Origin of the sequence: Streptococcus sp. 121 (assembly GCF_016458205.1) — a bacterium.
Lineage (GTDB): Bacteria > Bacillota > Bacilli > Lactobacillales > Streptococcaceae > Streptococcus.
Map to the genome: position 1 here is coordinate 1 of NZ_JAEMED010000001.1, position 86,790 is coordinate 86,790.

Annotated in this window: 88 protein-coding genes, 2 pseudogenes and 1 riboswitch; of the genes and pseudogenes, 64 read left to right on the forward strand and 26 right to left on the reverse strand. The window is 42.1% G+C overall.

Going from position 1 to position 86,790, the window contains the following annotated elements:
* Positions 1-164 precede the first annotated feature (164 nt).
* Positions 165-1,133 (reverse strand): NAD(P)/FAD-dependent oxidoreductase, encoded by a 969-nt coding sequence (locus JEQ21_RS00005; RefSeq protein ID WP_199363455.1) that lies wholly within the window; start codon positions 1,131-1,133, stop codon positions 165-167.
* Between the two features lie 456 nt (positions 1,134-1,589).
* On the opposite strand from JEQ21_RS00005, the gene JEQ21_RS00010 reads away from it, so the two are divergent.
* From JEQ21_RS00010 to JEQ21_RS00040, 7 genes are all read left to right on the forward strand, one after another.
* Positions 1,590-2,333: a DeoR/GlpR family DNA-binding transcription regulator gene (locus JEQ21_RS00010; protein WP_199363515.1), complete on the forward strand. Its 744-nt coding sequence runs from the start codon at positions 1,590-1,592 to the stop codon at positions 2,331-2,333.
* A complete protein-coding gene (gene pfkB, locus JEQ21_RS00015) occupies positions 2,330-3,241 on the forward strand; it encodes a 1-phosphofructokinase (RefSeq protein ID WP_199363456.1) in 912 nt (303 codons plus the stop codon). Before JEQ21_RS00010 ends, pfkB begins: the two co-directional genes overlap by 4 nt.
* Positions 3,238-5,175 carry a PTS fructose transporter subunit IIABC gene (locus JEQ21_RS00020; RefSeq protein WP_199363457.1) on the forward strand — a complete coding sequence of 646 codons (1,938 nt, stop codon included), beginning with the start codon at positions 3,238-3,240 and terminating at the stop codon, positions 5,173-5,175. Before pfkB ends, JEQ21_RS00020 begins: the two co-directional genes overlap by 4 nt.
* A gap of 151 nt (positions 5,176-5,326) precedes the next feature.
* Complete coding sequence (locus JEQ21_RS00025; RefSeq protein WP_196091131.1) at positions 5,327-5,701, forward strand: DUF1149 family protein; 375 nt, start codon at positions 5,327-5,329, stop codon at positions 5,699-5,701.
* A gap of 6 nt (positions 5,702-5,707) precedes the next feature.
* Positions 5,708-6,556 (forward strand): DegV family protein, encoded by an 849-nt coding sequence (locus JEQ21_RS00030; RefSeq protein ID WP_199363516.1) that lies wholly within the window; start codon positions 5,708-5,710, stop codon positions 6,554-6,556.
* 159 nt (positions 6,557-6,715) lie between these two features.
* Positions 6,716-7,924, forward strand: coding sequence for a CCA tRNA nucleotidyltransferase (locus JEQ21_RS00035; protein ID WP_199363458.1), 1,209 nt, complete (start codon positions 6,716-6,718; stop codon positions 7,922-7,924).
* A complete protein-coding gene (locus JEQ21_RS00040; RefSeq protein WP_199363459.1) occupies positions 7,917-9,782 on the forward strand; it encodes an ABC-F family ATP-binding cassette domain-containing protein in 1,866 nt (621 codons plus the stop codon). The genes JEQ21_RS00035 and JEQ21_RS00040 overlap by 8 nt, the downstream gene beginning before the upstream one ends.
* 261 nt (positions 9,783-10,043) lie before the next feature.
* Here the strand turns inward: JEQ21_RS00040 and JEQ21_RS00045 are convergent.
* Positions 10,044-10,328, reverse strand: a pseudogene (locus JEQ21_RS00045) (transposase); the annotation flags it as partial.
* Positions 10,329-10,707: 379 nt separating this feature from the next.
* Here JEQ21_RS00045 and JEQ21_RS00050 point away from each other — a divergent pair.
* The 15 genes from JEQ21_RS00050 (at position 10,708) to mutY (ending at position 23,453) form a co-directional block, all read left to right on the forward strand.
* The gene (locus JEQ21_RS00050) at positions 10,708-11,439 is read left to right on the forward strand and encodes a GntR family transcriptional regulator (protein ID WP_199363461.1); all 732 of its coding nucleotides are present in this window, start codon (positions 10,708-10,710) and stop codon (positions 11,437-11,439) included.
* Positions 11,440-11,448: 9 nt separating this feature from the next.
* A complete protein-coding gene (gene agaS / locus JEQ21_RS00055; protein ID WP_199363462.1) occupies positions 11,449-12,621 on the forward strand; it encodes an SIS domain-containing protein in 1,173 nt (390 codons plus the stop codon).
* Positions 12,622-12,633: 12 nt separating this feature from the next.
* Positions 12,634-13,629 (forward strand): tagatose-bisphosphate aldolase, encoded by a 996-nt coding sequence (gene lacD / locus JEQ21_RS00060; protein ID WP_199363463.1) that lies wholly within the window; start codon positions 12,634-12,636, stop codon positions 13,627-13,629.
* Positions 13,630-13,710: 81 nt separating this feature from the next.
* Complete coding sequence (locus JEQ21_RS00065) at positions 13,711-15,510, forward strand: glycoside hydrolase family 35 protein (RefSeq protein ID WP_199363464.1); 1,800 nt, start codon at positions 13,711-13,713, stop codon at positions 15,508-15,510.
* Positions 15,510-15,989, forward strand: coding sequence for a PTS system mannose/fructose/N-acetylgalactosamine-transporter subunit IIB (locus JEQ21_RS00070; protein WP_196091124.1), 480 nt, complete (start codon positions 15,510-15,512; stop codon positions 15,987-15,989). Before JEQ21_RS00065 ends, JEQ21_RS00070 begins: the two co-directional genes overlap by 1 nt.
* 19 nt (positions 15,990-16,008) lie before the next feature.
* Positions 16,009-16,890, forward strand: a complete 882-nt coding sequence (locus JEQ21_RS00075; RefSeq protein ID WP_196966696.1) for a PTS mannose/fructose/sorbose/N-acetylgalactosamine transporter subunit IIC — start codon at positions 16,009-16,011, stop codon at positions 16,888-16,890.
* Positions 16,877-17,704 carry a PTS system mannose/fructose/sorbose family transporter subunit IID gene (locus tag JEQ21_RS00080; RefSeq protein WP_196091122.1) on the forward strand — a complete coding sequence of 276 codons (828 nt, stop codon included), beginning with the start codon at positions 16,877-16,879 and terminating at the stop codon, positions 17,702-17,704. The genes JEQ21_RS00075 and JEQ21_RS00080 overlap by 14 nt, the downstream gene beginning before the upstream one ends.
* A gap of 14 nt (positions 17,705-17,718) precedes the next feature.
* Positions 17,719-18,132, forward strand: coding sequence for a PTS sugar transporter subunit IIA (locus tag JEQ21_RS00085; protein WP_196091121.1), 414 nt, complete (start codon positions 17,719-17,721; stop codon positions 18,130-18,132).
* A gap of 397 nt (positions 18,133-18,529) precedes the next feature.
* The gene (locus JEQ21_RS00090; protein ID WP_199363465.1) at positions 18,530-18,832 is read left to right on the forward strand and encodes a hypothetical protein; all 303 of its coding nucleotides are present in this window, start codon (positions 18,530-18,532) and stop codon (positions 18,830-18,832) included.
* Entirely contained in the window at positions 18,817-19,146 is a 330-nt protein-coding gene (locus JEQ21_RS00095) for a hypothetical protein (protein WP_199363466.1), read from the forward strand. Before JEQ21_RS00090 ends, JEQ21_RS00095 begins: the two co-directional genes overlap by 16 nt.
* Positions 19,147-19,202: 56 nt before the next feature.
* The gene (locus tag JEQ21_RS00100; protein ID WP_199363467.1) at positions 19,203-19,718 is read left to right on the forward strand and encodes a DUF308 domain-containing protein; all 516 of its coding nucleotides are present in this window, start codon (positions 19,203-19,205) and stop codon (positions 19,716-19,718) included.
* Between the two features lie 35 nt (positions 19,719-19,753).
* Complete coding sequence (locus JEQ21_RS00105; protein ID WP_199363468.1) at positions 19,754-20,344, forward strand: uracil-DNA glycosylase family protein; 591 nt, start codon at positions 19,754-19,756, stop codon at positions 20,342-20,344.
* Positions 20,345-20,423: 79 nt separating this feature from the next.
* The gene (locus JEQ21_RS00110) at positions 20,424-21,383 is read left to right on the forward strand and encodes an ROK family glucokinase (protein ID WP_199363469.1); all 960 of its coding nucleotides are present in this window, start codon (positions 20,424-20,426) and stop codon (positions 21,381-21,383) included.
* Between the two features lie 85 nt (positions 21,384-21,468).
* Positions 21,469-22,308, forward strand: coding sequence for a thymidylate synthase (locus JEQ21_RS00115; RefSeq protein WP_196091116.1), 840 nt, complete (start codon positions 21,469-21,471; stop codon positions 22,306-22,308).
* The gene (mutY, locus tag JEQ21_RS00120; protein WP_199363470.1) at positions 22,305-23,453 is read left to right on the forward strand and encodes an A/G-specific adenine glycosylase; all 1,149 of its coding nucleotides are present in this window, start codon (positions 22,305-22,307) and stop codon (positions 23,451-23,453) included. Before JEQ21_RS00115 ends, mutY begins: the two co-directional genes overlap by 4 nt.
* Before the next feature lie 150 nt (positions 23,454-23,603).
* Here mutY and JEQ21_RS00125 read toward each other — a convergent pair whose 3' ends face one another.
* From JEQ21_RS00125 to JEQ21_RS00145, 5 genes are all read right to left on the reverse strand, one after another.
* Positions 23,604-24,446: a M48 family metallopeptidase gene (locus tag JEQ21_RS00125; protein WP_233340654.1), complete on the reverse strand. Its 843-nt coding sequence runs from the start codon at positions 24,444-24,446 to the stop codon at positions 23,604-23,606.
* A gap of 333 nt (positions 24,447-24,779) precedes the next feature.
* Positions 24,780-26,498, reverse strand: a complete 1,719-nt coding sequence (locus tag JEQ21_RS00130; RefSeq protein WP_199363471.1) for a phospho-sugar mutase — start codon at positions 26,496-26,498, stop codon at positions 24,780-24,782.
* 51 nt (positions 26,499-26,549) lie between these two features.
* On the reverse strand, positions 26,550-27,107 hold the full coding sequence (locus JEQ21_RS00135) for an ECF transporter S component (protein ID WP_199363472.1): 558 nt from the start codon (positions 27,105-27,107) through the stop codon (positions 26,550-26,552).
* Entirely contained in the window at positions 27,100-27,645 is a 546-nt protein-coding gene (gene coaC / locus JEQ21_RS00140; RefSeq protein WP_199363473.1) for a phosphopantothenoylcysteine decarboxylase, read from the reverse strand. Before coaC ends, JEQ21_RS00135 begins: the two co-directional genes overlap by 8 nt.
* A gap of 278 nt (positions 27,646-27,923) precedes the next feature.
* Entirely contained in the window at positions 27,924-28,625 is a 702-nt protein-coding gene (locus tag JEQ21_RS00145; RefSeq protein WP_199363474.1) for a phosphopantothenate--cysteine ligase, read from the reverse strand.
* Between the two features lie 54 nt (positions 28,626-28,679).
* Between JEQ21_RS00145 and JEQ21_RS00150 the strand changes: the two genes are divergently transcribed.
* The 33 genes from JEQ21_RS00150 (at position 28,680) to JEQ21_RS00310 (ending at position 57,728) form a co-directional block, all read left to right on the forward strand.
* Positions 28,680-30,347, forward strand: coding sequence for a formate--tetrahydrofolate ligase (locus tag JEQ21_RS00150; RefSeq protein WP_199363475.1), 1,668 nt, complete (start codon positions 28,680-28,682; stop codon positions 30,345-30,347).
* Positions 30,348-30,555: 208 nt separating this feature from the next.
* On the forward strand, positions 30,556-30,894 hold the full coding sequence (locus tag JEQ21_RS00155; RefSeq protein WP_196091109.1) for an ATP cone domain-containing protein: 339 nt from the start codon (positions 30,556-30,558) through the stop codon (positions 30,892-30,894).
* A 140-nt stretch (positions 30,895-31,034) separates the two neighbouring features.
* Complete coding sequence (locus JEQ21_RS00160; RefSeq protein ID WP_196966685.1) at positions 31,035-31,469, forward strand: EutP/PduV family microcompartment system protein; 435 nt, start codon at positions 31,035-31,037, stop codon at positions 31,467-31,469.
* Between the two features lies 1 nt (position 31,470).
* The gene (locus tag JEQ21_RS00165; protein ID WP_196966684.1) at positions 31,471-32,067 is read left to right on the forward strand and encodes a cob(I)yrinic acid a,c-diamide adenosyltransferase; all 597 of its coding nucleotides are present in this window, start codon (positions 31,471-31,473) and stop codon (positions 32,065-32,067) included.
* Between the two features lie 180 nt (positions 32,068-32,247).
* Positions 32,248-32,391, reverse strand: a riboswitch (adenosylcobalamin (AdoCbl) riboswitch).
* A 245-nt stretch (positions 32,392-32,636) separates the two neighbouring features.
* The gene (locus JEQ21_RS00170) at positions 32,637-33,779 is read left to right on the forward strand and encodes a 1-propanol dehydrogenase PduQ (protein ID WP_199363476.1); all 1,143 of its coding nucleotides are present in this window, start codon (positions 32,637-32,639) and stop codon (positions 33,777-33,779) included.
* 46 nt (positions 33,780-33,825) lie between these two features.
* Positions 33,826-34,170 (forward strand): BMC domain-containing protein, encoded by a 345-nt coding sequence (locus JEQ21_RS00175; RefSeq protein ID WP_196091105.1) that lies wholly within the window; start codon positions 33,826-33,828, stop codon positions 34,168-34,170.
* Between the two features lie 19 nt (positions 34,171-34,189).
* Complete coding sequence (locus JEQ21_RS00180) at positions 34,190-34,765, forward strand: ANTAR domain-containing response regulator (RefSeq protein WP_196966682.1); 576 nt, start codon at positions 34,190-34,192, stop codon at positions 34,763-34,765.
* Complete coding sequence (locus tag JEQ21_RS00185) at positions 34,755-36,158, forward strand: sensor histidine kinase (RefSeq protein ID WP_199363477.1); 1,404 nt, start codon at positions 34,755-34,757, stop codon at positions 36,156-36,158. The genes JEQ21_RS00180 and JEQ21_RS00185 overlap by 11 nt, the downstream gene beginning before the upstream one ends.
* Positions 36,159-36,260: 102 nt before the next feature.
* Positions 36,261-37,694 (forward strand): ethanolamine ammonia-lyase reactivating factor EutA, encoded by a 1,434-nt coding sequence (gene eutA, locus JEQ21_RS00190; protein WP_199363478.1) that lies wholly within the window; start codon positions 36,261-36,263, stop codon positions 37,692-37,694.
* A 15-nt stretch (positions 37,695-37,709) separates the two neighbouring features.
* Positions 37,710-39,080, forward strand: coding sequence for an ethanolamine ammonia-lyase subunit EutB (locus JEQ21_RS00195; protein WP_196091101.1), 1,371 nt, complete (start codon positions 37,710-37,712; stop codon positions 39,078-39,080).
* A gap of 15 nt (positions 39,081-39,095) precedes the next feature.
* Entirely contained in the window at positions 39,096-39,995 is a 900-nt protein-coding gene (eutC, locus tag JEQ21_RS00200) for an ethanolamine ammonia-lyase subunit EutC (RefSeq protein ID WP_199363479.1), read from the forward strand.
* A gap of 11 nt (positions 39,996-40,006) precedes the next feature.
* Positions 40,007-40,663, forward strand: coding sequence for an ethanolamine utilization microcompartment protein EutL (eutL, locus tag JEQ21_RS00205; protein ID WP_196091099.1), 657 nt, complete (start codon positions 40,007-40,009; stop codon positions 40,661-40,663).
* Between the two features lie 16 nt (positions 40,664-40,679).
* On the forward strand, positions 40,680-41,162 hold the full coding sequence (locus tag JEQ21_RS00210) for a BMC domain-containing protein (RefSeq protein ID WP_196091098.1): 483 nt from the start codon (positions 40,680-40,682) through the stop codon (positions 41,160-41,162).
* 6 nt (positions 41,163-41,168) lie between these two features.
* Positions 41,169-42,650: an acetaldehyde dehydrogenase (acetylating) gene (locus tag JEQ21_RS00215; RefSeq protein WP_199363480.1), complete on the forward strand. Its 1,482-nt coding sequence runs from the start codon at positions 41,169-41,171 to the stop codon at positions 42,648-42,650.
* An 11-nt stretch (positions 42,651-42,661) separates the two neighbouring features.
* Positions 42,662-42,949, forward strand: coding sequence for a BMC domain-containing protein (locus JEQ21_RS00220; protein ID WP_199363481.1), 288 nt, complete (start codon positions 42,662-42,664; stop codon positions 42,947-42,949).
* A gap of 45 nt (positions 42,950-42,994) precedes the next feature.
* Positions 42,995-43,267, forward strand: coding sequence for a BMC domain-containing protein (locus tag JEQ21_RS00225; protein ID WP_199363482.1), 273 nt, complete (start codon positions 42,995-42,997; stop codon positions 43,265-43,267).
* Positions 43,268-43,511: 244 nt separating this feature from the next.
* Positions 43,512-44,081 carry a hypothetical protein gene (locus tag JEQ21_RS00230; RefSeq protein WP_196091095.1) on the forward strand — a complete coding sequence of 190 codons (570 nt, stop codon included), beginning with the start codon at positions 43,512-43,514 and terminating at the stop codon, positions 44,079-44,081.
* 9 nt (positions 44,082-44,090) lie between these two features.
* Positions 44,091-44,726 (forward strand): ethanolamine utilization phosphate acetyltransferase EutD, encoded by a 636-nt coding sequence (eutD, locus tag JEQ21_RS00235; RefSeq protein ID WP_199363483.1) that lies wholly within the window; start codon positions 44,091-44,093, stop codon positions 44,724-44,726.
* Between the two features lie 10 nt (positions 44,727-44,736).
* Entirely contained in the window at positions 44,737-45,324 is a 588-nt protein-coding gene (locus tag JEQ21_RS00240) for a hypothetical protein (protein WP_199363484.1), read from the forward strand.
* 11 nt (positions 45,325-45,335) lie between these two features.
* The gene (locus JEQ21_RS00245; protein ID WP_196091092.1) at positions 45,336-45,611 is read left to right on the forward strand and encodes a EutN/CcmL family microcompartment protein; all 276 of its coding nucleotides are present in this window, start codon (positions 45,336-45,338) and stop codon (positions 45,609-45,611) included.
* A 12-nt stretch (positions 45,612-45,623) separates the two neighbouring features.
* Positions 45,624-46,727: an ethanolamine utilization protein EutH gene (locus JEQ21_RS00250; protein ID WP_196091091.1), complete on the forward strand. Its 1,104-nt coding sequence runs from the start codon at positions 45,624-45,626 to the stop codon at positions 46,725-46,727.
* A gap of 3 nt (positions 46,728-46,730) precedes the next feature.
* Entirely contained in the window at positions 46,731-47,183 is a 453-nt protein-coding gene (locus JEQ21_RS00255) for an ethanolamine utilization protein EutQ (protein ID WP_196091090.1), read from the forward strand.
* A gap of 62 nt (positions 47,184-47,245) precedes the next feature.
* Positions 47,246-48,340, forward strand: a complete 1,095-nt coding sequence (locus JEQ21_RS00260; protein ID WP_199363485.1) for an NADH-dependent flavin oxidoreductase — start codon at positions 47,246-47,248, stop codon at positions 48,338-48,340.
* 18 nt (positions 48,341-48,358) lie between these two features.
* The gene (locus JEQ21_RS00265; RefSeq protein ID WP_199363486.1) at positions 48,359-49,681 is read left to right on the forward strand and encodes a haloacid dehalogenase-like hydrolase; all 1,323 of its coding nucleotides are present in this window, start codon (positions 48,359-48,361) and stop codon (positions 49,679-49,681) included.
* A 522-nt stretch (positions 49,682-50,203) separates the two neighbouring features.
* Positions 50,204-50,440, forward strand: coding sequence for a DUF1858 domain-containing protein (locus tag JEQ21_RS00270; RefSeq protein WP_196091087.1), 237 nt, complete (start codon positions 50,204-50,206; stop codon positions 50,438-50,440).
* The gene (locus JEQ21_RS00275; protein WP_199363487.1) at positions 50,433-51,773 is read left to right on the forward strand and encodes a DUF438 domain-containing protein; all 1,341 of its coding nucleotides are present in this window, start codon (positions 50,433-50,435) and stop codon (positions 51,771-51,773) included. The genes JEQ21_RS00270 and JEQ21_RS00275 overlap by 8 nt, the downstream gene beginning before the upstream one ends.
* Before the next feature lie 461 nt (positions 51,774-52,234).
* Positions 52,235-52,987 (forward strand): ABC transporter ATP-binding protein, encoded by a 753-nt coding sequence (locus tag JEQ21_RS00280; RefSeq protein WP_199363488.1) that lies wholly within the window; start codon positions 52,235-52,237, stop codon positions 52,985-52,987.
* Positions 52,988-54,958, forward strand: a complete 1,971-nt coding sequence (locus tag JEQ21_RS00285) for an ABC transporter permease (RefSeq protein ID WP_199363489.1) — start codon at positions 52,988-52,990, stop codon at positions 54,956-54,958.
* Between the two features lie 93 nt (positions 54,959-55,051).
* Positions 55,052-55,717, forward strand: coding sequence for a response regulator transcription factor (locus JEQ21_RS00290; protein ID WP_199363490.1), 666 nt, complete (start codon positions 55,052-55,054; stop codon positions 55,715-55,717).
* Entirely contained in the window at positions 55,714-56,652 is a 939-nt protein-coding gene (locus JEQ21_RS00295; protein WP_199363491.1) for a sensor histidine kinase, read from the forward strand. Before JEQ21_RS00290 ends, JEQ21_RS00295 begins: the two co-directional genes overlap by 4 nt.
* 298 nt (positions 56,653-56,950) lie before the next feature.
* On the forward strand, positions 56,951-57,325 hold the full coding sequence (locus tag JEQ21_RS00300; protein ID WP_199363492.1) for a Panacea domain-containing protein: 375 nt from the start codon (positions 56,951-56,953) through the stop codon (positions 57,323-57,325).
* Complete coding sequence (locus JEQ21_RS00305) at positions 57,295-57,474, forward strand: hypothetical protein (RefSeq protein WP_199363493.1); 180 nt, start codon at positions 57,295-57,297, stop codon at positions 57,472-57,474. Before JEQ21_RS00300 ends, JEQ21_RS00305 begins: the two co-directional genes overlap by 31 nt.
* Positions 57,471-57,728 carry a hypothetical protein gene (locus tag JEQ21_RS00310; RefSeq protein WP_199363494.1) on the forward strand — a complete coding sequence of 86 codons (258 nt, stop codon included), beginning with the start codon at positions 57,471-57,473 and terminating at the stop codon, positions 57,726-57,728. Before JEQ21_RS00305 ends, JEQ21_RS00310 begins: the two co-directional genes overlap by 4 nt.
* A gap of 305 nt (positions 57,729-58,033) precedes the next feature.
* On the opposite strand, the pseudogene JEQ21_RS00315 reads toward JEQ21_RS00310, so the two are convergent.
* The 3 genes and pseudogenes from JEQ21_RS00315 to guaA form a co-directional block, all read right to left on the reverse strand.
* Positions 58,034-58,429: pseudogene (locus JEQ21_RS00315) on the reverse strand (HAD family hydrolase); the annotation flags it as partial.
* 89 nt (positions 58,430-58,518) lie between these two features.
* A complete protein-coding gene (locus JEQ21_RS10085) occupies positions 58,519-58,653 on the reverse strand; it encodes a hypothetical protein (RefSeq protein WP_267904614.1) in 135 nt (44 codons plus the stop codon).
* A 419-nt stretch (positions 58,654-59,072) separates the two neighbouring features.
* A complete protein-coding gene (gene guaA, locus JEQ21_RS00320; protein ID WP_199363496.1) occupies positions 59,073-60,638 on the reverse strand; it encodes a glutamine-hydrolyzing GMP synthase in 1,566 nt (521 codons plus the stop codon).
* 135 nt (positions 60,639-60,773) lie between these two features.
* On the opposite strand from guaA, the gene JEQ21_RS00325 reads away from it, so the two are divergent.
* The 7 genes from JEQ21_RS00325 to xerS all read left to right on the forward strand — a co-directional run bounded on the left by JEQ21_RS00325 (position 60,774) and on the right by xerS (position 68,609).
* Entirely contained in the window at positions 60,774-61,469 is a 696-nt protein-coding gene (locus tag JEQ21_RS00325; RefSeq protein WP_196967198.1) for a GntR family transcriptional regulator, read from the forward strand.
* Positions 61,470-61,792: 323 nt separating this feature from the next.
* Positions 61,793-62,125, forward strand: a complete 333-nt coding sequence (locus JEQ21_RS00330) for a putative DNA-binding protein (protein WP_196091536.1) — start codon at positions 61,793-61,795, stop codon at positions 62,123-62,125.
* A 9-nt stretch (positions 62,126-62,134) separates the two neighbouring features.
* Entirely contained in the window at positions 62,135-63,709 is a 1,575-nt protein-coding gene (ffh, locus tag JEQ21_RS00335) for a signal recognition particle protein (RefSeq protein ID WP_199363497.1), read from the forward strand.
* 13 nt (positions 63,710-63,722) lie between these two features.
* Positions 63,723-64,418, forward strand: a complete 696-nt coding sequence (locus JEQ21_RS00340; RefSeq protein WP_199363498.1) for a LemA family protein — start codon at positions 63,723-63,725, stop codon at positions 64,416-64,418.
* Positions 64,419-64,631: 213 nt separating this feature from the next.
* The gene (locus JEQ21_RS00345) at positions 64,632-66,440 is read left to right on the forward strand and encodes a TcaA NTF2-like domain-containing protein (protein ID WP_199363499.1); all 1,809 of its coding nucleotides are present in this window, start codon (positions 64,632-64,634) and stop codon (positions 66,438-66,440) included.
* Positions 66,441-66,451: 11 nt separating this feature from the next.
* On the forward strand, positions 66,452-67,192 hold the full coding sequence (gene ldcB / locus JEQ21_RS00350) for an LD-carboxypeptidase LdcB/DacB (protein ID WP_199363500.1): 741 nt from the start codon (positions 66,452-66,454) through the stop codon (positions 67,190-67,192).
* Positions 67,193-67,538: 346 nt separating this feature from the next.
* Complete coding sequence (gene xerS / locus JEQ21_RS00355; RefSeq protein ID WP_199363501.1) at positions 67,539-68,609, forward strand: tyrosine recombinase XerS; 1,071 nt, start codon at positions 67,539-67,541, stop codon at positions 68,607-68,609.
* 272 nt (positions 68,610-68,881) lie between these two features.
* Here the strand turns inward: xerS and JEQ21_RS00360 are convergent, their stop codons facing one another.
* From JEQ21_RS00360 to ylqF, 14 genes are all read right to left on the reverse strand, one after another.
* Positions 68,882-69,028: a hypothetical protein gene (locus tag JEQ21_RS00360; RefSeq protein ID WP_199363502.1), complete on the reverse strand. Its 147-nt coding sequence runs from the start codon at positions 69,026-69,028 to the stop codon at positions 68,882-68,884.
* A 64-nt stretch (positions 69,029-69,092) separates the two neighbouring features.
* On the reverse strand, positions 69,093-70,082 hold the full coding sequence (locus JEQ21_RS00365; RefSeq protein WP_199363503.1) for a lipoate--protein ligase: 990 nt from the start codon (positions 70,080-70,082) through the stop codon (positions 69,093-69,095).
* An 8-nt stretch (positions 70,083-70,090) separates the two neighbouring features.
* Positions 70,091-71,791, reverse strand: coding sequence for a dihydrolipoyl dehydrogenase (gene lpdA, locus JEQ21_RS00370; protein WP_196967207.1), 1,701 nt, complete (start codon positions 71,789-71,791; stop codon positions 70,091-70,093).
* Between the two features lie 12 nt (positions 71,792-71,803).
* Positions 71,804-72,847, reverse strand: a complete 1,044-nt coding sequence (locus JEQ21_RS00375; protein WP_196091527.1) for a dihydrolipoamide acetyltransferase — start codon at positions 72,845-72,847, stop codon at positions 71,804-71,806.
* Between the two features lie 9 nt (positions 72,848-72,856).
* A complete protein-coding gene (locus JEQ21_RS00380) occupies positions 72,857-73,849 on the reverse strand; it encodes an alpha-ketoacid dehydrogenase subunit beta (protein WP_196091526.1) in 993 nt (330 codons plus the stop codon).
* Between the two features lie 15 nt (positions 73,850-73,864).
* Complete coding sequence (locus JEQ21_RS00385; protein ID WP_196091525.1) at positions 73,865-74,833, reverse strand: thiamine pyrophosphate-dependent dehydrogenase E1 component subunit alpha; 969 nt, start codon at positions 74,831-74,833, stop codon at positions 73,865-73,867.
* A 143-nt stretch (positions 74,834-74,976) separates the two neighbouring features.
* Positions 74,977-76,143: an ATP-grasp domain-containing protein gene (locus JEQ21_RS00390; protein ID WP_199363504.1), complete on the reverse strand. Its 1,167-nt coding sequence runs from the start codon at positions 76,141-76,143 to the stop codon at positions 74,977-74,979.
* Between the two features lie 13 nt (positions 76,144-76,156).
* On the reverse strand, positions 76,157-76,897 hold the full coding sequence (locus JEQ21_RS00395) for an esterase family protein (RefSeq protein ID WP_199363505.1): 741 nt from the start codon (positions 76,895-76,897) through the stop codon (positions 76,157-76,159).
* A 15-nt stretch (positions 76,898-76,912) separates the two neighbouring features.
* Positions 76,913-77,743, reverse strand: coding sequence for an alpha/beta hydrolase (locus JEQ21_RS00400; RefSeq protein ID WP_199363506.1), 831 nt, complete (start codon positions 77,741-77,743; stop codon positions 76,913-76,915).
* 133 nt (positions 77,744-77,876) lie between these two features.
* The gene (trmFO, locus tag JEQ21_RS00405) at positions 77,877-79,214 is read right to left on the reverse strand and encodes a methylenetetrahydrofolate--tRNA-(uracil(54)-C(5))-methyltransferase (FADH(2)-oxidizing) TrmFO (protein ID WP_196091521.1); all 1,338 of its coding nucleotides are present in this window, start codon (positions 79,212-79,214) and stop codon (positions 77,877-77,879) included.
* A complete protein-coding gene (gene topA, locus JEQ21_RS00410) occupies positions 79,214-81,307 on the reverse strand; it encodes a type I DNA topoisomerase (protein ID WP_199363507.1) in 2,094 nt (697 codons plus the stop codon). The genes trmFO and topA overlap by 1 nt, the downstream gene beginning before the upstream one ends.
* A gap of 81 nt (positions 81,308-81,388) precedes the next feature.
* Positions 81,389-82,234, reverse strand: a complete 846-nt coding sequence (gene dprA, locus JEQ21_RS00415; RefSeq protein ID WP_199363508.1) for a DNA-processing protein DprA — start codon at positions 82,232-82,234, stop codon at positions 81,389-81,391.
* A gap of 43 nt (positions 82,235-82,277) precedes the next feature.
* Entirely contained in the window at positions 82,278-83,036 is a 759-nt protein-coding gene (locus JEQ21_RS00420) for a ribonuclease HII (RefSeq protein ID WP_199363509.1), read from the reverse strand.
* Complete coding sequence (gene ylqF / locus JEQ21_RS00425; RefSeq protein ID WP_199363510.1) at positions 83,023-83,874, reverse strand: ribosome biogenesis GTPase YlqF; 852 nt, start codon at positions 83,872-83,874, stop codon at positions 83,023-83,025. The genes JEQ21_RS00420 and ylqF overlap by 14 nt, the downstream gene beginning before the upstream one ends.
* 448 nt (positions 83,875-84,322) lie before the next feature.
* Here ylqF and JEQ21_RS00430 point away from each other — a divergent pair, with 448 nt between their 5' ends.
* Both JEQ21_RS00430 and JEQ21_RS00435 read left to right on the forward strand, forming a co-directional pair.
* Complete coding sequence (locus tag JEQ21_RS00430) at positions 84,323-84,595, forward strand: type II toxin-antitoxin system RelB/DinJ family antitoxin (RefSeq protein ID WP_199363511.1); 273 nt, start codon at positions 84,323-84,325, stop codon at positions 84,593-84,595.
* On the forward strand, positions 84,596-84,874 hold the full coding sequence (locus JEQ21_RS00435; RefSeq protein WP_199363512.1) for a type II toxin-antitoxin system YafQ family toxin: 279 nt from the start codon (positions 84,596-84,598) through the stop codon (positions 84,872-84,874).
* 190 nt (positions 84,875-85,064) lie between these two features.
* Here JEQ21_RS00435 and JEQ21_RS00440 read toward each other — a convergent pair whose 3' ends face one another.
* Both JEQ21_RS00440 and JEQ21_RS00445 read right to left on the reverse strand, forming a co-directional pair.
* Positions 85,065-85,220 (reverse strand): hypothetical protein, encoded by a 156-nt coding sequence (locus JEQ21_RS00440; RefSeq protein WP_199363513.1) that lies wholly within the window; start codon positions 85,218-85,220, stop codon positions 85,065-85,067.
* Between the two features lie 245 nt (positions 85,221-85,465).
* On the reverse strand, positions 85,466-86,272 hold the full coding sequence (locus JEQ21_RS00445) for an aldehyde dehydrogenase family protein (protein ID WP_199363514.1): 807 nt from the start codon (positions 86,270-86,272) through the stop codon (positions 85,466-85,468).
* Between the last annotated feature and the right edge of the window lie 518 nt (positions 86,273-86,790).

Sequence of the window (86,790 nt, forward strand, 5' to 3'; positions counted from 1 at the left end):
GGGTCAGAAAAATATAAGGAAGTGGACCAGAAAGGGACCCGCTAGCCGGGTCAGCTGGAGAAGTGGTGCATAAGGGAGACCATTCGGACAAGCCTTTAGGTTTTGGCCGGTAATAGAGGCTTTCAGCCGAAGAACAAACCACCCGTTTTCACGGGTGGTTTTGATTACATACTTGTGGAGTGTTTGGGTTGGACTTTTTGTTTGGGATCGATGAAATGAACTGCGTTATTGATAGCAGTAGGGGCTTCTCCGAATCCTGTTGCAATCATAGCTGCCTTACCAGGATAGGTACAGCAATCTCCGATGGCATAGATACCAGGACGGTTGGTTTCGAGCTTAGTATTGACTACGATTTTATTTCGCTCAAGCTCTAAGTCCCACTCCTTGAGATTTCCGATTGATGATTTAAATCCATAGTTCACAAAAATGTGATCAACCTCGATGGGGTGAGTTTCTTTACTTTTGCTGTGGGCTACATGCAGGTGGGTAGCTTTGCCATCTTTTCCTTCAAGTCCGTATGGGATATAAGGGGTCTTGATGTGGACCTTGGAGGCCTTGAGGTTGGTGACGGAATGTTCCAGGGCTCGGAAGTTGTCTCGGCGGTGGATGAGGGTTGTGTCCGCAATTTTTTCAAAGGCCAGAGCCCAATCGACTGCAGAATCCCCACCTCCAAGAATGGTTACTTTTTTATCCTTGAATTGTTCCATATTTTGAACATGGTAGTGAACATTGTCAAAATTCTCAGCTCCTTCAATATCTAAAGGACGAGCTTTAAACGCCCCACCGCCTATGGCGATAATGACCGTTTTTGACAGATGCTCCGCTTTGCTTGTGACAAGTCGATAGTGGTCAGTCTTGTGTTCTATTTCCAATAAGGTTTCGCCTAAACAGATTTCAGTTTCAAATGTATTCAGTTGGGCGATCAGGTTCTCCGTTAAACCTTGTCCTGTGATCGAGGGAAAACCTGGTAGATCGAGAATGGTTTTTTCGGGGTAGAGGATGGATGGTTGCCCTCCTAGCTGTTCCAAGGAATCAATGAGTTTGACTTTGGCTTCTCGGAGGTTGGCGTAGAAGGCAGCAAAGAGGCCTACGGGGCCACCGCCAATAATGGTAATGTCATAAATCTCAGACATGAGATCTCCTTTTTCTTTATTTCTAGGGGTTCTTTTTTCATTTTAACAAAAAATAAAAAGAAATACTCTTTCTAAAACAATACACCAATCATCTGTTGTTTTAAAATTCTTTGAGCAAAAAAGCACCTCTAACTGGAGATGCAATTCGCAATCGGGGCCCTTGAGCTTGTCCGAAAGCTATTTCTTATGTATCTCCATACTACTTGTAATTGTTTGTTTTGTCAATTTAAACCATAGTGCTTGGGAAAAAGTTGGATGATCCCAGATTGACAGCTGGTTCTTTTTGAGTTGTCTGAAGTTATGGATACCACCAACGAGAGGTTGGAAAGAGGCATTTGGTAAGTGGGGTGAGTAATTGGAGGAAGACAAATGAAAGTTTTTGACTGAAATTGATTGACATTGAAAATTTTTAGAGTATAATAGTTTTTGTAATCGATTTCATAAGGAGGGAGTCTTATTCTAAAAGAAGAACGTCATCATCGAATTCGTGAAGAATTAAGAGGTCAAGGCTTTGTCAGTTTAGACTTTCTGCAAGAGTTATTGCAAACGTCAGAATCGACCATTCGGCGTGATTTGGCTGAGCTGGAAAGTCAAGGCTTGTTGAAACGGGTTCATGGTGGGGCTGAACACCTCCGCTTTCTTTCCAAGGAAGAAAGTATGCAGGAGAAAGCCATCAAGCATGTTCCTGAAAAGCAAGCTATTGCTAACGGTGCTTTAAAGCAGGTCCTAGATGGAGAAACGATTTTTTTGGATGCTGGGACAACGACTGCCTTTTTAATTGAAGGCTTGGCTCAAAAATCCATTCGGGTAGTGACCAATTCGATTCACCATGCTGCTCGCTTGGTTGATTTACATGTGCCGACCCTAATGATTGGGGGGCAGATTAAAGAGACGACTGATGCTTGTATCGGCGCGTCGACTTTGGAACAGGTTCAAGCTTTGAATTTTGATCGAGCTTTCATGGGGATGAATGGGTTAGACCAAGATTGGTTCTACACACCAGACCCTGAAGAAGCGGCGCTTAAAAGGGCTGTCCTTCAGAATACATCAAAGGTCTATGTCTTGGTAGATCCTTCCAAATACTATCAGACTGCTTTTGTAAAAGTTGCAGGAGTTGAGACAGCAACCATCGTGACGTCAGAGTCAAATTCTTCTCTCGTGAAACGATTAGTAGAGAAAACAGAGGTACTTGAAGTATGATTTATACAGTAACACTCAATCCCTCCATTGATTTTATTGTCCGTCTGGATCAACTGGATCTTGGTCACGTTAATCGTATGCAATCGGATGATAAATTTGCGGGTGGTAAGGGAATTAATGTGAGTCGGATCCTTCAACGTTTTGGGAAAACCAACAAAGCCACCGGTTTTATAGGAGGTTTTACAGGTCGTTTTATCACTGATGTTTTAGACCAGGAAGGAATCGCTCATAGCTTTATCCAAGTAGCTGGGGATACACGGATAAATGTCAAGGTAAAAGCGGATCAGGAAACTGAAATCAATGGTCCAGGTCCAGACATTGACACGGATTCCTTGGAGGATTTAAAAGCACTGCTATCTAGCCTATCTGCAGACGACACGGTCGTATTTGCAGGGTCTAGCCCAGCCAATCTTGGCAATGCCATTTACAAAGATTTGATTGCCCTTACCCGAGAGACCGGTGCAGAAGTTGTCTGCGATTTTGAAGGTCAGACTCTGATTGATTCGCTGGACCATCAACCCCTTTTGGTTAAACCCAATAATCATGAATTGGGAGCCATTTATGGGAAGGAGTTGAAGGATTTAGATGAAATTCAAGAATATGCTGGAAGACTCATTCAGGCAGGGGCTCAGCATGTGATTATTTCGATGGCTGGTGACGGAGCCTTGCTGGTAACTGCTGATGAAGCTTACTTCGCCAAGCCGATCAAAGGAGTGGTGAAAAATTCTGTGGGAGCAGGAGATTCAATGGTTGCTGGCTTTACGGGTGCTTATGCGGAAACCGGAGATGCCCTGGAAGCCTTCAAATGGGGGGTGGCCTGTGGTACAGCTACAACTTTCTCAGATGATTTAGCAAGCGCCGCCTATATTCAAGAAATGTACCAACAAGTGGAGGTAGAAAAAAGATGAAAATTCAAGATTTATTGAAGCCAGAAGTGATGCTGCTGGACTTGCAAGCTCAAAGCAAGGAAGCAGCGATTGATGAAATGATTCAGTCCTTGGTGGATCATGGATATGTAACAGATTTCCAAGTTTTCAAAGATGGCATTATGGCCCGTGAAGCGCAAACTTCAACAGGACTTGGAGACGGTATCGCTATGCCGCATAGTAAAAATGCAGCTGTGAAAGAGGCGGTTGTTCTCTTTGCTAAGTCTGCTACTGGTTTGGACTATGAGAGTCTGGATGGTCAGCCAACCAAACTTTTCTTCATGATTGCGGCTCCAGAAGGTGCCAACGACACTCACTTGGCTGCCCTTGCTGATTTGTCCAAATATTTGTTGCAAGATGGATTTGCAGCACAATTACGTCAGGTATCTAATCCTGAACAAGTGCTAGCCCTCTTTGATGAAAAAGAAGAAGCGGATGCAGCTCCAGTGGCTGAAGTCGATCAAGATGCAGATTTCTTGGTTGCGGTAACTGCTTGTACAACTGGTATTGCTCACACTTACATGGCCCAAGAAGCGCTTCAAAAACAAGCTGCTGAGATGGGTATTGGTATTAAAGTTGAAACCAATGGTGCCAGTGGGGTTGGAAATGCTTTGACAGCTGATGACATTGCGCGTGCTAAGGGAGTCATCATTGCTGCAGATAAGGCTGTTGAAATGGCTCGTTTTGCCGGCAAACCACTTGTGAACCGTCCTGTTGCAGATGGTATTCGTAAAACGGAAGAATTGATTCAGTTGGCCTTGGACCCAGCAACTCCTGTCTATGAAGCTAGTCCAGAAGCGGCTCCTTCAGCTGCCTCCTCTGGTGGTTCGAACCTCTACAAACACTTGATGAGTGGGGTTAGTCAGATGTTGCCATTTGTAATCGGTGGTGGGATTCTGATTGCCTTGGCCTTCCTCTTTGACCAAATGTTGGGTGTACCTCAAGATCAATTGGCTAGCCTTGGTTCTTACCATCAAATCTCTGCCTTATTTAAGGAAATCGGTGGAGCAGCCTTTGGCTTCATGCTTCCAGTTTTGGCTGGTTATATTGCTTATTCTATTGCGGAAAAACCTGGCTTGGCAGCCGGATTTGTGGCGGGTGCTTTGGCATCCTCAGGTGCGGCTTGGGGCCACGTTCCCTTCGCTGCTGGTGGAGAGGCTAGCCTAGCCCTAAGCGGAGTTTCCTCAGGTTTCCTTGGAGCTTTGGTAGGTGGATTCTTGGCCGGTTACGTTGTAAACTTCTTGAAAAAAGCCTTGGCCAACTTGCCACGTCCCTTGGAAGGAATCAAGTCTATTCTGCTTTTCCCACTGTTGGGAATTGGTTTGACTGGATTCCTGATGCTCTTTGTCAATATTCCTATGGCGGCGATTAACACTGGTCTGAACAATTTCTTGGAAGGCTTATCAGGCAGCTCAGCGGTCCTTGTAGGGCTTGTTGTTGGTGGTATGATGGCCATCGATATGGGTGGACCATTCAATAAGGCTGCATACATCTTTGGTACGGGTACCTTGGCAGCTAGTGTTGCAACAGGCGGTTCCGTAGTGATGGCTGCTGTCATGGCAGGTGGTATGGTTCCACCATTGGCCATCTTTGTGGCTACCTTGCTCTTTAAAAATAAATTTAGTGAGGAAGAACGCAACTCTGGTTTGACCAATATTATCATGGGTCTATCCTTTATTACAGAAGGTGCCATTCCATTTGCGGCAGCTGATCCAGCACGCGCTATTCCAAGCTTCGTGGCCGGTTCAGCTCTTGCTGGAGGATTAGTTGGTCTAGCAGGAATTAAGCTAATGGCACCTCATGGAGGAATCTTCGTCGTTGCCCTTACTTCAAACCCATTCCTTTACCTTGTCTTTATCCTTATCGGAGCAGTGGTTTCCGGTTTCCTATATGGATACTTGAAAAAAACAAATTAAAAATGGGAAAATGACTTTTCTGAAAAGAAAGGTCATTTTTTCATAAATAGAAAACATAATATTGAAAAGTGTCTATAAATTTGAGATAACCAAGACAAATGAAAGCCCAAGTGCTATAATAGAACTAGCATTTTTGTAAGGAGAAAAGTCCATGGAATTAGTTCGTGATAAAATTTTTGTAAGTCAATACCATTATGATGCTCGTAACTTTGAATGGGAGAAGGAAAATGGTGCTCCTGAGACAAAGATTGACGTTAATTTCCAGCTCATTAGTCGTGATGAAGCGAGTCAAAAAACCTCTATGGTTGTCATAGTGAGTTTTATGGTTGTTTTCGATACCTTTGTAATTAGTGGAGTTATTTCTCAAACCAATCATGTACAGGACCGTTTTATCAATGAACCGAATGAATTGGAACATGCTGAGGTTCAACAATTGGCAGAACCGAGTCTTGGAATGTTGAACCGCTTGACTTATGAAGTAACAGAAATTGCCTTGGATATGCCAGGCATTAATTTGGAGTTTTAAAAAATGATGAAAGTTGCAGTGATTACCGATGCGTCTGCCTACTTAACAGGTTTGACAGATGCAAAGAATTTGTTTGTTCTAGATATTCCAGTCCTCATTGATGGGGAGACTTATCTAGAAGGCAAAAATCTGACTGCGGAAGAATTTTATGAAAAAATGGCAGCTTCTAAAGAGCTGCCAAAAACTAGTCAACCAAGTTTAGCAGAGCTGGAAGTTCTCTTGCAGCAATTGGAGTTGGATGGTTATACCCATGTGCTAGGACTCTTTCTCTCAAGTGGGATTTCAGGTTTTTACCAAAATATCCAATTCTTGAAAGAGGAGTTTTCCAATTTGGAAATTGCCTTTCCAGATACTAAAATTACCAGTGCCCCACTTGGACTTATGGTTAAAACGGCTTTGGAAGCTTTTGAAGCTGGGCAAGATTTTCCTACGGTTCTTGAGAACATTGAAAGACAAATTGATGGGGTTCAGGCTTATATCTTGGTTGATGACCTCAACCATTTGGTCAAAGGTGGTCGTTTGTCAAACGGAGCCGCTCTCTTAGGCAGCCTTCTCAGCATCAAGCCGATTCTCTATTTTACAGATGAAGGTAAGATTGAAGTTTTCGAGAAGGTAAGGACTGAGAAGAAAGCAATGAAGCGACTCTGTGATTTGGTCAGCCAGGAAGTTAAGGGTGAGGACTATTATGTCGCAGTTATCCATTCTGACTGTGAGGAGAAGGCTCTGCAGATGCAAGCGCTGCTTCAGGAGGTTGGTGTACCAGGTGAAATTCCTTTGGTAACCTTTGGAAGCATCATCGGGACTCATCTAGGAGCAGGCAGTGTAGCTGTTGGATTTCTACCTCGTGTATGCTGAGAGTGGGGCAGTTGATAAGGTTGTTTTCTGGACTCAAAAAGTCAATTCCTGACTCCTTGAGCTGTTTAACTGAATCAACCACTGCGTCAATGTGATTTCACTAACTAAAATAGAAAGGTTGAGACTTTTGTCTTAGCCTCGCATTTATGGAAGTATTTTATGAAATTAACAAGTTTGCCTTCTGAATTTCAGAAGGCTTTACCTATATTAAGCAAAATTCAAGAGGCTGGTTTTCAAGCCTATTTTGTAGGTGGTTGCGTACGAGATGTGCTTTTGGATCATCCAATCCATGACGTGGATATCGCCTCTTCGGCTTATCCCCAAGAGATTAAAGAACTTTTTGAGCGGACAGTAGATGTCGGTATTGAACACGGAACGGTCTTGGTTTTAGAGGGGGGGCAGGAGTATGAAATCACCACTTTCCGGACAGAAGAAGAGTACGTGGATTATCGTAGACCTAGTCAGGTTCATTTTGTGCGCTCTTTGGAAGAAGATTTGAAGCGGCGGGATTTTACCATCAATGCCTTGGCCCTGGATGCCGAAGGAAATTTGGTTGATCTTTTTCATGGTTTAGAGGACTTGGAGACAGAGTTGATTCGTGCTGTCGGTTTAGCACAGGAACGTTTTCAAGAAGACGCTTTACGAATCATGCGTGGTTTCCGTTTCCAAGCTTCTTTAGACTTTGATTTGGAGGCGGAGACCTTTCAAGCCATGATTGCTGGTGCCCCCCTACTTGAGAAAATTGCCATCGAGCGTATCTTTATTGAATTTGAAAAACTGCTCCTTGCCAATTCTTGGGCAAGAGGGCTTTCATCTCTTCTTGCCGCAAAAGCCTATCACTATTTGCCAGGTTTTGCATCGGAGTCTCAAGCCCTCTCTTCTTTTTTGGAAAAAATCAGGTCTGATTTCAGTTTCACCAGTTCGGCACAGGCTTGGGCGGCCATGCTGTATCACTTTGAAAATAAGCAAGTAGCTCCTATTTTAAAGGCATGGAAGACTTCTAGGGATTTCCAAAAACAAGTTTTGGAAATGGTCGAGATCCTCAGGAAACGTGAACAAGGACTTCTGTCCGCTTGGGATTGTTACTCCTATCAAGAAGAACTCCTCTATCAGGCTGAAGAGCTGCGAGCTGCTATGAAGATGGAAACCAATTCTCAGTATTTAGCAGATACCATAGCTGGCTTAACCATTCGAGATAAACAGGAAATCGTCGTCACTGGTAGGACCCTGATTCAGGAAGAAGGGTTCCAACCAGGCCCTCAAATGGGACACGTATTAAAAGAAGTTGAGTTGGCGATTGTCAAGGGAGAATTAACAAATGAAAAAGGGGCTATCCTAGCCTTTGTAAAGGAGCGACTGCATGACTGATTATATTGTGGAAGGACTGACCAAGTCGGTGGCAGATAAGGTCTTGTTTCGGGATTTATCTTTCATTATTCATCCACAGGATAGGATTGGCTTGATTGGTTTAAATGGAACTGGGAAATCAACCTTGTTAGATGTGCTAGGCGGTGTAGCTGGCTATGATGGGGATCGTAGTCCATTCCAGACCAAAACGGATTATGAGATTGCCTATCTGACACAGGAACCGGATTTCCAAGCAGGTGCTAGTATTTTAGAAACAGTGCTTTCTAGTCGTCCCAAAGAGATGGCTTTATTGAAGGACTATCAAAACCTGATGGAAACTTATGAGGAGTCTAAGCAGGACAGACTGGATCAACTGGTTGCACAATTGGAAGCACAGGATGTTTGGGGGCTGGAAAGTCAAGCCAAGACCATTCTCTCTAAATTAGGGATGGAGAATCTGCAGACATCTGTGGATGACTTGTCCGGAGGACAGCGCCGCCGGGTACAGTTGGCACAGGTACTCTTGCGGAAGGCAGACTTATTACTGCTAGACGAGCCAACCAACCACTTGGATATTGATATGGTCGATTGGTTGGCTAATTACCTGACCAGTAATAACAGCACCGTTTGCTTTATTACTCACGATCGTTATTTTTTAGATCAAGTCTCTAATCGCATTTTTGAATTGGATCAAGGAAGGCTTGCGGAATACCAAGGAAATTACCAGGATTATGTAGCTCAAAAGGCTGACGAAGAAGAACGAGCGGCGAGTATGCAACACAAGCGTCAACAGCTCTATAAACAAGAGCTTTCTTGGATGCGTCGGCAGCCTCAGGCACGCGCTACGAAACAGGAAGCCCGCATCAAACGATTTGAAAGTTTGAAAAAAGATATGGCTGCTTATCAGACTAAGGATTCATTAGAAATCCAGTTTGAAACCAGTCGGATTGGAAAAAAGGTTCTGGAATTTAAGGACCTGGGCTTTGGCTATGAGCAAAAACTGCTCTTTCAAAACTTCAACCTTCTCATTCAAAATCGGGATCGAATTGGGATTGTTGGGGACAATGGAGTTGGAAAATCCAGTCTTTTAAACCTGATTGACGGGCAGCTGGAACCAAGTGACGGTGAACTGATTCGTGGGGAAACAATTAAAATCGCCTATTTCTCTCAATCTGCAGAAGATCTGGATGAGTCCATGCGCATGATTGAGTATCTGAGTCAGGTCGCAAGCGAAGCGAAGACTTCCAGTGGGAGTGTTAGTATTTCGGAACTCTTGGAACAATTTCTCTTTCCTCGTTCCAGTCATGGTACGCTAATTGGAAAATTATCTGGAGGAGAGAAGAAGCGGCTTTACCTGTTAAAATTACTCATTCAGCAACCAAATGTTCTTTTGTTGGATGAGCCAACCAATGATTTAGACATTGCGACCTTGACGGTTTTAGAGGCCTTTCTTCAACACTTTGCCGGCCCCATTTTAACAGTCAGCCATGACCGTTACTTCTTAGACAAGGTTTCAACAAAACTCTTGGTCTTTGAAGATGGGCAGATTCGTGAGTATTTCGGAAACTATACAGATTATCTGGATGAAAAGAAGTTCAGACAAGAACTTGTTCAAAAGCAGGAATCTCAGACTAAGTCTAGCAAGCCACGAGAACGTGCACAAACCAAGCGAATGACTTACCAGGAACAGCAGGAATGGAAAGAAATTGAAGCAAAAATTGAAAAATTGGAAACCAGAATCGAAGAAGTTGAAAATCAAATGCAGGAAAATGCCAGTGACTACGGGGCCTTAGCTCCTCTTCAATCCGAACTGGACCAATTAAATGAAGACCTGCTTTATCAGTATGAACGCTATGAATATCTCTCTTCTTTTGAATAAGCTGGCTCTTTGTCAACTGTAATGGGTGACTAGAATACTACTAGCGATTATATTGAATTTTTAGTGTAGGCATCATCCTGATTCTTAGGAATCCTTATGAAAGTGGTGCGGACGTAAGCAGCCTCTATCAAACGGCTAATTGATTCAATTCCTGAATCAATTACTACTAAACTTTGTACCTTGGTCTCAAAGTTTCCGTCATCCGCATGATATGCGGATGATTCCACCACAGATAAGGATTCTTTTTGAATCTGTTTAGTGCTACTCAATAGCTATAGAAGTTGATAATTGAACACGGGAGAGTACAGTATAAGTACTTTCCCTTTTTATATTCTGATTCACATAAATGCGTTTTTTGAAGTTTTCAAAGTTTCTAAAGCCAAATGCGTTTCTCTTGATGACTTTGATGAGGTTATTGGTTGCTTCCAATCGTGCATTGGAATAAGGATAGTCAAATGAGTGGAGAATATACTTCTTGTTTCGTAGAAATGTATCAAATATTTTAGAGAAGGTCTCATCCACCTGATTGATTTCAGCTTCTATCAAATTGATTTTGTCTCCCCTTTCTCCTGGTCTATAACGAGGGCAATCGCAAAACGTAAATCGAAGGAGGCTGTTCGTAAATATAGGATGGCACAAGTAGAACAAAATTTTATACAGCTAGATGTGGAAATTGAAAGTGTTCTCGTAAACATGAAATAGAACCGCAGTGTTCCGAACAGCACGTCCGATGTGTGAGAGGGGCTATCCATTAGTCCCTACACGATTTGTGAAAGCAAGTAGAGTACCAGTTTAAAGTGGTATCTTAGTCAAAATACCACAGTACCAGTCTTATTTTCGAGTTTTTACTTGTTTAAAGTACCAGTAAAATCCTTGTGAAAATGCAGGGAATAAGGATATAATATACATAAGGAAAGGAGAAATCATGAAAAAGAATTTGTCCATGCCCTTACATACGCAACTAACGGATCAATTGATGGAAGCGATTAGAGAAATGCGCATCCACGAAAAACTCAGCTCAGAACGCGAACTCTGCAACCAGTTTCATGTCAGTCGAACCACAGTTCGAAAATCACTAGCAGAATTGGAAGATCTGGGCTACATCTATCGTAAACATGGTCAGGGAACTTTTGTTTCAGGATTGTGGAAGCGCAAACAAAATCTTCTGGATTCCTATAATTTTACCCAGCATATGGTGAATTTGGGGAAACAGCCCTCTGATCAGATTGAATATTTTGAACTGGTTCAGGCCCACAAGAAAGTGGCAACTTACCTTCATATTGAAGAACAAGATTTGGTATACAAAATCAAACGCCTCCGACTAGCAGATGGTGAGGCTATGATGTTTGAAACATCCTATCTACCAGCTCATCTTTTTCCGAACTTGACCAAGGAGCGGATCCAGGAAAAGGGGCTTTATAAAACCCTGGAAGAGGACTACGGCCAACGAATCGTTTACGCGGATGAACTCTTCTCAGCCGGTCAGATTGGTGAAAATGTGACCCAATATCTGAATCAGCCGATCTCAACTCCCTGCCTCAATATTCGACGCGAAACCTTTAATCAGGAACGCAAAATCATTGAATTGACCTTTACTACTGCTCGAAGTGACCAATTTTCCTATAAAGTTCGCCACTTCAATACCTATTTGGAATAGGAGGATCTTATGTTCCAAAAAACAAAAGAAGAACTCGAAAAACTCGGTGCCTGGATTACCACCTCTGAAATTAAGCAGGAGCCGGAACTTTGGCAAGAGTTATGGGATTCTTATGAAAAACAAGAAAAGCAGCTGCAAAACTTCTTAGCAGGGCTACTCAATCAACATAAACGGTTACGTGTTATCTTCACGGGAGCGGGAACGTCTGCCTATGTTGGCGATACCATTCTGCCCTACTTGAAAGAAGTAGCCAATGAAGATCAACTAGATCTACAGGCGATCCCATCTACCCACCTTGTCTCAAATCCAAGACAATATTTTAAAGAGGACGTGCCAACTCTCTTGGTATCCTTTGCTCGTTCCGGAAACAGCCCAGAAAGTATTGGAGCTGTTGAAGCAGGGCAATTCCTGGTCAAGGATTTTTACCAGCTAACCATTACTTGTGCTCCTGAAGGACAATTGGCTCAACGTGCACAAGGTGATAGCCACAACTATCTCTTCCTTATGCCAGAACGATCCAATGATCAAGGATTTGCGATGACCGGTAGTTTCACCTGCATGACCTTAGCCAGTTTACTGGTATTTGATCCAAGTTCCTTGGATGTAAAAAAAGAATACGTACAACAAGTAATTGCTTTGGGACAACGTGCATTCGGTTTTGAAAGCGTTTTAGAAGGAATCGTAAAAAAACCATTCACACGCCTCGTCTACCTTGGATCAGGTGCTCATGCAGGTATGGGACGAGAAGCTCAGTTGAAAATTTTGGAATTAACAGCGGGTCGTATTGCAACGGGCTTTGATTCTTCACTTGGTTTCCGACACGGTCCTAAATCATTTGTCGACAAAAACACCGTTATCTTTACCTTCGTTTCTAACGATCCATACACACGCTTGTATGACAGAGACATTCTGCTAGAATTAGCAGGAGATCAACAAGCACTCGAGGTAGTTGCAGTGGAAGTCGGAGCGGTTGAAGAGTTTGATGGAACGCACTTGACCTTTGATAAGGTTCACGCCAACTTACCAGATGCTTATCTTGCAGTGGCCTTTGTGTTGGTGGGACAAATCTTTGCCTTGCACGCTTCCATTAAGGTTGGTAACCTACCGGATACGCCATCCCCTACCGGCACCGTAAATCGGGTGGTCAAGGGAGTGACTCTCTATCCCTTAGAAAATAAATAAAAGGAGATTCTTATGTCTAGTTTTCGACCAAGTTCTACAAAAGTAGAAGCTCTCAAACGTTTAGCCGATCAAGAGGGGGTTTTTGGTGCCCTAGCCATTGACCAACGTGGCGCCCTCCAACGGATGTTATCTCAGGGTGGACAATCACTAGGATCTGAAGGAGTTATGCATTTTAAGGAATTGGTTAGTCAAGAATTGACACCTTATGCTTCCTCCATTCTCTTAGATCCTGAGTACGGCCTTCCCGCTTCACGCGTACGAGCTGAAGAGGCGGGTTTACTCTTAGCTTATGAAAAAACGGGATATGATGCCAGTGAACCAGGCCGTTTTCCGGACCTGATTGATGACCTTTCCGTTTTGCGAATCAAGGAAGCTGGTGGAGACGCGGTAAAACTTCTCCTTTATTATGACGTAGATGAAGATGCGGCCATTAATGAGCGCAAGCATGCCTTTGTCGAGCGTGTGGGAAGTGAGTGTTTGGCGGAGGATATTCCTCTTTTCTTAGAGCTCTTAACTTATGATGCTCAGTTAGACGATGTGACTGGTCCCGAGTTTGCTAAGTTGAAACCACACAAAGTCAATGAAGCGATGCGTGAGTTTTCAAAAGATCGCTATAAAGTTGATGTTCTCAAAGTGGAAGTTCCTGTCAACATGAACTTTGTAGAGGGCTTTAACCAAGATGAAGTGGTTTATAGCAAGGAAGAAGCACAAGCAGCATTCCAAGATCAAGCACAGGCGAGTCACCTCCCATTTATCTTCTTAAGTGCAGGTGTATCTGCCAAATTGTTCCAAGATACCTTGGTCTTTGCCAAGGAAGCCGGCTCTAATTTCAATGGTGTCTTATGTGGGCGGGCTACTTGGAAAGATGCAGTTGGTATCTATGCGCAGGATGGAGAAGAAGCTTGTCGTGAGTGGCTCCGTTCTCAGGGGCGGCAAAATATTGAAGAGCTCAATGCTGTTTTAAAGGATACAGCACAGGCTTGGACAGAAAAATTTTCAGAAAACTAACAAACTAATATATTGACATGATTTGAAGAAAAAGCTAGAATGAAAGTAGGAAAACGCTTTCTGTCTAGTGAGGGAAGAAATATGAAAACATTTTCAGTAGCCCAGAATTTTCTCCTTAATGGAGAACCCTTCCAGATTCTATCGGGAGCTATCCATTACTTTCGTATCCCACGTGAAGAATGGTATCACTCTCTATACAATCTTAAAGCTCTTGGATTTAATACGGTTGAGACTTATGTTCCCTGGAATCTCCATGAATCCAAGGAAGGAGTCTTCAATTTTGAAGGTCAGAATGACCTGGGTGCCTTTCTTGATTTGGCTCAGGAAATTGGTCTCTATGCCTTGATTCGGCCCTCTCCCTATATTTGTGCAGAATGGGAGTTTGGTGGCTTACCAGCTTGGCTTCTGACCAAAAACATACGAATTCGTTCCAGTGATTCGCAGTTCCTAACTTACGTAAAACGCTATTACCAACAATTAGGTCCAATTTTAGCCTCTCGGCAGCTGAATCGTGGGGGGAATATCCTCATGTTTCAAGTGGAAAATGAATATGGGTCGTTTGGGGAAGATAAGGACTATCTCAGAAGCCTAAAAAGGCTAATGGAAAAGCAAGGCTGGGATATGCCTTACTTTACCTCAGATGGAGCTTGGTTAGCTACGCTTAAGTCTGGAACACTATTAGAAGAAGGTGTTTTACCGACCGGAAACTTTGGCTCAAAGGCTGAGGAGAATTTTGAAAACCTACAGAACTATATGAAGGAAAATAGTTTTGAAGGCCCTCTCATGTGTATGGAGTTTTGGTTGGGTTGGTTTAATCGCTGGAAAGAGCCAATTATACAACGTGATCCTCAAGAGACTGTCACTGCGATTATGGAAACCATTCAACGTGGCAGCATTAACCTTTATATGTTTCACGGTGGAACCAACTTTGGCTTTATGAACGGAACTTCAGCGCGAGGAAATACCGATTTACCTCAGGTAACCTCTTATGACTATGATGCCATTCTAGATGAAGTGGGGAATCCAACGGAGAAGTATTACCTTCTACAGGAAGCACTTGGACAATGGAATCCAGATTTGGAACAGACGGAACCTTTGGTAAAACCTCTGATGGAGAGCAGGGTTATTCAGCGGAAACGCAGTGTATCGCTTTGGTCTACTTTGGATCAGTTGACATTCAGTAAAAAATCCCTGTATCCAATGACTATGGAAGAACTTGGACAAGCAACAGGTTATACTCTCTATCGGAAACAAGTCGCTTATGATGGTTACCCGCAATACTATCGCTTGGTCGATGTGAGGGATAGGGCTCAAGTGTTCATTAACCAAATCCCTGTTGTGATCCAAGATCAAGATACCATTGGTGAATCCTTTGAATTTCATTCGCAGGAGCAGATGGACCGCTTGGATATCTTGATTGAAAACCAAGGACGGGTTAACTATGGACACAAGTTACTAGCTCCGACCCAAGAAAAAGGCATCCGAACCGGAGTCATTAAGGATCTTCACTTTTTGGCCGGATGGGAACAGTATCCGTTATCCTTTGACAACAAGATGTTACAAAAGGTGGATTTTGATGGCAATTGGGAAGAGGGTCAGCCTGGATTTCATGAATTTGAATTTGAGCTAGAGGAACCTCTTTCTTGTCACATCGATGTAAGCGGTTTCGGCAAGGGTTTTATTTCTGTTAACGGTCACAATCTGGGGCGTTTTTGGGAGGTGGGGCCCTACCTTAGCCTCTATTTACCAGCAGCTTTTCTAAAAAAAGGGAACAATACCTTGCTTCTATTTGAAAGTGAGGGTGTTATAAAAGACAATATTCAACTCGGACCCAAACCGATTATCAAAGAAGGTTTGGAAGCGCAAAAGGAGGAAAACTAATGGCAATTATCGCAACTCGAATCGATGGACGTTTGATCCACGGACAAGTAGCTAATCTTTGGGCATCGAAATTAAACATTTCTCGTATCATGGTGATTGATGACGAAGTTGCTCAAAATGACATTGAAAAAGCAGGATTGAAATTGGCAGTCCCACCTGGGGTTCGTCTTAGTATCTTACCAGTTGCTAAAGCAGCAGCTAATATCAATGCTGGGAAATATGACTCTCAACGTTTGATGATTGTAGCCCGTAAACCAGACCGTTTCTTAGAATTGGTTGAAAATGGTGTTCCACTTGAGGAGCTTAACGTTGGGAATATGTCTCAAAGTGACGAAACTCGCTCAGTTACGCGGAGTGTCAATGTCACTGATAAAGATGTTGAAGACTTTAAACAATTGCACGCTAAAGGAGTTAAATTGTACCATCAAATGGTTCCAAACGATGGGGCAGAAGACTTCATGGCCTTGCTAAACAAATAGTAGATAGGAGGAATCACTTATGATTCAATGGTGGCAAATCTTACTTCTAACCCTCTATGCGGGTTACCAAATCTTGGATGAATTGACCATTGTGTCTTCAGCGGGATCACCTGTATTTGCAGGTTTTATGGCTGGTTTAATTATGGGTGATCTGCAAACGGGTCTCTTCATCGGTGGATCACTTCAATTGACCGTTTTGGGAGTCGGAACTTTCGGGGGTGCTTCCCGTATCGATGCCAACTCAGGGACTGTTCTTGCAACTGCCTTCTCAGTTGCCCTTAAGATGGATCCATTATTGGCGATTTCAACCATTGCCGTACCGGTTGCAGCCTTGATGGTACAAACTGACGTTCTGGGTCGTTTCATGACCACCTACTTTGCTCACCGGATTGACAAACACGTTGAAGATTTCAACTATAGAGGTATTGAGGTGAACTACCTACTCGGTGCAGTTCCTTGGGCTCTCTCTCGTGCTCTTCCGGTCTTCTTAGCTCTTACTTTTGGAGCTGGAGCGGTTCAGTCAACAGTAGACTTTTTGGAAACTTCCCTTCCTTGGTTGACTAAAGGGTTGACTGTAGCAGGTGGAGCTCTTCCAGGTGTCGGATTTGCAATCTTGCTTCGTTACCTTCCAGTTAAGAAACACTTCCCTTATTTGATTGGTGGTTTCGTCATCACTGCCCTTTTGACCACTCTCTTTGGATACACCTCAACTTTGGGTGGAGCAGTAGCTGGTTTGTCTGAAGACTTTACTGCGAAATTTAACGGACTATCCATTTTGGGAATTGCCTTGATCGGTTTTGCTATCGCCTCTATTCACTACAAGAAACTCATTGAAGCACCAAAAGTAGTGGCAGCAGCCGACCCGAGCGACACAGAGGAGATTGAAGATGATGAAATCTAAATACCAATTAACCAAAGAAGATTTTAACCAAATTAATAAACGGAGTTTGTTCACCTTCCAATTAGGTTGGAACTATGAACGGATGCAGGCGTCTGGTTACCTCTATATGATTCTTCCACAATTGCGGAAGATGTATGGAGATGGTACTGAAGAGCTTAAGCAAATGATGAAAACTCATACCCAGTTCTTTAATACATCCAACTTCTTCCACACCATTGTAACCGGTATTGATATTGCTTTGGAAGAAAAAGAAGGAATTGCTTCTAAAGATGCTGTCTCTGGTATTAAAACCGCTTTGATGGGACCATTCGCAGCGATCGGGGATGCAATCTTTGCAGCTATCATTCCAGCCATCATGGGTGCGATTGCAGCTAACATGGCGATTGAAGGAAATCCAATTGGGGTTTTCCTATGGGTTGCCGTTTCGATGGCTATCAACGTCTTCCGTTGGAAACAATTGGAAATTGCCTATAAAGAAGGGGTATCCCTTGTGACAACCATGCAGTCACACTTGGAAGCCTTGACTGATGCAGCTTCAGTGCTAGGGATCTTCATGGTTGGTGCTCTTATCGCAACCATGATCAATGTTAAAATTGCTGCAGTTCCTGAAGTATTTGGCGTTCAATTGGACATTCAAAATTACCTTGATATGATTATGCCACGGATGGTACCAGCCTTAATTGCTGGTGGAGTTTACTGGCTTCTTGGTAAAAAAGGAATGTCTTCAACAAAGGCTATCTTTATCGTCATTGCTATCATTGTTGCCCTATCAGCACTTGGACAAGCGATTGGTATGGATATCCTAACTAAATAGAAAATGAGGTCCCTATGGAAAAACAATTAATTTTGGTCAGTCATGGTCATTTCGCTACAGAGTTGAAAAAAAGTACGGAAATGATTATGGGACCACAGGACAATATTCATGCGGTTGGACTCTTGGAGAGCGAGGGACCAGAAGACTTTCAAGCAAAAGTTGAAGCCATATTGGCAGCACATGAGGGAGATGAATTCGTTATCTTTGCAGATTTGCAAGGCGGAACCCCTTGTAATGTTGTCAGCCGCATGGTATTGGAAGGTGCCTCACTTGATATCTTCGCAGGCATGAACATGCCCATGGTCATTGCTTATCTCAACTATTTGTGGACTGGACAGGAAGCAGACTTTGTTGAGAAGGCACGGCAGAATACCCTACACGTCAATTCCCTCTTATTTGGAGAGGACGATGATGATTTAGATGAGTAATGCTTATCCTAGATTGAGAAGGTAAGTCTTCTCCAAATCGTAGGAAAACATGGGCAGAAAGCTGATTTCTCAAGGTTTGTGGAAACTGGGAACCCGAACCTTAGAGAATCAGCTTTTTGTTTTTCCATTGAAGATAATGTAGAGTCTTTTAGTTTACTTTTAGTACAAGGCAGCGAGTCGTAGACAGTACTGAAGTACGGCAAGACGAGCTAACACAGTAATAAAAGATAAACTAAAAGACCATAGCTAGCGAGGACCCCAAGTTTTCGGTTGAGCAAGAGGTACTGGTGACGGGATATGGACTTGGGTTAACCACCCTGGCGGTTTTGCGGAATATGCTCGGGTGCCTGCGGACTGGGTGCTTCCTTTACCTGCAGGACTTAGTCTAAAGGATGCAATGGTTTATGGGACAGCAGGTGTGACGGCAGCCTTGTCTGTATTAGAATTGGAAGCAGCTGGGATGTCTCCAGAACAAAAGCCTAGAATTCTGGTGACCGGATCCAGTGTTGGTGTCGGGAGTCTTGCTCTACAATTTTTGGTGAAGGCAGGTTATGAGAATATTCAGGCCTTGGTCCGCAAAGATTACCAAGTTCCAGTTGTGAAAGACCTGAGAGCTCGTCACATTCTTTTTGTCTCTGATTTCGTTTCATCTGGGAAATCCTTGGAAAAACAAGAATTTGATTTGTGCTGGATACAGTAGGTGGAGCGGTGCTATCACGAGTGCTTTCCAAGATTGCCTATGGAGGTGCTGTCACATCTTGTGGTAATGCCGGTGGTCTCGACCTGGAGACCACTGTTCTCCCTTTCATCCTCCGAGGAATTCGTCTCATTGGCATTGATTCTGTTGCCCTTGACCAAAAGAAACGGCAAGAAATATGGTCACTACTGGCCAATGAGTGGAAAATTTCAGGGAATGTGGCGGTTACAATGGTGAAGTTGGAGGCGGTTGTTGAGGTTGCCCAAGAACTTAAGGCTGGGCAGCATTTGGGGCGGACGATTGTAGAGATTTCTTGACAAGAATATAGGAAATCTATATAGTAGAAACAGACATAAGGAAAGGAGGTTGGTTGATGAATCAAGGCAGTAAATGGGGAGTGATGACTTCGGCTTTTATCTCCATATCAGTAGGGATCTTTCTATTTTTAAACCCAAGGACCAACCTCATGACCATCTCCTGGCTCCTATCCGTTTCGGTACTGTTCAACGGAATCGCCGGTTTATATTTCTACCGAGGATTGCCGAGTCTGGCAAAGTCTCTTTGGTTGTTACTGGCTGCGGGATTAGAAATCTTAATCGGGGCTTATCTGCTACTTGGTGGATTTCTCAACCTTCCCGTCCTCATTCCAACGATCTTAGGAATTTGGCTGGTGGTGCTTTCTCTGATTCGCTTTGGTCAAGCCCTAGGTCTGCGCAAGGAAGTTCCTATTCTGACTAACTATTTATTTTGGTCCAGTATGCTTGGGGTTGTTTTAGGTTTCTTTCTGATCAACCACCCTATGGTTGGAGGTGGTGTTGCAGCCCTTTTAGTTGCCTCTGCCTTTGTTTATGCGGGTTTGGTACAATTGATGAAAGTGTTGAATAGTTAAAGTTGCTGGGGTCTCCCAGCTTTTTAAAGGGAAAAATGATGAAAAATCAGGTATTGGTTCGTCAAATTATGGATGATGCTATGAACCATGAGTATACGAAACAAGGAATAGCTCCACTATTTCAAGTGCCAGCGTCTGCCAAGATCGTACTCATTGGCCAGGCTCCTGGAATAAGGGCCCAAGAGATTCAGACCTTGTTTCATGATCCGAGTGGGGATCGGCTCCGACAATGGATGGGGGTTGATACGGATTGGTTTTATAATTCTGGACAATTAGCAATTTTACCCATGGATTTTTATTTTCCGGGAAAAGGAAAAAGTGGAGATTTACCACCCCGAAAAGGTTTTGCCGAAAAATGGCATCCTCTCTGCTTGAAGCATTTAAAAGAAGTAGAGTTAACTATTTTAATGGGTACGTATGCTCAAAAATGCTATCTAGGAGGGCAAGACGGGGCAAGCTTAACGGAGACGGTTCGAAACTACTCGGATTACCTCCCCAGCTTTTTTCCAATTATTCATCCATCTCCCCGGAATAATATCTGGCTTAAAAAGCATCCTTGGTTTGAAGCAGAAGTCATCCCAGACTTGCAAAAAAGGATCCGTGAAATCATAGCTTGTCACCAATAAAGCAAACGTTTTCCTCTTTTCATAAAGGGCGTTTTTTGGTATACTGAATCTAGTAGAAAAATCGAAGGAGTTCGAAAAAATGGAGAAGAAAATTATTGGAATTGACCTCGGTGGAACATCCGTTAAATTTGCAATTTTGACCCAGGCGGGTGAGATTCAAGAAAAATGGTCGATCAAAACCAACATCCTTGATGAGGGTAGCCATATTGTAGATGATATGATCGCTTCCATTCAACACCGTTTGGAACTCTTGAACTTAAGTGCTGAAAATTTCCTTGGAATCGGGATGGGATCTCCAGGCGTTGTTGATCGTAAAGCGGGTACTGTTGTAGGTGCATATAATCTGAACTGGAAAACGCTGCAACCTGTCAAAGAACAGATGGAAGCAGGCCTCGGCATACCATTCTTTATCGATAACGACGCCAACGTAGCAGCCCTTGGTGAACAATGGGTAGGTGCCGGAAGCAATGATCCAGATGTAATCTTTATGACTCTTGGTACTGGTGTTGGTGGTGGTGTCATTGCTGATGGAAATCTGATTCATGGAGTCGCAGGTGCCGGTGGAGAATTGGGACATATTGTTGTCGATTTTGATCAACCAATTATGTGTACCTGTGGGAAACCGGGTTGTTTGGAAACCGTTGCTTCTGCGACTGGTATTGTCAACCTGACTCGTCGTTATGCAGACGAGTATGCTGGAGATGCTCGTTTAAAACAATTAATCGATGATGGGGATGATGTAACGGCTAAACTTGTTTTCGACCTAGCTAAAGAAGGGGATGAGTTGGCCTTGATTGTTTACCGTAATTTCTCTCGTTACCTTGGAATAGCTTGTGCCAACATTGCTAGCATTCTAAACCCATCTACAATTGTTATCGGTGGAGGGGTTTCTGCAGCTGGAGAATTCCTTTTGAAAGGTGTGGAAGAAGTCTTCAAAGCGAATGCCTTCCCACAAGTAGCGAGTTCCACCAAATTATCCTTGGCTCAATTGGGCAATGACGCAGGTGTCATTGGTGCTGCTTCATTGGTTCGCCAATAATAAAAAAGAGAGTGAGTCAGAACGATTTTTACAAATAAAATCGTTCGTCGTCTCACTCTCTTCTATCTTAAAAAGGAAATAGGCAATGACACGCGCAGACAAAATTTTTAAAAGCAATATTCGGAAAATCTTAGATGAAGGTGTGATGAGCGAACTGGCTAGGCCTCAGTACAAGGATGGACGAACTGCCCATTCAAAATACATCACTGGTTCCTTTGCTGAATATGATTTAGCTAAGGGGGATTTTCCCATTACCAGTCTCCGACCAATTCCAATTAAATCAGCGATTAAAGAGATTTTATGGATTTACCAAGATCAATCCAATAATCTAGACCTTTTAAATGAAAAATATGGCGTTCGCTACTGGAATGATTGGGAAGTTGGGGATACCGGGACAATCGGGCAGCGATATGGGGCTGTTGTAAAAGAGCACCGAATAATAGACCGTATCTTAGAACAGCTAGCAGAAAACCCTTGGAATCGCCGGAATGTCATTTCGCTATGGGATTACCAGGCTTTTGACCAGACAGAAGGTCTTTTACCTTGTGCTTTTCAAACCATGTTTGATGTTCGTCGGGTAGGGGAAGATCTCTATTTGGATGCTACTTTAACACAGCGTTCCAATGATATGCTGGTGGCCCATCATATTAATGCCATGCAGTATGTTGCCTTGCAAATGATGATTGCCAAGCATTTTGGTTGGAAGGTCGGTAAATTCTTTTACTTTGTCAACAACCTGCATATTTATGATAATCAGTTTGAACAAGCAGAAGAGCTACTGCGTCGTACGGCCCCTGAACAGACTCCACGCTTAGTTTTGAATGTCCCAGATGGAACGAATTTTTATGATATTAGGATTGAAGATTTTGAATTGGTCGGTTATGATCCAGTTCAACCACAATTGAAATTTGATTTAGCAATATGATTAATTTTAAAAAATATGGAATCGAAATGTGGCCTGAAGAGAAAATTCAGGCCTTTCGGTTGGCCTTGCTGACTTGGTATGACCAAGAAAAAAGAGATTTGCCCTGGAGGGAAAATATAGACCCTTATCGCATCTGGGTTTCGGAAATTATGTTGCAACAAACTCGTGTCGATACTGTTATCCCTTATTTTCATCGCTTCTTGAAGACTTTTCCAACTATCCAAGATTTAGCTGCTGCGGAAGAAGAGCTTCTGTTAAAAACTTGGGAAGGTTTAGGCTATTACTCCCGCGTTCGAAATATGCAGATTGCAGCTCAAACCATGGTTGAGGACTATCACGGAAAATTCCCTGAGACTATTGAAGAGATTCGCAAACTAAAAGGGATTGGTCCCTATACTGCAGGTGCCATAGCAAGTATCGCTTTTAACTTACCGGAACCTGCTGTGGATGGTAATGTTATGCGAGTGTTGGCGCGGCTTTTTGAAGTTGATTTGGACATTGGAAATCCAAGTAATCGGAAGGTTTTTCAGGTTATGATGGAGGTTTTGATTGACCCTAAAAGACCTGGTGATTTTAATCAAGCTTTGATGGATTTGGGATCAGATATTGAAGCACCAGTTAATCCAAGACCAGAAGACAGTCCTGTTAAAGAATTTTCAGCAGCCTACAAACATGGAACCATGGACAAATATCCTATTAAAGCACCCAAGAAAAAACCAATTTCCATTTATTTGAAGGCCTTTGTTCTACAAAATCAAGAGGGAAAATTTCTTCTTGAAAAAAATGACCATAGTAAACTTTTGGCAGGTTTTTGGCATTTCCCCTTGTTGGAAGTAGAAGAAGAACAAGAATTGAACTTATTCAATCCCGTATCTGAAGGAAATGACGTTTTAGATGCACGTACAAGACTGGAGGCTGATTATCCTTTCGCTATTGACTGGGAAGAGATCACTTTGCCACAAGTAAAACATGTCTTTAGCCACCGCAAATGGCATGTTGACATCCTGCTAGGTCACGTGCGAGGGAATCCAGACGTACCGGAAGGTAGCCTCTGGGTTTCTGCAGAGGATTTCAGTTCCTATCCCTTTGCGAGACCTCAGCAAAAAATTTGGGAAATAGTCGAAAGCAATCTCAAAGCAACATAAAAAGGGTTCCAAGTCCACATTAACTGTGGATTTGAAACTCTTTTTCTTATATACTCTTTTAGTTTATCTTTTATTACTGAGTTAGCTCGTCTTGCCGTACTTTAGTACTGCCTGCGACTCGCTGCCTTGTACTAAAAGCAAACTAAAAGACTATAGCATTTTCCCGTGAACATCCCAACCTTTTTCTTCTGTTTCCTTAATTGCTTGGATACGACGGAAACCCACGGCATGGTCAGCCATGAAATTGGAGTATTTGAGCCAGAATCCGTCTTTATGATTATCGACTGATCGGATGAACTCATCAAAATCCACTTTTGAATACAGATTTTTACCCGCTGAGAGAACCATCATGGAACGCTTACCTTCAGGTGCATAGTAGTAACCACATCGGTCAGCTGTCCATTCTTGGGCACGTGTGAGAGATTTCTCTAAGAAGAGCATTTTAGCTACAGGTTGAAGAATAGTCCGCCAAGCAGAGACGTGCCCACATTTGATATGTCCAAGTTCATGTGCAAGAATAAAGGCAATGCCTTCAAAATCATTTTCTTTATAAGCGATGTCCATTAAATCAGAATAAAGGACTACGTAGCCTTTGTGAAGTTGGCATTTGGATGCAAAAGCATTCAAGGTTCCGTCACCATTTTTAAGGTAAAGACGCGGAATTTCTGCCATGACACCTTTTCCATTTCCAAAGCCCATTTCTTTTGCTAATCCAACATAGACTTGGTAGATTTCAGGAAATTGCTTTTCAGTAATTTCAACACCATTGGTAATTTCTTTCCAATAATGGTGTCTGAAAATGACAATGACCGCTAAAAATGGGGATAGCGCACCAATTAAAATAGGCACGGCCCAATCTTCCAGTGGTGATTCTAGGACAAAAACACTCACGAATACAGCTATCCAAGCAAGGATAGTCAGTACGATACATAAGACAATCATCGGCATTTCCGCTCGATGACGAAGCTCTTTAACAGTTATATTTGGTTTCATATTTCCCTCCGTTCCCTACTATACAAGAAAAGATTAAAATCGTCAATTCTGTTTTTTTTGAATTTTACGGAAATAGATCATTCGAAAGTGATAATCTCTTAAGTGAATCGACTATGAAAATGTCCTCTATGTTACTATATACTTTTTTAGTTTATCTTTTATTACTGTGTTAGCTCGTCTTGCCGTACTTTAGTACTGCCTGCGACTCGCTGCCTTATACTAAAAGCAAACTAAAAGACTATAAAAAACGAGCTGCTGTAAAATTAGAGATATTCTTACGTCATGTAAGCAAGAAAAAGCCCTTGGAGTGTAAACACTCTAGGGCTTTTAAGCTTATTTAATAAAAGCGTTAATCTCAGCTTCAATAGCAGTGATTTTTGCTTCAGCGTCTTCATTGGATTGGCCAACGACTGCTAGGTAGAATTTAATTTTTGGTTCGGTACCTGAAGGGCGAACTGCAATCCAAGATCCGTCTTCCAAGGTATATTTGAGAACATCACTTGGAGGTGTTGTAAGAGCAGTAACTTGACCTTGTGCATCTATTGCGGTTAATTCTTTGAAGTCTTCGGTTAGAACAACTGGGCTTTGGTTGAAGCTGTTTGGAGCTTGTTCACGGAATTTACCCATGATGGCTTTAATGTGAGCAGCTCCGTCGACACCAGAAAGGGTAACAGAGATTGTTTTCTCAGCATAGTAGCCGTATTCTTTGTAGATTTCTTCGATTCCATCTGCTAGGGTTAAGCCACGGGAACGGAAGTAGGCAGCGATTTCAGCTACGATGAGAACAGCTTGAATGGCATCTTTATCACGAACAAACGGTTTGATGAGGTAACCGAAGCTTTCTTCAAATCCAAAGAGGTAGGTGTGGCTACCAGTATCTTCAAATTCTTGAATCTTTTCAGCAATAAATTTGAATCCGGTCAAGACATTGAACATGGTAGCGCCATAGCTTTCGGCAATTTTTGTCACCAAGTCTGTGGACACAATGGATTTAGCCAAGGCGGCATTGCTTGGAAGGGTGCCAGCAGATTTGTGCGCTTCCAAGATATATTTAGCGATGAGGGCACCGATTTGGTTACCAGAAAGGTTTTTATAGGAACCGTCCGCTTGCAAGACTTCAACACCAAGACGGTCTGCATCTGGGTCTGTTGCAATCAATACATCCGCACCCACTTCACGTCCCAATTCTTCCGCCAGGGCAAAGGCTGCTTGACTTTCAGGGTTTGGAGATTTAACAGTAGAGAAGTCTGGGTCAGCTGTTAGCTGGCTTTCAACTAATTGTACGGAATCAAATCCTGCTTGGGCAAGGGCCCGACGAGCCAACATTTCACCAGTTCCGTGAAGTGGGGTATAGACTATCTTCATGTCTTTACCATACTCTTCAATCAATTTAGGATTGATGGTAACTGTTTGAACTTCCTTGAGGTATTCTGCATCGACTGCTTCCCCAATAATTTCAATGAGATTGCTTTCTTGAGCAGCTTCTGCATCTGCAACTTCAATGCTAAACGGATCTGAGATTTCACGGATGAAATCGGTCAGGGCATCTGCATCTGCTGGTGGCATTTGTCCACCATCTTCTCCATATACCTTGTAACCGTTGAAAGGTGCAGGGTTGTGTGATGCGGTGATCATGATACCCGCAAAGGCGTTGAGGTGGCGAACTGCGAAGGACAATTCCGGAGTTGGACGAAGGCTTTCAAAAACATAAGATTTGATGCCATGCTGGGCCAGAACAGCGGCAGATTCCATCGCAAACTCAGGAGAGAAGTGACGGCTATCATAGGCAATGGCTACACCACGCGCCTTGAATTCTTCCCCTTTGCTTTCAATCAGACGAGCTAAACCTTCTGTTGCCTGACGCACAACAAAGATATTGATGCGGTTCGTACCAGCTCCGATAATACCACGCATACCCGCAGTACCGAACTCTAGATTGGTATAAAAGGCATCTTCTTTTTGCTTGTCATCCATAGCTTCCAATTCTTCGCGGAGGTAAGCTGGAAGGTTTTCTTGTTCAAGCCAGTTTTGGTAAGATTCTAAATAGGTCATACTATAATCTCCTTTTGTTATATTCGGAATCGCTTACATTATAGCACTTTTTTAATTTTTTTTCAAAATAGGAAAAGCAGCTGCTGTGATAAATCCTGCTAGTGCCATTTCCGCTAAAGAGTTGGTTGTGAGAATGGCGGCTAAGAAAGTTTGCAAGTTCCCTTGGTAAATTGACGGAAATAGCAAGAAAATTCCTGAAAGTACAAAGAAGGTATTGGTTAAGGAACCAAGAACACCCGCTAGCCCCAATCCCAAACGGTTGGGAATCCAGCGATAGATAAAGGAAGGGAAGAGACCAATCAGGATGCGAGGGACAAAAGCAATCATCAAAGATGCCCAGCTTCCATTCTCAACAAAAGGGGTAAAGAGATAACTTGTGGGTTGAATAAAGAGGGTATTGTTGATCATGGAGATAAGGCCCATAAAAAATCCAAGAATCATTCCGGTTTTAGGACCATAGCGAATGGAACCGATAATGACAGGGATATGAATCAAGGTCGGGCGGATGACAAAGGGTAGGATACTGAAGATAAGCCCGCTGAGCCATTGAATCACCAGCATGGCAGCTAGGAAAATGGCGAGAACGGCAGTTGTATTTGATCTACGCAAGGTCAAGAATCTCCTTTACACTTTCTAAAATAGCTGGAATTTCGGCCAGAGCACCGACACCGCGATCTCCACAGGCTAGAATAGATTCCCGAGGTGAGACAAGTTGATAACCGTAGTCACGTAAGGTCTCGAGGTTCTTTTGGGTTGCCGGATGCAGATACATATTGGTGTTCATAGCCGGAGCCAGCAATTTTGGAGTCGAAGTCGGCAAAGCTAGGGCAGTAGCCGTTACAATGTTATCTGCAAGACCATTGGCTAATTTAGCCAGAGTATTGGCTGAAGCAGGTGCAACAAGGAATAGGTCCGTTTCCTTAGCTAACTGAATATGATTGACCTTGGCTGGATCTGGTTCCTCCATGGTGTCCAAATGGACACGATTTTTGGAAAGAACTTGCAGGGTTAGGGGAGTGATAAAGGCTTGTGCAGATTCAGTCATCAGCACATGAACCTGGTGACCATATTTGCCTAATTGACTAACTAAATCAGCGGCTTTATAGGCGGAGATGCTGCCGGTCACGGCTAGAGTTATGGTGGCCATGGTTAGGAATCCTTTCTAATATATTCTTTTAGTTTATCTTTTGTTACTGTGTTAACTCGTCTTGCCGTACTTCAGTACTGTCTACGACTTGTTTCCTTGTACTAAAAGTAAACTAAAAGACTATAATTTTCATTGACTTTCAAAATCAAACATTGTCAAGCCTCTTCGATGAACTTTTTGAGTGCGTGCCTTGCACGCCTTATCGATAATATTCAACAGGTCTCCCAGACCAGTTAAACGAACTTCATTGGCTTTCTCGTCATTTTTTTTAAAATTCGTCAAGTGTTCTGATTTTGAATGTTGTTAAGTATGAAATCAAGTAGTTTCTGAGCGATTTCTTGCTTGGTTTTGGCTTGCTCAATGGAATCAGGCCCCACTAAAAAGGCTGGGTGCTGGTCTTGGTCAATCTGGGAAAGATCGTTGGCGACAATCAAGTCGGCTCGGTTTTTCTCCAAGGAGGCCCGTGCCACAGAAATCAGTTCCTCTGGATTGACAGAAACCAGTAGTTTGAAACCGATCAAGCGTAGGTCGGGATTCCAGTCCTTTACTGTTTGAATGAGTTTAGGCGTTTTCTCCAAGAAAATCACTTGATGGTTAGCTTCGGATGAATGTTTTCCCTCTTTTTGGTCTGACTCCAAAAAACGTTGAAGATTAGCTGCTTCTTGAATTTTTTCCAAAGGGACCATCTGCAGAGGACGATAGTCTGAAACAGCCATGCTATGAATAAGAACCTGATGCCGTGGAACCTGGTCTTGAAGGGCTCCTTCTAGGTCCTTGGTTGTTTGAATAAGAATTTGCTGGAGCTTTGGATGTGCTGAAGGCTTGACAGCGTTTTGCGTTGTTAGTAACGTTACTGAAAAACCAGCTTCCAAAAAAGCTTGGGCAATCTGAGCCCCTAGGCGACCAGTCGATTGATTGGTAATGGCCCGAACCTGATCGATAGGCTCGCTCGTTCCGCCGGATGTGATTAAAATTTTCATATGCTCATTATACACCTTTTACTGTATAATGAGGAGTGAAGAGGAGGATTGCTCATGAAAACGGATATTCAAATTGCACAAGAAAGTTTCTTGAAACCGATCACAGAGATTGCAGCTAGCCTAGGTTTAGAGACTCAATCAATTGAACAATATGGTCCCTATAAGGGAAAAATTTCCTATGAAACACTTTCCCGTTTGAAAAAAGAAAAGGCTGGTAAATTGATACTGGTGACAGCCATCAATCCGACTCCAGCTGGAGAAGGGAAATCAACTGTAACCATTGGACTGGCAGATAGCCTGACAGCTGCTGGTCATAAAACCATGATTGCACTCCGAGAGCCGTCCCTCGGTCCAGTCATGGGCTTGAAAGGAGGAGCAGCGGGTGGGGGATACGCTCAAGTATTACCCATGGAGGATATTAACCTCCATTTCACGGGGGATATGCATGCCTTGACTTCTGCCCATAATACCTTATCAGCTCTGATTGATAACCACCTTCATCAGGGGAATGACTTAGACTTGGATCCAAGTCGCATTGTTTGGAAGCGTGTCCTAGATATCAATGATCGGAGCTTGCGTCAGATTGTGATTGGACTGGGAGGTCCTATCAATGGCCAGCCAAGAGAAGATGGCTTTGACATTACCGTTGCCAGTGAGATGATGGCCATTCTTTGTTTGGCGCGTGATCTTCAAGATTTGGAACAGCGATTAGCCAATATTTTAATTGGTTATAAACGAGACGGGAGTCCTGTCTTTGTGAAGGATTTGGGGGTTGAAGGGGCTTTAACCCTTTTGCTAAAGGACGCTTTAAAGCCAAATTTGGTCCAAACCATTTATGGCACTCCAGCTCTGGTTCATGGAGGTCCTTTCGCCAATATTGCCCACGGATGTAATTCGGTGGTGGCTACGGAAACTGCCCTGTCTTTGGCGGATATTACTGTAACAGAAGCTGGATTTGGAGCTGATTTAGGGGCTGAAAAATTCTTAGACATCAAGGTTCCCCATCTACGGAAGGCTCCAGATGCGATTGTGGTTGTTGCTACCATTCGGGCCCTTAAGATGCATGGTGGTCTATCTAAACAGAAATTGACCCAGGAAGATTTGCCAGCCCTGAAAGCAGGATTTGCCAATCTCCAGCATCACGTTCAGACGCTGGCCTCAACTAGGAAACCTGTTGTTGTTGCTCTCAATCGCTTCTCTGGAGATACCAATGCAGAGTTGGATCTAATGAGGCGCCTTTGCCTAGAAGCCTCCATCCCTCTTGCCCTCACAGAAGTTTGGGAAAAAGGGCCTCAAGGAGGCCAAGAGTTGGTTGAAGTCCTTTTACCTTACTTGTCAGAAGAAAGGAGCTTTACCCCTTATTACGACCGTCAGGGAAGTTTTATGGAAAAAATTGAATCGTTAGTTCAAAAGGCTTATGGAGCACAAGGTGTGGACCTAGCTCCTAAAGCGGTCAAGCAACTGAAGGAATTCCAGCTTCAGGGCTGGGATCACTTCCCTATTTGCATGGCTAAAACACCTTATTCCCTATCAGATGATCCAAGCCTAGGAGGACGACCTCAAGACTTCCGAATTACCATCCGTGAATTTCAGGTCCGTCACGGTGCAGGATTTATCGTGGCCTTGGCTGGAAGTGTCTTAACGATGCCAGGCCTACCTAAGCAGCCAGCAGCATTGAAAATGGGCTTGGATGAGGACGGTAACGTTTTCGGTCTTTTCTAGAAAGTTGACAAAACGGTTTCAATTTGCTAGAATGAAACCATGCGATGAGTCGATTTGTAACGGTAACGTTGCACATTGAAGCAGAGGAGGTCATATCGCAGGAGCGGACCTTGATGAGTTGTGTGAACCGGCTCATCACACGGAAGTGCCTTTCGGATCCCTCCTCTTTTTGAGTGAGGGATTTTTTGTAAGGAAATGGAGGAATCATATGCAAGTCATTAAACGTGATGGACAAGTAACCGAATTTAACCCAGAGAAAATCTACCAGGCTATCTTAAAAGCAGCCCAATCTGTTTTTGTCTTGGACGACTCTTTGCGGCAAAATTTAGCACAGGTAACCAAGAAAGTGGTTATGGATTTGGAAGAAGCCAAGGTTGAAAAAGCAACGATTAGTATGATTCAGTCCATGGTTGAAAATCGTCTTTTAGATGCAGGTTACATTAACATTGCTGAGCATTATATTTCCTACCGATTGCAGCGGGATTTAGAGCGAAATGGCTATGAAGACCGCATCAGTGTGCACCTTAAATTTGAACAATTAAAATAAAAGGACTTGATTTCTAGCAGTTATTAGCGTAAAATGAAATTGCTTACATAGAATAAACCAAGGCAAAGGGGCCTGATTCCAATCGCGATGAAGCGATACAATTTGGAACGGGTTCCCTTTGCCTTTTTTAGGAGTAAACGATGAAAAAAATAATGTTTATCGGGCCAGTTGGTGTGGGGAAAACGAGTTTAACCCAACGCCTGCATGGCTTAGACTTGGATTACCAAAAAACTCAGGTGGTTCAATATCATGAAGATATTATTGATACACCGGGCGAATTTCTTCAACACCGACAGTATTATAATGCTTTAAATGTAACAGCAATGCAGGCGGATGTGATTGGCTTGATGCTGGATGCTAGCAAGGAAGAACAGTTTTTCCCACAAGGTTTTTCCAATTTATTTACCAAGGAGATGATCGGCCTGATTACCAAAATGGATCTGAGTGAAGAGGGGCAAGCTATGGACTGGGCCCATCGTCAGCTCCACGAGGCGGGGTGCCAAAGAGTTTTTGAACTTTCAGCAGTAGACGATCGCGGTTTAACGGACCTTTTAGAATTTTTACAGGAGGAATAGGATGCAATTATATACAAAAACAGGTGATAAGGGCCTTACAAAATTAGTAGGTGGGCAAAGTGTTGCCAAAGATTCGGAACGGGTGCAGGCGTATGGGACGATTGATGAATTGAATTCTTGGATTGGTTACTTGATGTGTGATCTGAGTCAGGAGGATGTGCTCCGTGAAGAATTATTGGAGCTGCAGCATTATTTGTTTGATTGTGGATCTGATTTATCGACCCCACAGGGTGTTTATCCATATAAAGTGGACCAAAGTCTTGTGGATTGGATTGAGTCAAAAATTGACCTTTATGCCCCCATCCCCCCTGATTTAGAAACCTTTATTCTACCGGGTGGCCATCCACTGGCTGCTTCCTTACATGTCGCTCGGACGATTGCCCGTCGAGCAGAACGTCATATTGTAGCAGCTATGTGGTCTACGGATATTAACCAAGAGGTGTTGATTTTTGTAAACCGCTTATCCGATTACTTTTTTGCCCTTGCTCGTTTTGTCAATTACCAAATGGGAGTAAAAGACATTCCTTATGAACGCGGAAGTAAGGTTTTTCATGCCATTACAAAGGAAGATGTGGAACGTTGGTCCAAAAAAGCATAGGAAAAGAGGTCGCTTGGCGACCTCTTGTTTTGTTTTCTGAAAGCTTGGCTACGCCATTGTAGTCATTCACTAAGCATCCTCGATTAGTATGAGCTTCCAAAAGCCTTGAACTGCTATAAGCAGTTGGACAAAGTCCAAGAAATGAATGGTACTAATCGTAGAATGAAAATGAATCTTATTCATGAGGCCGAAGCTTTACATCGAAACCCGACTTCTACTAAAACTTAGATTCAAAGATCTGACTTAAAGCTAGGCTTATCACAGTGGCGGGACCGTGTTGGATTTACACCAAACTTCCATGAGTCTAAGAGTACATTATCAATTTCTTCTGACTTAAGTGTACCTTTTTTATGAGAAAAAAGCAAGGGGAAAGGAAAGCGATTCCAAAAAAAGTTCATATTTGAAAACAGTCATTTCATATTCTTGTTTTGTAAGCGTTTTTGTGCTAAACTATTTGTGAAGTACAATGGTGTACATAGAAACCAATCAAGCAATGAAGCTGCAGAAGAGGCGACAACGGTGATGTTTAGTCTTTTCGTGCGGCTTATTTTTGTACAAAAGGAGAAACTATGTATAGGATTCATTACAAAACAGAACTGGTAATTGGAACCAATGCGTTAGAGGAATTAAGAAGCTTTCAAAATCAGGGGATTTTGATGGTCGCGGATCCTTTTTTAGAAAAGACGGGGCAGTTGGAGTATGTGAAAAACCACCTGGATTCTTCGAATCGAGTAACTATTTTTACGGAAGTTTGTCCCGACCCCCCTATTGAAGTGATTGTAGCTGGGATTCAGTCTAGCCAGGAGCAAACGATCGACATTATTTTAGCGATCGGTGGTGGTTCTGCCTTGGATGCTGCGAAAGCCATTTATTACTTTGGTAAGAAAGAGGGAGGGTTCCAAGAAGTTACCTTGATTGCTATTCCAACAACTAGTGGAACAGGATCTGAAGTGACAGATTTTTCGGTGATTACAGATGCTGACTTGGGACGGAAGTATCCAATTGTGGACCGTGAATTACTTCCTGACCTTGCCATTCTGGATGCCAATTTGGTACGCAGTTTGCCGCGGCAGATTACTGCAGATACTGGTATAGATGTTCTAACCCATGTTTTGGAGGCTTATGTTTCGACACAGGCCACTGATTTTTCTGATGCTCTGGTTGAAAAAACAGTTCAATTAGTGTTTGAGTACCTCCCCAAAGCCTACCGGAATGGGCAAGATATGGAAGCTCGTGAAAAGATGCACATTGCTTCAACCATGGCGGGCATGGCTTTTAATACTACTTCGTTAGGGATTGTCCATAGTTTGTCACATGCATCTGGTGCTGTCTTCCATATTCCACATGGTCGCATGAATAGCATCCTTTTACCGAAGGTTATCGCCTATAATGCAGGTTTAGAAGGTGCAAGGATTGGGAATCAACAACTAGAGGTGGCAAAGCGTTACCAGCAACTTGCTCGCATTCTGGGTTGTTCAGCCCCAAATCCAGCTCAAGGTGTGAAGCAATTACTGGATAAGCTGAGACAGTTACAACGGAAACTGGACTTGCCTGAAACTTTAGCAGCTTACGGGATTGATCAGCCGTCATTTGAAAGGGAAAAAGAATCCATTGCTGAGTCTGCTTTAAAAGATCCCTGCACAGTGACAAATCCTCGTCAGCCTTCGGTATCGGATTTAGCTACTATTCTATCTACTAGTTATAGAGAATAATTTGGCAAAATGATAAAATATCAGTATAATAAAATAAGGAGAAGAGATGACAGAAAAACAAAGGATGATTCAGGAATATGTTCCTGGTAAGCAAGTCACCCTAGCCCATTTGATTGCGAATCCCGATCCCGTTATTTTTGAAAAACTAGGTCTCCAAGCAAAAGATCGGGGTGCTATTGGCATTTTAACGATTACCCCCAGCGAAGCTGCTATTATCGCTGTTGATTTAGCAACGAAAGCTGCCGGTGTTGAAATTGGGTTTGTCGATCGTTTTAGCGGTTCTGTAGTGATGACGGGAGATGTAGCTTCTGTAGAAACGGCCCTTGCAGCTGTACTGGATGGATTACATCTAATCCTAGGATTTTCTGGAACAACCGTTACCAAGACCTAGTAGTAAGTGAGTGGAAAACATGAAAAGTAAAATCGTAATCGTCGATGATGACCCCATTGTTCGTTTAGATATTCGTCATATCTTAGAATCTGGAGATTACCAAGTTGTAGCCGAAGCCAAAGACGGCTTTGAGGCTATAGAAGTGTGTCAAAAATTTCATCCTGACCTCGTCTTGATGGATATCCAACTCCCTTTATTAGATGGTTTAACAGCCAGTAAAAAAATTCTTGATGACCGCTTGGCCTATAGTGTTATGTTACTTTCTGGTTTTAGCGACGATCAATACATTCAAAAAGCCAAGCAATATGGAACTAGTGCCTATTTAATTAAGCCTTTAGATGCCAAATCGCTGATTCCTATGATTGAAGTTTGTTTGGAAAAAGGAAGAGAGACCTATGCTTTGAAAGATGAAACGGATAAACTCAGTAAAAAAATTGAGGATCGGATTATCATTGAAAAAGCCAAAGGAATGCTGATGTATAAAGAAAATCTGACAGAGCCAGAAGCCTTTAAACAAATTCGTTCCATAAGTATGCAAAAAAGGGTTCCTATGATTGAAATCGCAAAATTACTCTTGTTACATGATGAACTATAAAGAAAAAATACGGGAGCTCTGTTCCCAGCAAACAGATTTAAGTCCAATGGCTATCGAATATCTTGTGGAACAGGCAAGCCAACTGGAAGCAGGTGACACCTATTCTCATCAGGACGTTTTTATTGACGTTCGTAGCTTGGCACAACCCAATCAAGCCTTGGTCATTTACCATAAACGTCCACAAAAGCAACTGAGTCTTTATCGAGAGGATGTTGTGGGGGATGTTGCAGATTTACGAGATGAACCTGGGGTTATTCGAACCTTAGAAACTGGCTTAGCCTCAGTCGGTTTGACGGCTATGTCTCAAGAAGGAGCCGTGATTTACCAGACAGTCTTTCCTTTAGTATGGGAAAAAGAAGTGGTTGGAACGTTGATCATTGAAATGGCACCACCGTCTCTTTCTTCTTCTATCTCACCAACAGAAAAGCCAGTTCTTGATTGGGAGCATGATTTACCGGCTAACTTTCTGGAACAACTGGATAATCAAATTTTTGTGTTTGATCCTCAAGGAACCTTGGTTTATGCTAATGCCAAGGCTAGGGAATTATATGCAGGTCGATTAGGTTATCGAGATCAATTAGAAGGTATGCACTATGATAATTTGGTTCTGGATACCCTGTCTTATCAAGAAGCCCTAGCAAGGGCTCGACTCGAAAAAAATGAAATTGACCAAGTACGGGTGCCCTATGGCGGTTATTTTTTCCAGCTAAAACGGCAACTATTGACAAACGGATACTTGCTAATGGAATGTCGAGATGTAACGGAAATTCGCAACTTGGAGCGGGAGCTACAGGAACAAAAGGTTTTAGTAAGGGAGATGAACCATCGGGTTAAAAATAATCTTCAAACCTTGGTTTCGCTCCTTAGACTGCAAGCCTATCAGACAGATAAGAAGGATGTTAAGGAGGCCTTGGAAGAAAGCGTCCATCGTATTCTTTCAGTGGCCAGCATTCATGACTTACTCAGTCATAAGAAAGGACAGAAACTTCCATTAGCTCCTCTTTTGGAACAAGTTTTGACAACTGTTCGTCGCTCCTTTGGCCAAGATTTTATTCAGGTCCAGAGTCAAGTTGATGCGGACTGTGAATTAGATGCGAGTCGGGCTACAGCCTTGGCTCTGATTGCGAATGAAATCCTACAAAATTCATTCAAACACGCTTTTCATGTTAAGAAGAAAAATGCAACTGTAGGCTTGCATCTTACAAGAAAAGATGGTATCATTAGAGTATTGATAACCGACAATGGTAGCGGTTACAATACGAGGCGTCGCTATTCCCAAGGTCATCTTGGCCTGGTCTTAGTCGAACGTTTTGTCCAAGATAAATTGTCTGGAAGATTGGATGTACAATCAGGTTCAAATGGAACACGGACAAGTATATTATTTCATGAATAAACATTTTTTCTACAAAGAAGTGGAAGAATACAAGCAATGACGCTTAAAGACTAGGGTTCTATTGGTTCCTGGTTCTTTAAGCGTCTTTTTTTGGAGGTTTTCATGTCGGAAAAAATCCTAAGTGTTGGTTTGGATATTGGGACTGCCACAACTCAATTAGTCCTCTCTCAACTCACGATTGAAAATATTGCATCGGTTTTTACGATTCCTCGCATCTATATTACAGACAAGAAGGTTCTGCATAAGAGTGATATTATCTTTACCCCTCTTGCCGATCACCAACTAATCTTGGTTGACGATATTAAAAATTTTCTTCAAATGGAATATCAAAAAGCTGGGATTCAAAAGAGCGATATTCAGATGGGAGCTGTGATTATTACCGGTGAATCTGCTCGAAAGGAAAACGCAAGTCAAGTCCTGCAAGCATTGAGTGGTTACGCTGGCGATTTTGTAGTCGCAACCGCAGGTCCTGATCTAGAAAGTATAATTGCTGGAAAGGGTGCTTGTAGCCATCTCTACTCACAAAAGCACCATACGTCGGTTGTTAACATTGATATTGGAGGGGGAACCTCTAATTACGCCTTGTTCCGTGAGGGAGATATTCAGGATACGGCCTGCTTTGATATAGGCGGAAGGCTTTTAAAAGTTGATGACTCAAACAAGATTTGCTACATTGCACCAAAATTGCAAGAGATTATCCAAAATGAAAACCTGGATTTGTCTTTAGGACAACTTGTTCATCGGCAACATTTGGATAGACTGATTACGATACTTGTTGATGTGATGGAACAATCCTTAGGTTTACCGAAGAACAGTCCCTATTTTGAACTTTTGGTGACCAATCACGCTCTAAAGGAAGGGCAAGACATTGCTTGTGTGTCCTTCTCAGGAGGAGTCGCTGATGCCATTGCAGTGGCTGACAAGGAGGTAGACGATTTTCTTTATGGAGATATTGGAATTTTACTGGGCAGAGCCATTCGACAATCGGCCATATTCCGCGAAAAACAGGTCATTCAATCTGCCGAAACCATTCGGGCAACAGTTGTAGGAGCTGGTAGTCATACGACCGATGTTAGTGGAAGTACCATTACCTATATCGGCCGTATCCTTCCTTTGAAAAACCTACCTGTCTTAAAACTATCTGCCAGCGATGAAGAGCTTGAAAGTGATTCTTTGGCAGAGATGATAGCCCAGAAATCAGAGTGGTTTCAATTGGAAAATGAAGTCCAACAAATCGCTTTGGCTTTCTCAGGTAAACGAAGTCCTAGTTTTTTAGAGGTTGAGGCTTATGCGGATGCGATTGTGTCAGGGATGAAGACGAGTATTCAAAAAGGATATCCGCTCTTAGTCATTCTCCAAGAAGACATGGCAAAAGTACTGGGACAATGCCTTTATACACGCCTACCTGCCGACTATCCCTTTGTTTGCATTGATTCCGTGGATGTTCAAAATGGCGATTATATCGACATTGGACAACCGCTTGTGGAGGGGTCTGTCCTTCCAATCGTTGTCAAAACCTTAGTATTTGATTCCTAAAGGAGGAAAGGTTTCATGATTCTTAAAACAAAATTGTTTGGTCGTGTCTATGAATTTTCTTCAGTGAAAGAAGTTCTAGCCAAGGCCAATGAGTATAAGTCAGGAGATCAACTGGCTGGAGTAGCAGCTCAATCAGCTGAAGAACGAGTTGCTGCCAAGGTAGTGTTGGCACAACTGACTTTAGCAGATCTCTTTAATAATCCAGTTGTACCATATGAAGAAGATGAAGTTACTCGGATTATCGTCGATGATGTCAATCTTCGAACTTATGAAAAAATCAAACACTGGACAGTTGAAGAATTACGGGAGTGGATTTTGGATACCAACACCAAGAATGTTGATATTCAGTGGATCTCAAGAGGCTTGACCTCTGAGATGGTGGCCGCTGTTGCAAAATTAATGACCAATTTGGATTTAATTGTGGCAGCTAAAAAAATTGTCATTACCAAAACCGCTAATACAACTATCGGAGTACCGGGTACCTTCTCCTCACGTTTACAACCTAACCATACAACGGATGATCCAGATGGAATTATGGCCTCCACCATGGAAGGTTTTGCATATGGATGTGGAGATGCCCTACTAGGCTTGAACCCTGTTGATGATTCTGTCGAAAGTACCAAACGAATTCTCCATAAATTCAATGACTTTATTGAAGAGTATCAAATCCCAACACAACACTGTGTTTTAGCTCATGTGACAACTCAGATTGAAGCTATGAATCAAGGAGCTCCTACAGGTTTGGTTTTCCAATCGATTGCTGGATCTGAAAAAGGAAATACGGCCTTTGGTTTTGATGCAAAAACAATCCAAGAAGCACGTGATACAGCCTTAAAAGTTGGTTCTGCAGCTGGTCCGAATGTGATGTATTTTGAAACTGGACAAGGTTCAGAATTGTCATCAGATGCCCATTATGACGCTGACCAAGTGACCATGGAAGCTCGTTGCTATGGTTTTGCGAAACACTTTGATCCCTTCCTCGTGAATACAGTCGTTGGTTTCATTGGACCAGAATACCTCTATGATTCGAAACAAGTTATTCGTGCTGGTTTAGAAGATCATTTCATGGGCAAACTTTCAGGGATTTCTATGGGTTGTGATATCTGTTACACCAACCATATGAAGGCCGATCAGAATGATGCTGAGAACTTGTTGGTACTACTCGGTGCTGCCAATGTTAACTACATCATGGCAATTCCTCATGGTGATGACATCATGCTTAACTACCAAACAACGGGTTACCATGAAACTGCAACCATGCGTGATCTATTGGACAAACGCCCTATTAAAGAATTTGAAGAGTGGATGGAAAAAATGGGTCTTATGGAAAACGGCCGGTTGACCGCCCTTGGTGGAGATGGATCCATCTTTATGCAACGGAACTAAGAAGGAGGGACGCAAGTGGATGAAAAACAATTAAAAGACATGATCCGCTCGCTCTTAAGTGAGATGGTAAAGGAGGATGCCACTCCGAGTGTTGAGGAAGTTGAAGTCAGCGAAACTAGTCATAAGCCAAGTCAAGAATCCGTCATTGAGGATGGAATGATTGAAGATATCACAGAAGTCAATATCCAGGAACAATTTTTAGTGCCGAGTGCTTTGAACGAAGAAGCTTATCGAAAAATTAAAAAGTTTACTCCAGCCCGTTTAGGACTATGGAGAGCTGGAACACGTTATAAGACCCAGTCAGTCTTAAGATTCCGTGCTGACCATGCGGCTGCTCAAGATGCAGTTTTCTCCTATGTTTCTCCAGAATTTGTGGAAGAAATGGGACTGATTCCAGTACATACGTCACCGACCTCGAAAGATGAGTATCTGACTAGACCAGACCTTGGACGTGTCTTTCCAGATGATCAAGCAGAGATTATTAAACGAGAGTGCAAGCCTAATGCCAAGGTCCAAGTTATTGTTGGGGATGGTTTGAGTTCCTCTGCAATTGAAGCCAATCTTCGAGATTTTCTACCAGCATTGAAACAAGGCTTGAAAATGTTTGGAATAGACTTTTCAGAGGTACTATTCATCAAACATGCACGGGTGGGAGCGATGGACCATGTAGCTGAACTTACGGGAGCTGAAGTGGTTTGTATGCTAGTTGGCGAACGTCCTGGTTTGGTCACAGCTGAATCCATGAGTGCTTATATTGCTTATAAAACATGGCGAGGAATGCCGGAAGCCAAACGGACTGTCCTTTCAAACATCCATCGTGGAGGAACTCCGGCGGTTGAAGCAGGTGCTTATGTAGCGGAAATTATCAAAAAAATTCTCGATCAGAAAAAATCGGGTGTTGACTTGAAAGGATAAAGGGGAAAGAAATGGTAAGACAGGAACGATTAGGAGCAAGTGTTCTATCATCCTTGCTCATTCCAAATGTGGACAGAGGCTTGGCTGCTTCCTTGGAACTAAAACCCCATCATCGGAGTTTGGGAATTGTAACTTCCGACTGTGATGATGTGACCTATGTAGCTTTGGATGAAGCCACAAAAGCTGTCAATGTTGAAATTGTCTATGCTCGTAGTATGTATGCGGGCGCAGGAAATGCCTCTACGAAATTAGCTGGTGAAGTCATCGGTATTGTAGCAGGACCCAATCCAGAAGAAGTACGGAGTGCGTTGGATGTGATTGTTTATGAGATTGAAAACGGGGCTAGTTTCTACTCAGCCAATGACGACAATTCGATTCCTTATTTTGCCCATTGTATCTCACGGGCTGGATCCTATTTATCTCAAGCTGCCAATGCAACCGAAGGGACGGCTATTGCTTACTTAATTGCTCCTCCAGCTGAGGCTATGGTGGGCTTGGATGCAGCTTTAAAAGCAGCAGATGTACAAGTTGGGGCCTTTTATGGACCTCCAAGTGAGACCAATTTTGCTGGCGGACTCTTGGTCGGAAGTCAATCAGCCTGTCGAGCTGCCTGTGACGCTTTTGCAAGAACTGTGGAGCAGATTGCAGATAATCCAAGAACATACTAGATAGCAGGTGATTCCTATGACACAAAAAGCATTAGGACTCATTGAGGTCAAGGGATTCTTGGGGGCAGTCGTTGCGGCGGACATTGCCTTAAAAGCTGCAAATGTTCATTTATTGCGAGCAGAAACTGTTAAATCCGGTTTGAAAAACGTGCAAATTGTGGGAGACATCGGAGCAGTTAGGGCAGCGGTCGATGCTGTGCAAGCAGAACTGGGTCAGAAATCCTATTTCCGTACCAGTCATGTCATTGCTCGCCTGGACCAACAAACGGAAGACTTGCTCTTTCCAAAAAAGGAAGAGATCGAGAGCGATGTTATTGCCCCTTCACCTGAGGTGGAGCCAGCCTCTAAGTATGATATTCATAAATTAGAAACAATGAAAGTGGTCCAATTGCGGAGTTTGGCTTATCAAGAACCTGCGATTGAGCTTAGCAAGAAAGAGATTAAGTTTGCCAATAAGGCTCGTTTGTTAGAAGCCCTTGGTAAGATAGAAAAGGAGTAATTGTCTATGTTTATTGAAGACAAGGACTTGGCGTCGATTCAGGAGGTGAGAAACCTGATTCGGACGGCAAAGAAGGCCCAGAAAGAACTGGCCCAATGGAATCAAGAACAAATTGATACCCTAGTCAAGGTGGTTACCAAGGCTTGTTATGAACAACGGGAATACTTGGCTAAACTGGCTGTTGAAGAAACCGGATTTGGTCGCTGGGAGGATAAGGTATTAAAAAATACTCTAGCTTCACAAGGAGTCTATGAAGAAATAAGAGATTTAAAGACGGTTGGTGTTTTATCGGAAGATTCAAAAAAGGGAATAACAGAAGTTGCTTTGCCGGTAGGCGTGATTGCAGGTCTCATTCCTTCAACAAATCCAACGTCCACTGTTATTTACAAAGCTTTGTTAGCTTTAAAAACAGGGAATAGTATTATTTTTTCTCCTCACCCTCATGCGCTCAAGTGTATTGAGGCAACGGTTGCGATTATTCAAGATGCCTTAAAAACGGTTGGAGCCCCAGCAGGTGTAGTGACGTCAATTCATCGTGTTTCGATTTCAGCAACCAATGAGTTGATGCGTCATAAAGACACCAAGCTGATTTTAGCAACTGGCGGAACAGCCATGGTTCGAGCGGCCTATTCCTCAGGTACTCCAGCTATTGGTGTTGGTCCTGGAAATGGACCGGCCTATATTGAGTCGTCCGCGGATATCCCACACGCTGTCCAGCAAATCCTGGATTCAAAAACGTTTGATAATGGTGTGATTTGTGCCTCTGAACAATCGATTATTGTAGATCAATCGAATCAGGAAGCGGTTATTGCAGAGTTCCAGCGTCAAGGAGCCTACTTTGTGCCCGATTCGGATGCCAAAAAATTGGGAGCAGCAGTCATTCAACCAAGTGGTCTTATGAATCCTCAAATGGTCGGAAAGACCGCTCCAGAAATTGGGAAACTGGCCGGTCTTTCGGTTCCAGAAACTGCGCGTGTTCTCATTGCTAGGGAAACAGGGATCGGGAAGCAACATCCGTTCTCTATGGAAAAACTCTGTCCAGTATTGGGATTCTATACCGTAAAAGATTGGAAAGAGGCAAGTACCTTAACCAATAGTATTTTGCAAAATGAAGGAATTGGTCATACCTTTGCCATCCATAGTCAAAATCAGGAGATTATCCGCCACTTCAGTCTTTATACACCTGTATCTCGACTTTTGGTGAATACTGGTTCAGCACTGGGTGGTGTAGGAGCCACAACCAATCTATTTCCAGCCTTGACCTTGGGATGTGGAGGGATTGGAGGCAGTTCCACCTCAGATAACATCAGTCCGATGAATCTCATTAATGTCCGTCGGATTGCAACTGGTCAGCGGAGTTTGGCAGATTTACGCAAGGCTGAAAATCAAGTGGCAGAGGTTGTTAAAGAATTGAAACCTGAAAGCACATTGAGTGATGAGGCTCTCATCGAAGCCCTTGTTGCGAAAGTTTTGGAAAAACTAAAATAAAAGGAGAATAAATGATGAACGCAAACGCATTAGGAATGGTAGAAACAAAAGGACTTGTAGGCGCAATTGAAGCAGCAGATGCCATGGTCAAAGCAGCTAACGTAACACTTGTTGGGAAAGAACAAATTGGAGCTGGTTTGGTTACAGTTATGGTTCGTGGTGACGTTGGTGCAGTTAAAGCAGCAACAGATGCAGGAGCTGCAGCGGCAGAAAATGTAGGAGAATTGATCTCTGTACACGTTATTCCTCGCCCCCATGCTGAGGTGGAAGTTATTTTACCTGCAGGCAAAGCTGAATAGTCTTACCAAACTTATAAACATTTTTAACACAAAGGAGAACAAACAATGAACGCAAACGCACTTGGAATGGTAGAAACAAAAGGATTTGTAGGCGCAATAGAAGCAGCAGATGCCATGGTCAAAGCAGCTAATGTCACCTTGGTTGGAAAAGAACAAATTGGTGCCGGCTTGGTTACAGTTATGGTTCGTGGTGACGTTGGTGCGGTTAAGGCAGCAACAGATGCAGGAGCTGCGGCAGCAGAAAATGTAGGGGAATTGATCTCTGTACACGTCATCCCACGCCCACACTCTGAAGTAGAAGTTATTCTTCCTAAGTAGGAAGCAAGGAGGCGAGGACCGTCGTTCATTTGATATTTAATATAGACTTTTAGTACAAGGTAGCGAGTCGTAGACAGCTCGAATCTCTGGGGGAGATTTTGAGCTTGCTGATACAACTTTCGAAGTAAGTTTCCAATAAGTATGGCAAGATGAGCTAACACGGTCATAAAAGATAACCGAAAAGAGTATAAAACTGAACGAGGTCCTTTCACTTTCCCTTGAGGGTAGGAAAGGAAGTGACTGTATGGCTTTGTATACGGAAGCACGAATTCGCAAAATGTTGCGGGAATTGCAATTGGAAAGGTCTGGTCAACTGAGCTTAGATGCCGGATCCATTTTGACTCCTTCTGCTAAAAGCTTCCTCAGAGACCATCGAATTAACGTTTCATGGAAAGAAGTTCAATCTTCGAAAAAAGCGGAATTTTTCTCTCTACCCACGGACACTTTATTTCGCTTGGAAAAGGTCTATCCCTATTTTTTAAAAGCCCAAAAAGTCTTACGTCAGTATTATTTGCTTGATAAAGAAGAAAGGTTACTTCGTTATTTTCAGCAAATTCAGCTCTTGAGAAAAGGAGAGGAAATAGAATTTGGGTTTGATCGAGTTCAAACCGATTCGAATGCTGACAGACTAATGAATCATGTCTTGGAAAAACCGATTTGGGCCTTGGAACTTTATCAATTATCGATAGAATTGGATCAAATTCGTTATGAATACGAGTTGGCTTGGTCAACTGAGTTGCGGAGTCAAAAGGAAGTGCTTCTAGGGCAGCTGAATGAAATAGTGGCTGGAATTCAAAGCATGATTGTGGAGTGAGGAAGTGTTATGAAATTAGAAACATTGATTGAAAAAGTAGCGGAACGGGTTCAAGAACAACTTGATTCGAGTTTCGAAATTGAAGCCAGTGGCCGTCATGTACATCTGAGCCAGGAAGATTTAGATAGTCTTTTTGGACCAGGATATGCGCTAACAAAGATGAAGGACCTCTCTCAACCAGGTCAATATGCAGCCCAAGAAAGAGTAACCCTACTGGGTCCTAAGGGGGTCTTTCGAAATGTGGTCATTCTAGGACCGGTTCGCAAGGAATCTCAAGTTGAAGTATCTGCGACAGACTGTTTGCAATTAGGCATTCAAGCACCTGTGAGGGAGAGTGGTGACATCAAAGGGACACCAGGAATTGTCCTTGTGAATGGGAACCGTACGGTTTCTTTAGACAAGGGCTTGATTGTTGCTAAGAGACATATTCATATGACACCAGAGGATGCAGAACGCTTGGGTGTATCCAATCATGAAATTGTTCAAGTTCGAGCAGAGGGACAACGCCCGCTTATTTTCGATGATGTTGTGGTACGGGTTAGTCCGAAGTTTGCGACCTATATGCACATTGACTATGATGAAGCGAATGCAGCAGGCTTTGTCAAAGGGATGCGTGGTCGTATTGTAAAAATTTCAGAAAAATAGGAGGTTGTGTATGACACAAATTGAAGCGCTTATTCAAGCTGTGACAGACCGCCTCTTGGAAAAATTGACTGTAGACAATACTGGTAAAGAATTAGAAAAAGTTTATGTTTTTGGCTCTGAAAACTTAAAGAGTCAGATTCAAAATTTTGGTTTTGAAGTGGTAGAAGATGCGCAAGATGGAAAGCTTCTAGTTGTTGAATCTTTAACGGATGCTGCTATTTTTCGGTTAGCTAATCTTTGTCCATTGACAACCTTAGAGGAATGGATTCTACAAGCTCTACAGCAGGGAAAGGCTGTTTTTGTTTTGAGACAGGCACCGTCCACGAACGGTTCTAGCAAATCTTTGCGTGAGGGTGTTGGAATCCTGACACAAAAAGTTGCTTCATACGGCCTACGATTTACAAATCTTGTAGGCTTGAAAGATTTTTTACAGCAGAAAGAAGTCACAGCTAAAACCGGGAAACGCACTTTGTTAACAGAGGAAAAAGCACAAGCTCTTGGCTTATTACCAGGTGACCACCTGGATGCCAAAGATTGGCTGATAACCCCGTTAGCTCGCGATTTCCTTCGTCGAAATAGAATTAGGATAGTTGAATAAGGAGTAGGGAGATGTTTGTAGGAAAAGTCAGGGGTAGCTTATGGGCTACTCGAAAAGAGGAAGCTTTGAATGGTCTCAAGTTTCTAATTGTGGAACGCCAATTAAATGACCAACAAACAGATCCCGCTCATGTGATTGCGGCAGATTTAATTGGAGCTGGTCAAGGCGATTTAGTTTTGGTTACGACAGGAAGCAGTGCTCGTGTGGCCTTGGATAAGGTGGATGTTCCAATTGATATGCTAATTGTTGGCATCATCGATAAGGTAGCTTATGAAGATGATGATTAGAAAGGATAGCAAATGAGTATCAATGAGATAATCATTTATGTGATGGTCCTTTTCCTACTGATTGGAGCAATTGATAAGTGTATTGGTGGAAAATTAGGACTGAGTGAACAATTTGAAGAAGGGATTATGGCCATGGGAGCCTTGGCCTTGTCCATGGCTGGGATTATGGTGGTAGCCCCATTACTAGCTGATCTGTTAAAACCAATTATTGTCCCTATTTATGGACTGGTTGGTGCCGATCCCTCTATTTTTGCAACAACTTTTATCGCCAATGATATGGGAGGAGCTCCCCTCGCTTTAAGTTTGGCAGAAAATGAAGAGGTTGGAAAATTTGCTGCCTATGTTCTTGGATCCATGATGGGGCCGACATTGGTTTTCACGATTCCAGTTTCGCTTGGGATTATTGAAAAAGAGGATCGTCCTTTGTTGGCGCGTGGGATTCTCTATGGATTGGTAACGGTCCCTATAGGCTGTTTAGTGGGTGGTCTTTTAGTACCAGGCTTGGGATTTGGTACCTTGCTCATCAATCTAATTCCAATTATTATCGTATCTGCCCTTATCTTCCTTGGTCTTGTGATGGCTCCTGAAAAAATGATTAAGGGCTTTGAGGTCTTTGGACAGGTTATTGTGACCATTGCTACTCTTGGCTTGGCTTTTGGAGCAGCTCAACTCTTAACAGGGAATGAATGGCTGTTGGGTCTGTACCCAAGTGGAGCAGAGACCTTGGTTGAAGCCTTTGAAGTTGTCGGAACCATTGCGGTTACCTTAGCAGGAGCTTTTGGATTAGTAGCAGTTTTCACCAAAGTAGCAAGCAAACCTTTAGCTAAAATTGGACATTCTTTAGGGATGAACGATGTGGCAGCCGCGGGTTTGGTAGCATCTTTGGCCAATAATATTGCCATGTTCCAAATGATGAAAGATATGGATAATCGTGGAAAAATCATCAATGTGGCCTTTGCGGTGTCCGCTTCCTTTGTGATTGGAGACCACCTTGGCTTCACAGCTGGTCAAAGCCCAGATATGATTTTCCCAATGATGGTCGGAAAAATTGTAGGTGGAGTGACTGCTGTTATTCTAGCCTTTATTTTGACAAAATCCATGCAGAAAGAAGGGTAGTTTATGAGTCAAATTAACCGTGAGCTGTTAGAAAAACTCGTTCGTCAGATTATCCTAGAAGAATTGGGAACAGAGTCATCTACGAAAAAAGTTAGTAAAGCAGGGGTCATCTCCTTAGCTGTTAATCAAATGGATGTGAGACCAGAAGATCGACTAGACACTGGAAACGCTCAAGATCAGGTCTACACCCGAGATTTAATTAGTTTAGAGGAGAGTCCACGTCTAGGCTTTGGTTTGATGACTATGGAGGACACCACCTTCTCCTGGCATCTTGACTATGATGAAGTTGACTTTGTCATTGACGGTCAATTAGACATCATTGTTGGAGATGAAGTGATGTCAGCAGGGCCGGGTCAAGCCCTCTTCATTCCAAAGGGGAGCGATATTCAGTTTTCTGTAAAAGGCAAGGCTCGCTTTGTTTACATTACTTATCCTGCCGACTGGCAGAATAGTTAGAAGAAGCACGGATTCTCCTCAGCTATAGGGTGAATCCGTCTTTTTTTCTGAAGGAGGACAAGATGCAATTAGAAACCTCTTACCCTTTTCCCAATGGGATGCGAACAAAGAATCGCTTAGTCTTAGCCCCGCTGACTATTAGTGCCAGTCTGGCGGGTGGAGCTGTGTCGGAAGAGGATGTGGCGTTTTATAGGCGCCGGGCTGGAAGTGCGGGCTTGCTGATTACAGGGAGTGCCTATGTGCACCCTCTTGGACAGGCTTATGCGGATAGTTTCAGTGCTGCTGAGGATGATAAGATTCCTGGGCTAACCAGACTAGCAGAGGCCATGAAATCGCAAGGCAATCTAGCTATCCTGCAAATCTATCATGGGGGGCGTATGGTTCCATCAGACCTTATCGCGGAACAGCCCGTTGCACCGAGTGCGGTACTTGCGGAACATGGAGCAGTTGAACTTCCTAGAGCACTGACCAATGCTCAAATTGAGGAAGTCATTCAAGATTTCCTGGATGCTATAGGTCGAGCCATACGAGCAGGTTTTGATGGTGTCGAACTTCATGGGGCTAATACTTATTTGATTCAACAATTTTTATCCCCTCATTCTAATCGTCGCCAAGATAAATGGGGAGGAACTTTAAACAATCGCATGCGATTTGCCAAAACCCTCGTTAAACGTGCCCGTCAGTTAATTGTGCAAGAGAGCCCGAAACCCTTTCTATTGGGCTATCGTTTCTCACCAGAAGAAATTGAAGTTCCAGGGATTGAACTGAAGGACAGCTTGGCATTAATAGACCAGCTGATTCACTTAGGAATTGATTACCTGCATGTTTCTATGGATAATTTATGGCGATCCTCCTTGCGAAAACCAGAAGAAGAAGTACCAGTCATCTTAGCCATTCGGGATAAGATAAAAGGACGTGTGCCTCTAATCGGAGTGGGTAGATTGAGAAAACCCGAAGATTGTGAGGAGGCATTGGAGTCTGGAATCCCTCTTCTAGCAATGGGAACCAGTTTACTTTTGGAACCCGATTGGTTGGAGCTGTATCGATTAAAAGAAGAATCAAAAATTCGTAGGTATTTGGACAAGGAAACATTAATCGATTTAGCTTTGCCAAACAATTTTGTTAGGGATTATGGAAGTTACTATGCTAAACCTTAAAGGAAAAAGGAGAATAAAATGAATTGGAAAACAGCAGCCGTTTTAGTATGCGGAACCAGCCTACTTTTAGGAGCTTGTCAGGCTACTATGACCAAGGAGGAAAGCAAATCGGATAAGCTGGAGCAATCCTCGACCAGTCAAAAGAGTACAGAAATACTGATGTCTGGAAATTGGGAATCCAAAGCCCATGCACGTTTAACACAACTGATTCAAGAGTATGGAAAATCCTCTCCAAACTATTCAGAAGAGGCACGACCATATGCCGTTTTTGATTGGGATAACACGACTATTATCAATGATATTGGGGAAGCCACTTTTGTTTATCAAATTGAGAACCTTGCTTTTAAAGTAACTCCTGTAGAATTTGGAAATGTCATTCGAACCCAAGTTCCAGAAGATGTTTTTAGCGAGGATTATCAAAACGAAGACGACCAAGCGATTTCCATTAAGGAAATTTCAGCAGACTTAGAGGCAGATTACCAGTATCTATATCAGGAATACAAAGGCTTCGAAGGAACGAAGAGCTTAGAAGAGATTCAAAAAACAGATCAGTACAAAGATTTTAGAGCTAAACTCCTATTCCTTTATGAAGCCATTGGGGATACCTTTAGCTCAGACATCTCTTATCCTTGGGTAACGTATTTATATGCGGGGATGACATCGGAAGAAGTTCAAAAACTATCTGAAGAATCCATTGCCAAAGCCTTGAAAGATGAGTTAGTCTCAGAAACCTGGGAAAGCCCAGGAAGTCAAAAAGGACAAGCAGGACAAGTCGAAATCGAATTCAAACGTGGAATTCGGACGGTGAAAGAAGTTCAAGACCTATACCAAATGCTAATGAAAAATGGAATTGACGTTTATGTTAACTCCGCTTCCTACTATGATGTTATTCTACCTTTTGCGACTTCTAAAGAATACGGTTACGGTGTCCCAGAAGAAAATGTCTTTGCCATGCGTCTCTCTAAATCTGATGAAGGCGTGATTATGCCAGAATTGGATTCAGCCTTCCCTCAGACCCAGGGAAGCGGTAAGACAGAGACGATTAACCAATTTATGGCTCCAAAACAGGGAGATAGCCAGCCAATTCTGATTGCTGGAGACAGTAATGGAGACTATGCGATGCTTAGTGATTTCCCTGAACTCAAGATGGGCTTGATTTTTAACCTCTTACGAAATCCTGAGAAGGGAATTGGTTTATTAGCCAAAGAAGCAGTAGCGGATTACAATCAGAAACAACCACTCTATTACTTGCAAGGACGTGATGAGAATAAGGGAGTCTTGATTTCAAGCCAACAAACGATACCACTAGGACAGCAAGAAGCTGTCTTAGTCAAGGACTGATTGGTAAAAACTAGATTAAGAAGAAAACCGAATCACTCATGGAAAACAATTGAATCCTGAAAGTGAGCGAATAAGGTCCAAAGAGTATTCCTTATCCTGAAACAGGAGCCAGATTGAAGAAATCCGGCTCCTTTTTAAGGATTAATCGGGATTTATAGTCTTTTCGTTTACTTTTAGCACAAGGCAGTGATTCGTAGACAGCTCAAAATCTTTGGGGGAGATTTTGAGCTGCCGATACAACTTTCGAAGAAAGTTTCAAATAAGTAGGGCAAGACGAGCCAACACAGTAATAAAAGATAAACTAAAAGAGTATATCAGTTACCGCACTCCAAAACAGGAAGACCTACTTACTTGAAATAAGACTACAAGAATGGGAAGTATGCGGACTTGCATTTGAAAACAAATTCTCATTTAAATTTATTTATGTAAAAAATGAATTGAGTTTTTGAAATTGGAAATACAAAATCTAAAAAAAGTATAGTAGAATAGAGCTACTAAAGATAACCATATTGGAGAGGGCTTATGAATACAATTGATTTGACAATTCCAGTAGCCGAAGTTTTAGATAAGCATCCCGAAGTGAAAGATCTCTTGATTGAACTGGGGTTCACACCACTATCCAATCCAGTAATGCTCAATACCGTTGGAAAGATCACAAGTTTGAAGCAAGGTTCGAAATTGGCAAAGATTCCATTGAAATCCATTCAAGAGCAATTGGAATGGAATGGTTATACAGTTATTGGAGGATTAGATGACTAATCAGACACGAATTGATTTACTAAAGCAAATCTTAATAGACTTGCATCATGGAGCCAGTCCAGAGTCTGTTCAAGATCTATTTAATGAACATTTTACAGGAGTCTCAGCCCTTGAGATTTCGATGATGGAACACGAGCTCATGGGAAGTGATACAGGCATTACCTTTGAAGATGTGATGAAATTGTGTAATGTTCATGCTAATCTTTTTAAGGGGGCCATCGCGAATGTTGAGGTGGCTGATAGTGAGCAAGAAGGACATCCTGTTTTTATTTTTAAGCAAGAAAATCTTGCTTTACGGGCTGCCTTGCTACGGATTCGACGCTTGTTTGATCAGTTTGAGAAACATGACCTAGATCCGGAAATTAGCGCACAGATGCTCCAAGGCTTAAAAAGACAATTCAAACTCCTATCTCAGTTCGAACACCACTATACTCGTAAGGAAAAACTCTTTTTTCCGATTATGGAGAGATACGGACATGATGCTCCTCCGAGAGTGATGTGGGGAGTGGATGATGATATTCGTAATCTCTTTAAAGAGAGCCAACTCCTTCTTAACCAGTATCATCTAAATGGGGATGATATAGGACCCATCCGTCAAGCCTTTGATCAGTTTGCGACTGAATTTGAAGAGATGATTTTCAAGGAGGAATCCATTTTATTAATGATCCTACTAGAAACCTTTTCACAGGACGATTGGCTTGCTATTGCAAATGAAAGTGATGCTTACGGCTATGCTATTGTGCATCCAACTGCCAAATGGATTCCCAAGCGCCAAGAATTTCTCGAAGCAGCCACAGAAACAGAAGAGGGGACAGAAAATTCATCATACCAGTACCAACTTGACACACCTGCAGGAACAATCTCCATTTCGTTTACTCCAAAAATGAGGGAAACTTTGGTAGATACACAGCAAGTCCAACCCTTCGGTCATGGGTACTTATCACTTGAACAGGCAAATTTGCTGTTAAACCATCTTCCCTTAGAATTAAGTTTTGTGAATAAAGATGATATCTTTCAGTATTATAATGTCAGTCACCCTAGTGATGAAATGTTGTTTAAGCGTACGCCAAGCCAAGTTGGACGCCACGTAGAATTATGCCACCCTCCAAAAATTGTAGAGAAGGTTCGAACGATTATTGACCTCCTTCGAACAGGCCAGCGAGACGAAGTTCCAATGTGGTTTAAAAAGGATGAAGCAACCTTTATTTATGTTGTTTATAAAGCCGTCCGAGATCAGCAGGGAGAGTTTCAGGGGGTTTTAGAATATGTTCAAAATATTCAACCTTTTTTCGAATTAGAAAATGAAGTGCAACGAGATATTTCAGAAGAATAGTTAAGCCCTACAGTCAAAGCTGCTCTATTCAAACAATATGTCTTCTCCCATTAGTCTAGCGAGTCATAAACAATTCTTATTGATACTCATTCGATTTCAAAATCTGACTTTGTCAAGCCTCTTTGATGAACTTACTGATTGCGTGTCTTACACGCTTAATTGATAATATTCAACAGGTCTCTCAGACCTGTTGAACTACCATCATCAGCTGTGCTCGTCATTTTTTTGAAATGCCGTGAGTATCTGATCTTGAAATTAGTTAAGTATGAAATCAAACAAGAGTTACCATTTCTTATAAAATGCGTCAAAGTGGATTCACTAACTAAAATAGGAAGGTTGAGACTTTTGTCCCAACCTCTTTTTTCTTACAAAAATGTAAGTTAGGAGCCAGTCTTGTAAGATTTGTAGTAGGGATATTTTTCTATAATAGAGACAGAAAAAGTAAAGAAAGAAGGAAACAGATGTTATTAGAAATCAATCATTTAGAAAAGGTTTATCGGACTCGTTTTTCCAAAGAGGAAACACGCGCCCTCCAGGATGTGGATTTTAAAGTTGAAGAAGGTGAGTTTATTGCAATTATGGGGGAAAGTGGGTCTGGTAAAACAACTCTTCTTAATATTTTGGCCACCCTAGATAAACCGAGTAGAGGTTCTGTTATCTTAAATGGCCAAGATATTACTAGAATTAAAGAGGGAAAATTAGCTGATTTTCGCCTTCGAAATCTAGGGTTTGTCTTTCAAGACTTTAACCTCTTGGATACCTTAACGATTCAGGACAATATTTTTCTCCCACTTGTGTTAGCTCGTAAATCGTTTCAGGAGATGGAACGCACCCTGGCAGTGTTAGCTCCCCAGCTGGGTATTCAAGATTTATTGCAAAAACGTCCGTTTGAATTATCTGGTGGACAGAAACAGCGTGTTGCCATTGCTCGTAGTTTAATCACCAAACCACAACTGGTTTTAGCGGATGAACCGACAGCAGCATTGGATTATCGAAATTCAGAAGACTTACTCCATCTTTTTGAAGAAATCAATCATTCTGGTCAGACAATCCTTATGGTAACCCATTCTGCCAATGCGGCTAGTCACGCCAATCGAGTTCTCTTTATCAAAGACGGTCGGATATACCATCAACTTTATAAAGTGGGAAAAACAAATCAAGATTTTGCTAAAGAAATTTCGCTAGCAATGTCTAGCTTGCTAGGAGGTGAATAGATGTTTTATGTTAAACTAGCCTTACAGAATATTCAAAAGTCCTCCCGTATCTTTGCTCCGTTTGTATTAGCCAGTCTTGTCCTCTTTACGATCATGTCGGCAGTTTTTTCCCTCATGCTCAGCCCCGTGATTGCTAGCCTCGGAAGTGGCGGCATAACCTTATCTTTGGGTATTGTAGTACTAACAATTTTCTCCTTAAATATGGAAATTTATAGTTTTAAATTTCTGTTGCAACAACGAACGCGAGAATTTGGTCTCTACAATATGCTGGGAATGAATAAAAAAAAGGTTTCGCTGATTGCCAGTTTGGAACTATTCTTTATTTTTTTGTTGATAGTGATTGCCGGATCCATCTTGGGGACGATTGTATCCAATCTCTTCTATCTTCTTTTTGTTAATTTGGTGGGTTATCATGAACTAAATTTTACGGGGAGTCCCTTAGCTTCGTTCTTTACAGGACTGATCTTTGCAGGAATTTTCCTAGTTCTGGAGTTTATAGCCATTTATCAAATTGGAAAAACCAATCCTCTTGTTCTTTTCAGAACCAGTGAGAAGGGGGAGAGAGAACCTAGAGGAAATAGTCTTTTTGCGGTTCTAGCCTTGTTAAGCCTTGGTTTTGGTTACTATCTTTCTCTCTCATCCAAAGCGAGTGGAGTAGAGATTATTTTACGCTTTTTTATCGCAGTTCTTTTGGTCATTGCTGGAACCTATCTTTTCTATATGAGTTTTATTACTTGGTTTTTAAAAAGACGTCGAAAGAATAAACAATATTTTTACCAACCAGAGCACTTCATTACAACTTCCCAAATGATTTTTCGAATGAAGCAACATGCAATGGGCTTGGCCAATATTACGCTTTTAGCAGTTATGACCTTTGTAACCATAGCGACAACGACTTCTTTGTATGCAGGAACAAATGAAATTGTAAATAATCTTTATCCAACAGACACATCCTTAGAATATTTTGCGGAAACAAGAGAGCAAGGTGAGAACCTCTATCGTGAGTCTGTTTTAAACTCTTTCCCCGAAACTGAGAAGAATGCTCTATCTTACTGGGCTTTTCAGACTGCCATCCGCTATCAGGGTGGAGAATCGGTTACAATTAATCCAGAAACAATGGGGGATTTGAATCCAACAGAAATTCTCTTTACTTACCTGGTTACCCAAGATGATTTTCGAAAATTAGGGAACCAATTACCGACTCTAGCTGATAATCAACTGGCCTTTGTTCGAATGAATGAAAAAACAAATCTAAAGGCATTGAGGTTGGGTGATCAACATTTTGAGGTTGTTCAAAATCTAACCAAAGCTCAGTTTCCTGATGTGGCGAATACCTTTCAGTCTGCAGTCCTTGTAGTTGCCAATGATACGGTTTTAGAATCCTTTAGAAATTATTTCCAATCTCTCCAGCTAACAGGCTTTCCAGTTAACAGTGTTTACCGAGTTCTGACAGATCTTTCATCTGAACAGGTCTCTCAAATTGCAAGTGCTAATGGTGATAGCTATCTATTCGAAAATAAGGAGGGTGAAATTCTTGGTAGTGTCATGCAGAAACAAGAATACCAAGATTTAATGATTGGTTTCACAGGTGGTTTTCTTTTCACAGGATTTCTCATTGGAATGAGTTTTATTCTGGGAGCCGCCTTAATTATCTACTACAAACAATACTCTGAAGGACATGAGGATAAAAAATCCTATAAAATTTTACAGGAAATTGGAATGAGCCAGGAAGCCGTTAAGAAAACCATTAATTCCCAAATTGTTATCCTCTTCTTTTTACCTTTAGCGATAGCGATTCTGCATTTTTTGGTCTCAACTGTGATGCTTCGACAAATGCTGGCTGAATTTGGGATTTATTCATCTAATCTGATTTACACTGTTAGTGCTGTAACTCTTATCTTGGTGGCAATTACCTACTATATTATTTATAAGTGGACCAGTCGTACCTACTACCATATTATTGAACGATAATTTGAAAAGTCAGAGATTTTTGTCTCTGGCTTTTCCTCTGTTAATTCCTGGTTATCTTTTTATTTTTCTGACAAAAGGTGTTAGAATGTCACTATGAAACAAAGTGTCGTATACATTGTTGAAGATGATGCCTTGATTGTCGATCTTCTCAAGAAACATTTGGGCCAGAACCACCATGTTCTGAGCGTACAGAATTTTCGTGCAGTGAGCCAAGAAGTTGCAGAAATGCAACCAGATATTATTTTGATGGATATTCGTTTACCTTACTATAATGGCTTTTACTGGACCACTGAGATTCGTAAGAGTATGACCATGCCCATTATTTTTATATCTTCTAGTGATGACGAGATGAATGCGGTTATGGCTATGAATATGGGCGGTGATGATTTTGTGACCAAGCCCTTTTCCTTGGAAATTCTGGATGCCAAAATTGGTGCTTTTTTACGACGGGTGAATCAATTTGCACCTGCTCAGGACTTCAGTGTGGATGATTTTCATCTGAGTTTGGAAGGGCGCTTACGACGAGGACAAAACCAGGTACAGCTAACCCCAACGGAAACACGGATTTTGAAAGCTCTCTTTAAGGGGCAGGGACAGGTTGTCAGCAAGGACGAATTGCTCAAGGACTTATGGGAGAATGAAGATTTTATTGACCAGAATACCCTCAATGTCAATATGACCCGTTTGCGGAAAAAGGTAGCGGAAGTGGGGTTTGATCGGATTCATACTGTACGGGGAGTGGGGTACTTGGTTAAATGATAGGCTCTTTTCTTCGAGAATACCGTACCTTCTTTCTTGCTTATATTTTACTGACAAGCTCTTATCTGATTTTGTTCTATCTTTACCAACTTCCCTGGGCCTTCTTTCTGCAATCTGTCTTTTTATCCTGGACTATCTTTCTTATTCTCATTCTAAGCCTTTTTTGGAAATTTTTTCATCGAATGAAAGCCTTACAAGATGGAATTCATGAATCTGACCTCTATCTTCTCAATAAGCCCATTGACCGCGCTTATTTATCTTTGCTTGAAAAGGAGAAGGACGATGCCCGCCAGCAACTCTTGTCCTATAAGAAAAGGGAAGAAGATCTCCAAGCAGTGGTCAAGTTATGGTCTCATCAAATGAAGGTGCCACTTGCAGCCCTCTCGTTAATGAGTCAGACGAAGAAACTGGATCCACAAGACGTGGACAATCAGCTCTTACGATTGGATAATTACCAAGCCAACCTCCTTAACTACCTAAAACTCAGCAATCAGAGCAGTGATTTCCGCTTTGAAGAAGTAGAAGTGCGCCAAATCATGGTTGACTTAGTAAAGAAATACCGCACCCACTTTTTACATAAACAAATTGCTGTTAGTATAGAAGGCAAGTGGAAGCTTAAATCTGATCGAAAATGGCTTTCCTTCGCCCTCTCCCAAATCCTAGATAACGCTATCAAGTATAGCCAAGAAGGCGGATCCGTCCAGATTCAACTGGATAAGGGGGTCCGTATCAGCGACCAGGGCATTGGCATTCTGCCAGAAGACATCCCCCGCCTCTTTGATCAAGGCTTCACCGGATTTAATGGCCGCGAACACCAAAAAGCCAGCGGCTTTGGTCTCTACCTAGCCAAGCGCGTGCTCGACCAACTAGAATTGGACATTGAGGTTAGAAGTCAGGTAGATGAAGGAACACAGGTAATGGTGAGGAAGAAGTAAAGGGGAACGAAATTGTGACCACTAATGCTGATTTTCATTTAACAATTTTTAAAAATAGATTTAATTAAACTGCCTAGGAGACTTTCATCTTTTTTATTGGGAAATGAGAAGGTAAGAGATAAAATTCAGTGAAAAAGATAGAAATAACTGAATTATGCTATAGGGCACCTCTAAAAACTTAACTCTTAAAAATTCGAACATTGATTTATCAAAATTTCTACGACATGATTTGATGCAAAACCGGAGTTTTTCGAGGTGCCCTATAATTGGTTTAATGATTCAATAAGGAGATTATAGAATGATGACAAAAACAATAGATGTTGCAAGATATATAATCTATGCTTATGAACAAATTTCAAATTTACGCTTTGAAACTCAGGAGTTGAAGTTACAAAAGTTAATGTATTTTGCCCAAAGAGAAAGTTTCGCTTCAGTGGGAAATGAACTATTTCCAAGCGATTTTCAAGACTGGAAGCACGGGCCAGTCTTACCTGAATTACGTTATTTCTTTGAAGAAAACTATGAACCTTATACAGGCGATGATGGTTCTTTAACTGCTACAGATAAATATGTGATTGAAAGTGTCATCAATATGTACGGGCATTATGATGCATGGTATTTAAGAGATTTTCTCATGAAGAAATGTCATGGAGAAATAGCCGTGAAGGATTAAATGATTCAAAAAGTGGGAATAAAATCATATCAAAAGATGATATTCGGAAAGATTCTGAGGAAGTACGTGTCTATGACTCACTGTATGATATGTATTTAGATGAGTTTGAAGAGTTTGAAGAATTTGAAGAAGGAGAAGTAGTTTTATGAGTAATAACACTTCTCTAATCGGGAAAATTAAATCTTCAAGATTTCCATATTATGATTCAAAAACTAGAGCTATACGATTTAAAAATCGGCCTGTACTGATTTTGAATATTGAAAAAGAAACTGGTTTTACAGATTTAACTGTATTGCCAGTTTCGTCAATTACTATCAGAAAGAATATTGACAAAAAATTTGATTTGGAAATCAAAAGTTCTGAGTATCCTTTGCTCGAATTATCAAAAGAAGTTAGCTATTGATCATTGTGGTAAGCTAACAACGATCAATAGCAAAGATTTAGGCTTTTCGATGGCTTCTGATTTAAAGTCACATTATCCAAAATTATGGAGTACAATTATTGATAATGTGAACCTATTTATGAACCGAATTAGGTAAGGACGCCTCTAACGATAATCCCCCTACTCACTGAAATCTTTCTTTTCAAGGAGTAGGGGGATTTCTTTTTTAAAAAAATCCAATAAGGCTCATCTAAATTGACATAGTGTTATTTTCAAATTGTAAAATGTGTACAGTTAAGCACCTTATGAGCAATAAATGTGGTTGATTAGGAGAGAATAGTCAATAACTCACTTAGATTGTTGATGGTGGAGCTGGGATATGCCTCGATTTTATTTGGCTCGACAGAACTACTGGGGCCTTGTTTAATCCAAACCGTTTTCATACCGATTTTATTAGCTGGAACTATATCATTATCAATTCTGTCTCCAATCATGATGGCTGATTCAGGTTTACAATTCGCTCGATTAAGTGCAATCTGGAATATTCTCAGATTAGGTTTGGAGATACCTTTCTCAGCAGAGGCGATGACGATGTCAAAGTATTGTCGGAAACCAAAAGCTGCCAATCTTTTTTCCGTCCCAAAATCCTGGTTTGCAATTATACCAAGTTTGTATTTTTGATAGAGTTTTGGCAATATTTCTTTTACATCTGGGTATAAGACTTCTAAGTCGTGCCGTCAAGCAGGAATTTTCACCTTGTAATCTTCAGCAACCGATACAATCGGCTTCTGATTAATTTTTGCGCGTTCTTTCACCTTTGTGACAAATTCATTTTATCAATCTTATTATCCTGTATTATCTTTTCAATTCTATTTTCATAAATTGCAGTTTCATCAAAAAGTGTAGAACCAATATCAAAGAAAATCCATTTGATTTCTGAATTCATACTATATCTCCAATTCTTTCGAATACCAATTCCCCTTTAAATAGTATCATACATAATTAGCATAGAAGCACTAAATTTTTATTTTATGAAATAGTAGAAAAGAGAGCAATATAAAAAATCAGCCCTCGTTTTGCGAGGACTGATCAGCTGATAGTGAGATAGAGGGTGAAACTTAGCCTCCATTAAAAATAACTCGAGATTGATTTATCGCAAGGGTTAACGTCGCTTTTTATTTCAAGGCGACGGGTAAAAACAATCGAGAGGATTTCGAAATTGTTTTTCCTCAGGACATGCCTCGCTCTCTATTTTTTCAAGCTCGGGATAAATCAATCGAGAGGAAATCGAGATTGATTCTCCACAGGGCTTAAACGTCGCTTTTTAATTTCAAGGCGACGGGTAAACATGTCCTCAGGACATGTTTACTCCCACTCAACTGTTGCTGGTGGTTTGCTGGTGATGTCGTAGACGATGCGGTTGACGTGGTCGACTTCGTTTACGATGCGGACAGAGATTTTCTTCAGAACATCCCATGGGAGTTGGGCGAAGTCGGCTGTCATTCCATCGATAGAAGTGATGGCACGGATAGCAAGGGTGTAGTCATAGGTGCGGCCGTCTCCCATAACTCCGACGGAGCGGACGCCTGTGTTAACGGTGAAGTATTGCCATACGTCACGGTCTAGGCCAGCTTTTTGAATTTCTTCGCGGAGGATAGCGTCGGATTCACGGACGGTTTTGAGTTTTTCTTCGGTGATTTCCCCCATCACACGGATGGCAAGTCCTGGTCCTGGGAATGGTTGGCGCCATACGACTTCGTCTGGCATACCAAGTTCTGTTCCAAGGGCACGTACTTCGTCTTTAAAGAGGGTGTTGAGAGGTTCAATCAATTCAAATTGGAGGTCTTCTGGTAGACCACCTACGTTATGGTGCGATTTGATGGTTTGTGCGGTATCAGTTCCAGACTCGATAATGTCTGTGTAGAGGGTACCTTGGGCCAAGAAATCGACACCGTCCAATTTACGAGCCTCATCATCGAAGACATAAACAAATTCGTTTCCGATGATTTTCCGTTTTTGTTCTGGATCCGAAACTCCTGCAAGTTTTGAAAGGAACCGTTCAGAAGCGTCAGCTTTTACGATGTTAAGGCCGAATTTGCCTCCAAGCATATCCATAACTTGATCAGCTTCGCCTTTCCGTAGCAAGCCATGATCTACAAAGATACAGATGAGTTGGTCTCCAATCGCTTTTTGAAGAAGGACACCGACAACGGAGGAATCAACTCCACCTGACAAACCAAGGAGGACTTTGCGATCTCCAACGGTTTCACGGATTTTTTTGATTTCCATGTCGATAAAGTTATTCATGGTCCAATCGCCTTTAGCACCACAGATATTGAACACAAAGTTTTTCAAAAGGTCAAATCCATAAACAGAATGACGAACTTCTGGGTGGAATTGAATACCATAAAGATTTTTATCTGCATTTTCGATAGCCGCGAAAGGACAGTCAGCAGAAGTACCGGTGCGAACAAAGTTATCAGGAATTTCGGTTACCGCATCTCCGTGACTCATTAAAACCAATTGTTCTTCTGGAGTTCCAGCAAAGAGGAGGCTGTCAGGAGTGTGGGTCAAGTTGGATTGACCGTATTCACGATTTCCGGCTTCACCAGCAGGGACAACTTTTCCTCCCAATTTATGGGTCATGAGCTGCATTCCGTAACAAATTCCAAGTACAGGGATTCCCAACTCAAAGATTTCCGGATCAATATCGAAGGATCCTTCTTCATAAACAGAGTTTGGACCACCTGAAAGAATGATTCCAACTGGATTCATCTCTTTCACTTCTTGGGCGCTGAGTTTATGGCTCTTTAATTCAGAAAATACACCCATTTCACGTACACGACGAGAAATCAATTGGTTGTATTGGCTACCATAATCCAGAACGATAATTTTTTCGACATCTTTCATGTCAGGAGTGATTGTAGTCATCTAATCCCTTTCCTCATTTTAGATTTTTTATAGTTCCCATTGTATCACAGACCTAGCTCCTTGCCAAGGAAGCTACATTGAGTTGACTTTTCCTTTTAGGGTCACTAAAATAGTAAGAAAGAAGGGGGAGGAGCTATGCGTCCAGCCTATTTAGAAATACACGATGATATTAAATCAGCTATTGATCAAGGGCAGTGGAAGATTGGTCAGCGTTTGCCAAGCGAACGCGATTTGGCGGAACACTATCAGGTCAGTCGGATGACCCTGCGTCAGGCCATTACACTATTAGTGGAAGAAGGGGTCTTAGAACGCCGCGTTGGGAGCGGTACATTTATTGCTTCAACCCGTGTTCAAGAAAAAATGAGGGGGACGACCTCTTTTACAGAAATAATTCAGTCGCAAGGAAAAGAGCCATCCAGTCATCTTATCTCCTATCGGCGAACCCTGCCAAGCCAGCAAGAAGTGGACCGCTTGGGGATTGCCAGAGAAGAGAATATCATTCGTATGGAACGGGTTCGGTATGCAGATGATGTCCCCGTCGTTTATGAGATTGCCTCCATCCCAGAAAAATTTATTAAAGATTTACCCAAAGAGCAGGTAACCAGTCATTTTTTCAAAAGCTTGGAGGAAAAGGGGTATCGAATTGGCAAATCAAGTCAGACTATCAGTGCCAAACTGGTAGGGGATCGCATTGCCCATTATCTGGATATTCCACGAGGTCAAGCTGTATTAGCGCTCACTCAATTATCCTACCTGGAAGACGGACAAGCCTTTGAGTACGTAAAAAGCCAATATGCAGCAGATCGTTTCGAATTTTATTTTGAAAATTAGAAGGAGTGGGTGGAGAACAGATCCTGTGGCGTTGAGATTCAATCATAATTTATTTCTGTATGATCTGTTTTTCAAGATAAGGAAGAAAAGGCAAAAACAATCTTCCTAGGGTTGAAGAGAGATTTTTCAGGAGTGCATAAGTTAGCAACCTTACCTGAAGCAAAAAGAGAAAAAATTGAATGGCATTGATCCCTCCCTTGCGGAGGGACTTTTTGTTGCGATGAAGACTCAATTTTTGTGGATAGAATCAGAGTTTTTTTCTTTAGCAAGATGTGTGTAAATATTGTATCCAATTGCGATTTTTTTGTTACAATAGGAGTGTTATGGAAATTGAAAAAACCAATCGCATGAACGCTTTGTTTGAGTTTTATGCTGCTTTATTAACGGATAAGCAAATGAACTATATAGAGCTTTATTATGCGGACGATTATTCTTTGGCGGAAATTGCGGAGGAGTACCAGGTCAGTCGTCAAGCTGTCTACGATAATATTAAGAGAACGGAACGAATTTTGGAAGATTATGAACGTAAGCTCCATATGTATTCTGATTATATTGTTCGTAGTCAAGTTTTTGAAGAAATCCTTGAAAGCTATCCCCAAGATAAGTATTTAAAAGAAAAAATTGACTTGCTAACTAGCATTGATAATCGAGAGTGAGGATGAAATATGTTTGAAAGTTTAACAGAACGCTTGCAATCTGTTTTTAAAAATCTTCGTAAAAAAGGCAAAATTGACGAAAAAGATATTCAAGAGGCAACCAAAGAGATTCGGATGGCCTTGCTGGAGGCTGACGTAGCTCTTCCTGTTGTGAAGGATTTTATCAAGCAAATTCGAGAACGTGCCTTGGGACAAGAGGTTATCGACACCTTGAATCCAGCCCAACAGGTTATTAAAATTGTCAATGAAGAATTGACTGACTTGCTTGGTTCTGATCGTTCGGAGATTGAAAAATCACCTAAGATACCAACCATCATCATGATGGCCGGTCTCCAAGGGGCGGGAAAAACAACCTTCGCTGGAAAATTGGCCAACAAACTCAAAAAAGAAGAAAATGCTCGTCCCTTATTGATTGCGGCGGATATATACCGCCCAGCGGCTATCGACCAGTTAAAAACACTCGGCCAGCAAATCGATGTACCCGTTTTTGCGATGGGAACTGAAGTCCCAGCGCTTGAGATTGTGAAAGCTGGTTTGGAACAAGCCCGTGAAAACAAAAATGACTATGTCTTGATTGATACGGCTGGACGTTTGCAGATTGATCAAGTCCTTATGCAAGAGTTGAAGGACATTAAGGATTTTGCCCAACCAAACGAAATTCTTTTGGTCGTCGATGCTATGATTGGTCAGGAAGCTGCCAATATTGCACGTGAATTTAATGAACAATTAGAGGTTACGGGTGTTATCTTAACCAAGATGGATGGAGATACCCGAGGCGGAGCTGCTCTATCTGTTCGTCACATCACTGGAAAACCCATTAAATTTACCGGTACAGGTGAAAAGATTACGGACATTGAAGCCTTTTATCCAGACCGTATGGCCAGCCGTATTCTTGGAATGGGGGACCTTCTAACGCTGATTGAGAAAGCCTCTCAAGAGTATGACCAACAAAAGAGCTTGGAAATCGCTGAGAAAATGCGGGAAAATACCTTTGACTTCAACGATTTCCTTGATCAGTTGGATCAGGTTCAAAGCATGGGACCAATGGAAGATCTCTTAAAAATGATTCCTGGTATGGCTAGCAACCCAGCTTTAAAAAATCTCAAGGTTGATGAAAAAGAAGTTGCTCGCCGTAAGGCTATTATCTACTCTATGACACCTGCAGAGCGAGAGAACCCTGATCTCCTCACTCCAGCTCGCCGTCGTCGTATTGCTGCTGGATCAGGCAACAGTTTTGTGGAAGTAAATAAATTCATCAAGGACTTTAACCAAGCCAAACAAATGATGCAAGGGGTTATGTCTGGGGATATGAATAAGATGATGAAACAAATGGGATTAAATCCTAACCAACTTCCTAAGAACATGCCAAATATGCCAAACATGGGGGATATGGATATGTCTGCTTTAGAAGGAATGATGGGAGCAAATGGCATGCCAGACCTATCAGCCCTTGGTGGGGATATGGATATGAGCCAGCTCTTTGGAGGAGGTCTTAAAGGCAAACTTGGCCAATTTGCCACTAAACAAGCCATGAACCGTATGAATAAGCAACTGAAAAAAGCTAGAAAAAAACGGAAAAAGTGATTGAAGGTGTGCTATGAAACAAAAATCAATTTTTGTCACCCTGCTTAGTCTACTCGGCTTTACAATCCTTTCGACTCTATTATGGGTATTCATATTTGCTCTGACAATTACTCCACAAGAAGTGGAGACTGTTGTTGAACCCTTCCCTGGCGCTAGTTTTGTACTTGGAACGCTGACAACCTTGTTGATCTATAGTTTCCTAACAATTAGTGAAGCCAACCGTCTCTCGGAAAGCTGTTCTCAATTAGCAAGTAATATCCGTATTACCGAGGAACGAAATCGTCAACTCTTATCCAAAGCCAATCGCTTTGTAGACAAACATCAGGAACGTGAAAAAGAGAACTTAAAAGAATTAACTCAGGGAGTTCTTGTTTCAGAGCAATCAACTGTTGTTAAAGAACGGAGGAAGTCTGGCTTGACGGAAAAACACCGCACATCCAAAGTTGAAACCTCGCGAGAGTTCGCCCGGATTTTGGATGAGATTCCTGATTTAAGTATGCCACAAGCAGTCTCAAGACTCTTTGATGAACTATTCAGGAGTGAGGAAGAGCTAGCAAACTATCAAAGAGCTTACAACGAGTTTGTAGCTCGCTATAATACAAAAATCAAAGCATTTCCTATAAATTTTCTAAAAAAATGGTATCAACCCAAAGAGTACTATGTGGTTGATGTCGAAGACGAATTCCCAGACGAGTTACTGGGAATTTAAAAATATGAAATGACCCAACAAATCGTTAATGGCTTGTTGGGTCATTTAGTGTATATGTAGATGTTAAGTTACATCTAGGGCTAATATTTGATTCTCAGGATAAATTTTATTAAATAAATTTATGTTAAAAAATAACCAATAAAACATTGACAGGAAACTGGCTTTCTACTAAACTTATAATAGGAAAAAGAATAAAGTTAGGTGTTAAAGATTATGGAAAAGAAGGATCAATGGCTAGAGCAGTTTGAAACGCGTGAGGGAAGAAAACCGAGTCCACAAGAGTTTGTTGCAGCAAAGGAAGCGGGCTTTCCTTTGGAAGGGGAAGCTTCAGGGGAAGCTTCAGAGGATGATTTAGCCCACCAATGGGTTGCAGCTTTCGAATCTGAACAGAAACGCAAGCCTAGCCCTGCCGAATATATGGAAGCTAAGAAGACTGGTTTCCAAAACTCTACACGATCAGCTTCAACAAAAATGCAGGAGATTCCAGCTCAAGAAACTGAGGAACCTTCACAGTCTAACCTTGGGAATCAGGATCCAAAAACACTTTGGGTTCAAGCTTATGAAGCGGCGCACGGTCGTCGACCTGAGCCTCAGGAGTTTGCCCTTGCTAAGGAAACAGGGTTTGACGTAGATTATTTACCTGATTTAACATCGGTTGAATCCGTAGCTGAACCCGTTGTTGTAGCACCTGCACAAGTGGACCAAACTACAGCTCTTGTTAAGAAAGTGAAAAAATTCACGCTTAGCCGTAAACAGGTTTTTACAGGTACAGCCATTGGTTTAGTTCTTATCGCTCTGGGCGGTGGGTATTACTATTTTGATAAGGAATCTGGTGCGGATTTGGCCGTCGATCAAATTTCCAAACAAATTGAAAATAGCAAATTTCAACAACTTGCGGAATCGTTCAGTGATGCTGATTCGAAAAAAGTGAACTGGTCTGCGGAAGATGCTAAGAACTTTGTTCAGTATTTAAATGAAGATGGAAAGCTAGAGAGTGAGTTGGCTAAGTTAGAAGCTGATCCTTCTTACATTATTAAAGATCAAAATGGGAATCAGTTACTTGGTCTTGAGGAAGCTGAGAAAAAACTTGGTATCTTCCCTGTTTATGATGTAAAAACGTATCCTTTGACCATTACGGCTAAAACGAATTTGGAATCCCTGAGTTTAAATGAGCAGAAGGTTGAAAAAGATAAGGAATTAGAGTTGGGAGAATTCTCCTTTGCCCCTCATTCTTTTGCGGCTAAAGGAAAAACCGATGCTGGCGACTTGAATACGGATATTACTGCAGAACTTTCGGAAGCCAAAGAGAATCATATTACTCTATCCATTTCTAATGTAGACAAGAATCTCCAAGTTTCACTCCCTAGCGATGTTCAAGGGGCGAGTGATATTAAATTATATGTCAATAACAAAGAAGTTGCGACTGAGTTAACCAAGAAACTTAAATTGATTGAAAACCAAACAATTGATGTTCATGCTCAATTCAAGTTTGAAGAGAATACGTATACGACTGAAAAAAGTAAAATTTTTGTAAAACCAGGTCAAGAAAATCTTACAGCTGACCTTCAGCTTTCTTCGGATATTCAGCAAAAAATGACGGATGCTAAAACAGCCAAAGAAGAGAAAGCGAAGCAGGAAGAAGAAGCCAAACGGAAATTGGAAGAAGATAAAGCAGCTATCAGTAGCTTTATGACCTCTTATATCAGTGCCATGCGTGACTCTATCCGTAACCGGTCAGTTGGTTTCACGGACTATTATGACACCAATAGTGATGCCTACAAAGTAATGTATGATTACGTAGCAAACGGTGGTGTTGTGAGAGCGAATGTTAATTATCAAACAACAATAGAGTATAACGTTATGGATGTTGCCAAGGAAGGTAATGACTATAAAGTTACAGTTCGCAATAGCTTTAAAGAAGTTTATACAAACGGTAAATCCGATATCGTTAATAAAAATCAAGTCTTTATGCTTCGCCCAGAAAATGGCAGCTTCAAAATTTACTCTATCAGTGAGTATTAAGAAAGGATCTTATGAAATCAAAAAAATGGTTCGGTTTGATTCTCATGACCCTAGCTTTAGCAGCTTGTGGCCAAGAATCAGCAACTACTCAAGAAAATAAGACCAATACTGAATCAAATCAGACAGCCAAAAACGATTCAAATGAAAGTTCATCATCCAAGTCCAGTACACAACAAAAAGAAGCTAAGATGGACACTAAAGCTACTTATAATGGCGATTACTATAGTGTCAAAGGTTCTGATGGACAAGAAATTATTATTGTGAATAAGAAACACCCCTTAAATGCAAACTATGCACCAGGAGAAGACCCTCAAGCACAGACTGCATTTATGCAACTGATTGCGGATATGCAAGAAAAAGGGTTTGCTGTCAGCAATCAGTATAGTGGTTATCGTTCCTATGAAACACAGGTTGGATTATACCAATCCTATGTTGATCGAGATGGTCAAGCCAATGCCGATCGTTATTCAGCAAGAGCTGGTTACAGTGAGCACCAAACTGGTCTTGCCTATGACTTAATCGATAGCTCAGGAAATCTTTTGACAGATAAAGAAGCCAGCAAATGGTTAAGAGATCATGCGGCAGATTATGGTTTCATTGTTCGCTACACTGAGGATAAGGAAGATATTACGGGTTACACAGCAGAAAGCTGGCACGTACGCTATATTGGTTCAGAAGCGAAAGATATTGCCAAATCAGGTTTGACTCTAGAAGAATATTTTGGAGTACCAGGTGGAGATTACGAAGATTAAATGTAAAACTGTAAAAATGAAAAAGCTGGTGTTCCCAGCTTTTTTTGATAGATTATACTTAACATAAATAAATTTCAACAAAAAACGATTCATTTCAAAACCATAAAGTTTAACGTCCAAGTTATTCTTTGTTTTTAGCCGCGAATACCAACGGTGAGAGAGTCAGGAAGATTGCTTAGTATTGGAAACGTTAAAAACGACAGCCTAAGGAATTTTTAGAAGCAATGGTAAAACAAACCCAAAACCATTCGGAATTTCCTTTGTAACATCTTTCCGAAAAACTGTAATTTTCTTGAAAAAAGTTTTTGTATTTGGTACACTACTATTAGAGAATTTGGAGGTACTTATGCGTCGCGAATTATTGCTAGAAAAGATTGAAGTTTTAAAGCAGGTTATGCCTTGGTATGTATTGGAATACTACCAATCCAAGTTAACAGTGCCTTATAGTTTTCCGACCTTATACGAATACCTGAAAGAATACCAGAGATTTTTTAATTGGTTGATGGACACGGATCTGGTTCAAGTTTCTGAAATCAAAGAGATTCCCATTGAAACACTGGAGCATCTTTCTAAGAAGGATATTGAGTCTTTTATCTTATATCTGCGTGAACGCCCCTTATTGAATGCAAATTCGACTAAGACTGGCTTATCACAGACAACCATTAACCGGACTCTCTCGGCTCTCTCCAGTCTCTTTAAATTTTTGACCGAGGAAGTTGAAAATGATCAAGGAGAACCTTATTTTTACCGCAATGTCATGAAGAAGGTTTCGACGAAAAAGAAAAAGGAGACTCTGGCTGCAAGGGCGGAAACGATCAAGCAAAAGCTCTTTTTAGGAGAGGAAACGGAGGGATTTTTACGCCACATTGAGGATGATTATCCCAAACAGCTTTCCAAACGTGCCCTCAGTTCCTATGAGAAAAACAAGGAACGTGATTTAGCATTGATTGCACTTCTGCTGGCTTCAGGGATTCGCTTATCAGAAGCTGTCAACCTCGATGTTAGGGACTTGAATACACAACTGATGATTGCGGAGGTCACGCGTAAGGGAGGTCGTCGGGATGCGGTGCCCATCGCGGGCTTTGCTAAACCCTATCTCCTCCAATATATCGAAATCCGCGACAAACGCTACAAGCCTGAGAAACAAAACCTTGCTTTGTTTTTGAGTGAATATAGAGGCAGAGCGAATCGAATCGATGCTTCTAGCATTGAAAAAATGGTTGCAAAGTACTCGGAATCTTTCAAAATCCGTGTAACCCCCCATAAACTACGCCACACACTTGCAACCCGTCTGTATGATGCGACCAAATCACAAGTCTTGGTCAGTCATCAATTGGGACATGCTAGTACACAGGTCACGGACCTTTATACCCATATTGTCGACGAGGAACAAAAGAATGCCCTAGATCAACTCTAGGGCATTTCAATTATCCTATTTTAAGCAATGGAGGCTCATAGCCAACATATTGAAGACGGAGATTTTACCACGTTCCCGATGATATTCTTTGGCGATTTTTGTAGCAAATTCTATCACATTTTTGGGAGCTTTATACTGATGCATCATTAGATAGAGAGATAAGTTTTGGCTTATACTCTTTTAGTTTTTCTTTTATTACTGTGTTAGCTCGTCTTGCCGTACTTCAGTACTGTCTACGACTCGCTTCCTTGTACTAAAAGTAAACTAAAAGACTATAACTGACCAATTGCTTGTGCTTCATCGTTTTCAATAGCTTTTTTGGCTTTTGAAAAAATCTGCTGCAATTCAGTATTTTCTGCAACCTCCTTATTGACTATGATGCTATCAATCTCTTTTAATCGTTCTAATTTTTCTTCCATTTCTCAATTTTAGATGATGGTTGAATGCTAGATTTCTTCTAGCGTTCAACCATTAAACATAAAGTTATTCAACAATGGCCTCCGCAATTTCTTGCGCTGAAATTCCTGCGAAATAGCGTGACAAATCCAGTTCAGTCAGTTTTTGCTCAACAGTTTCTCGTTCATAGGCGAGACCTATCAAAGCCTCTTCTACTGCAGCTACATCCTCAATACCAAAGAAATCTCCATAAATTTTGATAGAGCCAATATGTGATTCAACTACATTGATATAAGCATCTACCAAACCACTTGGGAATTTAATGGAACGACGGATATTATACTCTGGGGATTTTCCGTAGTTCCAATCCCAGTTACCAAATTTTGTATCTCGAATGTGGCGAATTTCTTCTAATTCGCTATCGGAAAACGTATATTCAACCATTTCAGGATACTCTTTTTTCATATAGTCTAATAAGAGATCTCGGAATTCAAGGACAGAAATTTTATCTTCCAATTCGTCAACAATATTCGTAACGCGAGCACGTACGGATTTTACACCTTTGGATTCAATTTTATGTTTAGAAACCTGAAGTGCCTTCGCTAAGACAGATAAGTCTACATCAAAGAGAAGAGCTCCATGGTGCATAATTCGACCATTGATATAGGCTTGGGCATTTCCCCCGAATTTTTTTCCATCAATTTCTAAATCGTTGCGACCTGTAAACTCTGCTTTGACTCCTAGTGCGGCCAAAGTATTGATAACAGGAATAGAGAAACTCTTAAAATCAAAAAGTTTATCTTGATTTTCGTTGGAGATGATGGTGTAGTTGAGGTTGTTGTAGTCGTGGTATACGGCACCACCACCACTGATACGTCGAACGACCTCAATATCATTTTCTCGAACATAGTCGCGGTTGATTTCTTCAATGGTATTCTGGTGGCGTCCTACGATAATAGAAGGTTTGTTGATCCATAGAATGAAAATCATGTCTTCATCAAGCATGTGCTTAAAGGCATATTCTTCCAGTGCAATATTAAAAGCTGTGTCATTACTTTCGTTAACAATATATTTCATGAAGTCTCCTATTTCTTGGGTGCATGTACAGCTAGATTGAGAACATCTGCAAAGGCTTCATACATGACTTCTGAGTAAGTTGGGTGACCATGAATCGTTTTAAGTACTTCTTCAACCGTGATTTCCATTTCGATGATGGTTGAAGCTTCGTTGATCAACTCTGCAGCGGCAGGTCCAATAATATGGACACCGAGAACTTCACCATACTTCTTATCTGCGATGACTTTAACAAATCCTTGAGCAGCATCGGAAGCGATAGCACGTCCGTTGGCAGCGAAATTGAATTTACCAATTGCAACGTCATACTGTTCACGTGCCTGTTCTTCTGTTAATCCAACAGCTGCTACTTCTGGTAAGGTGTAAATAGCAGCAGGAGTTAGGTTGAGTTTAGCTACGGCATGGTTGCCTTTCAAAGCATTTTCAGCTGCTACTTCTCCCATTCGGAAGGCTGCATGGGCCAACATTTTGGTTCCATTGATGTCCCCTGGAGCATAAATACCTGGAACAGATGTTTCCATATATTCATTGACCTTGATACGGCCATTTTCAAGTTCGAAGTCCACTTCACCCATACCTTCTAAATCTGGAACACGTCCGATTGAAAGCAGGGCCTTATCAGCTAGGATGTCCTCTTGACCTGAAACTTTAATACGGAGCTTGCCATTTTCTTCGATGATTTCTTCTAGCTTCGTTTCAGTATGAATGGTCATGCCTTTGCGCTCGAGAATGAGGCGAAGGTTCTTAGAGACTTCTTTATCCATAGCAGGAACGATGCGGTCTGTCATTTCAATAACCGTTATTTTTGAACCGTAGGTCATGAAGGCTTGTCCTAACTCGATTCCGACAACTCCACCACCAATGACAACCAAGTGTTCTGGAACTTCCTTGAGGTTAAGGATATCATCACTTGTCATAACCAAGTCAGATTCCATGCCTGGGATGTTGATCTTGCTGACTTTGGAGCCTCCGGCGAGGATGATTTTCTTGGTTTCGAGGAGGGTACTACCATCCACAAGGACATTCTTATCTTTGGTAATGGTTCCAACACCCATGTGGACGTCAATACCGTAAGAGCGCATTAGACCACTAACTCCACCGACTAAAGTCGCTACGACCTTATCTTTGGTCGCCACAACCTTGTCCATATCGACGGTAAAGCTTGGGTTTTCAACCAAGATGCCGCGATCAGCTGCATGACCGAGACTTTCGATGATTTCAGCATTGTGAAGGTAGGTTTTCGTTGGGATACAGCCACGGTTTAGACAGGTGCCACCAAGGGCTGTTTTTTCCACAATAGCCACTTTACCACCAAGTTGAGAAGCCTTAATCGCTGCAACATAACCAGCTGGACCACCACCGATGACAACGACATCATAGGCATCTTCACTCTTACCAGAGTCATCTTGAGCAAGTGGGGTAATTGGACTTTCAGCAACTGGAGCTTCTGCAGAAGCTGTTGGGATATTTTCGCCTTCAGCACCAAGATAACCGATAATTTCTGTAACTGGAACCGTTTCTCCATCCCCTTTGAGAATAGCAATAAGGTAGCCATCTTCCTCAGCTTCCAATTCCATGCTGACTTTGTCTGTCATGATTTCGAGGAGAACTTCTCCTTCTTTAACAAATTCTCCTACTTTTTTATTCCATTGGACGATCTGACCTTCTGTCATATCGACACCGGCTTTAGGCATAATTACTTCTAAGGCCATTCTTTACTCCTTTTAAATTAACATTGAAATAGGATTTTCTATAAGATCTTTCAAATCCTTCATAAATTTAGCACCTGCCATCCCGTCGACAACTCGGTGATCAATTGTGAGACCAAGGCTCATCATTGGGCGGATGACAATTTCACCATTTAAAGCCACTGGTTTCTCAATTGTTGCACTGACACCAAGAATGGCTGAATTGGGCTGGTTGATGATAGGACCAAATGATTGTACCCCAAACATTCCCAGATTGCTGATGGTAAAGGTTGAGTTCTGCAATTCACTAGGGGCTAATTTCATATCGAGTGCCCGACCAATAACATCTTTAAAGGCTACAACAAGTTGGGATAGTGACATTTTTTCCGCATTGAAGACAACCGGTGTCAAAAGGCCGCCATCCATTCCAACAGCCATAGCTAGGTTTACATAGTCATGTGTAATGATGGTTTGTCCATCTTCCGTTAAACTCGAATTGAGATAGGGGTGTTTCATTAGGGTCTTGATAACAGCAAGGGAAATTAAATCCGTTACCGTTACTTTTTTACCAGTTTCTTCCATGATAGGATCCAGTACCTTTTTCCGTAAGGCCAGCATTTCCGTCATATCAACTTCATAGTTGAGGGTAAAGGTTGGTGCTGTTAGGTAGGAATCTACCATGCGTTGGGCAATGACCTTCCGCATTGGCGTCATTGGAATGCGTTCGATGGTTCCCCATTCAGTTTGCGTATCTGGAACTTCTTCGACTTTTTCAATTTGAGCAGGAGACTTGGTTGTTCCTGCCTCGAGGTTTTCTGGTAGAAGGGCTAACACATCTTTTTTCATGATTTTACCGTTAACACCTGTACCTTGAATTTCTTGCCAAGCAATATTATGCTCGAGGGCAATCCGTTTCGCTAGAGGTGAGATCCGAACAACATGTGTATCCTTATGTAGGGCCACATCTTCTTCGTGGACTCGTCCTTTGGCTCCCGTTCCAGCAACATCGTAGAGATTAATCCCTAGTTGGTCTGCCAATTTACGAGCTGCAGGAGTTGCTCTTAGTTTTTCGTCAGACATTGCTTCTCCTTATTCTTTGTTTACAGTTTTGAGAATTGCTTCTTTGATGCTTTCGACTGTTGGAATCATCGCATTTTCAAGATTTGCGGCATAAGGCATTGGGACGTCCTCACCCGCACAGCGGCGGATTGGTGCGTCTAAATAATCAAAGGCTTCTGATTCAGCTATGATGGCAGAGATTTCGCCAATAAAACCGCTTGTTTTGTGAGCATCGTTAACGAGAACGACCTTACCTGTTTTCTTGACAGAATTGATGATCATTTCCTTATCTAGTGGCACGAGAGTCCGTGGGTCAACCACTTCGACAGAAACTCCAGTTTCAGCCAATTCTTCCGCGGCCTGGAGAACACGACGCAACATTTTGCCATAGGTCACGACTGTAACATCGGTTCCTTCTCTTTTAATTTCTCCTTTGCCTAAAGGAATGACATAATCTGGATCTAGTGGAACTTCGCCTTTTTGATTAAATTCAGATTTGTATTCTAAAATAATGACTGGATTGTTATCACGAATGGAGGCTTTAAGGAGGCCTTTCATATCCGCTGGCGTTCCCGGCGCTACAACTTTAAGTCCTGGAATATGCGTGAACCAGCTTTCAAGTGATTGGGAGTGCTGGGCCGCGGAACCAACTCCATTCCCGGCAGCACAGCGAACAGTCATTGGAACCTGACCTTTTCCACCGAACATGTAGCGGGTTTTAGCAGCCTGGTTGACAATAGCATCCATGGCAATAACAGAGAAATCCATAAAGGTCATATCCACAATCGGGCGAAGACCTGTCATGGCTGCACCGGCTGCAGCTCCAGAGATCGCAGCTTCTGAGATAGGAGCATCTCGAACCCGCTCTGGTCCGAACTCCTCTAACATACCTACTGAAGTACCAAAGTCTCCTCCAAAAATCCCGACATCTTCACCCATGAGGAAAACATCTGGATTTCGGCGCATTTCTTCAGACATGGCTAGGATAATTGTATCCCGAAATGACATTAGTTTTGTTTCCATTATTTTTGTCCTCTCTTATTCGGCGTAAATGTCTTCAAAAGCTGATTCTAATGGTGGCAATGGGCTGTTTTCAGCAAAGCGAACAGACTCTTCCACGGCTTCTTTTACTTGAGCCTGGATTTCTTCCAACTCTTCAGCACTAGCAATCTGGTTTTCAAGGAGATAGTTCCGTAGATTTTCAATTGGATCTTTCTTCTTCCATTCTTCTACTTCTTCCCGTGTCCGGTATTTTCCTGGGTCAGATGAGGAATGTCCGAGCCAACGATAAGTGACACTTTCGATTAATACAGGTCCCTTTCCAGAACGAACATGTTCCACGGCTTCTTGGAAGCCTTTATAGACATCCAAGACGTTATTTCCATCTTCAATAAAAAGACCTGGAATACCGTAGGCCGCAGCCCGCTGGTAGATATGTTCTACGTTGGTCATTTTCTTGATGTCTGCTGAGATTCCATACCCATTGTTGATGCAAGCAAAAATAACCGGTAACTTCCAAATGGAGGCCATATTTACGGCTTCATGAAAGACTCCTTCGTTGGTTGCGCCGTCTCCAAAGAAGCAGACGACAATCTTATCGGTTCCTTTCATCTGTTGGGTTAGGGCAGCTCCAACTGCGATTCCCATTCCACCTCCAACAATACCATTGGCTCCTAGGTTTCCTGCATCTAAATCGGCAATATGCATGGACCCCCCTTTTCCTTTACAGGTTCCGGTGTATTTCCCCAGAATTTCTGCCATCATCTCATTCAGATTAATGCCTTTTGCGATGGCTTGTCCATGTCCCCTGTGGTTAGAAGTGATGAGATCATCTGGATTTAGGGCGGCCATGGCCCCAACATTGGCAGCTTCTTCACCAACGGAAAAGTGGGTCATGCCTGGAACTTTCCCCTTTTTAACCAGTTGAGCTATTTTTAAATCCATTCGACGGATTTCTTCCATTTTACGGAACATATCCAGTAAAAGGCTCTTGTCTAGTTTTTCCATATATTCACCTTTCTGTTTTCACAAACTTACATCTTCTATTTTACCTTGTCTTGAAAGCCCTGTCAAAAGATAACTAGCAAACCTAAAAAAAGCCCAGATAATAGGCTTATGTAGCATTAACTGGGTTTGTTTTTTTTGAAAAATTAATCAGCTAGCGCCTCGACATCATGAATGATATTGTGAATTACCTCAATATCATCAGAAGTGAAAATAAACATGTCATTTCCTTGAAGAGCTGCAAATGCTTCAGGCATACGAACATTCGCTTTCAAATTGGCAGCATAACGCTCTAGCAGTTCTTCTTTGGATACTTGATAGTTCTTTTCATCTCGACGTGTAGCCGCCAGTGCATGGTTTAGTGGGCCATCTGCCTCTGGAAAACCATGTCCTGCAACGAGACTCGCATAATCACGGAACAGATCACGTGAATAACCAAAGTTATAAACATCCATGGCAAAGGCCCCAGCTGGACGGTTATTGTATTCAATGGCAATATAGTCATCGCCGTTACGGAAGAACTCGATGTGGAAGAAGCGCTCTTTCATACCAAATGCTTTGACCGCTGCTTCTCCGTACTGACGGAGTAATGGATCTACTTCCATTTGTGTGTAATAAGCAATTCCTTTTTGGTGGATCAGGATATTCAAAGGTGTATCGGTATAATCAAAAGAAGTTGACCAGACAATCTCACCATTAGCATCAACTAAACCATCAAAGGTACAAATCTCAGTGCTTGTTACAAATGGTTCCAAGAAATATGCAACAGATTGATCCCAGTTTTCTAGGAATTCACGCACAGATCTTGGTTCTTCCAATTTATAAGTAGCTGCTGCCCCCACGCCATTATCTGGTTTAGCAATCAATGGAAGACTTAAGCGTTCAACTGCTTCTTCTAATTCGGCTTCATTTGTCACGACGCGTCCTGGAGTAACTGGAACACCAGCAGAACGGAAGATTTCTTTCATTTTTGATTTATACTTGGTTTTCTCAATATCTTCATTTTTAGGTCCGAAGACATTGAATTGTGTGCGAAGTTCTGCATCAAGCTCCAACCAGTATTCATTTTGGGATTCAATGCGGTCGATTGGTCCATGTTTATAGAAAAGAAAGGCCACCGCACGTTTAACTTCATCCAAGTCTTCCAAATCACTGACCCGGAAATATTCTGTCAAAGCTCCCTGAAGGTCTGATCCAAGTTGATCGTAAGGCTCCTGACCAATACCAAGCACATTGACCCCCTGCTTAGCCAACTCAAGGGAGAATTTTTGAAAGTTTTGTGGGTAATAAGGCGAAATAACGATATAGTTCATAATCCCTCTCCTTTTATAAATCAAGTGCTTCTAAGAAATAGGGCATCTGAATCCGCCACCAATCCCAATCATGAGCTACATCATAGCCCCAAACATCAAACCAAGCGGGAATTTGTTTCTCTTCAAAGGCAGATTTCAAGCTGTAGAAGGATGGCAAGCCATCTTGTTCCCAAGCCCCCAGACCAGTGCAGACAATGATGTCAGCAGAACGGTAATGATCTAGGAACCATGGGTCATTTTGATTCCAGATATAATCGCTGGGAGAATTTTGATAAATTTCTTTGTCGTCTCCATATTCGCCGACAAAGAAACGAGCGTCATAGACACCACTCAAGGCAATGACTTTTTGGAAAACGTCTGGATGCTGCAAGAAGAAGTTAAGCGCGTGATAAGCCCCCATGGAACAGCCAGAAGTCATCAATGGCCCTTCCCAATTTGCCAAGTATTTAATAAAAGGTACTGCTTCTTGAATGATATAACGTTCATAAGCTAGGTGCGCTAAGGCACGATCGTGACCATGTTTCCAATTGGCTTCCCAACTTTCATTATCAATACTTGAGACAGTAAAGAATTGCACTTTTCCCTCATCAATAAAACGTTGGGAGGCATTGATCATTCCAAAATCATAGAATTCATTGTGACTTCCACCGGAAGAGGGGAAAACCATAACTGGAATCCCAGCATGTCCATAGCGGTTCATGTGCATATCACGCCCTAATTCATGACTCCAATGTACAAGATTTTCGATATTCATAATCTTCTCCTTTTACTAATCATGCCAAAAACGGCTTAAGAATCGGAAACAATCTCCTAATTTCTCAGCCCAAGCAATTTCATTGTGCTCAGCATCCGTCTGAATCACCAATTCCAGATTGTCTACATCATGCCCCATTCGAATCAGATCCTTAAAGTAACGAATGGAAGAGCTAACGTAAGCTTGCTTAATATTGCCTCCAATTAAACTCTTATCCGTCTCGTCATCTTCTTGGGTTCCGACATAGATGTAAATCTGTTGAGGCGCCTCCATTGGCATCCGTTCAATATAACGGTTGAAGGCCTCTTGATGGAGGAAATTGGCTGAGGAGAAAACTCCTAGACAACCAATTCGATCTTGATAGGCTAACCCCATAAACTGGGTAATATTTCCACCAAGGGAACTACCAATCATGGCAGTGTACTCTCTCTGAGGCTTGGTACGGTAATGTTCGTCAATAAAAGGTTTCACAACCTCCATGACAAACTCAGCGTACTCAATACCTTTCCCACCAAAGCTAATTCCTGGAATAATGCCTCCTTGGAACTTCCAAGCAGAGTATTCATTCATGCGGTTTTCTCCATCGTTGTCAATAGCAACCACAATCATTCGATCAATATCTGGGTTTCGTTTAATCGTTGGAATAACCTTCCAAGAATAGCCACTAAACGCCTCTTTACTATAGAGGACATTTTGCCCATCATGAAAGTAAACAACTGGATAGGAGCGCTCCACGTCTTGCTCATAGTTCTTTGGAAGGAGAACTCGAATGCGGCGCCCCTCACCTGAATAAGGGACCTCTAATTCATGCGTATGCATGTCCAAATAAAAATAAGAATGATTCATTGTCTGAAAACTCTCTATATTCAAAATTTAAATCAGTATACCACAAAAGCCTAGGACTGTACATATATTTTTGAAGGTTTTCAATAAATTTTCCTATCGCATACAAAAAAACCGAGACTAGGTCTCGGAGTCCTTACTTTTCAAGGAAAGGAATTAAATCATTCAAGGCACGTTCTGCAATTTTTTCATAACGTTCCTTTTTATCACGAATTCGTGGTCCGTCCAGTTCCTTGATAATCCCAAAGTTAACATTCATCGGTTGGAAATGCTTGCTGTCGGTTGAAGTAATATAGTGTGGCAAACTGCCAATGGCTGTCGTTTGTGGGAAAAGGACTTCTTCTTCACCCCTGAAGAGGGCAACAGCATTGATTCCGGCTACTAAGCCAGATGCGGCTGACTCTACATAGCCTTCAACACCAGTCATTTGCCCAGCGAAAAAGAGGTTGGGCTGTTTTTTCGAACGGTAGGTTGGGCTGAGGAGATTAGGAGAATCCATGTAAGAGTTGCGGTGCATAACCCCATAGCGGACAAATTCTGCATTCTCTAATCCAGGAATCATTTGGAAAACCCGTTTTTGTTCCCCCCATTTGAGGTGGGTCTGGAAACCTACGATATTGTACAAACTGCCCGCAGCATTGTCTTGGCGAAGTTGCACTACTGCATAAGGGGTCTTAAATTCACCATCACGCGGACCTTCGTAATCATCTGGATATTCCAGTCCAACTGGTTTCATGGGACCGTAAAGCATGGTTTTAATTCCCCTTTTAGCCATGACTTCAATGGGCATACAGCCTTCAAAATATTTTTCTTTTTCAAAAGAATTTAAAGGAGCTTCTTCTGCATGAACCAAGGCATCGTGGAAGGCCATGAATTCTTCTTTGGTCATAGGGGCATTGAGATAGGCTGCTTCTCCTTTGTCGTAGCGAGATTTTAGGTAGACCTTGCTGTGGTCGATAGTGTTGACATCAACAATGGGAGCGGCCGCATCATAGAAGTAAAAGCCAGTGCCACCATTCAGCGCATGAATTTTCTCTGCTAAGGCATCGCTAGTGAGGGGACCTGTCGCAACAATCGTAATCTCATCTTCTGGCAATTCTTGAATCTCTTCACGAATGACTTCAATGAGTGGATGATTGGACAGTTCCTCTGTCACGGCTTGGGAGAAACCTTCCCGGTCAACGGCTAAGGCTCCACCAGCTGGAACGCGGGTGGATTCCGCTGCTTTTAAGATAATGGAATCCAATCGACGCATTTCTTCTTTGAGAAGTCCTACCGCATTGGTTAGGGCATCTCCTCTTAGGGAGTTGGAACAAACCAACTCCGCAAACTGGTCTGTTTTATGTTGGGGTGTCTTTTTAGGTCCCCGCATTTCATAAAGCCGAACAGGGATGCCACGCTTGGCAATCTGATAGGCTGCTTCACTGCCGGCAAGACCGGCTCCAATAACATTGATATGGGTAGTTTTATACATTATTTAACCTTTGCTTCTTCGTAGTCCCCGTTCACACAAACAACCTGCTTGCCTCCACCACGGACTTTCTTTTCAACGAGAGTTCCCTGACATTTTGGACAGGTCCGACCTACTGGTTTGTCCCAACTAGTAAATTCACAGTCTGGATAACGATCACAGCCATAGAAAATGCGATTTTTCTTGCTCTTACGCTCAATGACCTGTCCTTTCTGACATTCAGGACAGGTGACCCCAATTTCTTTGACGATAGCTTTGGTGTTGCGACAATCTGGAAAATTGCTGCAGGCGTAGAATTTTCCATAACGACCTAGCTTGATAACCATGGGGTTGCCGCAGACATCACAATCAAAACCAGCCGGCTCATCCTTGATTTGGATTTTTTCCATTTCTTCTTCAGCTTTCCCAATTTCCTTCTTGAAGGGTTGGTAGAACTGGTCTATGACTTTTTGCCACTCTTCTTGGCCAATCTCAACGTCATCTAAGCGTTTTTCTAAGTCGGCTGTAAAGTGGACGTCCACAATATCTGGGAAGAATTCTACAATGAGTCTGTTGACGATTTCTCCCAATTCTGTTGGTTCAAAACGTTTGGCAACGAGTTTAACATAGTAGCGTTTTTGAATCGTTTCGATTGTGGGTGCATAGGTCGATGGGCGTCCGACTCCATTTTCTTCCAGTGTTTTAATCAGAGTTGCTTCTGAATAGCGGGCTGGAGGTTGGGTAAAGTGTTGTTCAGGCTTACTGGAAATACGTTTAACCTTATCTCCAACTTCCATTTCTGGCAACATTTTATTGCGGTCGGTATCGTTGTAGATAGCTAGATAACCATCAAATTTAACCTGACTTCCACTAGCTGTGAAACGAACGCCAGCTTGTTCCAAATTGACCTTCATGGTATCAAAAACAGCGGCTGTCATTTGACTAGCGACAAAGCGATTCCAGATCAAAGTGTAGAGTTTAAGCTGATCTTTATCTAAGTATTTGCCGATGGACTCAGGTGTCAAATGAACATTGGAAGGACGAATGGCTTCATGGGCATCCTGAGCCGAGCTAGCATTTCGCACCTTACTTCCATGCTTGGAGTAGTTAGCTCCAAAGCGCTCTGTGATAAAGTTGGCGGCTTCGTTGGTCGCAACCGGGCTAATCCGTGTAGAATCCGTACGCATATAGGTAATAAGCCCCTGGACCCCACCGGATATTTTAATCCCCTCGTACAATTGCTGAGCCACTGACATGGTCTTTCGTGTACGGAAATTCAGTTTATTCGCTGCATCTTGCTGAAGGGATGAGGTTGTGTAAGGAAGAGGTGCATTTCTGCGACGTTCTTTCTTTTCAACCTTGGTTACATCAAATTCGTCAGATTTGAGTAGACCTAAGACCTCTTGAACATCTTCGTTGGTTTTCAGTTCTTTCTTTTTCCCATTGATTCCATAAAAGGAAGCTTGGAACTGTCTGTTGCCCTTTTTAAAAACTGAGTCAAGCGTCCAATATTCTTCTGGGATAAAAGCATTGATTTCAGCTTCTCGGTCGATAATCAATTTTAGGGCAACAGACTGGACGCGGCCTGCTGATAAACCTTTTTTAACTTTTTTCCAAAGGATTGGTGAGATAGAATACCCTACAATACGGTCTAGAACTCGTCGTGCTTGCTGAGCATCGACCAAGTCCATATTGATTTGCCGTGGCTCTTTAAAGGCACTCTTAACCGCATCCTTGGTAATTTCATTAAAGACAACGCGATTGCTATCCTCAAGATTTAAGTCCAGGATATGGGCCAGATGCCAAGAAATGGCTTCTCCTTCGCGATCCGGGTCACTTGCTAGGAAGACATTTTTAGCTTTTTTGGCTTCTTTTTTAAGGTCGTTAATGAGTGGCCCTTTTCCGCGAATGTTGATGTATTCAGGTTCATAGTTGTTTTCAAAATCGACGGACATCGACGATTTTTTGAGGTCTCGAATATGCCCGACACTCGCCATCACCTTGTAGTTTCGACCAAGGTATTTTTCAATCGTTTTGGCCTTGGCGGGCGATTCGACAATGACTAGATTTTTCTTTGGAGTGGTTTTTTTCCTTGTTTTCGTAACCAAGCTCTTCACCTTTCAATTCAATTTAAACTGGGACAAGTTTACTCTATTTTCATACCCCTGTCAACAATTAGGTTTTTCTATAGGAGAACTTTAAGTTATGTTTAAATCACTAAGAATGTCTAAACCACATGAGACGTAGTGGGCGCCTTCTTTCAATAGCTGGTGACAGCCTTCATGACTTTCTAATAAAATGGAGCCTGGAATGGCATAGATATCACGTCCTGCTTCAAGAGCGCGGTCTGCTGTTATCAGGCTTCCAGATCGAACTTTGGCTTCTGCTACCAAGACGGCTGTAGCCAAGCCTGCGATAATACGATTCCGATTGGGAAAATGATAGGGTTTGGCAGTTTCTTTAGGGCCATACTCGCTAATCAGAAGTTGGTGACGGCCCATGTATTCTTGAAGCCGTTTGTTTTCTGGTGGGTAAGCATGAGCCAAGCCTGTTCCTAGAACGCCTATAGTTGGTGTCCCTTCTCTGAGAGCCGCTTTATGGGCTGCTGTATCAATTCCCCTGGCCAGGCCACTAATTATCGCTAATTTCCCTTTGAGTTCTTGGATAATTTTGTTGACAGTTTGGAGCCCGTACGGGCTAGCCATTCGGCTCCCAACAACCGCTAAAGCTGGTAATTGTAGAAGCTCTAAATTTCCTTGATAGAAGAGAACAAGTGGAGGATCATAGATTTCTTTTAGAGGAGCTGGGTAGGCAGGGTCGGACATTCCGATAGAAGGACAAGAGTGAAATTCTTCCTGTATGGACCCGTGGTCCCATTTTTGGGCCCTCTGCAAGCGTTCAAAGGGTTCTTTGCAACCTGAGATTACAAGCCGATTGCGGAGCACTTCTTCTTCCCCTTTTTCCGCCTCATAATCCATAATCCTTCGAATCTGAGCATTGCTTAAGCCGAGTTTCCGTAAATAAAATATGTCAAATGTCTTCATTATTTCTCACCTCATCTGCTTATTCGCAAATGCGGCAAAAAAATTAAAAATCTTTGACGGGAGCAAAGGTCTTTCGATGAATGGGGCTTGGCCCTAATTGCCGAAGACCGGCTAGGTGACTCGGTGTTCCATAACCGACATTGTTGGCAAAATCATAACCAGGAAACTCCTGATCATAGGCCTCCATCAGGCGATCGCGCTCTACCTTGGCGATGATGCTGGCTGCAGCAATCGATTGGCTTCTCGCATCTCCCTTGATTAAACTAGTTTGCTCGACGGCTAGATCCAATTTCATGGCATCAATCAATAGATGATTTGGAACTAGTCCAAGGTTTTGAATGGCTTCCTTCATGGCTATCTTTGTCGCTTGATAAATATTGACCTGATCGATGATTTCGGCTTCAACACGCCCAATCCCAATCGCCACGGCCTCTTCTTTGATCGTATTGTACATTTCTAGTAATTTCTTTTTGGATAATTTTTTAGAATCGTTGATTCCCCGAATCCGGCTGGTCTGTGGCAAAATGACTGCCGCAGCCAAGACTGGCCCCGCTAAAGGACCACGACCAACCTCATCTACTCCGGCTATCCATTCAACTCCCTGAGAGTACAAGTCCTTCTCTAAGCTCATTAGAGCTTCCAAGCGCTCCTGTTCCACTCGTTCTGCTTCCAACTGCTTTCTTCTTTGTTGAAGAAGTTTTTGAACCCCTTGTCGGGAGTCTTCTTGTAAATCCAGGAAAAGAGGGTGGTCCAAGCGGTCCACCCCAAGTAATAAGGTTTGAATTTCTTTAATCGTCGCCATCTAAGTCACCCACTCGATCCAGGGTATAACGACCTAGTTTGCCGTCTCGAATCTCTTTGACAAAAAGTTGATAAAAGCGGTCATAATCATCTCTAAACCCTAAGAGACTGGTTCCATCCATAATGTATTCTGGAGTCTCCAAGCTTAAATCAAGTTTTGGAAAACGTTCCTGCAAACGTTCGGGATAATAAGTCTTAAAGTAATCAAGTCCGAAAATTGTTACTTCGTCCATTGGAAGTAATTGATCTTTGATCGCACCCGTCAAGGCTAGTTTCAAAGCTACAGTCTCATCTTCAAACTTAGGCCAAAGGATTCCAGGTGTATCTAAAATTTCCAAGTCCTTGTTGGTCCGCAACCACTGTTGGCCCTTGGTAACACCTGGTTTATTGCCTGTCACCGCTATTTTTTTACCCGCTAAACGATTCATTAAGGTCGATTTCCCTGCATTTGGAATACCGATAATCATGGTCCGAAGGGTTTGTGTGCGAATTCCGCGTTCTTCTTGTCGCTTTAATTTAGCAGCCATGAGAGATTTTGCGGCCTCGGTAACTTTTTTGACACTGGAAGCCTCTTTGGAATTAAGAGCCAGCACCGTTTTTCCCTGCTTCTCAAAATAAGACCGCCATTCTTGTGTAATCTGTGGGTCTGCTAGGTCTGCCTTATTGAGAATCAGTAATTGTGGCTTATCCCCCACAATTTTTGTCAACATAGGATTTTGGCTGGATAGCGGCAAACGTGCATCTACCAAAACCGTGACAAAATCCACAAACTTTAAACTTTCTTGTACCTGGCGTCGTGCCTTAGACATGTGCCCTGGGAACCATTGAATTGTTGCCATTTGATTTCCTTTCTGATTACTTTCATTCTGCGGAATTCGACTCCTCATCTGTGATATTGTACCAAATTCCTTTATCATTACATGAAAATTAGCATACACTAATCCTTGCCTTTCTTCAACCCTATAATAGCCAGGTTACCATTCTTGTGGATCGATTTGATTCATAACCTCCAAGAATTACTCGATGCTGGAGTTAGTGGAAAGAAGCTTGTAGATAGAAGCTGATGATCAGTACCAGTGTATAACAGATTTGGCTATATCAACTGAAAAGGGATTGTAGATTGGAATACGCTCTCACTAGAGTCTACCCCTTGCTACCTCCCTCAGGTCTCATCACTACCTCAGGATAGCCATTTCAAGGTAAATATCAACTTTTTAGAAAACAACACAAATAATTGACAATGTATATCATTTGTAGTAAAATTTCATTTGAAAGGAGGTGTATCAAATGGCAAACGTACCGACTCAAATTCGAATTGATGAATCTGTAAAAACTCAGGCAACCTCATTGTTTAGCGATTTAGGCTTAGATATGTCTAGCGCTGTCAATATCTTTTTACGTCAATGTCTTTTGCGTGGTGGTCTTCCTTTTACTGTTGAGATTCCAAATTATTCACAGAGTACAATTCAAGCAATGGAAGAAGCGAAGCTCATTTCTCGTGATCAATCTGTTGCTTCATATGATAATTTAACTGATTTAAAAAAAGCCTTGGAGTCTTAAATGTATCATCTGAAATTTACATCTGCTTTCAAAAAAAGTTATAAACGTATGATAAAACGTGGAGTAGACTTGAATCTACTAGATGAAGTTATTGAGCAACTTCGATTGGGACATTCTTTAGACGAAAAATACAGAGATCATGAACTAAAAGGATCTTATGCTGGTTTCAGAGAGTGCCATATAAAACCCGATTGGCTTTTGATTTATCTTATTGAGGACGATGTCTTAACTCTAACTTTATCTGATACAGGCAGTCATGCGGACTTATTCAACATGTAACTTTTGGATGAGCAAGAGGTAAATGAAAATTTATAGGCAGATGAATACGGTTACGTAAAAAAAGATTTTTGATTTTCTGATATCTTGAAAATCAAAGGTATAATTTTAAAGGAAAAAGAAGCGTGGAATCTCATAGTTATTATGAATTCTACGCTTCTTTTTATACGGTTATTGGGGATTCAAATTATTCTTATAAATCTCTAATTTCCTTATCCTCGTAAGCGAGGTAACGAATATTGATAAGGTTTTCAGGTCCGATATTGTCTGAAGTCGATCCGTTTCCGATAGCTCCACAGCCTAGCATCATGGATGGTAGGAATCCAGTTGTTGCTCCTACTGCTCCCAAAGCTGATCCCACATTGACCAACACACGAGAGACGGGACTGTGTAGGAAGAAGTTTTCGACAACTTGGTCGTCTTCTGTGTGAAGTGAGAGGGTGTGACCCAGTCCTTTGAGTTCGAGGACCTTGCGACTTAGCTCTAGGCCTTCTTCCCAATCCTTAACAGTGTATACTCTTTTAGTTTATCTTTTATTACTGTGTTAGCTCGTCTTGCCGTACTTTAGTACTGCCTGCGACTCGCTGCCTTGTACTAAAAGCAAACTAAAAGACTATAGAAAGCTAGAACTGGGCAGAGTTTTTCAGTGGAATATGAGTAGTCGCGACCGACCTGAGTTTCTTCGTGAATAATGACCTTGACATTTTCGGGGATGTCTACCTCAGCAATTTTTCCGAGGGTTTGTGCATCTTTTCCGACCATAGCTGGATTCATAAGACCGTTTCCTTGGATCATCAACCTGCCAAACTTGTCTGCGTCTTCTCCAGTGATGAAGTAGGAACCTTGTTTTATAAACCCTTCTTTTACAGCTTCAGCGATAGCCTCATCCACGATTACAGATTGCTCTGAAGCACAGATGACACCATTATCGAAGGTTTTAGAACCAATAATCCTCTCAACTGTTAAAGGAATATTGGCTGTTTTCTCAATGTAGCAAGGTACATTCCCAGGTCCCACCCCAATGGCTGGTGTTTCAGAGGAATAAGCTGCCTTAACCATGGCTTTTCCACCGGTTGCCAGAATCATCTTAGTGTCTCGATCGTCCATCAATTCTTGTGTAGCTTCCAGAGAAGCATATTCTAAGTAGTTGACTGCATTTTCTGGTGCTCCAAACTTTTTCAAAGCTTGGCGAATCACATCCACAGTCGCTTGAATACACTGAGCTGCACTTGGATGTGGTGAAAAAATGATAGAATTCGCTGTTTTCAAGGCAATCATTGCCTTGAAAATAACGGTGGAAGTTGGGTTGGTAGATGGAATCAAGGCTGCAATGACACCTACTGGCACTGCTGCTTCCATGACTTTCTTTTTCTCATCTCGACGAAGAATTCCAGTCTCCAAGTCCTAAACTCCCATTGAAGCTAAGGTATTCTTGGCAACCTTATCCTGCCACTTTCCGTAGCCGGTTTCTTCGTTGGCCATTTTAGCCAATTCTTCGCGTTTGGCATAGGTTGCCTCTGCGACTGCTTTTACCAGGTCGTCGATTTGTTCTTACGACCATGTACCCAGGATTTCCTGTGCTTCTTTTGCTCCGCGAATTTGATTGCGGACTGCTTGTTTGACCACTAAGTCTTTATCTGTGAGGTGCATAGCGACAGCTCCTTTCATCTAGGATGTAGGCTCTTGCAATGCTCTAGAACCTCAAGCCTACATCTTCTTGTAGACCCATTAACCGTTTCTTATAGAATACTATTTCTGGAACTGCTTCACAAATCTTATGTGAAACTTTAACAAACTTTTTCCCAAATTATTCATACCTAACTTAAAAACCTTCCAGAAACCGTATTGATTACAGGGTTTCTGGAAGGTTCTGCTTTTCACCCATTGGGTGAAACGTTCGACTAGACAAAAAAGGATTT

Coding starts and splice junctions, on each gene's coding strand:
- JEQ21_RS00005 (WP_199363455.1), bottom strand. CDS start 1,133: ATGTCTGAGATTTATGACATTACCATTATTGGCGGTGGCCCCGTAGGC.
- pfkB (WP_199363456.1), top strand. CDS start 2,330: ATGATTTATACAGTAACACTCAATCCCTCCATTGATTTTATTGTCCGT.
- JEQ21_RS00020 (WP_199363457.1), top strand. CDS start 3,238: ATGAAAATTCAAGATTTATTGAAGCCAGAAGTGATGCTGCTGGACTTG.
- JEQ21_RS00025 (WP_196091131.1), top strand. CDS start 5,327: ATGGAATTAGTTCGTGATAAAATTTTTGTAAGTCAATACCATTATGAT.
- JEQ21_RS00030 (WP_199363516.1), top strand. CDS start 5,708: ATGAAAGTTGCAGTGATTACCGATGCGTCTGCCTACTTAACAGGTTTG.
- JEQ21_RS00035 (WP_199363458.1), top strand. CDS start 6,716: ATGAAATTAACAAGTTTGCCTTCTGAATTTCAGAAGGCTTTACCTATA.
- JEQ21_RS00040 (WP_199363459.1), top strand. CDS start 7,917: ATGACTGATTATATTGTGGAAGGACTGACCAAGTCGGTGGCAGATAAG.
- JEQ21_RS00050 (WP_199363461.1), top strand. CDS start 10,708: ATGAAAAAGAATTTGTCCATGCCCTTACATACGCAACTAACGGATCAA.
- agaS (WP_199363462.1), top strand. CDS start 11,449: ATGTTCCAAAAAACAAAAGAAGAACTCGAAAAACTCGGTGCCTGGATT.
- lacD (WP_199363463.1), top strand. CDS start 12,634: ATGTCTAGTTTTCGACCAAGTTCTACAAAAGTAGAAGCTCTCAAACGT.
- JEQ21_RS00065 (WP_199363464.1), top strand. CDS start 13,711: ATGAAAACATTTTCAGTAGCCCAGAATTTTCTCCTTAATGGAGAACCC.
- JEQ21_RS00070 (WP_196091124.1), top strand. CDS start 15,510: ATGGCAATTATCGCAACTCGAATCGATGGACGTTTGATCCACGGACAA.
- JEQ21_RS00075 (WP_196966696.1), top strand. CDS start 16,009: ATGATTCAATGGTGGCAAATCTTACTTCTAACCCTCTATGCGGGTTAC.
- JEQ21_RS00080 (WP_196091122.1), top strand. CDS start 16,877: ATGATGAAATCTAAATACCAATTAACCAAAGAAGATTTTAACCAAATT.
- JEQ21_RS00085 (WP_196091121.1), top strand. CDS start 17,719: ATGGAAAAACAATTAATTTTGGTCAGTCATGGTCATTTCGCTACAGAG.
- JEQ21_RS00090 (WP_199363465.1), top strand. CDS start 18,530: ATGGTTTATGGGACAGCAGGTGTGACGGCAGCCTTGTCTGTATTAGAA.
- JEQ21_RS00100 (WP_199363467.1), top strand. CDS start 19,203: ATGAATCAAGGCAGTAAATGGGGAGTGATGACTTCGGCTTTTATCTCC.
- JEQ21_RS00105 (WP_199363468.1), top strand. CDS start 19,754: ATGATGAAAAATCAGGTATTGGTTCGTCAAATTATGGATGATGCTATG.
- JEQ21_RS00110 (WP_199363469.1), top strand. CDS start 20,424: ATGGAGAAGAAAATTATTGGAATTGACCTCGGTGGAACATCCGTTAAA.
- JEQ21_RS00115 (WP_196091116.1), top strand. CDS start 21,469: ATGACACGCGCAGACAAAATTTTTAAAAGCAATATTCGGAAAATCTTA.
- mutY (WP_199363470.1), top strand. CDS start 22,305: ATGATTAATTTTAAAAAATATGGAATCGAAATGTGGCCTGAAGAGAAA.
- JEQ21_RS00125 (WP_233340654.1), bottom strand. CDS start 24,446: ATGAAACCAAATATAACTGTTAAAGAGCTTCGTCATCGAGCGGAAATG.
- JEQ21_RS00130 (WP_199363471.1), bottom strand. CDS start 26,498: ATGACCTATTTAGAATCTTACCAAAACTGGCTTGAACAAGAAAACCTT.
- coaC (WP_199363473.1), bottom strand. CDS start 27,645: ATGGCCACCATAACTCTAGCCGTGACCGGCAGCATCTCCGCCTATAAA.
- JEQ21_RS00145 (WP_199363474.1), bottom strand. CDS start 28,625: ATGAAAATTTTAATCACATCCGGCGGAACGAGCGAGCCTATCGATCAG.
- JEQ21_RS00150 (WP_199363475.1), top strand. CDS start 28,680: ATGAAAACGGATATTCAAATTGCACAAGAAAGTTTCTTGAAACCGATC.
- JEQ21_RS00155 (WP_196091109.1), top strand. CDS start 30,556: ATGCAAGTCATTAAACGTGATGGACAAGTAACCGAATTTAACCCAGAG.
- JEQ21_RS00160 (WP_196966685.1), top strand. CDS start 31,035: ATGAAAAAAATAATGTTTATCGGGCCAGTTGGTGTGGGGAAAACGAGT.
- JEQ21_RS00165 (WP_196966684.1), top strand. CDS start 31,471: ATGCAATTATATACAAAAACAGGTGATAAGGGCCTTACAAAATTAGTA.
- JEQ21_RS00170 (WP_199363476.1), top strand. CDS start 32,637: ATGTATAGGATTCATTACAAAACAGAACTGGTAATTGGAACCAATGCG.
- JEQ21_RS00175 (WP_196091105.1), top strand. CDS start 33,826: ATGACAGAAAAACAAAGGATGATTCAGGAATATGTTCCTGGTAAGCAA.
- JEQ21_RS00180 (WP_196966682.1), top strand. CDS start 34,190: ATGAAAAGTAAAATCGTAATCGTCGATGATGACCCCATTGTTCGTTTA.
- JEQ21_RS00185 (WP_199363477.1), top strand. CDS start 34,755: ATGAACTATAAAGAAAAAATACGGGAGCTCTGTTCCCAGCAAACAGAT.
- eutA (WP_199363478.1), top strand. CDS start 36,261: ATGTCGGAAAAAATCCTAAGTGTTGGTTTGGATATTGGGACTGCCACA.
- JEQ21_RS00195 (WP_196091101.1), top strand. CDS start 37,710: ATGATTCTTAAAACAAAATTGTTTGGTCGTGTCTATGAATTTTCTTCA.
- eutL (WP_196091099.1), top strand. CDS start 40,007: ATGGTAAGACAGGAACGATTAGGAGCAAGTGTTCTATCATCCTTGCTC.
- JEQ21_RS00210 (WP_196091098.1), top strand. CDS start 40,680: ATGACACAAAAAGCATTAGGACTCATTGAGGTCAAGGGATTCTTGGGG.
- JEQ21_RS00215 (WP_199363480.1), top strand. CDS start 41,169: ATGTTTATTGAAGACAAGGACTTGGCGTCGATTCAGGAGGTGAGAAAC.
- JEQ21_RS00220 (WP_199363481.1), top strand. CDS start 42,662: ATGATGAACGCAAACGCATTAGGAATGGTAGAAACAAAAGGACTTGTA.
- JEQ21_RS00225 (WP_199363482.1), top strand. CDS start 42,995: ATGAACGCAAACGCACTTGGAATGGTAGAAACAAAAGGATTTGTAGGC.
- JEQ21_RS00230 (WP_196091095.1), top strand. CDS start 43,512: ATGGCTTTGTATACGGAAGCACGAATTCGCAAAATGTTGCGGGAATTG.
- eutD (WP_199363483.1), top strand. CDS start 44,091: ATGAAATTAGAAACATTGATTGAAAAAGTAGCGGAACGGGTTCAAGAA.
- JEQ21_RS00240 (WP_199363484.1), top strand. CDS start 44,737: ATGACACAAATTGAAGCGCTTATTCAAGCTGTGACAGACCGCCTCTTG.
- JEQ21_RS00245 (WP_196091092.1), top strand. CDS start 45,336: ATGTTTGTAGGAAAAGTCAGGGGTAGCTTATGGGCTACTCGAAAAGAG.
- JEQ21_RS00250 (WP_196091091.1), top strand. CDS start 45,624: ATGAGTATCAATGAGATAATCATTTATGTGATGGTCCTTTTCCTACTG.
- JEQ21_RS00255 (WP_196091090.1), top strand. CDS start 46,731: ATGAGTCAAATTAACCGTGAGCTGTTAGAAAAACTCGTTCGTCAGATT.
- JEQ21_RS00260 (WP_199363485.1), top strand. CDS start 47,246: ATGCAATTAGAAACCTCTTACCCTTTTCCCAATGGGATGCGAACAAAG.
- JEQ21_RS00265 (WP_199363486.1), top strand. CDS start 48,359: ATGAATTGGAAAACAGCAGCCGTTTTAGTATGCGGAACCAGCCTACTT.
- JEQ21_RS00270 (WP_196091087.1), top strand. CDS start 50,204: ATGAATACAATTGATTTGACAATTCCAGTAGCCGAAGTTTTAGATAAG.
- JEQ21_RS00275 (WP_199363487.1), top strand. CDS start 50,433: ATGACTAATCAGACACGAATTGATTTACTAAAGCAAATCTTAATAGAC.
- JEQ21_RS00280 (WP_199363488.1), top strand. CDS start 52,235: ATGTTATTAGAAATCAATCATTTAGAAAAGGTTTATCGGACTCGTTTT.
- JEQ21_RS00285 (WP_199363489.1), top strand. CDS start 52,988: ATGTTTTATGTTAAACTAGCCTTACAGAATATTCAAAAGTCCTCCCGT.
- JEQ21_RS00290 (WP_199363490.1), top strand. CDS start 55,052: ATGAAACAAAGTGTCGTATACATTGTTGAAGATGATGCCTTGATTGTC.
- JEQ21_RS00295 (WP_199363491.1), top strand. CDS start 55,714: ATGATAGGCTCTTTTCTTCGAGAATACCGTACCTTCTTTCTTGCTTAT.
- JEQ21_RS00300 (WP_199363492.1), top strand. CDS start 56,951: ATGATGACAAAAACAATAGATGTTGCAAGATATATAATCTATGCTTAT.
- JEQ21_RS00305 (WP_199363493.1), top strand. CDS start 57,295: ATGTCATGGAGAAATAGCCGTGAAGGATTAAATGATTCAAAAAGTGGG.
- JEQ21_RS00310 (WP_199363494.1), top strand. CDS start 57,471: ATGAGTAATAACACTTCTCTAATCGGGAAAATTAAATCTTCAAGATTT.
- JEQ21_RS10085 (WP_267904614.1), bottom strand. CDS start 58,653: ATGAATTCAGAAATCAAATGGATTTTCTTTGATATTGGTTCTACACTT.
- guaA (WP_199363496.1), bottom strand. CDS start 60,638: ATGACTACAATCACTCCTGACATGAAAGATGTCGAAAAAATTATCGTT.
- JEQ21_RS00325 (WP_196967198.1), top strand. CDS start 60,774: ATGCGTCCAGCCTATTTAGAAATACACGATGATATTAAATCAGCTATT.
- JEQ21_RS00330 (WP_196091536.1), top strand. CDS start 61,793: ATGGAAATTGAAAAAACCAATCGCATGAACGCTTTGTTTGAGTTTTAT.
- ffh (WP_199363497.1), top strand. CDS start 62,135: ATGTTTGAAAGTTTAACAGAACGCTTGCAATCTGTTTTTAAAAATCTT.
- JEQ21_RS00340 (WP_199363498.1), top strand. CDS start 63,723: ATGAAACAAAAATCAATTTTTGTCACCCTGCTTAGTCTACTCGGCTTT.
- JEQ21_RS00345 (WP_199363499.1), top strand. CDS start 64,632: ATGGAAAAGAAGGATCAATGGCTAGAGCAGTTTGAAACGCGTGAGGGA.
- ldcB (WP_199363500.1), top strand. CDS start 66,452: ATGAAATCAAAAAAATGGTTCGGTTTGATTCTCATGACCCTAGCTTTA.
- xerS (WP_199363501.1), top strand. CDS start 67,539: ATGCGTCGCGAATTATTGCTAGAAAAGATTGAAGTTTTAAAGCAGGTT.
- JEQ21_RS00360 (WP_199363502.1), bottom strand. CDS start 69,028: ATGGAAGAAAAATTAGAACGATTAAAAGAGATTGATAGCATCATAGTC.
- JEQ21_RS00365 (WP_199363503.1), bottom strand. CDS start 70,082: ATGAAATATATTGTTAACGAAAGTAATGACACAGCTTTTAATATTGCA.
- lpdA (WP_196967207.1), bottom strand. CDS start 71,791: ATGGCCTTAGAAGTAATTATGCCTAAAGCCGGTGTCGATATGACAGAA.
- JEQ21_RS00375 (WP_196091527.1), bottom strand. CDS start 72,847: ATGTCTGACGAAAAACTAAGAGCAACTCCTGCAGCTCGTAAATTGGCA.
- JEQ21_RS00380 (WP_196091526.1), bottom strand. CDS start 73,849: ATGGAAACAAAACTAATGTCATTTCGGGATACAATTATCCTAGCCATG.
- JEQ21_RS00385 (WP_196091525.1), bottom strand. CDS start 74,833: ATGGAAAAACTAGACAAGAGCCTTTTACTGGATATGTTCCGTAAAATG.
- JEQ21_RS00390 (WP_199363504.1), bottom strand. CDS start 76,143: ATGAACTATATCGTTATTTCGCCTTATTACCCACAAAACTTTCAAAAA.
- JEQ21_RS00395 (WP_199363505.1), bottom strand. CDS start 76,897: ATGAATATCGAAAATCTTGTACATTGGAGTCATGAATTAGGGCGTGAT.
- JEQ21_RS00400 (WP_199363506.1), bottom strand. CDS start 77,743: ATGAATCATTCTTATTTTTATTTGGACATGCATACGCATGAATTAGAG.
- trmFO (WP_196091521.1), bottom strand. CDS start 79,214: ATGTATAAAACTACCCATATCAATGTTATTGGAGCCGGTCTTGCCGGC.
- dprA (WP_199363508.1), bottom strand. CDS start 82,234: ATGAAGACATTTGACATATTTTATTTACGGAAACTCGGCTTAAGCAAT.
- JEQ21_RS00420 (WP_199363509.1), bottom strand. CDS start 83,036: ATGGCGACGATTAAAGAAATTCAAACCTTATTACTTGGGGTGGACCGC.
- ylqF (WP_199363510.1), bottom strand. CDS start 83,874: ATGGCAACAATTCAATGGTTCCCAGGGCACATGTCTAAGGCACGACGC.
- JEQ21_RS00430 (WP_199363511.1), top strand. CDS start 84,323: ATGGCAAACGTACCGACTCAAATTCGAATTGATGAATCTGTAAAAACT.
- JEQ21_RS00435 (WP_199363512.1), top strand. CDS start 84,596: ATGTATCATCTGAAATTTACATCTGCTTTCAAAAAAAGTTATAAACGT.